General features: G+C 47.6%; 101 protein-coding genes, 2 tRNA genes, 3 pseudogenes and 1 riboswitch (1 of these 107 running past the window's edge). Of the genes and pseudogenes, 50 read left to right on the top strand and 56 right to left on the bottom strand.

Annotated elements, in window-relative coordinates; translation table 11 throughout:
- The 3 genes from C510_RS17765 to C510_RS0108605 all read left to right on the top strand — a co-directional run.
- Positions 1-814, top strand: the 3' portion of a protein-coding gene (locus C510_RS17765) for a fimbrillin family protein (RefSeq protein WP_026320164.1). 1,106 nt of this gene lie to the left of the window's left edge; 814 of the gene's 1,920 nt are visible here — the last part of the coding sequence; its start codon lies off the left edge, out of view; its stop codon occupies positions 812-814.
- Between the two features lie 83 nt (positions 815-897).
- A complete protein-coding gene (locus tag C510_RS0108610; RefSeq protein WP_018710940.1) occupies positions 898-1,869 on the top strand; it encodes a fimbrillin family protein in 972 nt (323 codons plus the stop codon).
- Positions 1,870-1,899: 30 nt separating this feature from the next.
- Positions 1,900-3,552: a leucine-rich repeat protein gene (locus C510_RS0108605; RefSeq protein WP_162160982.1), complete on the top strand. Its 1,653-nt coding sequence runs from the start codon at positions 1,900-1,902 to the stop codon at positions 3,550-3,552.
- 134 nt (positions 3,553-3,686) lie between these two features.
- On the opposite strand, the pseudogene C510_RS17100 reads toward C510_RS0108605, so the two are convergent.
- The 4 genes and pseudogenes from C510_RS17100 to C510_RS16325 all read right to left on the bottom strand — a co-directional run.
- Positions 3,687-3,827, bottom strand: a pseudogene (locus C510_RS17100) (Cas9 inhibitor AcrIIA9 family protein); the annotation flags it as partial.
- Between the two features lie 4 nt (positions 3,828-3,831).
- Positions 3,832-4,089: a DUF6926 domain-containing protein gene (locus C510_RS0108600; RefSeq protein WP_005650248.1), complete on the bottom strand. Its 258-nt coding sequence runs from the start codon at positions 4,087-4,089 to the stop codon at positions 3,832-3,834.
- A gap of 18 nt (positions 4,090-4,107) precedes the next feature.
- Positions 4,108-4,326 (bottom strand): hypothetical protein, encoded by a 219-nt coding sequence (locus C510_RS0108595; protein WP_013619456.1) that lies wholly within the window; start codon positions 4,324-4,326, stop codon positions 4,108-4,110.
- A gap of 236 nt (positions 4,327-4,562) precedes the next feature.
- Positions 4,563-4,911 (bottom strand): annotated as a pseudogene (locus tag C510_RS16325) (molybdenum ABC transporter ATP-binding protein).
- 857 nt (positions 4,912-5,768) lie between these two features.
- On the opposite strand from C510_RS16325, the gene C510_RS0108575 reads away from it, so the two are divergent.
- From C510_RS0108575 to C510_RS0108530, 10 genes are all read left to right on the top strand, one after another.
- Entirely contained in the window at positions 5,769-6,314 is a 546-nt protein-coding gene (locus C510_RS0108575; protein ID WP_244870468.1) for a DUF4840 domain-containing protein, read from the top strand.
- A 78-nt stretch (positions 6,315-6,392) separates the two neighbouring features.
- Complete coding sequence (locus tag C510_RS0108570) at positions 6,393-7,283, top strand: DUF4377 domain-containing protein (RefSeq protein WP_025892375.1); 891 nt, start codon at positions 6,393-6,395, stop codon at positions 7,281-7,283.
- Between the two features lie 144 nt (positions 7,284-7,427).
- Positions 7,428-7,979, top strand: a complete 552-nt coding sequence (locus C510_RS0108565; protein WP_018710934.1) for an RNA polymerase sigma-70 factor — start codon at positions 7,428-7,430, stop codon at positions 7,977-7,979.
- A gap of 67 nt (positions 7,980-8,046) precedes the next feature.
- Positions 8,047-8,985 carry a FecR family protein gene (locus C510_RS0108560; protein WP_025892374.1) on the top strand — a complete coding sequence of 313 codons (939 nt, stop codon included), beginning with the start codon at positions 8,047-8,049 and terminating at the stop codon, positions 8,983-8,985.
- Positions 8,986-8,992: 7 nt separating this feature from the next.
- Positions 8,993-11,479: a TonB-dependent receptor plug domain-containing protein gene (locus C510_RS0108555; protein WP_026320163.1), complete on the top strand. Its 2,487-nt coding sequence runs from the start codon at positions 8,993-8,995 to the stop codon at positions 11,477-11,479.
- 14 nt (positions 11,480-11,493) lie between these two features.
- A complete protein-coding gene (locus tag C510_RS0108550; protein WP_018710930.1) occupies positions 11,494-12,456 on the top strand; it encodes a DUF4249 domain-containing protein in 963 nt (320 codons plus the stop codon).
- Positions 12,457-12,499: 43 nt separating this feature from the next.
- A complete protein-coding gene (locus tag C510_RS0108545; protein WP_154651964.1) occupies positions 12,500-12,919 on the top strand; it encodes a DUF4925 domain-containing protein in 420 nt (139 codons plus the stop codon).
- 191 nt (positions 12,920-13,110) lie between these two features.
- Positions 13,111-15,513 (top strand): outer membrane beta-barrel family protein, encoded by a 2,403-nt coding sequence (locus C510_RS0108540; RefSeq protein WP_025892371.1) that lies wholly within the window; start codon positions 13,111-13,113, stop codon positions 15,511-15,513.
- A gap of 63 nt (positions 15,514-15,576) precedes the next feature.
- A complete protein-coding gene (locus C510_RS0108535; protein WP_018710927.1) occupies positions 15,577-15,984 on the top strand; it encodes a hypothetical protein in 408 nt (135 codons plus the stop codon).
- Between the two features lie 45 nt (positions 15,985-16,029).
- Positions 16,030-16,833, top strand: coding sequence for a glycoside hydrolase family 16 protein (locus tag C510_RS0108530; protein ID WP_040366173.1), 804 nt, complete (start codon positions 16,030-16,032; stop codon positions 16,831-16,833).
- A 167-nt stretch (positions 16,834-17,000) separates the two neighbouring features.
- Here C510_RS0108530 and C510_RS0108525 read toward each other — a convergent pair whose 3' ends face one another.
- Positions 17,001-18,002: a pyridoxamine kinase gene (locus tag C510_RS0108525; protein WP_081621828.1), complete on the bottom strand. Its 1,002-nt coding sequence runs from the start codon at positions 18,000-18,002 to the stop codon at positions 17,001-17,003.
- Between the two features lie 473 nt (positions 18,003-18,475).
- On the opposite strand from C510_RS0108525, the gene C510_RS0108520 reads away from it, so the two are divergent.
- Positions 18,476-19,294: a hypothetical protein gene (locus C510_RS0108520; RefSeq protein ID WP_018710924.1), complete on the top strand. Its 819-nt coding sequence runs from the start codon at positions 18,476-18,478 to the stop codon at positions 19,292-19,294.
- A gap of 40 nt (positions 19,295-19,334) precedes the next feature.
- On the opposite strand, the gene C510_RS0108515 is transcribed toward C510_RS0108520, so the two are convergent.
- From C510_RS0108515 to C510_RS0108510, 3 genes are read right to left on the bottom strand one after another with little or no spacing between them, the layout of a single operon-like run.
- Positions 19,335-19,946 (bottom strand): hypothetical protein, encoded by a 612-nt coding sequence (locus tag C510_RS0108515; RefSeq protein ID WP_018710923.1) that lies wholly within the window; start codon positions 19,944-19,946, stop codon positions 19,335-19,337.
- 12 nt (positions 19,947-19,958) lie between these two features.
- Entirely contained in the window at positions 19,959-20,111 is a 153-nt protein-coding gene (locus C510_RS17330; protein WP_154651963.1) for a hypothetical protein, read from the bottom strand.
- Positions 20,112-20,158: 47 nt separating this feature from the next.
- Positions 20,159-20,719: a hypothetical protein gene (locus C510_RS0108510; RefSeq protein WP_018710922.1), complete on the bottom strand. Its 561-nt coding sequence runs from the start codon at positions 20,717-20,719 to the stop codon at positions 20,159-20,161.
- 317 nt (positions 20,720-21,036) lie between these two features.
- Between C510_RS0108510 and C510_RS16315 the strand changes: the two genes are divergently transcribed.
- Genes C510_RS16315 through recD2 form a run of 4 tightly spaced genes read left to right on the top strand, consistent with a single transcriptional unit; the run spans position 21,037 to position 25,885 of the window.
- Positions 21,037-22,242 (top strand): A1S_2505 family phage non-structural protein, encoded by a 1,206-nt coding sequence (locus C510_RS16315; protein ID WP_018710921.1) that lies wholly within the window; start codon positions 21,037-21,039, stop codon positions 22,240-22,242.
- 11 nt (positions 22,243-22,253) lie between these two features.
- Positions 22,254-22,970 (top strand): DUF169 domain-containing protein, encoded by a 717-nt coding sequence (locus tag C510_RS0108495; RefSeq protein WP_018710920.1) that lies wholly within the window; start codon positions 22,254-22,256, stop codon positions 22,968-22,970.
- On the top strand, positions 22,967-23,635 hold the full coding sequence (locus tag C510_RS0108490) for an AlkZ-related protein (RefSeq protein WP_018710919.1): 669 nt from the start codon (positions 22,967-22,969) through the stop codon (positions 23,633-23,635). The genes C510_RS0108495 and C510_RS0108490 overlap by 4 nt, the downstream gene beginning before the upstream one ends.
- A 45-nt stretch (positions 23,636-23,680) precedes the next feature.
- Positions 23,681-25,885, top strand: a complete 2,205-nt coding sequence (gene recD2, locus C510_RS0108485; RefSeq protein WP_040366186.1) for an SF1B family DNA helicase RecD2 — start codon at positions 23,681-23,683, stop codon at positions 25,883-25,885.
- Positions 25,886-25,908: 23 nt separating this feature from the next.
- Here the strand turns inward: recD2 and C510_RS0108480 are convergent, their stop codons facing one another.
- The 13 genes from C510_RS0108480 to C510_RS0108410 form a co-directional block, all read right to left on the bottom strand.
- A complete protein-coding gene (locus C510_RS0108480) occupies positions 25,909-26,802 on the bottom strand; it encodes a DNA-methyltransferase (RefSeq protein ID WP_018710917.1) in 894 nt (297 codons plus the stop codon).
- Between the two features lie 15 nt (positions 26,803-26,817).
- Complete coding sequence (locus C510_RS0108475; protein ID WP_051086634.1) at positions 26,818-28,143, bottom strand: hypothetical protein; 1,326 nt, start codon at positions 28,141-28,143, stop codon at positions 26,818-26,820.
- Between the two features lie 3 nt (positions 28,144-28,146).
- Positions 28,147-28,974 carry a type II restriction endonuclease gene (locus C510_RS0108470; protein WP_018710915.1) on the bottom strand — a complete coding sequence of 276 codons (828 nt, stop codon included), beginning with the start codon at positions 28,972-28,974 and terminating at the stop codon, positions 28,147-28,149.
- Positions 28,974-29,918 (bottom strand): DNA adenine methylase, encoded by a 945-nt coding sequence (locus C510_RS0108465; protein ID WP_018710914.1) that lies wholly within the window; start codon positions 29,916-29,918, stop codon positions 28,974-28,976. The genes C510_RS0108470 and C510_RS0108465 overlap by 1 nt, the downstream gene beginning before the upstream one ends.
- Positions 29,919-30,148: 230 nt before the next feature.
- On the bottom strand, positions 30,149-31,189 hold the full coding sequence (mcrC, locus tag C510_RS0108455) for a 5-methylcytosine-specific restriction endonuclease system specificity protein McrC (protein WP_025892369.1): 1,041 nt from the start codon (positions 31,187-31,189) through the stop codon (positions 30,149-30,151).
- Positions 31,182-33,641 (bottom strand): AAA family ATPase, encoded by a 2,460-nt coding sequence (locus C510_RS0108450; RefSeq protein ID WP_018710911.1) that lies wholly within the window; start codon positions 33,639-33,641, stop codon positions 31,182-31,184. The genes mcrC and C510_RS0108450 overlap by 8 nt, the downstream gene beginning before the upstream one ends.
- A 59-nt stretch (positions 33,642-33,700) precedes the next feature.
- Complete coding sequence (locus C510_RS0108445) at positions 33,701-34,198, bottom strand: hypothetical protein (protein WP_018710910.1); 498 nt, start codon at positions 34,196-34,198, stop codon at positions 33,701-33,703.
- Positions 34,199-34,609: 411 nt separating this feature from the next.
- Positions 34,610-35,260 (bottom strand): SH3 domain-containing protein, encoded by a 651-nt coding sequence (locus C510_RS0108440; protein WP_018710909.1) that lies wholly within the window; start codon positions 35,258-35,260, stop codon positions 34,610-34,612.
- A gap of 896 nt (positions 35,261-36,156) precedes the next feature.
- Positions 36,157-39,276: a DUF3427 domain-containing protein gene (locus C510_RS0108435; protein ID WP_018710908.1), complete on the bottom strand. Its 3,120-nt coding sequence runs from the start codon at positions 39,274-39,276 to the stop codon at positions 36,157-36,159.
- A gap of 264 nt (positions 39,277-39,540) precedes the next feature.
- On the bottom strand, positions 39,541-39,924 hold the full coding sequence (locus C510_RS0108430; protein ID WP_018710907.1) for a (deoxy)nucleoside triphosphate pyrophosphohydrolase: 384 nt from the start codon (positions 39,922-39,924) through the stop codon (positions 39,541-39,543).
- Between the two features lie 19 nt (positions 39,925-39,943).
- Entirely contained in the window at positions 39,944-40,696 is a 753-nt protein-coding gene (locus C510_RS0108425) for an MBL fold metallo-hydrolase (RefSeq protein WP_018710906.1), read from the bottom strand.
- Between the two features lie 272 nt (positions 40,697-40,968).
- Positions 40,969-41,256, bottom strand: a complete 288-nt coding sequence (locus C510_RS17870) for a hypothetical protein (protein WP_026320160.1) — start codon at positions 41,254-41,256, stop codon at positions 40,969-40,971.
- 120 nt (positions 41,257-41,376) lie between these two features.
- Positions 41,377-41,937 carry a flavin reductase family protein gene (locus C510_RS0108410; protein ID WP_025892365.1) on the bottom strand — a complete coding sequence of 187 codons (561 nt, stop codon included), beginning with the start codon at positions 41,935-41,937 and terminating at the stop codon, positions 41,377-41,379.
- Positions 41,938-42,142: 205 nt separating this feature from the next.
- Between C510_RS0108410 and bamJ the strand changes: the two genes are divergently transcribed.
- A complete protein-coding gene (bamJ, locus tag C510_RS0108400) occupies positions 42,143-42,541 on the top strand; it encodes a BamJ family beta-barrel-assembly machinery protein (RefSeq protein ID WP_018710903.1) in 399 nt (132 codons plus the stop codon).
- Positions 42,542-42,853: 312 nt separating this feature from the next.
- Here the strand turns inward: bamJ and C510_RS0108395 are convergent, their stop codons facing one another.
- Complete coding sequence (locus C510_RS0108395; protein ID WP_018710902.1) at positions 42,854-43,891, bottom strand: alcohol dehydrogenase; 1,038 nt, start codon at positions 43,889-43,891, stop codon at positions 42,854-42,856.
- 447 nt (positions 43,892-44,338) lie between these two features.
- Here C510_RS0108395 and C510_RS0108390 point away from each other — a divergent pair, with 447 nt between their 5' ends.
- From C510_RS0108390 to C510_RS0108355, 8 genes are all read left to right on the top strand, one after another.
- Entirely contained in the window at positions 44,339-44,830 is a 492-nt protein-coding gene (locus C510_RS0108390; protein WP_018710901.1) for an exonuclease domain-containing protein, read from the top strand.
- A gap of 310 nt (positions 44,831-45,140) precedes the next feature.
- Positions 45,141-45,950, top strand: a complete 810-nt coding sequence (locus C510_RS0108385) for a DUF4493 domain-containing protein (RefSeq protein ID WP_018710900.1) — start codon at positions 45,141-45,143, stop codon at positions 45,948-45,950.
- A gap of 11 nt (positions 45,951-45,961) precedes the next feature.
- Positions 45,962-47,260 (top strand): DUF4493 domain-containing protein, encoded by a 1,299-nt coding sequence (locus tag C510_RS0108380; protein WP_018710899.1) that lies wholly within the window; start codon positions 45,962-45,964, stop codon positions 47,258-47,260.
- A 4-nt stretch (positions 47,261-47,264) separates the two neighbouring features.
- Positions 47,265-49,028, top strand: a complete 1,764-nt coding sequence (locus C510_RS0108375; RefSeq protein WP_018710898.1) for a DUF4493 domain-containing protein — start codon at positions 47,265-47,267, stop codon at positions 49,026-49,028.
- 108 nt (positions 49,029-49,136) lie between these two features.
- Positions 49,137-49,880 carry a hypothetical protein gene (locus C510_RS0108370; protein ID WP_018710897.1) on the top strand — a complete coding sequence of 248 codons (744 nt, stop codon included), beginning with the start codon at positions 49,137-49,139 and terminating at the stop codon, positions 49,878-49,880.
- A gap of 5 nt (positions 49,881-49,885) precedes the next feature.
- Positions 49,886-51,658, top strand: a complete 1,773-nt coding sequence (locus tag C510_RS0108365) for a PCMD domain-containing protein (RefSeq protein ID WP_244870467.1) — start codon at positions 49,886-49,888, stop codon at positions 51,656-51,658.
- A gap of 35 nt (positions 51,659-51,693) precedes the next feature.
- Positions 51,694-53,889, top strand: a complete 2,196-nt coding sequence (locus C510_RS0108360; protein ID WP_169336142.1) for a DUF4493 domain-containing protein — start codon at positions 51,694-51,696, stop codon at positions 53,887-53,889.
- 13 nt (positions 53,890-53,902) lie between these two features.
- On the top strand, positions 53,903-54,592 hold the full coding sequence (locus C510_RS0108355; protein ID WP_018710894.1) for a DUF4493 domain-containing protein: 690 nt from the start codon (positions 53,903-53,905) through the stop codon (positions 54,590-54,592).
- Positions 54,593-54,680: 88 nt separating this feature from the next.
- Here the strand turns inward: C510_RS0108355 and C510_RS0108350 are convergent, their stop codons facing one another.
- Together C510_RS0108350 and C510_RS0108345 are read right to left on the bottom strand one after the other, a co-directional pair.
- Entirely contained in the window at positions 54,681-54,983 is a 303-nt protein-coding gene (locus tag C510_RS0108350; protein WP_025892361.1) for a TIGR04076 family protein, read from the bottom strand.
- 139 nt (positions 54,984-55,122) lie between these two features.
- Positions 55,123-57,447 (bottom strand): glycoside hydrolase family 20 protein, encoded by a 2,325-nt coding sequence (locus tag C510_RS0108345; RefSeq protein ID WP_018710892.1) that lies wholly within the window; start codon positions 57,445-57,447, stop codon positions 55,123-55,125.
- Between the two features lie 192 nt (positions 57,448-57,639).
- On the opposite strand from C510_RS0108345, the gene C510_RS0108340 reads away from it, so the two are divergent.
- A complete protein-coding gene (locus tag C510_RS0108340; protein ID WP_018710891.1) occupies positions 57,640-59,241 on the top strand; it encodes a sulfatase family protein in 1,602 nt (533 codons plus the stop codon).
- Positions 59,242-59,477: 236 nt separating this feature from the next.
- Here C510_RS0108340 and C510_RS0108335 read toward each other — a convergent pair whose 3' ends face one another.
- Genes C510_RS0108335 through C510_RS0108315 form a run of 5 tightly spaced genes read right to left on the bottom strand, consistent with a single transcriptional unit; the run spans position 59,478 to position 63,840 of the window.
- Positions 59,478-59,963, bottom strand: coding sequence for a GAF domain-containing protein (locus C510_RS0108335; RefSeq protein ID WP_018710890.1), 486 nt, complete (start codon positions 59,961-59,963; stop codon positions 59,478-59,480).
- Between the two features lie 20 nt (positions 59,964-59,983).
- A complete protein-coding gene (locus C510_RS0108330) occupies positions 59,984-60,862 on the bottom strand; it encodes a nucleoside phosphorylase (RefSeq protein ID WP_018710889.1) in 879 nt (292 codons plus the stop codon).
- Between the two features lie 20 nt (positions 60,863-60,882).
- Positions 60,883-61,881, bottom strand: coding sequence for a flotillin-like protein FloA (gene floA, locus C510_RS0108325; RefSeq protein WP_018710888.1), 999 nt, complete (start codon positions 61,879-61,881; stop codon positions 60,883-60,885).
- Between the two features lie 29 nt (positions 61,882-61,910).
- The gene (locus C510_RS0108320; RefSeq protein WP_018710887.1) at positions 61,911-62,381 is read right to left on the bottom strand and encodes an NfeD family protein; all 471 of its coding nucleotides are present in this window, start codon (positions 62,379-62,381) and stop codon (positions 61,911-61,913) included.
- Positions 62,382-62,421: 40 nt separating this feature from the next.
- A complete protein-coding gene (locus C510_RS0108315; RefSeq protein ID WP_018710886.1) occupies positions 62,422-63,840 on the bottom strand; it encodes a tetratricopeptide repeat protein in 1,419 nt (472 codons plus the stop codon).
- 144 nt (positions 63,841-63,984) lie between these two features.
- Here C510_RS0108315 and C510_RS0108310 point away from each other — a divergent pair, with 144 nt between their 5' ends.
- Both C510_RS0108310 and C510_RS0108305 read left to right on the top strand, forming a co-directional pair.
- Positions 63,985-64,746: a PP-loop family protein gene (locus C510_RS0108310; protein ID WP_018710885.1), complete on the top strand. Its 762-nt coding sequence runs from the start codon at positions 63,985-63,987 to the stop codon at positions 64,744-64,746.
- A gap of 26 nt (positions 64,747-64,772) precedes the next feature.
- Entirely contained in the window at positions 64,773-65,147 is a 375-nt protein-coding gene (locus C510_RS0108305) for a DMT family protein (RefSeq protein WP_018710884.1), read from the top strand.
- A 74-nt stretch (positions 65,148-65,221) separates the two neighbouring features.
- Here C510_RS0108305 and C510_RS16895 read toward each other — a convergent pair whose 3' ends face one another.
- From C510_RS16895 to C510_RS0108265, 8 genes are all read right to left on the bottom strand, one after another.
- Complete coding sequence (locus C510_RS16895; RefSeq protein WP_022339419.1) at positions 65,222-66,202, bottom strand: DUF4858 domain-containing protein; 981 nt, start codon at positions 66,200-66,202, stop codon at positions 65,222-65,224.
- 15 nt (positions 66,203-66,217) lie between these two features.
- Positions 66,218-66,712, bottom strand: a complete 495-nt coding sequence (locus tag C510_RS0108295; protein ID WP_373690345.1) for a C40 family peptidase — start codon at positions 66,710-66,712, stop codon at positions 66,218-66,220.
- 268 nt (positions 66,713-66,980) lie between these two features.
- The gene (locus tag C510_RS0108290; RefSeq protein WP_018710881.1) at positions 66,981-67,688 is read right to left on the bottom strand and encodes an ABC transporter ATP-binding protein; all 708 of its coding nucleotides are present in this window, start codon (positions 67,686-67,688) and stop codon (positions 66,981-66,983) included.
- 15 nt (positions 67,689-67,703) lie between these two features.
- Positions 67,704-69,188: a DUF5687 family protein gene (locus C510_RS0108285; RefSeq protein WP_025892360.1), complete on the bottom strand. Its 1,485-nt coding sequence runs from the start codon at positions 69,186-69,188 to the stop codon at positions 67,704-67,706.
- Between the two features lie 11 nt (positions 69,189-69,199).
- Positions 69,200-72,019, bottom strand: coding sequence for a M16 family metallopeptidase (locus C510_RS0108280; protein WP_018710879.1), 2,820 nt, complete (start codon positions 72,017-72,019; stop codon positions 69,200-69,202).
- A gap of 61 nt (positions 72,020-72,080) precedes the next feature.
- The gene (gene trxB, locus C510_RS0108275; protein ID WP_018710878.1) at positions 72,081-73,028 is read right to left on the bottom strand and encodes a thioredoxin-disulfide reductase; all 948 of its coding nucleotides are present in this window, start codon (positions 73,026-73,028) and stop codon (positions 72,081-72,083) included.
- A gap of 86 nt (positions 73,029-73,114) precedes the next feature.
- Positions 73,115-73,723, bottom strand: coding sequence for an outer membrane lipoprotein periplasmic chaperone LolA1 (lolA1, locus tag C510_RS0108270; RefSeq protein WP_018710877.1), 609 nt, complete (start codon positions 73,721-73,723; stop codon positions 73,115-73,117).
- A gap of 92 nt (positions 73,724-73,815) precedes the next feature.
- Positions 73,816-76,383: an FtsK/SpoIIIE family DNA translocase gene (locus C510_RS0108265; RefSeq protein WP_026320156.1), complete on the bottom strand. Its 2,568-nt coding sequence runs from the start codon at positions 76,381-76,383 to the stop codon at positions 73,816-73,818.
- Positions 76,384-76,485: 102 nt separating this feature from the next.
- On the opposite strand from C510_RS0108265, the gene C510_RS0108260 reads away from it, so the two are divergent.
- From C510_RS0108260 to C510_RS0108250, 3 genes are read left to right on the top strand one after another with little or no spacing between them, the layout of a single operon-like run.
- Entirely contained in the window at positions 76,486-77,103 is a 618-nt protein-coding gene (locus C510_RS0108260; protein WP_025892359.1) for a DUF5063 domain-containing protein, read from the top strand.
- Between the two features lie 13 nt (positions 77,104-77,116).
- Positions 77,117-77,770, top strand: coding sequence for a 3'-5' exonuclease (locus tag C510_RS0108255; protein WP_018710874.1), 654 nt, complete (start codon positions 77,117-77,119; stop codon positions 77,768-77,770).
- 28 nt (positions 77,771-77,798) lie between these two features.
- Positions 77,799-78,986 (top strand): class I SAM-dependent rRNA methyltransferase, encoded by a 1,188-nt coding sequence (locus tag C510_RS0108250; protein ID WP_018710873.1) that lies wholly within the window; start codon positions 77,799-77,801, stop codon positions 78,984-78,986.
- Positions 78,987-79,063: 77 nt separating this feature from the next.
- Here the strand turns inward: C510_RS0108250 and C510_RS0108245 are convergent, their stop codons facing one another.
- Positions 79,064-80,248, bottom strand: coding sequence for an OmpA family protein (locus tag C510_RS0108245; protein ID WP_081621826.1), 1,185 nt, complete (start codon positions 80,246-80,248; stop codon positions 79,064-79,066).
- Between the two features lie 226 nt (positions 80,249-80,474).
- Between C510_RS0108245 and C510_RS0108240 the strand changes: the two genes are divergently transcribed.
- Together C510_RS0108240 and C510_RS0108235 are read left to right on the top strand one after the other, a co-directional pair.
- Positions 80,475-80,549: transfer RNA gene (locus tag C510_RS0108240), tRNA-Pro, on the top strand.
- Between the two features lie 42 nt (positions 80,550-80,591).
- Positions 80,592-80,666 (top strand) — tRNA-Pro (locus C510_RS0108235).
- A gap of 10 nt (positions 80,667-80,676) precedes the next feature.
- Here the strand turns inward: C510_RS0108235 and C510_RS0108230 are convergent.
- Positions 80,677-81,507, bottom strand: coding sequence for an AraC family transcriptional regulator (locus tag C510_RS0108230; protein WP_018710871.1), 831 nt, complete (start codon positions 81,505-81,507; stop codon positions 80,677-80,679).
- 189 nt (positions 81,508-81,696) lie between these two features.
- Between C510_RS0108230 and C510_RS0108225 the strand changes: the two genes are divergently transcribed.
- The 3 genes from C510_RS0108225 to C510_RS0108215 are packed head-to-tail and all read left to right on the top strand — an operon-like array spanning position 81,697 to position 85,597.
- On the top strand, positions 81,697-83,004 hold the full coding sequence (locus tag C510_RS0108225; protein ID WP_025892358.1) for a TolC family protein: 1,308 nt from the start codon (positions 81,697-81,699) through the stop codon (positions 83,002-83,004).
- A gap of 19 nt (positions 83,005-83,023) precedes the next feature.
- Positions 83,024-84,058 (top strand): HlyD family secretion protein, encoded by a 1,035-nt coding sequence (locus tag C510_RS0108220; RefSeq protein ID WP_026320154.1) that lies wholly within the window; start codon positions 83,024-83,026, stop codon positions 84,056-84,058.
- A 12-nt stretch (positions 84,059-84,070) separates the two neighbouring features.
- Positions 84,071-85,597, top strand: a complete 1,527-nt coding sequence (locus C510_RS0108215; protein ID WP_018710868.1) for an MFS transporter — start codon at positions 84,071-84,073, stop codon at positions 85,595-85,597.
- Between the two features lie 57 nt (positions 85,598-85,654).
- Here C510_RS0108215 and C510_RS0108210 read toward each other — a convergent pair whose 3' ends face one another.
- The 13 genes from C510_RS0108210 to thiS all read right to left on the bottom strand — a co-directional run bounded on the left by C510_RS0108210 (position 85,655) and on the right by thiS (position 98,518).
- Positions 85,655-87,349 carry an RluA family pseudouridine synthase gene (locus C510_RS0108210; protein WP_018710867.1) on the bottom strand — a complete coding sequence of 565 codons (1,695 nt, stop codon included), beginning with the start codon at positions 87,347-87,349 and terminating at the stop codon, positions 85,655-85,657.
- 9 nt (positions 87,350-87,358) lie between these two features.
- On the bottom strand, positions 87,359-88,183 hold the full coding sequence (ispE, locus tag C510_RS0108205) for a 4-(cytidine 5'-diphospho)-2-C-methyl-D-erythritol kinase (RefSeq protein ID WP_018710866.1): 825 nt from the start codon (positions 88,181-88,183) through the stop codon (positions 87,359-87,361).
- A gap of 171 nt (positions 88,184-88,354) precedes the next feature.
- On the bottom strand, positions 88,355-88,870 hold the full coding sequence (locus tag C510_RS16295) for a DUF4890 domain-containing protein (protein ID WP_025892356.1): 516 nt from the start codon (positions 88,868-88,870) through the stop codon (positions 88,355-88,357).
- 169 nt (positions 88,871-89,039) lie between these two features.
- Positions 89,040-90,680 carry a B12-binding domain-containing radical SAM protein gene (locus tag C510_RS0108195; protein ID WP_018710864.1) on the bottom strand — a complete coding sequence of 547 codons (1,641 nt, stop codon included), beginning with the start codon at positions 90,678-90,680 and terminating at the stop codon, positions 89,040-89,042.
- A 142-nt stretch (positions 90,681-90,822) separates the two neighbouring features.
- Positions 90,823-91,761 carry a ribose-phosphate pyrophosphokinase gene (locus C510_RS0108190; protein ID WP_025892355.1) on the bottom strand — a complete coding sequence of 313 codons (939 nt, stop codon included), beginning with the start codon at positions 91,759-91,761 and terminating at the stop codon, positions 90,823-90,825.
- Between the two features lie 90 nt (positions 91,762-91,851).
- Positions 91,852-92,460 (bottom strand): thiamine phosphate synthase, encoded by a 609-nt coding sequence (locus C510_RS0108185; RefSeq protein WP_025892354.1) that lies wholly within the window; start codon positions 92,458-92,460, stop codon positions 91,852-91,854.
- A 55-nt stretch (positions 92,461-92,515) separates the two neighbouring features.
- Positions 92,516-93,217: a HesA/MoeB/ThiF family protein gene (locus C510_RS0108180; protein ID WP_018710861.1), complete on the bottom strand. Its 702-nt coding sequence runs from the start codon at positions 93,215-93,217 to the stop codon at positions 92,516-92,518.
- 19 nt (positions 93,218-93,236) lie between these two features.
- Positions 93,237-94,370, bottom strand: a complete 1,134-nt coding sequence (gene thiH / locus C510_RS0108175) for a 2-iminoacetate synthase ThiH (protein ID WP_018710860.1) — start codon at positions 94,368-94,370, stop codon at positions 93,237-93,239.
- A 73-nt stretch (positions 94,371-94,443) separates the two neighbouring features.
- The gene (locus C510_RS0108170; protein WP_018710859.1) at positions 94,444-94,824 is read right to left on the bottom strand and encodes a four helix bundle protein; all 381 of its coding nucleotides are present in this window, start codon (positions 94,822-94,824) and stop codon (positions 94,444-94,446) included.
- 27 nt (positions 94,825-94,851) lie between these two features.
- The gene (thiC, locus tag C510_RS0108165; RefSeq protein WP_018710858.1) at positions 94,852-96,546 is read right to left on the bottom strand and encodes a phosphomethylpyrimidine synthase ThiC; all 1,695 of its coding nucleotides are present in this window, start codon (positions 96,544-96,546) and stop codon (positions 94,852-94,854) included.
- Between the two features lie 67 nt (positions 96,547-96,613).
- Complete coding sequence (locus C510_RS0108160) at positions 96,614-97,390, bottom strand: thiazole synthase (RefSeq protein ID WP_018710857.1); 777 nt, start codon at positions 97,388-97,390, stop codon at positions 96,614-96,616.
- 296 nt (positions 97,391-97,686) lie between these two features.
- On the bottom strand, positions 97,687-98,328 hold the full coding sequence (locus C510_RS0108155; RefSeq protein ID WP_018710856.1) for a thiamine phosphate synthase: 642 nt from the start codon (positions 98,326-98,328) through the stop codon (positions 97,687-97,689).
- The gene (gene thiS, locus C510_RS0108150) at positions 98,318-98,518 is read right to left on the bottom strand and encodes a sulfur carrier protein ThiS (RefSeq protein ID WP_018710855.1); all 201 of its coding nucleotides are present in this window, start codon (positions 98,516-98,518) and stop codon (positions 98,318-98,320) included. Before thiS ends, C510_RS0108155 begins: the two co-directional genes overlap by 11 nt.
- A gap of 59 nt (positions 98,519-98,577) precedes the next feature.
- Positions 98,578-98,673, bottom strand: a riboswitch (TPP riboswitch).
- A gap of 292 nt (positions 98,674-98,965) precedes the next feature.
- Here thiS and C510_RS17075 point away from each other — a divergent pair.
- A pseudogene (locus tag C510_RS17075) lies at positions 98,966-99,229 on the top strand (helix-turn-helix domain-containing protein); the annotation flags it as partial.
- Positions 99,230-99,311: 82 nt separating this feature from the next.
- Here C510_RS17075 and C510_RS17755 read toward each other — a convergent pair.
- A complete protein-coding gene (locus C510_RS17755) occupies positions 99,312-100,799 on the bottom strand; it encodes a vWA domain-containing protein (RefSeq protein WP_018710853.1) in 1,488 nt (495 codons plus the stop codon).
- A 188-nt stretch (positions 100,800-100,987) separates the two neighbouring features.
- On the opposite strand from C510_RS17755, the gene C510_RS0108135 reads away from it, so the two are divergent.
- Positions 100,988-101,356 carry a YbaN family protein gene (locus C510_RS0108135; protein WP_018710852.1) on the top strand — a complete coding sequence of 123 codons (369 nt, stop codon included), beginning with the start codon at positions 100,988-100,990 and terminating at the stop codon, positions 101,354-101,356.
- A gap of 10 nt (positions 101,357-101,366) precedes the next feature.
- On the opposite strand, the gene C510_RS0108130 is transcribed toward C510_RS0108135, so the two are convergent.
- Positions 101,367-102,209: an SDR family NAD(P)-dependent oxidoreductase gene (locus tag C510_RS0108130; protein WP_018710851.1), complete on the bottom strand. Its 843-nt coding sequence runs from the start codon at positions 102,207-102,209 to the stop codon at positions 101,367-101,369.
- Between the two features lie 150 nt (positions 102,210-102,359).
- Here C510_RS0108130 and C510_RS0108125 point away from each other — a divergent pair, with 150 nt between their 5' ends.
- The 10 genes from C510_RS0108125 to rfbD all read left to right on the top strand — a co-directional run bounded on the left by C510_RS0108125 (position 102,360) and on the right by rfbD (position 112,850).
- Positions 102,360-103,688 carry a DEAD/DEAH box helicase gene (locus C510_RS0108125; protein WP_018710850.1) on the top strand — a complete coding sequence of 443 codons (1,329 nt, stop codon included), beginning with the start codon at positions 102,360-102,362 and terminating at the stop codon, positions 103,686-103,688.
- A 326-nt stretch (positions 103,689-104,014) separates the two neighbouring features.
- Positions 104,015-105,085 carry a 3-phosphoserine/phosphohydroxythreonine transaminase gene (gene serC, locus C510_RS0108115; RefSeq protein ID WP_018710848.1) on the top strand — a complete coding sequence of 357 codons (1,071 nt, stop codon included), beginning with the start codon at positions 104,015-104,017 and terminating at the stop codon, positions 105,083-105,085.
- 81 nt (positions 105,086-105,166) lie between these two features.
- Positions 105,167-106,087, top strand: coding sequence for an NAD(P)-dependent oxidoreductase (locus tag C510_RS0108110; RefSeq protein ID WP_018710847.1), 921 nt, complete (start codon positions 105,167-105,169; stop codon positions 106,085-106,087).
- 71 nt (positions 106,088-106,158) lie between these two features.
- Positions 106,159-107,406 carry a DUF1015 domain-containing protein gene (locus tag C510_RS0108105; protein ID WP_018710846.1) on the top strand — a complete coding sequence of 416 codons (1,248 nt, stop codon included), beginning with the start codon at positions 106,159-106,161 and terminating at the stop codon, positions 107,404-107,406.
- 168 nt (positions 107,407-107,574) lie between these two features.
- Entirely contained in the window at positions 107,575-108,192 is a 618-nt protein-coding gene (locus C510_RS0108100) for an IMPACT family protein (RefSeq protein WP_025892350.1), read from the top strand.
- A gap of 64 nt (positions 108,193-108,256) precedes the next feature.
- A complete protein-coding gene (locus C510_RS0108095; RefSeq protein WP_018710844.1) occupies positions 108,257-109,294 on the top strand; it encodes a porin in 1,038 nt (345 codons plus the stop codon).
- Positions 109,295-109,425: 131 nt separating this feature from the next.
- A complete protein-coding gene (locus tag C510_RS0108090) occupies positions 109,426-110,454 on the top strand; it encodes a L,D-transpeptidase (protein WP_018710843.1) in 1,029 nt (342 codons plus the stop codon).
- Between the two features lie 80 nt (positions 110,455-110,534).
- Positions 110,535-111,245 carry a murein L,D-transpeptidase catalytic domain family protein gene (locus C510_RS0108085; protein WP_018710842.1) on the top strand — a complete coding sequence of 237 codons (711 nt, stop codon included), beginning with the start codon at positions 110,535-110,537 and terminating at the stop codon, positions 111,243-111,245.
- Positions 111,246-111,260: 15 nt separating this feature from the next.
- A complete protein-coding gene (gene rfbC / locus C510_RS0108080) occupies positions 111,261-111,812 on the top strand; it encodes a dTDP-4-dehydrorhamnose 3,5-epimerase (RefSeq protein WP_018710841.1) in 552 nt (183 codons plus the stop codon).
- Between the two features lie 138 nt (positions 111,813-111,950).
- Positions 111,951-112,850: a dTDP-4-dehydrorhamnose reductase gene (gene rfbD, locus C510_RS0108075; RefSeq protein ID WP_022340022.1), complete on the top strand. Its 900-nt coding sequence runs from the start codon at positions 111,951-111,953 to the stop codon at positions 112,848-112,850.
- 98 nt (positions 112,851-112,948) lie between these two features.
- On the opposite strand, the gene C510_RS0108070 is transcribed toward rfbD, so the two are convergent.
- Both C510_RS0108070 and C510_RS0108065 read right to left on the bottom strand, forming a co-directional pair.
- Positions 112,949-114,277, bottom strand: a complete 1,329-nt coding sequence (locus C510_RS0108070) for a nucleotide sugar dehydrogenase (RefSeq protein ID WP_018710839.1) — start codon at positions 114,275-114,277, stop codon at positions 112,949-112,951.
- 100 nt (positions 114,278-114,377) lie between these two features.
- Positions 114,378-115,343: PD-(D/E)XK nuclease family transposase (locus C510_RS0108065; protein WP_018710838.1), on the bottom strand; the 966-nt coding region annotated here is incomplete at its 5' end.

Here is a 115,343-nt window from a genome sequence, read left to right as displayed (position 1 = left end):
CGTTACGACGAGTGACCGCTATGTGGGCCTGTTCGGCTGCATCGGCTCCGGCGGCAAGGTGAAGGACGTGACGCTGAAGGACGTACAGATAGAAAGCGATAACGGTACGAGCGATGTCGGCGGCGTGGCGGGATGGAGCTATGGCAACATTGAAAACTGCTCGGTGTCGGGCAGCGTCAGCTGTAGCGGTAGTCATAGCATCGCAGGCGGTGTAGTAGGCTTCCAAGTGGGCGGTTCCCTTACCGGATGCAGCTCCTCGGCCACAGTGAAGGGCGTGACCTATGCCGGCGGCATAGCGGGATCTACGAATAGTGGTGCCACCCTGACCGCCTGCTATGCCACGGGCAACGTGACCATTGAAAGTAGCGGTACAGGCTCCTATTTTGCCGGCGGTGTAGTGGGAAACAACGGCTCATCCAGCACCCTCAAAGCCTGCTATGCCTGGGGCAGCGTGACCGGTAGCGGAAGCGGCACCGTCTATGTAGGCGGCGTAACGGGAAGCAACGATTTAGGCACCCTGACTGCCTGCTACCATGCCAAAGGGACTGTCAGCGGCCCGGGAGGAGCCACAGGCGGCGTGGCGGGACGGAACTTCAAGGGCCTCATGCCGTATGGCGGTATCATCACCGCCTGCTACTGGGGAGACAACGGCCAGGAACAAGGCATCGGTGAAGACCAGGTAGGTACCGGCGAAACCACCAAGGTGACGGACGGCGACTGGCAGAATGCCGTTACACAGATGAACGCCGCATTGAATTCTGAAAGCTGGAAGTACGTACTCAACGGAGCGCTGCCGACATTGGAGGAAAAATAAACCGTCGGACGGAATTCCGGTTCCATCCGAAAAAGGAATCTTTGAAAGATAAATAATTAACAACTTAACAGAAAATAGTTCAAATGAAAAAAGCAAACATTTTGACCCTTGCAGTCCTTGCCGCCACAGTGCTGACAGGCTGCTCGAACGACGACGAGCTTACGGGTACACAGCAAAGCGTGCTGCCCGATGACAACGTGATTCGGTTGGAAGCCGGAGTGAACAATATGCAGACCCGTGCAGTAGGCTATGCCGAAAACGGGCTGGCAGAATTTGGGCTGTTCGTGGAGAACGAAAACAACTCCACCTACACATTCAGCAACGTGTATATGAAAAAGGACGATTCCGGCATATGGGCTTCCTATAAAAGCGACAAGACTACCCCGTGGTTGATGCTCTGGCAAAACGAGTCCACTCCTGTCAATGTGACGGCATACGCCCCATATAACGAAAATACCAATTTGAGTAACCAGTTTACCGGAAATGTGGAATCGGACCAGACAATCGAAGAGAACGGCCGAAAGTCGGACGTACTCTACGCCGCCGCCAGTGTCACGCCCAATGCACCGGAGACAGGCAACGACATTTATTATGATACCGACACCAAGAAGCTGAACGTAAAAATGGGGCATGCGCTGAGCAAGCTGACAGTGAATATCCGCTACGGCACGGAGATGACGCAGAATGGTGCAACACCCTCGCTGAACTCCGTCACATTGGGTGAAACCCAGACCGGATACACTATGAACCTTACCAGTGGCAGCGTGAGTGCCACAGGCGGCAAATCGGAAATCAAGATGATGCTCTCCGACGCTGCCGTTGAAGGCTACAGCAAGAGTGCCGAAGCCATCCTTGTGCCGCAGACGGCGGCTTTCACGATAACCTTCATTGTCGATGATGAACGCACCTTTGTCTATAACAATGCGGAATTTGCCTTCAAAGAAGGCAACGCCTATACGCTTAACCTGCTTGTGGGCAAAGACATCACGAACATCGAAAATATTTCCGCTTCCGAGTGGACAACCGATGACAACGGGAACTTGGAGACTGAATAAACACATATAACATACAAAATGACATATCAAATGAAAAGAATGAAATATTTTGGAGCTGCTGCCCTGCTTGCCCTGCTTGCCGCTTGCAGCAACGATGACCTGGAGAATATCTCCTATCCAAACGACCCGCTCGCCGTGCGTGTCAACGCTACGGCCGGCAAGAACGTGATTACCAGAAGTTTTCCGACCGATGACACACAACAGACCGCATTCAAGGACGGCGACCGGATATCTGTCGGAACAGAAGGCCAAGACGCCGTAATCTACACGAAGGAAGGCGCGGACTGGGGTCCCGAAAGCGGTTACTTGAAGTGGACAAGCTCGTCGCTCACTTTCAACGCCTATTACCCGGTTGACAAGAACAATGCCTCCATGACCACCTTCGACGTGCCCAAGGAGCAAAACTCGCTCGAAGCCATTGGGAACGCCGACTACATGACCTATTCCGGAGCCCAGACCAAGCCGGCCTCGGCGGACGGAAGCATAACGCTCAATCTGACACGCAAGATGGCACGTGTGGTTATCGGCGATATTAAGTTCCTCGACCAGTACAAGACCGGATACAGCGTCACCGCTATCTCCGTGCATGGCAACACGTCCGGTTATGAGAACGGAACACCGAAAACCGGCGGCATTGCAGTAAATGCTTATAAGGATGACAACGGGAAGTTCTACGCCCTGCTTAGTCCTACCACGCTGAATGAGTCGGAAACGTTCCTCTCCGTGACGGTAAAGGCAGACGACAGCGACGACACAAAGGAGCTTCTTGTGAAAGGCATACCCGCTTTGTCTGCCTCGAACAGCTATACCTACGCCCTGACGGTGGGCAAGAACATGATTACCATCTCGTCTGTTACGGTAGAGAACTGGTATGACGGAGGGCCTGTTATTGCGGATAATGGAGAAGGTGAAGCTGAGGAACAGAAGGATCCAAAAGTTGATAAAAACAATAATAGCATTACGACATACAAAGAAGGACAGATTGCAGAAAATCCCCAATTGATAGTGGATGCTATCGGTACGGATGGAAGCCTTGCCATATCAGGCCCGATGAATGATGCGGACATTGCCGCCTTGAAGAAATATATGACAAATAATACCGATGCAACGCTCTCACTCGACCTTAAGGGGGCAAAGCTCGCCTCCATTCCAGCCCGGGCTTTTGTGCAAATAACAGGATTGGTTTCCATCAAGCTCCCCGAAGGATTAAAAGTGATTGGTGATTCTTGGAATGGTAGTACGTTCTCTGAATGTACAGCATTACAGTCTGTGGAATTTCCATCCACACTGGAAGTAATGGAGTTCTCTTCTTTCTGGGGCTGTACGAGTCTGACAACGATTGACTTGAGTAAAACGAAAGTCGCCAGCATAGAAGCTGCCTTATTTCGCAATTGTAGCAGTTTGACAAGCGTATCATTCGGACCGGAAACCAGTGTATTCAATAATACAGTTTTCGTCGGGTGCAGTTCTTTGACAACCATAGACCTGTCTCTTTGCGAGGCTGTACCGACCTTCAATTATACTCCAGGTGATGATAGCGAGTCGCCTTTCTATAATCTCGAAAAGAGCAAGATAACCATTTATGTGAAAGATGCAGACATGAAGACTGCATTTGAGGGTAGCGATTGGGTAACACGGGTTGGATTTACTGCAGATAATTTTGTGGTCAAGAATAATCAATAAACTCCCGTTCCGGGCGGGAGCTTTTGTGCCCGGCAACATCATACAGACACCGCAGCCCGCTACCGCAAGGTAAGCGGGCTGCATTTTCATAGGAGAAATTATAAACAAAATGAGGTAAACCGCATGAAACAGAAAACAATAGCAACCAGGCATGTGACACAATCGTCTATGTTCTTAGCTGGGTTGCGGTAGCTTTTGGCGAATAGTTCATCTTCCGCTGCTCTCTGCTCCAAAAACATCTGTATGGTTCGTTTGAAATGGTCTGTTCCTTTCATAATCTCAAATTTTAGTCGGGTTGTCGTTCAAATAAAGTATCTCGCAATCTTCCACTTCTGTGGGAAGTCCGAAAAGGGGGTAATGGGTGAAATAAGGCTGTGCGTTCCCTTCTTCATCTGTGAGGGGTGAAACATCTTGTACTTGCCATTGCTTCATCCATCTGTCTATTGTCTGAACTTCATCGTCTGTGAGTGCGGTTGCATCGCCATTGATGATGTAGGCTAAACTCCATGTGGGTATCTTTTCCGTTGTCCTGTTCATATCCGTTCCTTTATGTGGTCAGACAATCTCTTGTAAAATCTCCGTGTGGTATTGTGGGGGGCATTCCACCAAAAGAAAACCGATAAAATCCTTTCTCGCTTCCTTGTTGAGTTCGTGGTATAGCCTTCTTAGGGTTGAATGGTTGCCGTTGATGTAGGTTTCCACCATATACTCAAAGATGTTGTCCACCTCGTAAAATCTGCATTGCTGCGCTGCTGTCTTGCTGTATCGTTTCATAATGTTATGCTTTTGGGAATTAATTCAAAGTGTCAGTAGCCATAGGAGAAAGCCGAAAATGGCAATGAGGAATATGATGAATACCATTACATTGATAACCATTCGGAATACTCCACAGACTATTTCTCTGATGATGTACCAAAGGATATTGACTATCCAAAGGAAACAGCGCAACAGAAATGTGAATACTGCAAGTCCAACGGATTGCGCTGTCTGTCTTATGTTCATTGCTGCTGTCATTTTGGGTGTCGTTTGTCAAGTTCTACTATTCTGTCAATTCTTCCGTACAATATCTTGCGGAGTGCCGTCTTGTCCATAGCCTTGTATTCTCTCCATTGTCCGTACTGGCTTACAAGGAATGTCCTCAGTATGTCGGAGAAGTCAAACCGCCATCCTTGCAATGGTATCGCACTTTTGAAATAGGTATTGCTGTTTTACCTTTTCGGTTATCCAATTCTTTTCCTCTCTGTTCAGCACCTCGCCATTGTTCACTTTCATACGAAGTCTGTAAACCTTGCACTCATGTAGGCTTTCCAATGTCGGAACTTCCCACTTCACGAATTTTGTTGCTACTGCTGCTTCCATATCCATTTGTTTTTATTTTTAATGCGGATTCAAGAGCTGAGGGAGTTGAGTTTCCAACATTATATGCCTCCCGTTTATCCGACATTTTTTTTAATGCGTCTTTCTGTCGCTTCGGTCGTTTTCGTTTCGGGTGCTTCAAAAAGGTAGGGAGTGGGTAGAGCAAGGGTTTTCAAAGAAAAAATACTACCCGCAGGGCTGGAGATTTTTTCTAAAAACCATTGAGCATCCCAATCCCGGATTTACCTTTGCACCCAGAACGGGAACGATCCACCTGATGCGACTGCCTGAAAGACCATCAAAATGGAGGTAAACGGATGTGAAGGCATATTGGATATGAAATGTTCCGGGAAAAGAAAGAAAGGAAATGTCAAAAAAAGGATGCGGCGAAAACGTGAAATCGGCAAACATTCCGTTTTCGATTAGAGGAACCGACAAAAAAAGAAAATCAACAGGTAACAGCCGTAAAAGCACCGCTTGTGGCATAAGCAAAAAAAAAGAAAGGGGCCTTGCATCATCAGTCTGGACATGGTTCAGGCGTGACGCAAAGCCCTTTTCTATGCTTATGCAATAGTAGGAACATGGTCGTCAATTTATTGATGATGATGTTCCTACGAATAAATTCGCTTTTACGGAAAAACTTGTCTGTGGAGCTTAAAAAGCTGGATTTTTATTTCAATATATGCCATTAAAGTGCTACTTTTGCATACGAAGAGTTCTTTGAAGGTTACGCAACGCGCAGAAGAATAAAACAGCAGATAACTAACTAATTCGTAACCTATTACTACTATGAGTTGGTAACTGCAACTCATTTTCAATCACTTAGACCTTTTTCGTAATTTCTGAAAACAAAACATTTATTGGGAACTCTAATGTTGTTCCTGTTTGCATTTACCTTTATCAGTTGCGATAAAGACGAAAATGGTTTCTCAAAAGAAGATATCCAGCAAGCACTGTTTGAAATGAAAGGTACTTATCATGGTACTGTGCATGTTAGTGGTCCGAATGGTTTTGACCAAACATTACAAAACGCAATGACAATCTCATATGATTCTCTAAAGTTTAATCTGTCATTACAACCATATATGGAATTAATATCGGATGAAGTCCTGTCAGACCGATTCAATGAGATAGGCGAAATAGAAGTCATTGCTGGTTATTATTTTGACCAGCGGGATGATAGCACCATAAACTTTACATTGAATCCTAAAGATGTTGAGATATTGGGGGGATATGGTGCTCCTCCTACCATCAGAATTGTATTTTCAAAAAACTATGGTGGTGATGCCTTGGTTAATGCAAATTTTATAGCATTCAATGTTTCTCCTATGGAATTGTGGATTAACGGCGATAAATATGAAGATTTTCCGAAAATAGTATATCATTTCGAAGGAGTGTACGAATGATATGGAAGTGTATGACGAGTGGGAAACGATAGAGAAAATGAAAGTAAAAACGAAATTATAGTCTCAAAAATTAAAGGGATGAAAATTAAAGATCTATTGGGGATTCTGATGTTGTTCCTGTTTGCATTTATCTTTATCAGTTGTGATAAAGAAAATGAAGAAGGGAGAAAAGTGACAGGTTACAAGGAGTATGTCTTGACGGTTGCATCAGAAAAAATACTAGGTACCGGCTGGTCTGATGGATTTAATTACTTGTCTGATGTATATGCTGTAAAGAAGGATGATACCAAGGATTGGGAAGCTCTTGTTTCTATTGATGGCTTTGAGTTTGAAGAAGGGTATGAATACAAAATAAAAATCAGCGGAACAAGTTACTTGGATTATCGTATGGGGCAACCCGCCTGGACAGAATATGATTTACTCGAGATATTGTCTAAAGAAAAAAGAGACTCAAAGGATTTACCTTCACATTTGATACCCAAGTGGTATTATGAGGAGCAGCCTTTACCGATGTACCGATATGCGGTTGAAGCCGATAATAAAGCGGTGGTTGAAGAAGATTTAAAGACTTACCCCATTCTGCCGTTAGATTATCATTATTTGTTGTATTCCGGTTTTGATGAAGAATATTTAGGAAAATGGATTGCAATAAAAGACGATACCAACGTATGGGGTCCCGGTCTCATAAAAGGTATTAATAGAAATTCTGAGGAGATTCCGGAGATATATAATCTGATGCCTCCGGAAGGACAAGTACAAGCTTTCATGGAATGGTCGTTTCTGGATGAATCAGGAAATGAGACGAACTACCCTTCATTTGATGTGTTTTTAGGTTGTTCCACTAAATCAGGAAGTGCAGGGCCTACACCAGATCTCTATTTCTATAAGGACCTTACGGAGTATTATAAAGAAAAATATCCAGATGGAGGTGTAAAGGCGGTTGTGGTTTCTTATATCTTCAAGTTTTGATTAAACCACAATATTGAATATGGTCAGTTCATGGTAAACGTAAAATATCTTAAACCGCAGGTTTGCGAAAAGATTATATCTTGATTTTATTCTATCTTTGATAAAATTCTAATTTGAATTGCATATTTATGTGTTACGATACCGATGGATAATCTGATTCTTCAAATACAGCAGGATAATGAACATGCCTTCAAACGACTCTATCAGGCTTATTACATAAGAGTGGTGACTTTTATTACAGGAATCATTAAGAAGCATGATATTGCCGAGGATTTGGCACAAGATGTGTTTGTCAATTTATGGATTAACCGGAAGACACTGGACGCCACCCGAAGTCTACAGAACTACATCTTCGTTTCATCACGCAATGCGGCCATTAACTACCTGAAGAAAGAAATGGTCTTTTCATCGGAACCGCTGGAGGCGCAAGCTGATGTCAGTACAGGTAATATGGTAGAAGATACGTTCTTTGCCAAAGAAATCGCTTTGTTGATAGAAATGGTAGTTTCGGAGATGCCCGAACAGCGGCAACGTATCTATCGGATGAACAGGGAGCAAGGATTGAGCAATGAAGAAATTGCCGATAGATTGGGAATAAGTAAAAGAAGTGTGGAGAATCAGGTCAGTCTGGCATTGAAGGAAATCAGAGAGGCTATTGCTGCCTATCTTATCTTTTGGCTCTGTATGTTATCATAAGTTAATTGTTTGTCTTGTGAACGTGAGTGTAGTCATCTGTCTTTGTACTTGGTAGAAAAAGAAACCTATGAATTATGTTCACGAAATTATCAGACGATACTTTAACCGTCGGTATCCACGAAGCTTGGAGAACAAGATACAGCATTGGCTTTGTGAGGATGAAAACGCAGCGCTTAAAGAAGAGGCACTGCTTCATTGTTGGAACGAAACAGAAACCGTTTCCGGCCGTCGGAATATGAAAGATGCATGGGGGCAGATTTCTGGTCGGTTGGGTTTCAGAAGTTCAAGGAGTCATTGGCTCAGATATGGGTATGCCGCTTCATTGCTGATTTGTGTACTGGCTGTTTCCGTTTGGCTATGGAATTTTGGAGAAGACTCCTTTACACAGATAGTCACCACCGAAAAAGGAGAAGTGAAGACTTTCACTTTACCGGATGGATCTACGGTTTGTTTGAGTCCTTCTTCCGAAATTGTTTTTCAGAAAGCTTTTGATGATACCATCCGCCAGATTAGTCTGAAAGGGGAGGCATGGTTCGATGTAGTCCATCTTTCAGACAAGCCTTTCATTGTGAAAAGTAGCAATCTGAAAACAAGGGTACTGGGCACCCGATTCAATGTGAATGATTATCCGGAAGATAAACAGGCTACTGCCTACCTGCAAACGGGAATCATCGAAGTATCTACGACAGCGTGTCCAGAACGACTTGTGTTGCATCCCGGCGAGTATTTCGTCTACGACAAAGCTACACATCAGATACACGTTTCTACCAGAAAACCTCCTTACTTGTATTTCCGGAACGCTACTTTAGAGGAAATCAGAAATTCGCTTGAACGGAGATTCAATATTCCAATCAGGCTGGAAGGTACTTCGGAAGAGAGATATACCCTTGAATTCGATTCGACGGTTACCGTCAGAGAAGTACTGGAAACTCTTTGCGTATTGGATGAGCGCCTTACCTGGAGAACCGGTCACAACCAAATGATTACTATTTGTATAAAACACTGAAGACACGATGAAAACTAAACAATTTTTACTCTCATGCCTGTTTACTTTTATGGCAGGAAGTACCTTGTATGCCCAACATTTGAATCAGACTGTATTTTCCATCGAAGGAATGTATAATGCTACCGGATTTTTGGAACTGATCAGGGAAAAGACCGGTTGCCGGATTGCCTATAAAGAATCCGATTTGGAAAATGGAAAAGAAATTCATTTGGATTATGAAAACGAACCGTTGGATGCCATTCTGAAAGATGCGTTGGAACGGTATGGACTCATGTTTGTAAAACGTGGAAATCAACTGATTATCAAGAGGAAAAAGCTGTCAAGATATAAATTGGAGAATCTGTCGGATTCAGTCACAAAAGATACAGTGCGTAATTTTTATTTGCAGGAAGTAGTCAAGACTGCCCCTCATATTGATAAGCTCCGGAACTCGCAAATGGGGATAACTGTAATGGATTATAACGCTATCCGAAACGTACCGACACTTTTGGGTGAACCGGATGTCATCAAGGCGCTTCAACTTCAACCCGGTGTATCTGCCGGTACGGAAGGATTTGCCGGTATGTTTGTCCGGGGAGGCGAAAATGATGAGAACCTGTTTCTTGTTGACGGATGTCCCGTCTACCAGACCAATCACTTGGGTGGGTTGTTTTCTCCTTTTAATGCCGATGCAGTCAGTCATCTGACTTTCTACAAGAGTACTTTCCCGGCACGTTACGGAGGAAGGCTTTCCAGTGTGACAGACCTTTCCATGAAAAGCGGAGACTATGAAAACTGGCATGGAAACTTTACGGTGGGACTGACGTCGGCCAATGTCAGTTTTTCCGGTCCATTAGTGAAAGACCAGACTTCTATGTTTGTTGCACTCAGACGTTCCTGGCTGGAACTGGTTTCCGTACCGGCTCTGGCTATCATCAACGCCTCGAAAAAGAAATCCGGTGAGAAGGTTATAGCCGGTTATAATTTTACGGATTTTAATCTGAAACTCAGCCAACGGTTGGGACGTTTCGGTACACTTTCCCTGCTGGGATATTATGGGCATGACCGCCTCAAGATGGGGGAACATCGTTTTTCGGGTGACGGGGAAGATACGGGTCCTTATTTCCATAAAAATGAAAACCGGCTGGGGTGGGGGAATATGCTGACTTCACTGAGGTGGCACCTTCCTATCAATACTCTCTTCGCATATAACATGAAGGCTTCTTATACACGCTATCAGTCTGATTTCAGGAAGACGGTAGAAACGGTATCGGGTCGGGAGGGTGAGAACGGCTATGAAAACAACGGGTCTCGAAACGAGAACCGAAATGCCATTCACGACCTTAGCGTAGATGCATCTTTGGTGTTTATCCCGTCCGACCGGATCATCATCCGTCTGGGAACGCAATACACACACCATCGTTATGCGCCGGAAGAGAAGGTACGGGAATCCACCTCTCTACCGTCGGAAAATGTGAACAGTGAAAGTCGGGTAATTGCCAACGAGTGGAACGCTTATCTGGAGGGTGACCTTGAAGTTTTTCGCTGGTTGCGGTTCAATGCCGGATTGCATGGTTCTTTCTTTCGGGTGGAAGGAAATCAATATCAGGTTTTCGAGCCACGTATCTCGGCTGATTTCCGGCTGAGTCCGGTGGTCAGTCTGAAAGCCGGATATGCCCGGATGAGCCAGTTTGTGCAGCAGGTAAGCGACAATTACATTTCTTTGCCTACCGACTACTGGCTCCCCATCACCCGGAATTTTTCACCGCTGACTTCCGGCCAGGTTTCGGCTGGTATCTATGTGTCGCCCGGCAAAAAGTATATTTTTTCCGTCGAGGGGTATTATAAGAAGATGAACAATCTGCTGGAGTACCGGGATAATTACAAGGATTTACAGGTTGCTACTTGGGAAGACAGACTGACCAGTGGAAGCGGCAGAGCTTATGGAGCCGATTTTCAGGCAGAAGCCGATTTCGGAAAACTGCACGGTTTCATCGGTTACGGGCTGATGTGGAGCGACCGGCTTTTTGCTGACCTGAATGGAGGAAAACGTTTCCCGTCGAAATACGATAACCGTCATAAGGTAACCTTGTCGGCTATCTGGAAATGTTCCGAACGGGTGGAACTGAATGCCGGATGGGTATTTATGACCGGGAACAGGGTTACGCTGTCGCTTGAGAACTATTCCTATCCGGACGGTTATCCCACGGACATTGTTCCCTCTTATCCACATAAAGATGAGGAAATGCTCGATTATTACGCAGGGAAGAACAATGTGCGTCTGCCGGCCTATCACCGGTTGGATGTGGGCATCAATATCTATCGTCCGTTAAGACGCGGACGGACCGGGATATGGAACGTCTCACTCTATAATGCCTATTCCCGTATGAACCCCATTATGATAGAGAAGAACAACCAGAAACAGAGTATGGACGGTACACCGTTGGCTCCCCGCTTCCGGCAGTTTGCTTTGTTCCCAGTCATTCCCTCTGTCTCTTATACGTATAAATTCTAACAGACACTAGATATATGAATATACATTTTCATCCTTGTATTTGGGCGGTACTGGCAGGCTTCTCACTGACGGCCTGTTACAAGGACATCGATCTGGAAAAGTATCGTCCTGAACCGACCCTTGTGCTTAACAGCATACTTTCACCCGATACGGTTGTCCGGGTACAGATAGCCCGTACGGTGTTTTTTACCGACCATCGGGAAACAGATACCAATATAGCGGATGCTGAAGTAAGAATGAGTGTGAACGGCAGGTTTGTGGAAACATTGCGTTATGATGAAACGGGTCGGATGTATTTGTCAGATTATCGTCCCTTGGTCGGTGAACTCATCAGTCTGGAAGCAGATAGTCCCCTCGGGCATGTGTCCGGACAGGGAATTATTCCTGAAGCGGTATCCATAGAAAGTGTCAGACTGACCGCCCGTATTTTTGACGATCCTGACCAGATGTACTGGACTCCCGACGGTGTCACCTATGGAAAGTCGTACGAAGTGACCTATTACATCACTTTTACCGACCCCTCAGAGGAACGTAACTTTTACTTCATCCGAATAGAAAGTGGTGACGGAATAGCCGCCGAAACGATTGACTATTCGTACGATGATGTCTTTCTGACACAACAGGGCGTTATTGATGGAGTCACAACGGATACAGGTATCTATGGAAATGAAGGGCGAACGTTTACAGATGATTTGTTCAATGGAAACCGATACACGCTGAAGATTGTAGAAAAGGCTCCTTTGTATACTGATGACTCACGTCCCCGTAAAGTCATCCTTTATTCACTGTCGGAGGCCTATTATCATTATTTGACAGGTATTTTCAATACGGATGAGGAGTCTGTCAACGGTAATCTGGTGGATTTCGGACTGGTGGAACCCTCTCCTCACTATTCCAATATCACAGGCGGGACAGGTATTGTAGGTGGTGTGCAAAGCCGGTCGGTCCAAGTGGATTTAAAATCCGTTCTTAAATAGGAAGTATGTTTAAAATTCTTATCAAATAAAAAAGTAAAATATTATGAGACTAGATTGGGTATTGGGCTTATTGGCCTTAGGAATGATTTCTATGAGTTCTATTTCTTGTGGCGATGATACACCGGACAAAGGTTTTGAACTGATAAGTTATCTGGATGGGAATTATACACCGACCGATGATGCCTGTCATCTGTCGGCGACCATCAACGGGAAGGAGGTGTCCGAAAAGGCTTCAGTCACCTTCCATACGAAGGATTTGCAGACCGGAAATATGGTTCTGAAAAATTTCTTTGAAGGATATGCATCCCTCGAAATCGAAGAATTTACCTTGATTCAAGAAACGGAAGGTGAATCGGTACGTTTTACATTTACCGGGACTCAGCGAGTGGATGAAACGCTTCAGTTCAGCTATTCCGGTTATGTGGTTTACGGAAAGCTGTACATTGAATTCAATATACAATGAGAACAAGCGGAGATAGGTATTGTTGGTTTTTGTTGTCAAGTAGGCAGGGCTGTCTGACTAGAACCTTTTATTTATCCGGAATTTGAAAGGGTTCCGGATAATTTACATGAAATGAAACTAAAAAATGTAAGAAGGATTTGACTGTTTCTTTTTTCTTCATTCTTTTGTAGAAACTTAAACACAATTAGCTGATGAAAACACACGACATTGGCATATTGCTATGCAGTATGCTGACATTACCGGTACAGGCCCAGCATCGTCTGTCTGGTAAGGTAGATACAGAAAACATGGCTTTGCCATTGGTGAATGTGGCCGTTCTGAATTCGTCTGACAGTACGTTTGTATCGGGAACGGCATCCGATTCATGCGGAACTTATGGGAACCAGACAACAGGAAAAATAGTAGATATCAACCAGCAGCCGATAGAAGGTGCTACCATCGTCATGCAGTTGCCTGATTCAACCTATCTGGGTGCAGCCATATCTGCAGCTGACGGTACATTCGTACTTGAGTCCGAACCAGAGAGTTATCAGCTTATAGTCCAGCATCTGCTTTATCAGACCAGGTTGGTTGAGGGACAGACGCATGATGCCGGCATTATTGTTTTGGAATCGAAAGACTATAATTTAGATGAAGTGGTAATCGAGGGGGAACGTCCGTTCGTTACCGTGGAACAGGGGAAACTGAATTATGATATTTCGGCTATCACGGAAAAGCATATTGTAAATAACGCTTACGAGGCCATCTGTAAGCTACCAGGAGTGCAGGACAGGAACGGTAAACTTTCCTTGGCAGGGGCCAAGGATGTGACGGTGATTCTGAACGGTAAGGCAAGTACACTGACCCAGGAACAGCTCGTCGAACTGTTGAAGAACACCTCTGCTTCACAGGTCCAGACAGCCGAAGTGATGTACAGCACGCCGCCAGAATATCATGTACGCGGTGCTGCCATTAATATCGTAACGGCCAAGGCTTCAGAAAATACCCTTCAGAGTGAGATCTCGGCCAGCTACAGCAACCAGTATTTCAGCAGTTACAGCGGTAATGTAAACTTCCTGATGACGAAAGGCAAGTCATCGCTGAATGTCTCCTATAATCCGGGGTATTCGCATATCATGACTGTAATGGACCTGGCTTCCAAACACAATTATGACGGGAAGGTATATGACATCACGCAGATACAGAAAATTAACACGAAGGGCTGGAGGCATAACATCTATGCCGAATACGGTTATCAGATAAACGAGGATAATGAGTTGAGTGTAGGTTACAACGGTGCTGTGTCGAACAACGGTAAAGGGGCGATTGATGTAAACGGAAACTTCCAGAACAGTCACAACGACAAGTTGCAGGACAGCCGGCTGCACAATGTTTTTGCCCGTTATTCTTCCGGCTTCGGACTTGATCTTGGAGTGGACTATACAGACTATTCGATGAATGACTACAATCGTCTGGAGAGCAGACTGACAGATAATACTCGTCAGCTGCTTGATTATACATCGGACCAGAAGATACGCAGGTTTTCAGTGTATGCCGACCAGCATCACGCTCTTGCCAATGATTGGACATTGAAGTACGGTGTCCGCTATGATTATACTGATAACAGGAATAGTCAGTTCTTCGATCAGGCTGAGGGAAAGGAAGATGTGGATAATTTTTCTTCGCGCCTGTATGAACAGATTACCAACTTTTATGCCGGCTTCGACAAGGAGTTTGAAAACGGGCTGTCCCTTTCTCTTTCGGCAACCGGTGAGTATTATTCCATCGGGAACTATCATAAATGGGCGGTCTATCCGCAGGCTAGCCTGACTTATTCGCCTTCGGAAAAACATACGTTTATGTTGGGTGTATCGTCTGAAAAGGATTATCCTACTTATTGGGACATGCAGACCAGTACCACCTATATGAATGCCTACGAAGAGCTTCAGACCATCGAGGGATTACGTCCTGCCAATGTGTATAGTGTGAAAGCCAATTATCTCTTCCTTCAGAAGTACATGCTGTCGCTGTTCTATGAACGAACCAACGATTATTTCACGATGGATATGTATCAGGCGAAAGACCGTCTGGCGCTTGTGTACCGCACGCAGAACTGGAACTATTATCAGTCCTTCGGCATGAGTGCCAATGTTCCGTTCAGTATTGGCAATTGGCTTTCCTCGCAGGTGAATGCTACTGTCCTGAATGACCGTAACCGCTGCGATAACTTCTGGGATATTCCTTTCGACCGAAACAAATGGGCTGGTATGCTGGCCATGCAGAATCATTTTTCGGTGGGTTCCGACCTCGGATTTGACCTGGATGCAATGTACCGTTCAAGCATGATTTCCGGTATCAGCGATACGAAGCCTGTCTTTACGGTCAATGTAGGTGCGCAGTGGAATTTTCTGAACGACAAGGCAAGCCTGAGCCTGAACTGTTCCGACCTGTTCGATACCATGCGTATGAAGGTTAGAAACCGCTATGCCGGTCAGCACATCGACTTGAACATGGGGCAATACAGCCGTACCGTTTCAGTGAAATTCGTTTACCGTTTTGGAGGTAGTATCAACAAGGAAAAGAAGGAAGTAGATGCTTCGCGTTTCGGCCATTGAACCATGATTTAAAGTCCTTTTGAATATCGTTTAAATGAATCATAATAAATACACAGACAGACTATGAAATCTCTATTTTTTATCAGCATTATCCTGTTGAACCTGTATGTTGGCAATGTAGATGCCCAGACCTTGGAACCGTATACAGTTGATCAGAATAAGGATAGTCTATTCCATAAGACTATAGGTTACTTGCATAAAAATCAGTATTTTATAGATTGTGTAGATACTACATCCGGTTTTATCAAAGCAAAGAAGTATGTGAAAAATGAGAATTTATTGAGTGTCATTTTAGGTCGACGTACAGAACTCAGTATCATTATCCGGCCTGTTCGGGAAGATGAATCTTCTTTATCTATTCGTATTTATCAGACAACATTAGAGAAAAATCTCTATTACCACGAGGAAGGAATCTGCGAAGACAAGTCCATGTATCAGGCGATTATTCGTGGCATACTGGACACGGAATAAAGATAATCTGTTACTTTTGTATTTGTGTTTGAATATAAGAGAATCATGAAGAAGTTTTTTATAGGAGCGATAGCCTTGTCAGTTTTCGGCGGGATGATGTCCTGTACTTCGCAGAAACATTCGTCCGGTTGGAAATTGGTTTGGGAAGATAGTTTTGAAGGTGAAACCTTTGATACGTTGACATGGTCGAAAATCCCTCGCTGGCATCCCGAATGGGCCCGTCACATGTCGGACAATGAATGCTGTTACGAAGTGAAAGACGGGAACCTGATACTGAAAGGAGTGATGAATCCCAATCGGGAAGCCGATACGGCGATGTACATAACCGGAGGGGTATATACCAAATACAAGAGAGCCTTTCATGGCGGTAGACTGGAAGTGAAAGCCAGATTGCAAGGTGCCCGTGGAGCATGGCCGGCTATCTGGCTGAAGCCTTTTGAAGAGGAAAAATACCCATGGCCTACGGGAGGTGAGATAGATATCATGGAACGGTTGAATTACGATTCCATAGTCTATCAAACGGTGCATTCTGTCTATACCCAGCATCTGAATATCAGGAACAATCCGCCGCAGGGAAATACAGCTGCCATTCGTCCGGATGATTACAATGTATATGCCGTCGAGATGTATCCGGACAGTGTTGTGTTCTATGTGAACGATTGCCGCACTTTTTCTTATCCGCGTATAAAAACCGATAAGGAGGGACAGTTCCCCTTCGACAAACCTTATTACCTGCTTATCGATATGCAGTTGGGTGGCAATTGGGTAGGTAAGGTCGATACGCTTGACCTTCCAGTGGAGATGCATGTAGACTGGGTACGTTATTACCAGTGGGAACCAGGTAAATAAACTGCCGGAAGAACCTCTGATAGAATCTTAGCCAAGAAATTTCAAACAGCTTCCAGGAAGCTGTTTGAAATGGAAAGCTATCTCCGCTGAATTTCGGTTGCCGGAATGAATGATGAATCTGGCTACTGGGGAAAACATCTGATGGAAAGTATCCGCTTCCGGATGGTTTATTCCACCAGTTCGTAGCTGCTTACCTGAATCGGCATATTCAGGTTGTGCAATACCTTTTCCAGCATGATACCTTCCAGATTATTATATTCGTAACCGAAAGTCGCACGGATACCCTGCAGGATGAATTGTGTAGCACGGTCGAGTGCGATAGGCAGGCTGTCGCCCTGCATCAAGGAACCTGTAATGACACTGGTAAACGTATCGCCGGTACCGGGATAATGTGCCGGCAGGTAAGGGCAGGTCACTTTCCAGTAGCGGTTGCCTAGGCGGTTGTAGGCATAGACGGATGTAGACCGTGGGTCTCCGCTGACAGGTACACTGGTAGCAATGACAATGCTCGGTCCTTGGTCGGAAAGTGCCTTCAATGCCTTTTTCAGTTCTGCATCTGTAATATGTTCCTGAGAAGGCATGTCCAGCAGGTAATACAGTTCGGTCAGGTTAGGGGTAATGATGTCGGCTTGCCGAACCAGTCTTTTCATCTCGGTGACCATTTCTCCGGTAATCCCTTTGTACAGGTGACCGTTGTCTCCCAGCACAGGGTCGACTACCACCATGTCGTTTTCACGACGGAATTTCGATATGAATGCTTCGACAATCTGTGCCTGTTTCGGCGAACCGAGGTAGCCGGTGTAAAAGGTATCGAAACGGATTCCCAGTTTTTCCCAGTTCTCGATGATGTGTTCCATTTCTTCGGTCAGGTCGAGGAAGGAATAGGTAGGATACTGGGTGTGTGTCGACAATACGGCAGTAGGAAGTGGACATACCTGGAAACCCATGGACGAGAGGATGGGGATGACGGCCATCAGCGATACCCGTCCTACACCAGAAAGGTCGTGGACGGCAACGACTTTCTTTGTCTGGTTCTGCAGGAAGCTTCCCGGATGCCGGTGGATGCCCGTAGATTCCTTTTTCTCGTTTTTGTCATTCTGCCCTTTTCCCAGGGGGGCTTTTTCTTCCTGGTTCCGTCCGTATTGTTGTTCTGTGTAATTGTCTGCCATAAGCTTGCGGTATTTCTCCTGCAAAGGACGGGACTTTTTGTAGATTGCGCAAACTTTTGGGAAATTTTGTGGGGTAAAATACAAAAAAGTTGGATATACGGATAGTGGTTTTTCTGTTCAGGGTTGTCTTTAAGGTAAAGCACCTGTTTTAGAATGTGCTGAATCTTTAAGGATGAATTAAAACCAGATGTGTTATGCAGAACAGACTCTTTCAGGAAGGACCGTTCATTGTTTGGATTGTACTTTGTATTATGGTACTATACTTTTCGGGTTGTGCCAGCCTGACATGTAATCCGTATAATAAGAATGAAACCATTAAAGTGATTCTACATGAATAGATTGCGATCTTCCAACCTGCCGAGCCTGTGATTAGGTGAGGCAGGTCGGTTGTCGTCTAATGATGAATAAATCTTTTTTTAGTCATGAAATTCAAGTATTTTTACTACATTTGAAGATACTAAAACTGGAGGCTTATGAAGTTCGGATATCTGTGGTTCTCTCTGCTAGGTTGTCTGCCGATGGGTGTTTATGCTCAGGAAGGTATCAGTAAAGACAGTATCAGACTGTCTGAAGATAGTTTGAAGACCATTCCCGGTTGGCAAAACATTTCTCCCGATTTTTCTCCTTCCTATGCAGGGACGAAAGGGGTAGAGGTGGATAACCTGATGGATACCCTCAAGGTTAATACAAACGTGGAATGGAAATTGCAGAAGCCTTTTTTCCTGCCTCCCTATTATACGAATCCGTCTCCGATGTTTTATGGGGATTATCAGACAGGCGGACGGATTTCTCCTTACTTCTACGGCAGCGGTTCGCAGAGTACCTTGCCGGGACTTGGGCGAATCAACCAGGCTTCTTTCCAGTTTCGTTATGCGCTAAATGATTATTTCGATATTCAGGCAGGGGTAAATGCCGTCAAGTATAGTTTGCCGATGAGCGTCGGTCAGTCTTTGGGATTTTCCGGTGCGCTGGTTTATCATCCGACTGACAGATTCAGGATTACTGCTTTTGGTTCCTATACTCCGCGTAACCTGTATGGTTTTAACCGGGATGCGTACGGTGCTACCATCGGTTACGATTTTACGGACAGATTCGGCGTGGATGTTGGTGTGCAGCGTTATTACGATCCCCAGCGTGGGTGGCAAACCGTACCTGTCGTGGTGCCTCATTACAAGTTCAACAAGTTTGATTTGGGGATTGATGTCGGTGGAATCCTGTTTGAAGTACTTCGGAATGTCATCAGTGACAAACGGCAGGGTGGTTCGCCGGTGATTGCTCCTCCTGGAAGATAGCAAAGGTCGGTCCATGGGATAGGAATGTGGATGACTGGAGTTAGAATACCATACCAATCCCGAATGAGAGCGAATGACGCAAATCCTTTACCTTTCCTAAATAGGTTATAACTGTATTTTCGGAATCGATATCGTATCTGTAAGATGGAATGTCCGCAAACTCTTTCAGGTTATATCCTATCTGGAAATTCAACCCGAAATGTTTCCGGAACATTTTTGTGTAACCGATTCCTAAGTCCCACATCCATCCGGAAGATATGGCTTCGTTGGCGAAGCAACCATATCCGAGGTTGGTGTAAAGATAACCTTTCGGAATTTTGGTAATTGGGCTGTAACGGAAGGTTCCATAAATGGGGATGGTGTTGAAGTCGGGATGGGTATACCGGTCGGCTCCGATACCGATACCTGTAGCGATTCTGGGTGTAATATTGTATAAGGCTGTCAGGTGGAGCGAATGTCCACCCAGCCGTTCACCGTTGTTCCACCATTTTTCTTTGGTTGCCAGCCCGAAGTTGTAGTGGTAGTCCAGTGTCACATGAAATTTCGTTTCGCTTTGGGTAACCTTTTGAGGTTCCTTAGCCTCTACATTCTCCCAGATGAATGGAAGCAATATGGCTGTGAAAATGTATCTGATTCTTACATGATTGGTCATTGGATAAGCGTTTTAAGGTTGGCTGATGGAGTCTTCTTGGTTGGGCACGTTAGGCAGAATGGTGCCTGAAGGCTGTAGGTCGGCTGCCGCTCCTTCGCCCTCGTATGAAGGGAAACAGGTTGCTCCCAGCAGGAAAAAATCTAACGGTAAAATGATTCTTGTCATAAGGCTGTTGTGAATGAGTCTATGTATGCGATTAAGTCTGTTTCTCACTAGTGTAGTTTTCCTTTCGCGTCCATCTGTAAGGGAAATACCAGGTTCCCGTCAATGACGGTCTTGTTCCCTCGTTTGATGGTTTTCCTGTCCAGTGTAATGCTTTCAAGGATAATGGACGTGTTGCTGGCTGTGGGCATAGGTGGTTTACTGGCATCCTGGTATTGGAAATAGCATTTCAGAGTGGCCTTTTCCTTATTCACTTTCAGAGTGATTTCCGTCATGGCGGTAGCCTTCTTCTGGTCTCCTGTAAATTTCATGTTCTTTGCATCCGGTAAATCGGCTACAAAGAAAAGATACGGTTTCCCGTTTATTTTTTTGACGGTGCAGGGCAATTGTGCCTGCGATTCGTTTCCGAAAACAGTAATACCTGCTACGAATCTGTTGTCATCCAGCGGTTTCTTATTGCTTTCACTACTGAAGGTAAGGAGGATTCCTCTTTGCTGTTTGGTGGCCGATATGGGCGAGTACTCGTCTTTGTGACAGGAGCATAGAATTAGTGTTGCTGCTAAAAAGAAAAAGCCTGTCCATGCTGATGAAGTGTAGATTAATTTTTTCATAGGAACTTGTTTTACTTGAAAACAGCCTTTGGATGAAAAACCACTACAGTATTTCTGTTAATGATGCTTAATCGGATCTGTTTCCATAAGTTCCTGTTCTGGAAAGCGGTCTTTGGGGGATGTGGACTGTCCTGTTACGGGGCATTTTATACACCTCAGTGATATGTATCCGTCGGAAATTTTACCGTAGATTTTGGTGGTTTCAGGAAAGTGTCGTAACTTGCTGAAGTTTGGTAGCCGGTCAACCGGATTTCAGGCGGAACGGTTATCAGCTGTAAATGGAAGATAGAATTCGATTCATGCATGATTGATGGAATATGTTAGGAAGTATTATCGGTGACATCGTGGGCAGTATCTACGAATTTCACAACATCAAGACTAAGGATTTTCCGTTCTTTCCGGAACGGGGAGAATATACAGACGATAGCATTCTGACGGTGGCAACCGCCGAATGGTTGCTGGACGGAGCAGGGACGAAGGATAGCGGACCGTATTACTTCCGTTATGCCTCCCGGTATCCGCATCCGATGGGCGCTTATGGAAACAGTTTCATACGCTGGGTCAAGCGGGCAGCGACCGGCGATTTCGCACCTTACAACAGTTGTGGAAACGGGAGTGCCATGCGGGTGGGGCCGGTAGGATGGGCGTTCCAGACTATCGATACGGTTCTGGCTGCTGCTGAGGCATCGGCCGCTTGTACGCACAATCATCCGGAGGGTATCAAGGGAGCGCAGGCGACGGCCTTGTGCATCTTCATGGCCCGTATTGGCGCGACGAAAGAGGAGATACGGACGGCAGTTGTTTCCCGTTTCGGTTACGACCTCAGCTTTACCTGCGACGGTATCCGCGAGTCTTACGGTTGGGGGGCCACCTGCCAGGACACGGTGCCGCAAGCCATCGTCGCCTTCCTCGACGGGAAGGATTTTGAAGACAGCATCCGTAATGCCATCAGCCTGGGGGGTGACAGCGATACGCTGGCATGTATCACGGGTTCCATTGCCGAGGCATTCTTCGGTATTCCGGAGGAATTATGCAAGAAGGGGATGGGGTATCTCCCTTATTCCTTGCGGAAGGTGGTGGAGGAGTTCGAACAGAAGTATGGAAATAAAATCATCAAGGAGGAACAGTATATGTATGACAGGATGTATACACCCGAGCGAATCTCGGCGTTGAAGGACAATGAAGTGTTTGTGTTCGGCAGTAACCTGGCCGGTATGCATGCCGGAGGTGCTGCCCGTTTGGCTGCCGACCGTTTCGGGGCGGTCTGGGGGCAAGGCGTCGGTCTGCAGGGACAGAGTTACGCGATTCCTACCATGCAGGGTGGGGTAGAGACCATCCGCCCTTATGTGGATGAGTTCATCGGTTTCGCACGTAGTCATCCGGAGCTGACTTTCTATGTGACCCGTATCGGTTGTGGTATCGCGGGGTTTACCGTGAAGGAAATCGCTCCCTTGTTCTCGGAGGCGCTCGAGGTGAAAAATGTGATTTTGCCCGATGATTTTGTGAAGGTTCTTCAGAAGTAAAATGGTGTGGTATGATACAGAGATTCCTGCAAAAATATAGAGAAGCTTTCGGCGAGGCGGCGCCTCTTCCGATAGCGTTTGGCTACAGTGATACACCGGCCGTAGAAGGGAAGAAGGTACCCCGTTGCATGATCGGAGCCATACGGAAAGTATGCGAAGGCGAACCGTTGACCTTGACGGCTCAGAATGTGTTGTGCGGCGGGGGGAGCCTCTATACCGCGTTCGCTCCGATGCAGGAGCGGATTCCGGCCTTTGTGTCCGAAACCGAGCACTACAAGCAGACCCGGGAACAGGTGAAGGCATTCATCGATAAGCTGGATATCCGTCTGACGGAGAAGCTGTTTCTGAACTTTGTCCGGATGGACCGTCTGACGGATTTCGATTCGGTGGAAGGTATCTTGTTCTTCGCTACGCCCGACAGGCTTTCCGGCCTGTGCTCCTGGGCTTTCTTTGACAACGATGCCGACGATGCCGTCTGTACCCGTTTCGCTTCGGGATGCTGTAGCATTGTGGCTTTTGCCGTACAGGAAAACAGGAGAGGCGGACGGAGCTGCTTCCTCGGTATGCTGGATCCGTCGGCCCGGCCGTTGGTTCCGGCCGACGAGCTGAGCTTTACCATCCCCATGAGCCGTTTCCGGGAGATGTTACAGACGATGGAGCATTCCGCCCTTTTCCAGAAGGCTTATTCCATTGTCCGGAAAAGAATGAATGGAGAGTTGGGAAAATGAAAGCGGAAAAGATACATACGTGTCAGGAGCTGATAGACTACATCGGTCAGGTGGGTTTCCTGCCCTTGCTGGCGATGGGAGTGTCAGGGTGGTCGGCCGAGGAGGTCGCAGATGAGGATTGCCAGTATACGAGGCTTCCGGACGGAGGCTGGGAATGGCCGTTGTGGGAATGGAAAGGTCCGATTCTGCAGGAAAGTGGCTGTGCCTACGGGAAGTTTTTCCAGCGCAAGGCCGGTTTCATCAGCCGGGAATGGTGGCCCGATTTCTGCAATTACCGGCGCAGCCTTTATCCGCAACCGGAAGAAGGAAGCATCGAAGAGATTATCCTGGTCACGCTGAAGGAATACGGTAGTCTGATAACCCGGAAACTACGTGCCGCCTGTGGCTTTACGGGACCGAAGATGCGTAGCCGTTTCGATGCCTACCTGACGCGTCTGGAGATGGGCGGCTACATCGTGACCGAAGATTTCGTCTATCCGCATGACCGTCATGGCAGGGAATACGGGTGGGGATGGTCGTTGCTGACCACCCCTGAAGCTCTTTTCGGTAGAGAGGCTTGTCATCCGGAACGTACTCCCGAAGAATCCCGTCAGCGCTTGCTGGCTCAGTTCCGGAGTATCTTGCCGGAGGTCCCGGAAGAAGCGATTGATGCGCTGCTCCGGTGATTCCTTGTTTTCGGATAAAGTAAAACGGTAATACAGAGAATGGCTATGATGAAGTTACGTTGCGTAGTAGAACACATTACTTACCAGAACCAGGAGAACGGATATGCCGTGATGCGGGTGAAGGTCAAGGATTATGCGGATCTTGTGACCTTGGTAGGCAACCTGCTGGATGTACCGGTGGGGGCTGTGCTGTTATGCGACGGCGTGTGGAAGATGGACAAGCGGTACGGACGCCAGTTCGTCTGCGAGACGTGGGAAGAAGTCATGCCTGCTACGGTATATGGTATCGAGAAGTATCTGGGAAGCGGACTGGTGAAAGGCATCGGCCCTAAGTTCGCCCATCTGATCGTGGAGCGTTTCGGTACAGAAACGATCGACATCATCGAGGAGGATATCGAACGTCTTTATGAAGTGCCCGGTATCGGTAAGAAGCGTGTGGAGAAGATTCGCGAAAGCTGGGAAAAGCAGAAGGACATCAAGAATGTGATGCTCTTTCTGCAACAGTACGGCGTGAGTACAGCCTATGCGGCCAAGATTTACCGGCAGTATGGCAAGGAAAGCATTGATCAAGTGAAGGAAAACCCTTATCGCTTGGCTGACGATATCTGGGGCATCGGATTCAAGACGGCCGATGGCATAGCCGGAAAGATGGGATACGGAAAGAATGACTTGCGCCGGTGCAGGAGCGGTATACAGTATACACTCAACGAACTGGCCGATGAGGGACATGTCTATGCGGTAGAGGAGCAACTTATCGAAGCCGCCGGCAAGCTGTTGGAGGCCGATCGGGAGCCCATCGTGCAGGCCATGGCTGGGATGATTGCTTCCGAAGATCTTATCCGTGAACAGGAGGCCATTTATCTGCCTCCGTTTTATCATTCGGAACGTGGAACGGCCAGAAGGCTGCTTGCTTTGATGACTTCCAGGTCTTCCGCTCTATTCGAAGGAAATATCGATATCCAGGCCATCGAGAAGGCTACGGGTGTCGGATACGATGATGTGCAGGTGGCGGCTATCAGGCAGGCGGTCCGGTCCCGGGTGATGGTGCTGACGGGTGGTCCGGGTACCGGTAAGACTACGACTACCCAAGGTATCATAGCCGCCTACAGAGCGGCCGGTCTTCGTGTCCTGCTGGCTGCTCCCACCGGACGTGCCTCCAAGCGTATGAGTGAGGCTACCGGTATGGAGGTAAAAACCATTCATCGCCTGCTGGAATTTAATCCGCAGGACGGCTACAAGCGGAACGATGATAATCCCCTGGAGGGAGATGTGCTCATCGTGGATGAATGTTCCATGATAGACATCATCCTGATGTATAATCTGATGAAAGCGATTCCGGTACAGATGCGGCTCATTCTGGTGGGCGACATCGACCAGTTGCCGAGTGTCGGTGCCGGCAATGTGTTGAGAGACATCATCGACTCCGGGCAGGTACCTGTCATTCGTCTTACCCGTATCTTCCGCCAGGCTCAAAGCAGCCGTATCGTGATGAGTGCCCATGCCATCAACCAGGGGCGTTATCCTGATACCAGCAATGGCAAGGATACTGATTTCTTTTTCATCAGAAAGGATGACCCTGAGCAGGTGGCCGAGGAGATTGTGAAGCTGGTCAAGCATCGGCTGCCCAAGGCGTACAACCAGCCGTTGAGCAACATACAGGTACTTACGCCTATGCAACGGAGTGTCGTGGGGGCGGGGAATCTGAACATGCTCCTCCAGCAGGCGCTCAACACTTCTACGCTGGGGATCAGCCGGGGTGGAATCAACTACAAGTTGGGCGACCGGGTGATGCAGATCCGTAACAATTATGATAAGAATGTATTCAACGGTGACATCGGCATCATTGAAAAGGTCAATATGGAAGACCGTACGCTTTGCATCCGTTTCGACGGTAGTCTGGTAGAGTACGAGGCTTCGGAACTTGATGAGGTGACTTTGGCTTACGCTACTACCATCCATAAATCGCAAGGCTCTGAATATCCTATCGTGGTGATTCCTGTGCTGATGACGCATTTCGTGATGCTCCAGCGCAATCTTATTTATACAGGCATTACCCGGGCAAAAAAGATCTGTGTGCTGATAGGGCAACCTAAAGCCTTGGCCTATGCCATCCGTAACCTTACGGTGAACAAGCGCAATACCAAACTGAAGGAGCGTCTGCGCGGGGAACTACAGGATAGCCCTATGGGCTTGCCGTACCAGACCGTTGAAGATGAACCGGTGGCAATGGCTGCCGAGCCGGCAATGTAAGTACTTTTATAGTAATGTAAATATTATTCAAAAGGTAGCTTACCGTATTCAACCGCATGCTCTTCACAAAGTATCGAGGGTATATCGGTTGCAGGGAGTGAATCGATGACCTTGAAATCAACTATATGATGACGAAGTGTTTTTCGGATAGTATTGTCTTCCAGTTCTTCCCGTCGGGCTTTACTCATGACACAGAATTCTTCTTCTTGTTCGATTCCGCAGAAGCGTCTTCCGCACAAGTTGGCAGCGATACCGGTTGTGCTACTACCTGCAAACGGGTCGAATATCCAGGCGTTTCCATTAGTGGACGCGAGAATGATACGGACCAGTACAGAAAGCGGTTTTTGTGTGGGATGTTTTCCACATGACTTTTCCCAACGTCCGATGGCTGGAAGTCTCCACACATCAGTCATCTGTTTGTTATTGTTGATACTTTTCATCAGCTCATAGTTGTAAATGTGTGGTACTTTCTTGAATTTCCTGGCCCAGATAATGAATTCTGTGCTGTAGGTGAAGAAGCGGCAGGAGATATTTGCCGGCGGGTTGGTCTTTTGCCAGGTGATTACGTTCAGAATCTTATAGCCGAGTTCTGTCAGGCAGTTGGCTACCGAGAAGATATTGTGATATGTTCCGCTGATCCAGATGGTTCCATTATCTTTAAGTTTGTCACGGCATAAACGCAACCATTCCTTATTGAATGCTTCCATCTCTTTCGGAGTCTTGGATTCATCCCATTTCCCTTTGTTGACACATACCACTTGTCCGGACTGTAAGCTTATACCTCCGTCGGACAGGAAATAAGGCGGGTCGGCAAATATCATATCGAATTTGAAGTCAAATTCATGAAGTAGCCTGAATGTATCTCCTTTGGCCAATAGGAAATCGTTTTTTGCTGATTTATAGTAAGGTTCAATCATAATCTTTTATTGTTGTCAGGCCATTAAGCCACCACCTCCTTCTCCTTTGTTCGTATAGGCAGATTGCCATCCTGTCTGTCCCATGATGCTGATGGATTTCGGAGGTCTCAAATGTTTCTTGTCGTTACAGATATCTGCAAAGGGGCATCTTGTGATTTTTTGTCCTTCAGGCAAGGATTTTACATATTCAGTATTCAGTATGGCGATAGCTCCTTCTTCATCTTCACAGGGCATACATTTCCTGATAATAGAAGCAGAAACTCTTCGGATTCCTTGTCTGTAGCATACCTGACAGGTCGTGTTTTTGGCAGAATGCCATCTGAATATATGACCGTTAGGGCATGTGAAGATAGGAAGACTTTCTTTGCAGAATTGGCGTCCTACTACGTTGTAGACAAAGTAGTCCATCAGGCACGGGCTTGAGATGCTTTCTTTCGGATATTTCTGCTTCCAGATTTCCCAGACACGTCGCCAGGCAGCGGCATTCATGTCATCAATGTATTCATATTGGTAACAGAAGATGTCCAGGAAACTTGATACCAACGGAATGGCTGTTCGGATGATTCCTGTTTTCAATGCGACTTTAATTGTATTGACATCGCTAGCCACATTGATGCGTTCGAAATCTGTAACATTCTGCCATATTCCCAGCACAACCATATCTCGTACAAACATGTCTGCCTTCTTGTTTCCATAGCCTGCGTTACAGGCTATCAAATCGTTTCGTAGGGCATAGATGTTCCGGTGATATTTATCGATGAGTCTGTAAGGGGTACACTCATGCGAAAGTAGAAATTGGGCAATGTTTGTAGCGTATTTCAGTCTTTTGTCGTTTTGGGACAAGTTACCGACTTCGATTTTCTTCAGAAAATCATCCGGATCGGCCAGAATGTTGTTTTCGTCAAAGATGGAGTTGTCATTGCTGAAAACTTCTGCAAGAAAAGAAAAATTGCGTGAACCTCTGAAATCTTGGTTGGCGGTCAGAAAGCGTATACGACATATATCTTCATTTGGGAGGTCACATGTGTCATAAACTGAGGTAAATGCGGCACCGTGTGTTTGGACAAAAACGGCATGAAGGGCATCGGCTACTTGTTCACATTTGCATTCGTCTATCTCGCAATTCAGAATTTCCTGATGGTGCTTGTGCCAGAACTTATGGAAATCGGAAAAATAGTTGAATGTGTTTCCGAATTTCTCAATTGTACCGATATGTGGGTGGGTCGTGTAAAGGAATTCGTTAATCTGTTGGATTATTTCTCTTGCACCTTCTATATCCAATTGCGGGTGCCTGTCCATTATTCCTTTGAATGATTGACAAAATGCGGTAAACTCTTTCATTTCTCAGGCTTTTACTAGGTTCATGAAATCTTCCAGATTGGTCAGGTTGTAAATACTCGGAATGATGTTGTAGGCTTCCTGAAGTTTGTTCTTTGCGCTTTTCCATCCGATTCCGTCAGTAATCCACACGAACTCGAAACCAGGAACAGAATTGATTTTGGGAGCGATATCCGAATAGGATCGGGCTACTTCGTTCAATTTAGATCCTCCTCCACTGTAAAAGTTGACTTCTATCAGATAGGTTTTCTGCAGTGTCTGGATGACGAAATCAAAACGCTTCTCATCATCTCCGAGTACCTGTGAGATAGAAGGCCATTCGCTGGAATACACTTCTTGCCTGTATATGATTCCTTTGTTGTCAAACGTGCGGGCGATCGTGGCTTCCATGACATGACCGCTCCGGTTCTTGCGGGCATTGGTATCGAGTCCGGTTTCTATACCGAATACATAGTCCACCAGATTCCTTATCTTCTGTTGCTGGAAAACTTCTGTCAGACCTGTGTCCTTCAGAAATTCCATGACACCTTCAACAGAACTGAACAACGAGTCTAACACAACACATTGTCCGAGTGAATTGAGAACTTTTTTCTTTCCTTCACTTCTGACGGCGATGAGGATGTCCATTACGTTGAAGGCAGATTTGTCTCTTCTCCAGATTGTTTCGACGGCCTGGCGCATATCAGTCGCACCAATCAGGCTGTTGAGCATACAAAGACTGAGTTTGATGTCTTCAACGTTTTGGGAAATCTTGTCGAAATCACAGAAGAAATCCAATGTCTGATTGGTCTCCTGCAGTTGAGACATGAATCGGTTGAAATCTTTCATAGGCATTAGGCGAATAATCTGAGTTCAAGTATGGGTTCCTGTTCAGTTTTCTTGGTCAGAGCATAGTTGTGTACAAGAATTTCTGTCAACTTTCCGCGCTTGTTCGGGTTGGCGTTGATACTTCTGGAGGCCCATACCCTGTCTATGATATAATCCTGATACAGTTTGTCAAAGAAATTATCGGTTTCATTTTTCCCTTTACAGTCCGAATTGCTGAGCATGAAGGAGAAACCGGCTTTATGTATCTTGTCACAATAGGCTTTCAGCCTTATCTGGTCTGCGTCATTGAATGATTCTTTTGTATAGTCATTGAAACTGGAAGTATCGCTCAATGGCCGGTAAGGCGGATCGAAATAGAAAAAGGTGTCTCCCTCAGCGTATTCGAATGTCTGTTCGAAGTCACCTTGATGGATCTCCACCCTTTGCAGCAACTTGCTGTCGATGCGGATGGTATCCGCGTCACAGATAGTCGGGTTTGTATATTTGCCGAAGGGGACATTGAATGCACCGGACTTGTTTACCCGGTAGAGCCCATTGAAACAAGTCCTGTTCAGGAAGAAAAAGAGCGTCGTATTTTCTACAGGATCAAGATTTTTCAGGTTGTATCTTGTCCGGACAGTCATAAAGAAATCTTTCCGTTCTTCTTCAGTTCCCAATTCGAGATATTCTTTTTCTATCTGTTGTAACGACGCTATCAATTCCTCCGGAAAATCCCTGACGGTCCGATAGCAGCCGATGAGGTCCGGATTGATGTCGTTGATGACAGCATGTCTGATATTCGGGTAACGCTGTAGCATGTAGAAGAGCATGGCTCCACCACCTACAAAAGGCTCTATGTAAGTAACGTTTCTACGGTTATCAAAGTCAGCTGGTAATAAAGAATCCAGTTGCTCGATGAGTTGGCTTTTACCTCCAACCCATTTGATAAAGGGTTTCGCTTTCATTGCCATATATTAAAAACGGCTTTTCTGTACCTCAAAGTCGGACAAAGCCTCTTCAGATGCAGAAAGGTCGTAGCTTTCATTCATTTTTAGGGTTATGACTGTTCAGTCTGTCTCTTCTTTTTGGGCCATTGTTTCAATGGTAGCGGTATGCTTGCTTCGTACAAAGTTACTGCTTTTCCCCGATATAAACTCATTTTTGGCTGTTTTTTGTTGTTTTGGGATGAAAGCTGATATATTCACCATTCAAGAAACTCCTCCAGTTGTCGGGCTATGCCAGAGAATTCTTGGTTCAAATCGAGCGTCCTTACCCGAATGCGGTTCTTGCCGAATGAGGCTGACAGATCAGGCGTAATCTCTTCGTCTGTTTTTGCGTATAGAAGCAGGCCGCTTACTTTTCCTGCGTTTTCCACATCCAGATTTTTCACATAGGTAAATATCTGGTACATATTCGCAGAATGGATGGTAGGCTTGTCAAAATGATGTTGCATGGCATGGCTGTAATATTTTGTATCGATGACCAGTGTCCAGTCTGCCCGGTGTAGGACGATGTCGCTCCGCATGGTAGGCAGGAAATCAATCATCGAGTCTTCTTCCGGGCAGATATTCCATTCAATCCGATCAGGGTTGGGTGACAATTCCCGGTGATGCACACGATAGTATTCCAGCACAAACCGCTCAAACAGGCGGCACATGTGTTCGTCCGAGAAAGTAGCCATCCTATACTTTCCGGTCTCTGTTGTCATAAGCATACCATCGATGATGAAATAGCATACATTCATCAGCATCCGATACGCCTGATTGTTTCTTTGATACACAAAATTGTTCCATCGGATGTTCCGGATGTCTATCTTGTCTACTTCTGAGAAGAAAGGCATCAGTTGCTTTAGTTTTGCCTTCTGTACGGGCGACACACTCCGTTCGTGACACAGGACATCCAACGTTGTCTTCAACACTTGATTGAACAGGTTGTTTTCCGACAGATTATCGTACTCACAACGCAATACATTCCGGCAACGCATCCGGTTGTTGATGGTTTCCCGTATATCCAGACGCCCCTTCAGTAACGGCAGATCTTCCGTCCGGGTTACATACTCCCGGTACAGTCCGCGCTTCAGCTGTGCTGATACCCCCTTGAAAAGGATTTCGGCAAACAAATCCTGTATGCGATCGAATTCTTCTCGGGCAATCTGCTCATAGTTGTTCTTTTTCAGTTCCTCGAAGGCATACGAAAGCATGTAATACACGTTGCGTATCCAGATATTCCTATCTCTAGTCATGGAAAATGTCGTTCAGCTTGTTCGACCATCTATCTACTTCCGGCCTATTGTCGAACCAATATTCCCGTAGCATCGGAAGTATGTCGTAGTTTACAATCTCTTTCAGCCATTCATCCGTTACGGTTCCTTTCGTACACAGATAGCTGTGTCCTATTTCGAATCCCCGTCCCAACGAATCATCGGCAGCAATCTGACGGTTCAGTTCCTTGACAAGTTCTACCAGCTCGTCCAAACGGGTATTGTTCTTTTCCTTCAGATAAGTCTTGAAGCCTTCCGAGTTGAAACCTGGTGACATTTCGAAAAAACTGAACCGACGGCGTAACGCATAATCGATTAATGCCAGACTTCGGTCGGCTGTGTTCATCATCCCGATGAGATACAGATTCTCAGGTACTGAAAATTTCTCGTCTTTATAGGCCAGCGTCAGTTTCTCACCCCGGTAGTCCTTTTCAATCAGCATCAGCAGTTCCCCGAATATTTTTGACAAATTTCCCCGGTTAATCTCGTCGATGATGAAGAAATACTCTTTCTCCGGATGATTGGTGGCAAGCATGCAGAATTTGTAGAAGATGCCTTTCTGTAGTTCGAAGGTCTCTCCCGATGGCTTGTATCCCATTACAAAATCCTCGTAGGAGTAGTTCTGGTGAAATTGAATCAAGGCTATACGACTTTCATCCTTTTCACCCATCATGGCCTGTGCCAGGCGGCGGGCACAGAAAGTCTTTCCCACTCCGGGTGCCCCCTGCAGGATGACATTCTTTTTGGTCCGGATTAGATGGCTTAAGGTATTGAAGTCCTGCTCACCCATAAACATTTCTTTCAGAAAATCTTCTTTCGTGTATTTTTCGATAGATTTTATCGGTTGGATGCTATCGTTTTCTTCCCGGATGAGATTGAGCAACGCTGTATATTCCTTTTCTGTCAGGTGAAAGAAACTACCGTTCGGATTCACCAGAAATTCCATATCCGCCAGTTCCGGCACCGTTTTGACTTCCGACAAATCTATGGGTGAAGCCAATGTTTCAACTTTCCGGAAACAGATTCTTTCACTGTCACTTTCTTTCGAGATGACCGCCAGACCGGTAATCTGCTTGGTAGGGTTTGCCTCGTAACAAACCACCTTATCTCCGACTCGTGCATTCAGGAAATGTTGGAACACACGACGCTTGTTTCCTGCCGTATTATAAAGTGTATACTCCTGATCTTCACCGACCGTCCAGCCCGCCATGCTCCAGATTTTAGGATTGGCGCATAGCCACCAGTAGTTGTGTATGGCTTCTGATTCTGTTTCACCTTCCACCAGTTCATTCAATTTCTTTACATAATCTGTATAGGATGTCAAATTCGTCAATGTTTTCATGGCAACCACATCCGGTAAAGTCCATTCACCTACCTTGTTCCATTTCACACTTCTGACATGCATATATTCCGTCCGGCTCTCATCGTATTCATAATCTCCTGTTACTACACCTCGTCCGATGATGCATCCGCGGCCTTTCTTGGCAAATACGACATCACCCACATTCATTTCGTTGGCAAATTCCCAGGTGGCCAGACTGTCATTCCGGTAATCCTTTTCTTCTCCGTACAGTTCTTTCATCCGCTCTCTCATCTCCTCACGGCTCTCATACGGATCAAGATCCCCCATATCATCCCAGCCTAGATACATCTTTCCGTTGGCCACACATTCATTCCATTTACGGGCACCCTCTCCTGGAGAATAAATCCAGGTTTGTACTTTCGTCCCTGGAACAGGCTGTGTTTCATGTTTGGGATGGTAGAACCGTCCTACGAAATATGCCAAATCCACAACAGTTGTTCTCAGTTCTTTGTCCGGGTAACAATCGTCCGTTAGAATGCTGGACAGCATTGACTTTATCTCATTATCCTTCCGAAGCACTTCAGCAACCTCGTCATATAACTGAAATACTTTGATAGCTTCTTCTGCTCCGCTTCCTTTCTTGAGTACCATTGACGGAGTCAGTTCCCTCACCATTTTCTGGGCGCAAGAATACTTATAGATGTAGTACTTGTCTGGGTAACGAAGCCAAAGATACGTGGTCATTGCATTGAGCGTCTGATAATGCTGCTTACCTTTTCCCCACTGCTTCAACAATTCATCAGCACTTTTACGGAATTGGCTTATCCGGAATACGACCTGCTGGCTTTCGTCAAACAACATCCGAAACATTTCGCGTACTTTTGTTTCGTCTATTTCACAGAATTCCTGCAGCATTTTTTGAGGATAATTATTCATCGAACTCAGCAGATTTTTTGTCTTGCTAAAGGCCTGTACCAGCATTTCTTTGAAGTTGACGGCTTCAATATTCCAGTACGTCTGAAAGTATTCCACCGCTTTCCATTTATAGATTTCAAAGGAAAAATACTCTTTGAAATAGACCTTGTATGCCTCGATGATTGAGGTAAGATTCTCTGAATTTATATTTGTCATATTGCTGATGTCTTGGGTGATTGTTTATATGTGGTGGCGGAATGAGTCTGTTCCCTGTTTCAGATTTCCATCAACCCTTTTTTCCATCCTTCAAACGGACATTTCTCTTTGATTTCGTTGTACAGTTTACAGCAGAAATCAAACAGCTTTTCGGCTTCATGCAGCACTTCTTTATTGTCCAGCAGGGAGAAGATACTCTTTTGTTCCATATTCCGTTTCAGGCTGATGGATATTGCATCCAGCTGGTCTTCATCGGGTAGTGTGATGCAGTCGTATGGCGTTTCTCCGGTGAAGAGTTCACAAACAGTAGGGCAGGTCTTCTGTAACATGGACAACAGCTTTTTCGGTTCCTTGTGATTATATACGCGGTCAAAGAAATGCCCCCAATTACATGTCAGACTGACGGTTTCCGGACCGGTAAGCAGTATACAGACCACACCGTACAGATTTTTTCCGACTTTGATTACCAGCTCCAGGTGGTTTTGCCGGACTACGAAAGTATACCTTTCGCCTGCATAAAATGAGGCACCGGCTCGTGTCGTAATGAAATTTCGCATGTCAGTTATGTTGGTTTAGTGGTTAATGTCTATTGAATCCTCAACTTGCTAGGTCTTGATGTATAATCCTTTACGCACGGCATATACATTTTATCCCAGGAAGTTGTCCCACAAAGATACATCTTCCTACAGAAAAATCATGTGTCAGCATATGTTTTTATGTAGTTCGGATATGGATGTGTAGCATCTTTTTTCTCTCAATACTTCTGCTTGTTGACTTCGTGTTCTCTGTCTCTCGAATCAGGTACATCTCCTTTGTAGCGTGGTTTTCGGTTCATGTGGATGTGGAAGACTCACTGCTGTTGTCGTATCTCTTAATCGAATAGGGTATATAAAATCCGTTCCGGCTGATGACTGGTAAATCAAAGCCGGAACGGATATTGGTTTTCTCATATTGAGAAACATAGATTTTCAGAAACTATTGCTGACCTTTTTATAGCTTTCTCCGTTTATGATTACTCCTTGTGAGCCATTGGCAAAAACAATGACCGGTTGTTCCAGTTGGCTTTGTACGGCTCCGTCCATGTCAATTGTTTCGTTGAATAACAGGTACCATCCCATCTGTTTGCCTTTATAATACACTTCTTGGGTAAACATACTTCCTGTCATTGAAGCGGTTGTCTGTGATACAGTAGCGTAAATTATATTCTTTTCCTGTTTCTGATAGAATGCGTAAGATGTGGTTTGTTCCCCGTTCTGCATCTTTTTCTGTTTCTGGTAAATAAAATCCGTGGATTCTTCTTTTTCTACCAGCCCTTTATCTGTCCTGCTAATCTGGTTACCTGTAGCCAGACGTCCGACTGTTGCTGATACATAAACATTGTTTCCGGTCTTTATGTCTTTCACTTCATACCAGGAGCCTTGTTGGCTGATTAACTCATACATGGCTCCTGTTGAGGCTTTTTCCACGACAGCTGCCGATGTTTGCGGTGCTTTGCGGATGTTGACATCTTGTTTGGTAATTACGACTACCTTGGCAGGTATCTTGTACTCTTGAGCATTTAAGGAACAGAACATGCCTGTGCATGTAGCAAGAATAAGTGATAAAATAACTTTTTTCATAGCGGTTTTTATTTGGTTACTAACAAATTCCGTTTTTTTAATCATCTTCTTACAATAACTGGTTAGTAACAGGTATATGTGATGATATGTACAAATATAGGAAGAAAAGATTGGATTGTTTGAAAAAAGGTCTGAATTTTACTTGGACAAGGATTTGATTCGATATTTTGAGATATTCCTTCAGTAATTTATGTTTCTTCCCTTTGTTAGGCAAGGATGTTTGGTTTATTCATTGGTCGGGGTAGTAAATAACAGTTGTATAGTAACGTGTCGTTCTGTCATTCTGTTAATTCTACCTACCTGTACATCCGAAATTCTACCCCCAACTCAAGGCTTTATATGAAAATCGTATTCTCATGAATTGGTGTGTTGCTGAAAAGATAGGTAAATGGACGTATTGATAGATGATGTCCGATAGACGGCTAGAAAGTGATGTTCGTGTGCTTATTTTATGGTCGTATATGAGATAAAATGTAATTTGAAGAACGCTCCGGAATCTGCTTGTTCCAGATCCAGATTCACTTCATTTTGCTTCTATCCCAGAACGTCCGGATGTTTGACTGCATGTATCTTCGGGTTTAAGCGGAAAGAATTAGGCGTTTAACTGCATCTGTCTAATCGTTTTCCGTGGGAGAAACTTTGCTGGATATGTTAATTAAATGTGTGTGTTTAACAGATGAGGCTATTATACTTCTGATATTTGCAGCTACGGGAAACTGGATATTAACGTTCTTGTACTGATTGATGGATTTTGGATGAACCTCAGGTTGTTGATTTGGGTGAATTATGGGAAAAATGTCGGATATTCCTTTTGTTTAGTGATAGAATGATAGCTCGTGGCATGTTGGTTATCCGTAGGTGATTCGAGGATTCCAACAGCTACAGATAGGGAAGCGTTATACTACTTTCAGGTATTGTGCCATAACGGGCTGATGCAGCTTCCAGGTGATGTTCATCGGAAAATTGCCGTGTGAAGAGACATAATCTACCAGACCGAAGCAGTGGAAAGGTGTAGTATTTCCGAAACCATCTTTCTTTTCTTCGCGTACGAACAGCACAATCTTGTTGTGCTTCTCCGGTTGTCGGGTATAGATTTGGCCTCCCGCATTGTTGTGTGCGTCCGTATTTTTGGATTGCCAATGGAAATAATCCTTGTTGATGATGTAATCATCGTATTGGGTGGAAGGAGAAAAGTCTTTGTCCGATTTGTTCAGCGTCACAAACAGCAAGGTTGTGTTATACTCCGGTAGGGTGAATACTCCTGATACTGAACCTTGCATCCTTCGGTTTTCAGTCTGGCGACCGGTGAGTGTAAAGATTTCCTCACGTGTATAACATCCGTATAACTCTATACCCGGTAAGACGGTATCACCTAACGGAGAGGTGGTGATCTCCAGATTTTCCAGACGGTAGGAAACGATTTCCGCCATTTCCTGCTTGAAGTATCTGTACTCTTCTTCGTGTAAGATGTCCAGTGCCTTATACATGCCTGCGTCCTTGAACTCGGTCTTGTCGATTCGTTCCTGATACAGGTCGTAGTAGAGCATGGTTGTGTAAGATAAGTTCTTCTTATTCAGATATTCCTTGCTCCCTTGGGTAAAGTCTTTCACGAAGTGAAGGAAGGAGGATGTATTGTGATGTACCAGGTTACCCATTCCTTTTTCCAGTCGACGGGTGGTCGGAGTATCTTGGTAACTGATTCGTCCAGCCGCACGTTTGAGCGAAGTCCAGCATTTGTTCTGCGTATATAGGATGCGGATGTCTTGTCCGTTGTTTTCCAGAAACTGGGTGAGGGTGGGCAACTGATGATATGTGTTTATTTCTTTTATCAGTCGTGACTTGTTGTAGATAGCCTGTTGGATGTTGTTCAGGATATGTTCACGGGCCACCTTCTCCATGATGATACTGCATCCTGCGGGCAGGAAGGTGAATCCATCTGTTATCTGTTGGATAATATTCTTTTCCGGTCGAAGGGAGAGGGCACGGAACTTGCCGGCAAAATCGTATTGCTGATTGGCTTGTGCTACGAAATCGAGGACAGTCAGTTCCGTTTTACCTGGGGACAGGCGTAGGCCACGACCTAATTGTTGCAGGAAGATGGTAAGACTTTCGGTGGGGCGGAGGAACAATACCGTATCGACTTCGGGGATGTCCACACCTTCGTTGAAGATGTCTACTACGCAGAGGTAATGTATCCTGCTGTTACGGAGGTCTTCGGCCAATTGCTTCCGTTGTGGCTGTGGAGTATCGCTGGTCAGACTTCGGGCGTTGAATCCGTACCGTTGGAATTGTTCGGCCATGAAATCCGCATGCCGCTTGTTGACACAGAAACACAGAGCCCGGCAGGTGTATTCGTCGGCCAGGTAACGGTGCAGGGCTTCTACGATGTGTCCGGCCCGTTCCGGCAGACAGAGCTTGTCGGCCAGACGTTCGGTGATGTACCGTTGTCCGCTCCAGAGTGATTCATCGCTCAGATCGGTATCATCGGCAATACAGAGGTATTGGAAAGGCGTGAGCAGACCGGCTTGGAGAGCTTGGGGCAGACGTATCTCTGCGCTGATACGTCCTCCAAAGTCCGGTCGGAGGTCTTTGCCATCCATACGTTCCGGAGTGGCGGTCAGACCGATGAGTAACCGTGGATGAAAGTGCGAGAGAAGCTTCCGATAGCTGTCTGCCTGACTGTGATGGGCCTCATCGATGACAATGTAGTCGTAATAATCCGGCGGTAATTGGGCGAACAGCTGTTCGAAGCGGGAATTGAACATGGAGATGGATACGAAGAGATGTCCGTAGTCTTCTGCCGATTGCGGTTGGTAGTTGCCCACCCACAAAGAGCCGAAATTAGTATCCTGTAATACACTGCGGTAAGTCTTCAGGGATTGACGAAGAATTTCTTCCCGGTGAGCAGTAAAAAGGATGCGGCTCTTACGGTTTTCTTGTACAGCTTGTCGCCGGAAGGTCAGGTAATCGAAAGCGGAAATGACGGTTTTTCCGGTTCCAGTAGCGGCCACAATCAGGTTCCGGAAATTCTGCCGTTCTTCGCGTTCCACTTTCAGACGGTCCAGTATTTTTTTCTGATGCGGAAGTAGGGAGAAACGTTGGTAGACAAGGCTATCGGCTTTTTCCCGAAAGCTGTTCCGTTGGAGTTCTTCGTTGAATTTCCGGATGCCTCCGATGCGGAAGTCCTCGAAATTCGGGCTGTTCCAATACATATCGAAAGTGGCCAGGGCGGTCTTGATGATGTGCGGATTTTCTACGCTGGTGACGCGCATGTTCCACTCCAGTCCGTCGGTCTGGGCGGACTTGGACAGGTTGGATGAACCGATGTAGGCCGTATGCATACCGGAATTCCGTACAAAGATGTAAGCTTTGGCATGCAGACGTTCGATTTCGGTCTGGTAAGAAATTCGGATTTCGGTATGAGGAAGCTGGGACAACTGCTCGATGGCCTTGCCTTGGGTGGCACCGCAATATGTTGTGGTAATGATACGCAGGCGGGTCCCTTCGCGTTCACAGAATTTTTTCAGATCTTCAAGAAGGAGACGAAGACCGGACACTTTCAGGAAAGAGACGATAAAGTAAATTTCATCCGCACTGGCTATTTCCCGCCTGATTTCTTCTCCCAGTGACAGGGCACTGTTTCCGCCGGTAAACAGGTTGCTTACCCGGAAACCTGATTGGGGACGGATTGTTTCGGAACGGCTGTTTTGCTGGAGCAGGTTCTTTTCTTGTGTCATCACTTCCATCAGCAGGTTCGAGGTGTCGGTGATCTGTACATCTTCTATCAGTCCGTACTCTGTCAGAATGCGGTTGATGATTGCCATGCGGTCCTGCAGGTCTTCCGTTTCCTGAAGCTTCTGCCGGATGGCTTTGGCCAGGTAGTCCGCCAGCATTTGTGGAGCTTCGGTATTGTCTATCTCTTCACGTACACAAACCAGGTTTTCCGTTTCGGCAGTGCGTATCTCCCGCTCCATTCTCTGATTGATGATGTTTTCGTATATCCCCTTCTTCAGCATAATAATCGGATTTATCGGCTGAAAATACAAAATATAATGATATGAAGGGCGATTTTGGAGGGAAATTGGTAGGAAATGTGGTAAATTGATTTTAGGGTTGTTCAGTAATATGGATGCATTCGGGCAGGCTGACCCCGTCCCTACCATGAACGATGACTCATCAGCAAAAGAAACTTGGTTTGCTGTTTTAAGGTGAAAAAATCAGTGACTTTATCCATCTGAGGCCGGAAATCAGAATTCGCAGAATGAATATCAGGAGAAGCATCAATGATTCTTTATCGCCTTCACCACTTCCACATCGGCCGGCAACCAATTTACATTGTCCAGTTCCTCCAACCGTAGCCAGGCTGCATTCTCATGTTCCTTCAGTTCCAGGTGACCGGAGCGGACGGAGCAGAAGAAGCAGTGCATGGTCAGGTGAAAAGCAGGGTAGGGGTATTCTACCGTGGTGAGGAAAGTATCGACTGAAATTTCCGTATCGAGTTCTTCGCGGATTTCCCGTTTCAGAGCTTCTTCACGTGTTTCACCGGGTTCCATTTTTCCTCCGGGGAACTCCCAAAAGTCTTTGAATTCGCCATAACCGCGCTGGGTGGCGAAAAATTTTCCGTTGTGGCAGATGACCGCCGCTACTACTTCTATCTGTTTCATGTTCTGTTTTTATTCGTGTTTAGTATTCCATGGAAGCTCCTTCTTTGTCGATGCTCCAGAAGGGAATGTTACGGGCATCAGTAAATTCCTTCATTCGGGCAGCCGATTCGAAACCGCTCGCCACAAAGTGCATGGGAACGAACAATCCTACCTGGAAGCGTTCGATGAACTGTCGTCCGCCCCGGGTATAACCGTTGCCGATGCGTCCGTCTACGGGAAACATCGCTATGTCGAAACGGTCCGTGAGTTTCCGGATATCCTTCAGCTCTCCCAGAAACAGTTTCTCTTCCTTTTCCGGGTCGATGTCCGTACCGAACTCGGGACTATGGATGAGGCCTCCCTGATAATCGTCGGTCAGGAAGCGGGCATACCAGTTGTTCAGGTCGCCTGCATGGAAGACGAAGCGTCCGTCCGTTTCGATGACCCATGATACACCGCTGTCGTTACTGCCTGTAGCGGTTACGTGGAGGCATTCGTCCTGCCAGGTTCCACCTTTGGCCAGCCACACATCGGCCTCTTCCTTCCGCGCGCGGCGCCGTTTCAGGATGTCTTTCGAAAGGATGTATCGGATATTGGACTTTTCGGCTTTCCAGGAGAAAATGTCACGGTTGAAATGGTCTTCGTGGAAGTGGCTGGAGAAGACATACATCGGTTTATCCGACTTCAGAAGCCGAGGGACGACGTGGGCAGGGTCCATCCAGTAGTCGAATACCAGGATGCACCGGTCTGTCTCGAGGGCAAAGCCGCTATGGAAAAGATAGGTCAGTTTCATAAGTTTATCGCATGAGGAGGCAAAGGTACGGATTGTTGGGGAGATTCCGGCAATGTCCGGGCATCATTTATTCCAGGTAACCTTCCTGTTCGTAGACCCGCCGGTAGCGATGGATCATTTCTACAAGCGGTTCCAGACGAGGGTCGGTGACTTTCATCTCTTTATAGTAGGCGTACTGCTTATTGTACAATGTACTGTTGCCGTTCTTCAGCCTTTCTTCCAGATCTGTCGGTACGAAGAACGAGGCCCGGTTTCCCAGGAACCGATAGAATTCAGTCAGGTAGATGTGGATACCCGCCAGGTCGAAATCGCCGAAATGCTTCTATCCATCGGGACAGCGTCGCTCCGCCGGTATACCGGTTGCCGATGTACTGCATGCAAGCCTCCGCATCAATGAGGCGGTAAGATTTCCGGCTGCCTTTGGACAATACACTGAGCAACCCCTCTTCCAGCAGTTCCTGGGCTATCCAGGAGGGAAGGGTACTGGAAGGAAGGGTTTCTCCCTCCAGCATCCGTTGGATTTTTCGGGCTATGGAAGCCGACAGTCTTCTGTTTTCCATGTATCTGTTTATTTTTTACGGGTCAATAACGGAACGACGTGGGTATGGCTTTGCTCGTCCTTGCTCAGCAGGTAGCATGGCATATTCGGTCAGTTTCAAAAGTAATGATTCGAAAAAGGATTATACCAGTTTCTTCCCGTCGGCAAAAGCGTTGCCAACCTGTTCGCCCAGTACCAGGTATTTGTGGTGGATGGGGTCGTATGTAATCGGCTTCAGTTTTGTCGGATCGATTTTCCCGTTTTCATCCAGGATTTCTTCGGAAGCTGATACATTGACGATGCTTCCTACCAGCTGGCAGGTTTCCGGATCGTACGAGAGGAGTTCGCATTCCAGTGTCATCGGCAGTTCCTCGATGATAGGAGCATTGACATATATTGATTTCTGGGTGTGGAAGCCGGCTTTCTGTAGCTTGTCGGGCTCCTTGTTGCCCGAAACGATACCCACGTAATCGCAGGCGGTCACAAACTCGGCCGTGCCCATGCTTACGGTGAAGGCTTTGGTGGCCAGGATATTCTGCGTGGTCTTGTGGCCTTCGGACAGGCAGATGCCCACTTCATTGTCTGTATAGATACCGCCCCAGGCCGCGTTCATGGCATTGGGGACACCGTTCTCGTCGTACGCAGCCACGATGAATACGGGCATGGGGTACAACCAGGTTTTTGATCCGAAATTCTTTCTCATAGAAACTGTATTTAAAAGGTTTTTATCCGTCGTTTAAAAGACATGTAAAGCCCGTATCCGATGACTCTCAACAGGGAGTTGACGGGGAAACCTGACAGACCATCCGCATGGATTTTCTTTCTGGTTTCAATATTCGTTACGTCTTCCAGTTTCAAAGGTAGTGAAAAATGCCTATCTTTATCCACGTTTTTCAATTTATTCAAATATGGCAAAGAAAGAATACATCCAGGCCAACAAAGATTGGCTGGCGGCCAAGGCTGCCGAAGAAGGGGTGCAACCGTTGCCCAAAGGCATTTATTATAAGGTATTGACGAAGGGAGCCGACGATGGCAAGCATCCTACTCCCCGGAGCATCGTGACAGCCCATTATAGCGGTTGGACCATCAACGGCAAGAAGTTCGACAGCAGTCGGGGTGGAGCTCCCATCGCATTCCGGTTGAGTGACTTGATAGAAGGGTGGATTATTGCCATGCAGCAGATGTGCGTTGGCGATAAGTGGGAAGTTTACATCCCTTCCGAAATGGGATATGGCAAGTTCTCACAACCCGGTATTCCCGGCGGTTCGACCCTGATTTTCGAAATCGAACTGTTGGGAATCGCTTAAAAAGACAAAAGGTTCCGGCCTCGGTTTTGATGCGAAAAGTGTAGGAATAGATTCTGACGAACAATGAAGATTGTTTCGATGAATTATTAGAATCGTGCATTTTGCAGGGATTCGATGAGATAAAAAATCCGGCCTTAGTTTTGATGCGAAAAGTGCAGGAATGGATTTCGGCGAAAAGAAGCGCAGGCTGTTTGAGCGAAGCGAGTTCCTGCGCTTTCGACGAAAACTGTTCCGGAGCCGCCTCAAAACGGAAGCCGGTGTTTTTTCTTTTTGTTAGCTTTTTCTTTTTGACACCAAAAAGAAAAAGTAAAATCATACCCCCGTTATCGCAACCTTAATCACCCCATCCAGACGATTTTCGAAAATGCGGTAAGCCTCTTCAATTTCATTCAGTGGGAAACGATGGGTGATGAGAGGAGTCGTGTCAATCTTCCCTTCAGCTATCAGCTGGAGAATCTCGGCACAATCACATCCGTCCACGCCGCCGGTCTTGAAGGTAAGGTTCTTGCCGTACATGTCCGGTAGCGGAAGTATCTGTGGCTGGTCATAGAGGGCTACAACGGTGACGATGGCATTCGGACGGGCACATTCCCACGCCAGGCGAAACGTATCTTCCGCTCCGGCCACTTCAATCACCACATCGGCACCCCCGTGGCTGCTGTGCTGCCGGACATATTCCTTGCAGGCTTCCGGTCCGACTACGGAAACATCGGGATAATGTTCCCGGACGAAGCGGGCACGTGCTTCCGATTGTTCGCAGACGATGATGCGTTCCGGATGTTTCAGCAGGGTACAGAGTAGGGTACAGATGCCCGTAGGGCCGGCTCCGATGATGAGTACCGTATCTTCTTCCTTGATTTCCGAGATGCGGGCCGCCCAGAATCCGGTCGCCAGGATATCGCCTACGAAAAGCGCCTGTTCGTCGGTTACTTCGTCGGGGATGCGGTTCAGTCCCTGATCGGCATGGGGAACACGGACATATTCTGCTTGTCCTCCGTCGATGCGGCAACCCAAGGCCCATCCGCCGTCCGGGTCTTCACAGTTGTTCACGTATCCGTGCCGGCAGAAGAAACATTCTCCACAGAAGGTTTCTACGTTGACGGTTACCCGGTCGCCGGGTTTTACGTTGTGTACGTCTGCGCCGACCTGTTCCACGACACCCACCATTTCATGGCCTACCGTAATGCCGGGTACGGCACGTGGTACACTTCCGTGTTTGATGTGGAGGTCGCTGGTGCAGATACTTCCCAGGGTGACGCGTACCAGAGCATCCTTCGGGTCTTTCAGTTGAGGAACGGGTTTCTCCAGCAGGGAGAATTTGCCGTGTTCGATATAGGTATAGGCTAGCATGATTCTTTTATTTTAAGTTTTTCAAAAGTACTCAGAATCTCTGAAAGTGTCAATTTCTCCGATGAAAAAACTTCTGTGTCAGCTTTTTCTCTTTGATAAATCCGTTTTTATTCGCTACCTTTGACTGATGGTAGATAATTGCTTTTACTTTTTCTTTTGGGCGGCCAAAAGAAAAAGTAACAAAAAGAAAAACCGCCGGCTTCCGTTTTGAGGCGGCTACGAATTGTTCTCCGTCGGAAACGCAGGAACTCGCTTCGCTCAGACAGCCTGCGTTTCTTTTCGCCGGAAAACGATTCTTCGCTTTTTCGCCTCAAAACTAAGGCCGGAACCATGATTCTTGTTGTTACAGTTCTATTCTATTATGGAAAAACAGCTTTTTCATGTGATAGAGCCGGAATTATGATTGTTGTTTTTTACAGCAACGTTAATACATAAGAATACCAAACGATGAAAGACTTTGCAGCGATTGATTTTGAAACCGCCAACAGCGAGCGGACGAGTGTCTGTAGCGTAGGCGTAGTCGTAGTACGTAACGGCGAAATAGTGGATTCCTTCTATTCCCTTATTCAGCCGGAGCCGAACTATTATACCTATTTCTGTACGCGGGTGCACGGACTCTGCCGGGAAGATACCGACTCTGCTCCGGTTTTTCCGAAGGTCTGGGCGCAGATCGCTCCGCTGATAGAAGGACTTCCACTGGTAGCACACAACAAATCGTTTGATGAAGGTTGCCTTAAAGCGGTGTTCCGTTGTTATTGCATGGATTATCCCGATTATACGTTCTACGATACCCTTTGGGCTTCCCGTCGTGCCTTCCCGAAAGCAGAGAACCATCAGCTTCATACGGTAGCGGCCCTTTGCGGTTACCGGTTGGAGAATCATCACCATGCCTTGGCCGATGCGGAGGCCTGTGCGTGGATAGCGATGAAAATACTCTGATTGACAGCTGGCTAAGTGGTTGGACCTGTTCAGCTTGTAACAGCCGGTTGAAAAAGAATAGGGGGATGTTGCGATGTTGAAAGTCGATGGAAAGTGTTTCTTTCAAATAGCAGAGAGTCCGGTTCTTTTGTGTGGAGAGTTCTTGTCTGAAAATCCCCGAAAATGAAAAATGGAACAATTGGGGTCCTGATTTCGTGGGTAGATTCTCGAAAAATTGGCGAAAAATAAAAAAAACAGACCTTGTAGGGATGAGTGGTTTGTCGTTATTTTGCACCGTGAAAAACTGAGAAAAATAGAGAAAATTTAAATAATGATGAGAAACGTCTTTTTAAATGCCGTGGGAGTATGTGCGATGCTCTCTTTGATGGCTTCCTGCTCTTCGACGGAGGACAGTCCAATGAATAACGATGGTTATGGAACTGTCAGTCTGAATATTTTAACCGATACACAGTTTGAATCCAGAGCGGTGGATGAATCAGCTTATTCCAATCTGGATAATTATACGGTGCAAATTTTGAAAGATGGAAAGGTGGTTAGTGGTATGGAGTGGAAATATGCTGATATACCGGAGGAAGTGATAGAATTGACTAATGGAGGTTATGAACTGAAAGCTTTCTATGGAGAAGACAAGGCTACTTCTACTACCGGGATGTATGTTGAAGGTATTAAGACGTTCAATGTTAATAGTGATCAGTCACAAGTAGAAGTGACTTGTCAGCCTGTTTGTGCACGTGTGAAAGTAGAATTTGATACAAAAATGGCTGAATACTATCAGGATTATTCGGTTGCTTTCCATACTTTAGCGATAGCGAATGAGAATGCTGATCTGGATGCTTCGTTTGTTTGGACAAAGACTAATACAGATCCTGTTTATTTAAAGGTTAGTCAGAAAGAATCAGTGAAAGCTGTGATTACATTGGTAGACAAGAAAAGTAAAACTACTACAATTGATAAGTCATACGAATTGAGCCCCAATGAAGCTTTAAAGATGAAGATTGTTCCAACTGTATCGCAAGGTAATTTGGGTATTGTCATCGATGTTGATGAAACCACCAATGATATTCCAGTGGATATTGAGATTCCTTCAGAATGGGTAGACGAGAAAGTTGAAACAAAATAAAAATAATACTGATGAAAAAAATTCAAACAATGATATATGTAGCCGGTATGCTGATGGCGGCCGGTCTGGCTTCATGTGAAATGAAAGATGAGCTGAAAGGTAATACAGAGATTGTTTATTCTGAAGTGGGATATCTGGATTTGGGAGTCGCTGTTGGGCAAGGCTCTTCTCGTGCAGAGGATTCTTCTGTTAGTGCCAACGATTTTCCTGTTGAGATTGTGGGAACAGATGTAGAGTATACCAAGATTTTTGAAAGTTATGAAAAAATGTTGGAGGAATCACCGATTGTTTTGCCGGTTGGAAACTATACGGTTACAGCACATACCAATGGTATTTTGGAAGCAGTGATGGATAACCCCTATTATGGCGGTCAGACTCCATTAACCATTAAGAAGGATGTAACAGAGACAGCCGAAGTGGTGTGTAAGATGGAAAATACCAAAATTCAGATGGTTTATGATACAGAATTCTTGAATACCTTTGATACATGGGATATTACTGTAACAGATGGTAGTCAGCATATTTTGACTTACACAGAAGCCGATAAAAATCCAAAAGCAAAATATTGGTTGATTCAAGAAGGGGTATCTGCCATTAAAGTACAGATAGAGGCGATAACTAAAGACAGTGTAAAGGTTTCTGAAACCCGTTTGATTTCTAAACCTGAAGATGCAGATTCTGAATTTTGGGGCGGTTCAGACGACCTGAAGATCACTATGACGCCTGGGGATCCGGATGCGAATACCGGCGTTGGTGGAATAGAGGTTAAAGTGGAAATTACTTTTACAGAAAAAGATGAGACTGTAGAGATTCCGGTGGAAGGTGATGATGAAGTAACGGAACCTAGTGAGCCGGAGAAACCAGGAGATGAAGAAGATACGGAAGATTCAGAAGAAGAAGGTCCTTCTGTTATTATTCCACAAAGCACATACATATTACCAGATGATGCTTCGAAAAATGCAAATGTTACGATTAAGGCTGAAGCTGGAATAAAAAGTGTAATGGTTGTGATAAAGGCAGATAATAATAGCTTTGAAGATGCTTTAGGATTATTGGAAGGAGTAAATTTTTCAACTGGCGTAGAATTAGTTGGTAATAATTCTTTGGAAGAAATATTATCATATATAGCTCCAGGCTTAAAGGTTCCAGCAGCAGGTGACACTGAATATATTTTCCCTGTTGGCGCTTTTTTTGAGGCCCTTTCTAGTTTAGATGCAACTGAGACATCTGGTCATGAATTTATTATTACTGTAAAGGATAATAAAGAGAATGAAAAAGGATCAAGTTTAAAGGTAAAGGTTGTAAAATGATACTATGAGCCGTATTTATTATATATTAATTGCAGTTTTTCTTTTTTCTTCATGCCAAAAAGAAGAATTCTTAAGTGACTCCGTAGGTTATCTTTGTCTTAATATTGGAGAAAGTAATTCTACTAATAGTCGAAGTGAAGTCCCAGAAAATTACCAGCCTAAACAAATTGCAGTTCAGATATTGAATGCTAAAAATAAGGTGGTGAAACAGACAGATGATTGGGAAATGTGGAAGGATTCGTTGTTGACTCTAAATACAGGGACTTATACCATCAAAGCATCTTCAAATGGCTTTGATGGACAAGCTGCTGGGTTTGATATTCCTTATTATGTTGGTTCAGAAACTGTAACTATCGAGAAAGGAAAGCAAGTGACCAAAAAAATTGTTTGTACTTTAGCCAATGTAAAGGTGACAGTTAAATTTGATAAAGAGTTTGTCAGTAAATTCAAATCTGTATCAGTGCAGGTCGGTGATACGTTAGGAAAGAATGTCCTTTTATTTGATACTTGTGAAACCCGTTCAGCATATTTCCCAGTTGCTCCTTTGTTTGCAGAGGTTGCGGTACGTAATAATGATGGAGTTAGCCATAAATTGAAAAAAGTGTTTTCTGAAGTGAAAGCTCGTGATCATTATATCTTGAATTATAAATTAGCGGAGTCCGGGAAAACTAATATCACGGTTACACTTGACCCTACCACCAATAAATTCGAATATGTTTTTGCTGTATCACCAGAAGCAACTAATCAAGCTTCGTTAGTAGCAAATCCTTGGAGCAATTTTGTGTTTGTGGAGGCAAATAATATAACCGTTGGTAGTGGGATAACAATTGATCCAGCTCAGGTAAAATTTGAATATAAGGAAAATTCAGCCAAGGAATGGTCATCTGTATCAGCGGTGCAAGAAGGTGAGGATTATACAGCTAAAATTTCTGGATTGAAGCCTGCTACTACTTATACTTACCGGATGGTATGTGGAGATGTGTTTGAGTCGGCATCATCGGAATTCACTACAGAATCCGCTACCGTTTTATATAACGGTAACTTTGATTCCTGGTATCAGTCTGGAAAGACGTGGTATGCTGTAGCAGAAAGTGATTTTGCTAAAGGTTCGTTTTGGGATTCCAGCAATCCGGGTACCACACAGGGAGCTGGGTCGTTAGTGAATATTAATCCAACTCAAGGTAATAGTTCTGTTGTGCATACTCCTGGAGGTAAATCCGCTGAGTTGAAATCGCAATATAAGGTTAAATTTGCGGCAGCCAGTCTGTATGCAGGTTCGTTTGGGGGATTGGTTGGCTTAAGTGGTGCGAAGATTAATTTTGGACAGCCTTTTACTTCCCGTCCAACTGCTTTGCATGGCTGGTTCCAATATGCGCCTAAATCTATCGGTTATGTGGGCAATAATCAGCCGAGTGGTACAGTAAGTAAAGGGGATCCGGATATCTGTTCCATTTACATCGCATTGGCGAAGAAAACCTATACCATTGACAATACGGATACCAGTACTTTCATTCAGTTTGAGACGGATGATAATATCGTCGCTTATGGAGAATTACCTGCCAACCAATGTGTGGATACCGGCGGACAATGGAAGGAATTTACCATCGATTTGAAATATAAAACATTGGATTGCCCGAAAGATATGTATCTCATATTGGTGGCTAGCTCTAGTAAATACGGTGACTACTTTACTGGAGGAGATGGTAGTACAATGTATTTGGATGATTTTGAACTGGTGTATGGTGATGAACCGGTGATGTGGAAATAATGAATATCTTTTTGTAAGATACAAAACCCTTTGGCTTTTCTTTATAGGAAGACCAAAGGGCTTTTGAGGTAATATAGATGGATTGAATTTTAAATAAAAGACTTGTTAATGAAAAAAAACATATTGCTGGTTTGTGTATTCTTGATAGTGGGCATTTTAGTAGCTTCTGCACAGAAGCGTAAAATACAGCGGATTGATCGTGAGGTGCAGGAGCGGGTATTTATTCCCAAAGGCCAATGGATGACTGGAGGTAGTGTTTCTTATTCGGAACACGAGGAAGATAACCTGAATTTTCTGGTATTGAAAGATTTCGAGGCTTTGGGTTATGATTTCAAGGTGAGTCCCTACGTAGGATACTTTTTCCGTGACAACATGGCGGCTGGTGTGCGTTTTACATATAGTCGCGATTATCTGGATTTGGGAAATGCGGATATTGACTTGGGAGATTTGACTATTTCATTGAAGGATTTGTATTACTTGGAGCATAAATATTCGGCTTCCGGTTTCTTGCGTACATATATGCCTATCGGGAACAGTAAGATTTTCGGACTTTTCAACGAAGTCCGTTTGACTTACAGTTACGGTGAAGGTAAAAACTCTACGGGATCGGGGACAGAATATGATGGTACTTACCAGACTACTAATAGTGTACAGATTGGTATTGCTCCGGGACTGACCGCTTTTGTGACTAACTTTGCGGCTGTAGAAGTTTCGATGGATGTGATGGGTTTTGATTTCAAGTGGGTGGAACAGCAGACCAACCAGGTAGAAACCGGTAAACGTCGTACTTCTTCCGGTAACTTTAAAATTAATCTGTTTTCCATTAACATCGGTATGACGTTTTATTTATGATAAGTATGAAAATGAGATATTGTTTTGATTGGATGAAAATCAAAAGGAATGTAGATGGACAACGGATAGTGGGAGCATTGGTGTTGTTGCTGACTGTGGTTTCGTGCGCTATCGAAAATGATATTCCATATCCTATTGTGGAAGGTCGTATTACTGCTTTTACAGTGGAGGGTCAGCGTGCTGCTGAAGGTGAACAGAATATAGCGGCTAACATTGATGCAAAGGCGCGCACTGTGACTCTCTATGTAAACGATTCTGTAGATATTTCCCGTCTGAAGATTACTCAATTGGTTTGTAACCCGACAAATGCTACATTGTTGGTAGATGGAAGTCTGTGTGAAGATGAGTCAAAGTTTCCTTCTACAGGATTTTCGTCTTTGGACAGCATTCCTATTTCTTCGAATACCCGAATGGATTTTACCAATCCGGTGATGTTTACTTTGCGTACTTATCAGGATTACGTGTGGACCGTATTTGTACAGCAGATAATCAATCGTGAGATAGATGTTGTAGGGATGACTGATTATGTAATCGATGAGAGTACACATACCGTATTGATTTGGGTTGCTGATACCGAGGATTTAAACAATTTGCAAGTAAATAAATTGGACTTGGGAGGAGAATATGGGGAAGTATATCCTGATCCGACTACAATTAAAGACTATTCTACCAACCAAACCTTTTATGTGCGTTACAATTGGGAAGGAGATGCAGTGCGAACCGCATGGACAGTAAAGGTTCGGAAAAATTCTGAAGGAGGGGGAACATCGACTCCTACTACTAATGAACTGTCTGTTAATGCCTGGAGCAAACATGCTTACGTTTCTGTGAAAGCAACTTCTGCTGATGGATGGACGGCAGAGTATTCGGTAAAAGGAAAAGACTCTTGGAGTTCTGTAAATACAAATGTGAATGGAAATCTGTGTGAAGCAACCTTGAAAGGGCTTTCTTCTGGTACGACTTATACTTGTCGGATGAAAGATAAGGAGGGGAATGTTCAAGTAACTTCTGATTTTACTACTGAATCCGCTACTGCTTTATATAATGGTAACTTTGATTCCTGGTATCAGTCAGGTAATACGTGGTATGCTGTATCAGAAGGTGATTTTACAAAAGGTTCATTTTGGGATTCCAGCAATCCGGGTACCACACAGGGAGCTGGGTCGTTAGTGAATATTAATCCAACTCAAGGTAATAGTTCTGTTGTGCATACTCCTGGAGGTAAATCCGCTGAGTTGAAATCGCAATATAAGGTTAAATTTGCGGCAGCCAGTCTATATGCAGGTTCGTTTGGGGGATTGGTTGGCTTAAGTGGTGCGAAGATTAATTTTGGACAGCCTTTTACTTCCCGTCCAACTGCTTTGCATGGCTGGTTCCAATATGCACCTAAATCTATCGGTTATGTGGGCAGTAATCAGCCAGGTGGTACGGTGGGTAAGGACGATCCGGATATCTGTTCTATTTACATCGCATTGGCGAAGAAAACCTATACCATTGATAATACGGATACCAGTACTTTCATCCAGTTTGATACGGATGATAATATTATCGCTTACGGAGAGTTACCTGCTAATCAATGCGTCGATACCGGTGGGCAATGGAAAGAGTTTACCATCGATTTGAAGTATAAAACTTTGGATTGTCCGAAGGATATGTACCTCATATTGGTGGCTAGTTCCAGTAAATACGGAGACTACTTCACTGGAGGAGATGGTAGTACAATGTATCTGGACGATTTTGAGCTGGTATACGGTGAAGAACCGGTAATGTGGAATTGATTATATGGAATAGCATTAAGAAATAACTTATGAATATGTTCTTATCAACAAAGAAATTATGGATTGGTATGGCTTTGGTAGCATCCTTGGGATATTCCTGCCAGCATGAAGATGGCTTGGGCGTAGAAGCTATTACTGGTTTCAAGGTTGCATTGGTGGACGAACCTTCTGTTACCGAAACCCGCTCCACTCCCCAAGAACTGGGAAAACCTACTGTGGACAAGTTCAAATTGAAAATAGCGAACAGCGCGACTGGAAAATCCATCTATGACGCAGGCTACACCAAAGACATTATCAAGGCCTCTGCCGGTGTGTATGATGTGACAGCCTCTTTCGGAGACAATGCGGTATTGGCTTACGATGCTCCGTATTATGAAGGAAAGAAGGAAGATATAGCCATCGAAGAGGGAGATACCGCTTCGGTAACTGTGGAATGTGCTGTCGCCAATGCGTTGGCTTCGGTAACTTTCGAAGATTCAGACAAATTCAAAGAACTTTATTCCAGTTATGCCGTGGAAGTGGCTGTAGAGAACTCTTCGTTGAAGCTGGGGGACGGAGACAAGCGAAGTGCCTATTATCGGGCTGACTCGAAGCCGACTTTTACCTTTAAAGGGGTTTTAAAAGCGAACGGAAAGTCGGTGGAAGCACTGTTGGAGGATAAGACACTCAGCGATCCGGCTACTTTTGCTGCCAAGGCTCATTGTCGGCTTACTTTGGCATTGAAGGAAATGGTACCGGGTATCATTCCTACCATTGTCAAGACAGAAGTAGATACTGTGACTGTTTCGGAAACTCTTCCAATGGAATGGTTGCCTGCTCCGAAGGTAAGTGCGACCGGTTTCAGCGAGAACAGAACCCTGGATGTGTATGAAACTGCTCCAACAGAAGCAAGCATTGATTTCGATTTGTCTTCACCGCTTCAAGACATGGATTTTTCGGTAAACTTTGCAGATGAGAACTTGCAATCACTGAACGGGGATTATACCTTGTCTGCTTTAACAAACGAGCAACGGTTGGATTTTATCAATGCCGGTATTGATATACCAATTATTGGGGAAAATAAACCTTCTGTGAGGTTCTCCAATACATTGACCGGTGCGCTTCTGGCAACCAACGAAGGGGTAGTGAACAATACCTTTACACTGAAAAGTGTCAAGGCGAATGACCGTACCAATGCAGACGGTGCTTTGACTTATACCATCGCTACACATAAGCCGGAGTTTACGGTATCGGTACTTCCTGGAAATATCTGGACAAAGGAGTTTACAGTGGAAGAGATTACTGTGGAAGAAGGAAAAGGAGATTTGAATACTCTTAAAGAGAAGTTAGTATATCAATATAGTGATGATGAGGGTAGCTCCTGGAAAGATTTAAATGATACACGGAGACAATTTTTTGACGTATGTCCTGAGACAAAAAGTTATTTAGTACGTGCTGTGTATCGAAATGAAATAGTATCAGAAATTAATAATGTAGAATTAGAAATTCCTACACAATTGCCGAATTCTGGAATGGAAGACTGGTATATAGAGACTAAAACGAAATCTGGTACATGGCCTTTTAAAGATAAAACATATTATACATACCATCCTTATACCGAAGGTGCAGGAGATTCTTCTTGGTGGGATACGAACAATGATAAGGCCCAAGGAGGAACTTATGCTTTAGGTATTTGGTATGAAGGTTGCTTTGCTTCATGTGTGAGCTATACGGAGGATGCTCATGAAGGTTCCAAAGCTGCACTCATGTATGTATCCGGCTGTGGAGACGGATATGCTAATACACCTGTCACTTATGTGGGTGGAGCAATGGTAGGAAGTCTGTTCATTGGCTCTTATAATTCAGGTATAGTTCAAGGGCATGGCTTTGCTTCTCGTCCAACTTCGTTGTCTTTCTGGTATAAGTATAAGCCATATAACACTGATGCATTTAAAGTGGTTATTTTTTTGAAGAATGGTGAAAAAGAGATTGCAACAGGTACGTATGAGCCGCAAGCTTATTCAGAAGAAGATAATGGATATATTCAAGCTACGGTTGATTTTAACTACAGTGATGAAATGGAAAAACCTACAACGATATGTGTACAGTTCTTGGCCTCAAATAAGACATCACTTTCTGAAGATGATTTTGAGAAAGGTACGACTATCACATATCCTGTTGTTGGAAATTGGACTGTACACATGGGAAGTGTGTTGAAAATCGACGACATTTCCTTAGTTTACGATAAGTAAAAAAACTGAAATCATGAAACAAACGATACTATACTTTATAGCAGGACTGTTTTTTCTGACCGGCTGTACCCAAGAAGAACCGTCACTTACAGAAAGTAATCAGGTGGGTTATCTGACAGTAGAAGACCTGACTCTTCAGCAGGCAGAACAGATTTCCGTAGGTTCACGTGCCGTAGACGCGGATTTGTATGTGGAAATAACCGATACAAAAGCTACAACAACATACAATCCCGAAGCAGTACCAGCCAAAATAGAACTGACTACAGGGACTTGTACGGTGAAAGCCTACAATGCTGCCTACAAAGACAATACGACGAATGCTGCCAAGTATTATGCGGAGACAACGGTTGAGATAAAGGAAGGAAAGGTGGAATACCTGTCACTGGAAGTCCCGATGGTGAATTACGGGGTTACATTAAGTCTGCCGGATAACTTTTCGGTCTGGTTTTCCGACTATACCTTCTCCATCGGTAAGAGTGCTGCTACCGAGACATTCAGCTTGAAGGAAGATGAAGTGATATATTTCGATTATCAGAAAGGAGATGTCCTCAGTTATTCGTTAAAGGTAACCAGCAAGGAAGAAGCAGACGGCATGTTTACGCAGACCGGTTCATATGGCTCTGATGAAGGAAAAACTATTGAATCGGGGAAAATCTATCAGATTATCTATAACTGGGAAACGAAAGCATTGGAAATGAACTGATTTCCGTAACAGGGAAAGTCTCAAGCCGTGTCGGTACCTTGTATGAAAGGTTGGCACGGCTTTGTTTTTATCGCTTATTGAAGTGAGGTTATTCTATTACCTCCAGCAGAAAGCTGACCGGCCGGAAGCCGTCGTTGCACGAAATCATGGCCGATTTCTCGTTCTTCATCCATCCTTCGTAGATATTGGTACCTCCGTGAGCCAGTGTCATTACAAAGGGAGACATACTCTGCCAGGCGCTTTCGCAGAGTCCTTCGGGTTTCTCCCATCCGTTGGCAATGAATACCTGTCCCACATGCATGTCGCAGGCATGTTCCATCGGGTTTTCGTATTCTTCCATCAAGTCCTTGTAGCAGGCCATCCGCATAACGGTGATTCTGATTTTCTTCATGGTTGTGAATCTTTTAGGTTCCCCAAAGTTAATGATTCTGTCTAGAAATAACAAAGCTGTCCGAAAGAAGAAAAAAATACCCTATCCCGTTCAGTATATTTCTGAGTAGGATAGGGTATTTTCTGTTATCTGATCAAGATCAGAAGATTTCTATTTCATCAATAAACATATAGGCTTTCTTTCCTGCACCTGAGTGCCATTTCGGAAGAACAGGAGTATTCTTACCGACGACGCGTACATAGCGGGCAGGAGTCTTGTCGAACTTGATTTCCTTGCGCTCCAGGACATTGTTCTTACTGCCTTTCTCCAATACCGGAATGGTGTTGGAAGCTATTTTGCGGAAGTCCTTGCCATCGGCCGATGCATAGACTTCGATTCCCGTCAGACCGAAGATGTAATCGCCCGGAACCAGATAAGTACCGATGGTTACAGCAGAGATTTCTTTTTCTTCCTGCAGGTCGATGGTGGCATCCAGATTTTCGCCGTAGATACCGATGTAGCGTCCGGAACGGTAGTTGTCATCTCCCTTCAGTCCGTCTACCAGCAGATTGGCACCTTTATAAGTATAGTTCGGGTCGGGTGTGCATGCCAACTGGATAGGACGCATGGTCGCCAGGTTGTATTGCAGAGTCTCTTCTACTGTATTGCTTTCTCTGCCGTCTCGGATAGCCTTGGCTTTTACTGTGACAGTATTGCCATCGAGGGTGACCGGTCCGTTATACTGCTGTGAAGCGGCGGTTGGTTCCGAACCGTCTGTCGTGTAATAAACCGGAGCATTGTCGAAAGTGTTCAGGGTAATTGCAGCTTTACCGCCTTCGCCTACCGGATTGATATCCATGGTTACATCTTCGATATCCTGTTTGTAGTGATAACCGTTCAGTGTATAAAGGTCAAGCTGATGGCGGAGGCGTTTCAGGAAACCGTCCAGATTTTTCTTCTCCGGATTGCTCCATTGCAGTTCACTCAGTGCGGCGATACGTGGCATCATCTGCCATTCCATCTTGACACTGTCTTTGGTCCATTCGGTCCAGATACATCCCTGTACCCCGATGATATTTTCTTTTTCTTCAGCTGTCAGTTTTTCGTTGCGTGGTTCGAAGTTGTATACGCGTTCTACGCTGCTGACTCCTTTCAGGCGGTTGTAACCCGGATTACTGAAATACAGGTGGCTGATAGGGCAGATAATGGTCTGATGGCCCAGTTGGGCAGACTTGATTCCTGCCTTGATACCGGTCCAGGCCATGACTGTAGTACTCTTGGCCGGATTACCTTCCAGAATTTCATCCCAAGCCAGCATCTTGCGGCCACGCTTGATGATTTCTTTTTCTACTTCACCCATGAAATAAGCCTGCAACTGGTTCTCCTTGGTGTGTTCCGGTGTACTTTTCAGTTTCAGTTCCTTGATTTTTGCCTGACATTTCGGACATCTTTCCCATTCGTATTTCGGACATTCGTCGCCACCTATGTGTATGTAGGGAGAAGGGAATATATCCATGATTTCATTGATGACATCTTTTGCGAACTGGAGGGTCTTTTCGTTACCGCCACACAATACTTCACGGAAGACACCGAATTTGGTTGCGGTTTCATACGGACCGCCTGTACAGCCCAGTTCCGGATAAGAAGCCAATGCTGCCAGCATGTGTCCCGGCATATCGATTTCCGGAATAACAGTAATGAAACGTTCGGCTGCATAGGCTACAATTTCTTTGGCCTCTTCCTGGGTATAGAAACCACTGACCGGTGTACCGTCGAATTCACCGGAACCGGGAGCTGTGATTGTTTCCTTACGGTGGGAACCGATTTCTGTCAGTTTCGGGTATTTTTTAATCTCGATACGCCATCCCTGATCTTCGGTAAGATGCCAGTGGAAGTAGTTGATGTTGTGCATGGCCAGGATGTCGATGATTTCCTTCAGGTAATCTACCGGGAAATAGTGACGGCCTACATCTACCATGAAACCGCGGAAATCATAAGTCGGGAAGTCTTTGATTGTCCCTGCTGGAAGAGAAGCAAGCGTTTTGCCTTCGGTGATAGGCAGTGCCTTGTAGATGGTCTGGATACCGTAGAAAACACCGGCTTCGGTATTTCCTTTTACCGTAATTCCTTCGGAAGAGATATTGAGTTCATACCCGTCTTTGGCGGTGGCGACGCTTGGGTCCACGCTCAGGGTAATGCCGTTCTTTCCTGCCTTCGTGGAGACCTGTACTTCCGTACCGGTCACTTCTTTGATGTAGGAAGCCAGGAAATGGGCTGTACGTTCCAGCTTTTCATTGCCTTCCGGATAGCAGATAACGGTGGATGAGTTGATGACGAACGGAGCGGCATTGGCTGCCTCTGTAATTTCTTGGGGGAGTGGGATGACATTCAGGTCTCCCAGACTAACTTCTTTCTGCGAACATGCAGTCAGGCAGCACACCAGAAAGGCTCTGGCCGCCCATGTCGTTAACTGTGTCTTTTTCATAATAAGCGATGGTATATATTATTATATTCGGCTACAAAAATAAATAATTTTCTTTTAAAACCCGTGTTTTTTTTAAAATATTTCATATCTTTGCTCTGTTGATTAGAGTTGTTATAAATCTAATAGCTCCTCACTCGCCAACCGGTGTGAAATAATGAGGAGAGAAGACCATGAATTAAATCTAAACATATCATGAAACATTTATTTAGTAAGTCCTATGGAGGACAGATTCTGTGTTTGGGGGCAGCTGCACTGGCCGCTACAACCGCTTCGTGCAGTACCGAAAAGAAAGCACCTGCCAAACAGTACAACATCGTGTATATCATGACAGATGACCACACGGCGCAGATGATGAGCTGTTACGATACGCGGTATATCGAAACACCGAATCTGGACCGTATCGCCAACGATGGTGTCAAGTTCACCAACAGTTTTGTAGCCAATTCGCTCAGTGGACCGAGCCGTGCCTGTATGCTGACGGGTAAGCACAGCCATGCCAACGGTTTTACGGATAATACGACCTGTGTGTTCGACGGTTCTCAGCAGACTATGCCGAAACTGCTTCAGAAGGCCGGTTACCAGACTGCCATCATCGGTAAGTGGCACCTCATCAGCCTGCCTACCGGTTTCGACCATTGGGAGATTGTACCGGAACAGGGTGATTATTACAATCCGGACTTCATAACCATGGATAACGATACCATTCAGAAGCAGGGATACATTACGAATCTGATTACGGATATGAGTATCGACTGGATGGAAAACCAGCGTGACAAGAGTAAGCCGTTCTGCCTGTTCATCCATCACAAGGCCATCCACCGCAACTGGTTGCCGGAACTGAAGTACCTGTCGCTGTATGAAGACAAGACATTCCCGATGCCTGATAATTTTTACGACGATTATGAGGGACGTCCGGCTGCAGCTGCTCAAGAGATGAATATCCTGAAAGATATGGATATTATTTATGATACCAAGATGTATCGTAAAGATAAGGATACGCGCTTGAAAGGGGCTTACGAGGCGTATGTAGGCCGGTTGAATCCGGAAGAAAGAAAGGTATACGACGCCTTCTACGAGCCGCTGATTGAAGATTTCTACAAGAAGAATCCGCAGGGAAAAGAACTGGCGGAATGGAAATACCAGCGTTACATGCGCGATTATGCCAAAGTGGTGAAATCATTGGACGACAACGTAGGGCGTGTATTGGACTATTTGAAGGAAAAGGGCCTGTTGGACAATACCCTGGTGGTCTATACCTCCGACCAAGGTTTCTATATGGGTGAACATGGCTGGTTCGACAAACGCTTCATGTACGAGGAATCCATGCATACACCGTTGATTATGCATCTGCCGAAGGATTTCAAGGCGAAGGGAGACATTCCGCAGATGGTACAGAACATCGACTATGCACCGACATTCCTGGAACTGGCCGGAGCTCCGATACCGGAAGACATCCAGGGGGTATCGCTGGTTCCGTTGCTGAAGGGTGAGAAACCGGCCGACTGGCGTAAATCTCTGTATTATCATTTCTATGAGTATCCGGCAGAACACATGGTGAAACGTCATTACGGTGTACGTACAGACCGCTACAAACTGATTCATTTCTACAACGATATCGATGTATGGGAACTGTATGACTTGAAGGAGGACCCGACCGAAATGCATAACCTCTTCGGCCAGCCGGGATATGAAAAGATTACGGAAGAGCTGAAGGCTGAACTGGTGAAGTTGCAGACGCAGTATAAAGACCCGATTGAGGCAAAACTGAAACAGCAGCAGGAAGCTCAGAAATAATTCGGACTGAACAGTATATAAAAAGAAGAGTGAAGAATCTTGACTTGCTTCGAAGCGCAGGATTCTTCACTCTTTTTCTTTGGAAATTTCCGATATCATTGACGGGGGTAAAAGACGAACGAAGTTTTACTGTAAACGAACGGACGGATTGATTGGTTCGTCCGTTCGTTTGATTCAAAACAAACGTTTGTCTTTTTACCTGTTTGACAGGTATTCAATGGCTTCAGGTAAAGACATCAGTAGAGTGTATCGGTTAACAGGTTGACGAGTTTCTCCAGATATACCCGGTCTGTTTCGTCGAATGAGTTAAGCCGATCACTGTCGATATCCAGTACTCCTTTCACTTCTCCACGGCTGATGATGGGGACTACAATCTCGGAACGGGAGAGGGAACTGCAGGCGATGTGTCCCGGAAACTGGTCTACATCGGGTACTACTTGGGTAGTCTGCTGCTCCCAGGCTGTTCCGCATACGCCTCTTCCTTTTCGGATGCGGTAGCAGGCCACACTTCCCTGGAACGGACCGAGTACAAGCTGTCCGTCGCGAATCAGGTAAAATCCTACCCAGAAGAAACCGAAAGCTTCTTTCAAGGCCGCGGAGGTATTGGCCAATACGCTGATTTCTTCTTTCTCGTCCTGTATAAGTGGAACGAACTGTTCAAGAAATGTCTGATAACGGGTCTCCTTGCTGCAGGAGTTGTCTAGTTTAAAACTTGCTTCCATGTCATTGTAAAAAGAATCTGTCAGATGCGTTCCAGAACCATCTGTATCAGGTTGTTCATCAATTTCTTATAATCGGTGTTGGCTTCTTGGGCTACGCGGTTGGCGATAACCAGGCAGACTGTGGTGGCACGGTGTCCGAGCAACCGTGACAAACCTGCCAATGCGGAACTTTCCATTTCATAGTTGGTGATGCGCAGGCCGTCGTATTCGAAACTGCCAATCTTTTCATTCTGGTGCGGGTCGGCCAACGGAATACGCAGTTGTCTGCCTTGCGGACCGAAGAAACCGCCGCAGGCTACGGTAATGCCTCGTTTCATGTCGGTACGGGCGATACGTTCCACCAGTTCCTTGTCGGAATGGATGGCGTAAGGAGCCGGACAGCACATGTTACCGCTCCATCCCAGATGATTCAGCAGGGCACGTTCCATCGGCAGGTCGCAGACGGCGTTCCGACCTTGGTAGAAATTGAGCAGCCCGTCGAAACCGATGGACACTTCTGAACAGATGTAGGTTCCTATCGGAGTGTCTGGCTGGAGTCCACCGCAGGTACCGATGCGTACGATTTCGAAGGAGCGCAACCGGTCCTTGGTCTCGCGGGTCTGGAAATCGATGTTGGCCAGCGCATCGATTTCATTCAATACGATGTCTACATTGTCGCAACCGATACCGGTGGAGATGATGCTGATGCGCTTTCCCCGGTATGTCCCTGTCGTGGTATGGAACTCACGGCTGACAATCTGGCATTCCACATCATCGAAATACGATGCAATGAGGTCAACACGTGCGGGGTCGCCCACCACGATGATTTTGTCTGCCAACTGTTCGGGCTTGACATGCAGGTGATAAACGGAACCGTCTTCGTTGATGAGCAGTTCCGAAGGAGCAAAATAAGTCTTCATAATTGCAGCATTTATAGGGGTTATTTACCGATTGGTTCGTTGCTGGCCGGATGACTGTCCGGTTTGGCAATGCTGGAACGCATGTCCGTATCGGCTTGTATATTCTTCATCCGGTAATAGTCCATGATGCCCAGGTTTCCGTTGCGGAAAGCCTCGGCCATGGCTTTCGGTACTTCCGCTTCTGCCTGGATGACGTTGGCCCGTGCTTCTTCGGCTTTGGCTTTCATTTCCTGTTCCAAGGCTACTGCCATGGCTCTGCGCTCTTCGGCTTTGGCCTGTGCGATGTTCTTGTCTGCATTGGCCTGGTCTATCTGGAGGGAAGCACCGATGTTGCGGCCGATGTCGATGTCTGCGATATCGATGGAGAGAATTTCGAAAGCTGTTCCGGCATCCAGCCCTTTGCGGAGTACCAGCTTGGAAATGGAATCCGGATTTTCCAGTACGGACTTATGGTTTTCGGACGAGCCGATGGAAGATACGATACCTTCTCCTACACGGGCCAGTACGGTGTCTTCACCGGCACCACCTACCAGTTGGCGGATGTTGGCACGGACCGTGACACGGGCTTTGGCTATCAGCTGGATACCGTCTTTGGCGACTGCTGTTACCGGAGGAGTGTCGATGACTTTCGGATTGACCGACATCTGTACGGCTTCGAATACGTCACGGCCAGCCAGGTCGATACCGGTAGCCATCTGGAAAGACAGTTCAATGTTGGCTTTCGAGGCCGATACCAGGGCATGGACCACTTTCTCTACGTGTCCGCCGGCCATGTAGTGTGCCTCCAGCTCATCGCGGGTAATGTTGCTCAGTCCGGCTTTGTGGGCTTCAATCATGGCCGGTACAATGGTGTAAGGAGGTACATTACGGATACGCATCAGAAAGAGTTGTACCAACGAGATGTGTACGCCTGATACCTTGGCCGACAGCCAGAGGAAAAAAGGTACATAATGGAAGAAAATCACCAGAAAAACAACGGCTGCAATGCCGACGATGATCGGAAAATACATGGGGTCCATAAAGCATTGTGATTTAAGGTAAATAAAAATCAATGATTGATACGCTGTACATATACCACACCGTTACTGATGCGGCTGACCTGAATCGGGGTCCGTTCGTCGATGAAACCGTCGGCCGACTGGACTTCCAGCTGGTGTCCGTTGATTTCGGCATTGCCGATCAGGGTCAGACGGGTGAGGGCGATTCCCGTATCGCCTACCTTCAGGCCGGTGCCTGCCAATGGGTCGGGCCGGAAATCCAGGCTTTTCTTCACTGCCAGCCGGTCTACCGTTTTCGTGCGGACGAACCAGGTGGTAATGGCGACGATTCCCAGAAATACCACTCCCAATGTTATCCATCCGGCTTGGGTGCCTAAGGTGTCGAACGCAAAATAGATTGCATACAGCAGACTGGCGGCAGAAGCAATGCCTGCCACACCGAATCCCGGTATCAGAAATACCTCGGTAATGAAGAGAAGCAGTCCACCGATAATCAAGACAAATAGAATCAGTATATCCATAACCAGTGGTTTAAAAGTGATTAATCAGGAATTGAAAGCCTTATGAACGGGCTTTCAATTCGGTATTACGTACTTCAAAAGTCAATTTCTCTATTTCCTTGTACAGCTCCTGGATGCGTTTTTCCTGATCCAGAATAGCCGGAGTCATGCTGTCTTTTCTTGACTTCTGGGCAGAGGCGTAAGTGTCTCTCTGTTCGTTCAGGGAACGCTTCATCGCCTCCAGGTCCTTCTGCTTCTGCGACAGCTCCTGATAGAGTTTCCGTGCCTCCTTGGACTGGAAATCGTCCAGCACATGATAGGTAATTCCGTCATTGATGATGAAGGTGAAATCACCTTTTGCCTTTTGTTCGTGCTGTTGCTGGTACATGGCTTTGGCCAGCTGTTGTTTGGCCAGCCGTACCTTGTCAGCATTTCCCCAGGTCGCCTGGATGTTCTTCAGGGAAGCGTAGGTAGCCAGTTGTTCTTCACCGGTCAGGTCATAGTCATACACTTCTTTCGAATCGTTAGGAGCGAATACATAGATGCATACTTTCCCTTCGGGTTGGAAGCGGTCGGAAGCGAACCAGCCCAGGTTATTGAAATCATCGATGGCGTACATGTAGTCGTTGTACGGCGAGTTGAACGGCATACCGATGTTGTCCGGCCGTAGGTAGGTGTTGTCTTCCGAGTCGTACCGGGTTACAAAGATGTCGTATCCACCCAGGTTGTCTCCTCCTTGTGCCGCATAATAGACCGTGATGCCGTCTGAATCGACAAACGGATAGTTCAGGTTCGTACCTGTCTCGTTCAGGCTGTTCAGCCGTTCAGGGTCTCCCCAATGGTCGATGAGCATGCTTTGGGCATACAGTTGGGTCTGTCCCTCTTCGTTTTCCTTGGCCAACAGCATCTTGTCACCCATCTCGTTGGTGAAGCTGGTGCAGGTACCTTCGCCGGTAAATTTGATTTCACCGGCCTGAGGGCTTAGCTTGTATGCCTGCAGGAAATCTGTCTTGTCGACAACAAAACTGTCGATGACTGCCACTTTCTCTACTCCGCGGAACATACGTGAGCCGATCCGGAATTTCTCCAGCAGTTCTTCTGCTTCTGCTGTATCCCGCTTTTTCTTCTCCAACCAGGAGATATGTTCCTCCAGGTTGTCTACCGCTTCGTCGAAACGGTACGTATCGTAATAGGCTTTGCCCAGATAGAGGTAGGCATTGATGACTTTTCTTGCCGCACTTTTCTCCAGGTAGGGGATGGACTCCTGCAGTTCTCCGGTTTCGTAGCAGCAGGCTCCATACCAGAAATTGTAGTTGGCGTTCGAAGGAGATTGTTTTACCAGACGCTGGAATACCGGTTTGGCCTGGGCAAATTCTCCGTTCAGAAACATTTTCTGTGCTTCGCTGAGTGTCTGTGCCGATAATCCTCCGGCCAGGAGGAGTCCGCTTAAAGTCAAGATATATGTTTTATTTTTCATCATGATGGGTTCAGTTTAGATTTTGTCAGAAATTTATTCAAAAATACAAAGAATATTGGAATTTCATTCTTTTGGCAGATTCTATTTTTCATTTTCTTGAGTAAATCATTCTTTTCATGTAATTTTGCAGCCGATTTTGAAAAGCTTATGGGAAAACTGACGGAAGAAGCAAAGCTGATGCGCCGCATCGAACAGCGTTTTATGAAAGGAATTGTCCAGTACGGTCTCATTGAAGAAGGGGATAAGATTCTGGTGGGATTGTCGGGAGGGAAAGATTCGCTGGCCCTGCTGGAGCTGTTGGCCCGCCGTTCCCGGATTTATAAGCCGAGGTTTTCTGTGGTGGCTGTCCATGTAGTTATGACGAACATTGCCTACGAGTCGGATATGGATTATCTGCGTACGTATGCCGAAGGATTGGGAGTCCCTTTCGTCCGTTACGAGACATCGTTCGACCCTTCGACGGACAACCGCAAGTCTCCGTGTTTCCTTTGCTCCTGGAACCGTCGGAAAGCCTTGTTTACAGTGGCCAAAGAGCAGGGATGTAACAAGATTGCCTTGGGGCATCACATGGATGACATTCTGGAGACTTTGCTGATGAACATGACTTTTCAAGGGGCTTTCAGTACGATGCCTCCGCGGTTGGTGATGCGCAAGTTCGATATGACGATTATCCGTCCGATGTGTCTGGTGCATGAATCGGATCTGGTGGAAATGGCTGCCTTCAGAGGGTATCGCAAGCAAATCAAGAATTGTCCGTATGAAAAGGATTCGCACCGTTCGGAAATGAAGGACGTGCTGAAACGGCTGGAGGCGATGAATCCTGAAGCGAGATTCAGTCTATGGAGTAGCATGAACAACGTGCAGGCTGATTTGTTGCCGGTGGAGGTCGGAGAACAAGAAAAGGTATAAAAAAGAATGATTAAAGAAATAGAGATATGCTATCAAATGGTATTTATTCAGTAGTATTGCTGATTTTCTCAAACATCTTCATGACTTTCGCCTGGTATGGTCATCTGAAGATGCGGGAAGAATTCAGCTGGTTTGCATCGTTGCCGCTGATTGGGGTCATAGCCTTCAGTTGGGCCATTGCTTTTTTTGAGTATTGTCTGCAGGTTCCTGCCAACCGCTTGGGATTCCGTGACAGCGGGGGACCGTTCGACATCATGCAGTTGAAGGTGATTCAGGAAGTGATTACGCTGGTAGTCTTTACCGTCTTCTCGGTCATCGCTTTCAAGATGGAGTTGAAATGGAATCATCTGGCAGCTTTTGTCTGTCTGATTCTGGCCGTTTATTTTGTATTCAAAAAGTAATTAATCCTTCAGATACATGTGCAGAAAGCCGTCTCGATGAGGCGGCTTTCTGTATATCTGATGGGAATATTCCGTCAATTCTGCTTTTCCTTGAACCGGCGCTGTTCCTTTTCTACATCATACTGATTCCGGTATGTCTTGTCCCTGCGGAAGAATTCAAGTCGGCGTAGGGAATCCTGAACCTTCTGTTGGCGCATTTCGTCATACCAGTCGGCTACGTTGTCTCCCGATTGCGGCTTGGGCGCTTCAGTGGAGTCCTTGCGCTGGGCTGTTTCTGCCTTCAAGGAATCCATAAGGACCTGGGTCAGTGAGTCATTCTCTTCAACAGAATGTTGGTAGATGGGGAGGGTCTGGTCTCCTGCGAAACGGGTTGCCAGAACGGGCTCGGCCACTGTTTCTACCTTATCCTTTTCATGCTGGATATAGGTGGGGAATTTCAGGCTGTCCTCCTTGGTAGGCTGGTAGTCTTTGTAGGTTTTCCAGGCATTGGCATGTTTACGGTTGTGGGCAAGCATGCGTCCACGTGGGCTGAGCACATCATAAAGGAATCCGTTGATATCTCCGCTGATACTCGCACTGGGGCCGATTGGGGCTACCATTCGGGCGTAGTTGGCTCCCGGCATGACAGGCATGCTCCGTCCGTACTCTTCCGGCTTAGGTCCAAACGGGTTGAGTGTCCAATAGATTTTCCATTCTTTCGGACGTCCGGTTACCAATACATCGTATACCGGGTCTTCACCGAATTTGGTCCAGATGGTGTAGGGCTCCGCCCGGATGTAACCGATGATTTTCTTGACAGTGGTGGTATCCGTCAGGCTCCGGGGCATCTTGATGTCGGTGCGGAATTCCATCCATTTCTTTTCCAGCGGTGACTCCAGGGGTTTGGCTATCTCTTCCGTAGGACGTGTAAAGTCAAACTGAATCATCTTGATAGCATCCTCGTTCAGTTTCAGCTCTTGGTCTTGCCCCTGTTGGGCTGCCGCCGGCAGGATGGAGGCGCTGCATAAGATGAAAGGCATGCAGGGACGTAATGCGTGTATGTGCAGATGTTTCATGAGTGTGTGTCGGAATTAATCGGATATTCTTCCTCCTTGCATCCAGCATCTGCGGTAGTAAGGCTCGTCCAGTGCGCTGACAATCACTCCCTGGCTGCTGCTGGCATGGATGAACTTCCCTTCCTTCAGGTAGATTCCTACATGGCTGGCTTTCCGTTTCTTTTTCCCGTTGTGGAAGAACACCAGGTCGCCCTCCTTCAGGTTGCGCTTGGTTACTTTCCGGCAGTCTTCGGTGCGCTGGTCTTCCGAGCTGCGTTGCAGTTTCTTATGGTATACCTTCTTGTAAATGGAATAAGTCAGACCGGAACAGTCTGTACCTCGTTTGCTGGTTCCACCGTACCGATAGGGGACTCCCAGCCATTTGGAGGATTCCACGTAAAGGGCATGATTGTCTTTTTCATCGATATCCATTTCCAGGCGGATGGCAGCACGGGCCAGTTCCTGAAAATTATAGTGTGGAGTACGTGTCGTTCCACAGGAAGATAAAAGGAGTGTGATGAATGCTCCCATTATCAGAAGTCTGCCAGGTATGTATGTGTTATAGTGCATAAGCAATTCTGTCTTCATTCATTAACAAATATACGATAAAAGGGAAAACTGTTGCCAAGAGTGTCTGGCAAATTTGGGTTATTTAAATGTATAGCCGTTTATCAAAGATTTTTTAATCCTTGGATAGAAGAAGTCAGCCTGATTGGCACGCCAATCAGGCTGACTTGAGAGTGTTTCAGGCTATGCATCTTCCAATCCGTTGCCGGCAAAGCGGTTTTCACCGACTGGTTCACTGCTCGATCTCGAAGTAGGCTTCCAGTTCTTTTTCGGCATTGCCTTCTTCATTTTTCAGGTCACGGATAATTACGCCGTGCTCCAGCAGGATGATGTGCGAGCTGATGTCTACCGTATGGTTCAGGTTGTGGCTGGACACCAGAATGGTGGCACCGGTTTCCTGATGATATTCCCGGAGCAGGTGTTTCAAGGCTGATTGGGAACTCGGGTCGAGGAAGTTGAACGGTTCGTCCAATACCAACAGTTGCGGACGATTGAGCAGGGCTGCCAGAATCCCGACTTTCTGCTTGTTTCCGGCAGAGAGGTTACGGATGAATTTTTTCTGTCCCAGAATTTCTCCATTCATGAAACGTTCGTAGGCAGACAGCCGTTCGTCTACGGTGGCCGCATCGAGTCCGCATATCTTGCCGATAAAGTGGAAGTATTCTTCCGGTGTCAGGTAATCTATCAGAAAACTTTCATCTAGGTATGCACCGGTGAACTCCTTCCACTCTTCGCTGCGGCTTACCTCGATGTCGCCGATACATACGTGACCTTCATCTGCTTTCAGCAAGTCGAGCATGAGCCGGAAGAGGGTTGTCTTTCCGGCACCGTTGTTCCCCACCAATCCTACAATTTCGCCTCCGGTAAGGGTATATTGGTCAATGTCCAGAGCCACATGGCTGCCATAACATTTCTTGAGTTTTTCTAAAATAATATCCATAAGTCAAATCTTTCGTTAACGGGTGTTTCTGAAATTCTCCATGTTCTGATAACGGCGTTTCATGAACCGTACATAGATGTTGTATATCCAGTAACGGTGTGTCAGGAAACCTGCCAGTCCCAGCAGAATCATGATGATGTAAGCTGTATTACGTTCGAATATGGAAGTCAATACCTGGTTGATAAGGAGGGGTATGGTCATGACTGCTATGGAAACGATTGATTGATATTTGTTGTTGTTCTGTCGTTTCCCTATCATGCTTACGTTCAATGGCATGGTCCTGTCGTTATAAACTGCCATCTGCATCAGGCAGGCGAATACCGGTCCCATGGCGAAGAACAGGTAACTGAGTGACATCAGCAAGGGCATGGAACCTTTGATGACAGGAACCAGACAGAGCAGGAACGGAATCAGAAGGAAGATGCATTGCAGGTAATATTTGGCCCGCAGCATGTTGTAGATGCTTTCTTTCCGTACCATCAGTCCGTCGATGTAGTTCCCTTCGATGGCCATGACCTGGATGAGTGTCATGATACCGAATACGATGTAGCAGTACAGGCACATGAAATCGTTCATCAGGCTGTTTTCTCCGTAGACATTGAAGGTAAGGAAGGCGGCGAACATAACGACGCAAGCCATCAGCATCCAGAACTGACTTTTCGGCGATTTGTTGCGGAAAAGCATTTTCAGCTCCAGCCGCATGTATTCGCCTACATTGCCATAACGGTCGAAGAAACTATAGCTGCTGATGTGTCTGACATGGGTATCTTCCTTGCGTGACAGTTCGTTGTGGATAAGCTTCAACTGTACCCGATAGTTGATGTAGGCCATCAGGAAAATAGCGGCCAGTTCACCCAGGTAGGAGAGGGGGTTCCAAAAGATGAATGCCTCGCCCAGATTTATGGTAAAGGTGCTCAGCCATCCTGTTTCCGGCAGAAACTCGATGAGTGCCAGTATACCGTATACCGGAACGATCCACAGGATATTGAGGAATTTCTGTCGGATCAGTACCTTGATGAGCATGCTCCAGTAACTGTTGAAGACCATAAGCAGCCAGATGCCAAGCGCATAGCCTATTACACCGGTCAGTCCGTAGAAACGGGTGACAGTAATCAGGGCGAACGGGACGAAGAAGAACAGCCAGAAAAGGTTGAACAGACTTAATCCGGAGTCTATCAGCAGGATACTCATGATTTTCCGTTTCGGAACAGGAAGCAGCAGGAAAGGCTTGATGGCCTGCACGGGTGTTGGAAACAGGAAGCGGATGAGGAAGTCCAGAATCAAAAAGATGATCAGACCTTGGTTCAATACATGATAGGGTTCCATGTTCGGGGAATCCTCTTCAAAAGCAAAGGACAGCATGACCCCGAAAAAAATGAGGTATGCTGCCCAGAATGCGACGGCGAAATACATCAGGAACTTGGCAAAGCGGTTCTTGTCGAACATCGGACTCCGCTTTGCGTCAAGTTTCTGAAGTTTGCGTATATCAGTGTATAACACGGCTCTTGGTCTTATTGGTTGTCGGGTGAACTCATGCTGATTTCAATCCGGTTCTCCTGGCCGAAGAAATTCTTGGCGAATTCTTTCAGGTCGTTGGCGGTAATACTGTTGACCATGTTTTCATAACCGGTATTCATATCCAGGTTGTCCCAGTAATATTCGTTCAGGATGTTTAACCAGTATCCGTTTTCTTTCTGGTTCTGCTGGTAGGTCTTCAGCATGTATTCTTTTACCTTGTTCAGGTCTTCTGCTTTCGGACCGTTGGCTATGAAATCGTCGATACCTTTGTAGATCAGTCCGATCATCTTGTCCCGTCTGTTCGGGTCTGTGTCGAAATAAATCTGGAGAACGGCTTTCGGCTGCGGATATTTGCTGATGGAACCGCTACAGCTTACTCCATAGGAACCACCTTCGTCTTCACGGACAGTCTGTGTATAGAGAATGTCCAGCAGCTGGCTGAGCATGCTCATCTGCAGACGGGTCTTCATGTCGTACGTACATTTTCCGCTGTTTATAATCAGGATACTTGCCTTCGGATTTTCCAGTACTCTGGTAAAATTGTTGTTGTATTCGCCCTGGCGGATATTCATTTTCGTATCACGGAAATTTTCCTGGCGGTTAATGGTCGGCAATGCTCCCAGATATTGTTCAATCATCGGAGTGGCAGTAGCCGGATCGATGTTTCCTACCAGGATGAACGTGAAGTCACTGGCATCCTTGAAACGGTCCTGATACAGAGCCATAATCTTGTTATAATCTACCTGGTCCATGTGTTCGGCCTTCAGGCTGATGGCACGCGGATGGTGATTGTACAGAGCTACGGTCAGTGTATCCTGGAAGGCTGCCATCGGGTCGGCTGCCTGGTTGACCAAAGCAGCTTTCGTACGGGTGATGAAAGAAGTGAATGCGTCCTTGTCCATACGTGGCGCGGTGAAGCGCAGGTAAACGAGCTGCATCATGGTTTCCAGGTCTTTCGGTGAACAACTTCCACTCAATCCTTCTGAATAAGTATTTACGAAAGAAGAAGCCGAAGCTCTTTTTCCAGCCAGTACCTTCTCCAGGTCTACGTTGTTGAAATTGCCCAAACCACCCAAATCAACGACTTCATTCATCAGGGAGAACTGAAGCGCATCTTTGTCCTCGAACAAAGAGTTTCCACCCGGACTGAATGCCTGCATGTGGATTTCATCGGCTTTGAAGTCGGTAGGTTTCATGATGACGCGGACGCCGTTACTTAAAGTCAGGACGGTAGAGCCGAAAGCTCCCTGTTCTGTCTTCACTACTTTTCCACCCTGCGGTTTTTCTTTCAATAAAGGTTCATCGGATACTTTATCGACGTAAGCCTCCAGCTTTTCGGCCTTCACTTTATTGATGACGGCTTTTACTTCGGCTTCTGTAGGATACTTCATACCTTCTTTTTCAGGACAGAAAATACCAACCGTAATGTTCTTTTCACCGATGAACTGTTTCATCATTTCGTTGATGGCTTCTACCGGAATGTTCGGTGCCAGCTGGTTCATGATGGCATATTCGTTCTCGATACCCGGTATCGGTTCGTTGTCGATGAAATGACGGACATATTCATTGACATAGGTATAATTCTTCTGCTTGTTGCGTTCGTTATAAGCTGATTCCAGGCTACGCAGGTAGTCTGCCTTGGCACGGGCATATTCACTGGCTGTGAATCCGAACTGACGGACACGTTCTATTTCGCGCATCAAAGCTTCTGTTGCTCCTAAAATACCGTCTTCTTTGGCTACCGCAATACCGGTGAAGGCTCCTTTGGTCTTGGATACCAGATAATCCCCATCTTCAGCGAGGGCCTGGATGAACGGAGGATTCGGCTTCTGCATGATTTCGTTCAGACGGGCATTCAGCATATTGGCTATCATGGAAGACATGTAGTTGACCGCCAGATAACCTACATTTCCTTTCTGGTCGTTCGGAAAAGCCTCATGCTTGTGGAAGATGTAAATGATGGGCACCTGCTGTTCCTTGTCTTTCGCAATGGCAATCAGCGGCTCCTCGTTATCCGGTACCGGGAAATAAGTGCGTTCGGCTGCGTCGGCAGGCATCTGTATCGGTGAGAAGATTTTCTTGATTTTAGCTTCAATCTTGTCTACGTCAATGTCACCTACTACAATGATTCCCTGCTGGTCCGGACGATACCATTTCTCGTAGTAGTCCCGAAGTGCCTGGTGTGGGAAATTGTCTACCACTTCCATGGTTCCGATGGGCAGACGATAACCGTATTTGCTGTCCTTGTACAGGATTGGGAATGTTTTCTCGTACATACGCATCATGGCTCCGGTACGGGTACGCCATTCTTCGTGGATGACTCCGCGTTCCTTGTCGATTTCTTTCGGGTCAAGGGTCAGACCGTCGGCCCAGTCATGCAAAATCAGCAGACAGGAATCTACGATACCGTCACGGATGACAGGTACGTTGGAGATGTTGTAGACGGTTTCATCAACCGAAGTATATGCGTTCAGGTTGGCTCCGAATTTTACGCCAATGGTTTCCAACCAGTCGCGGAGGGAAGATCCCGGGAAGTTTTCCGTGCCGTTGAAACACATGTGCTCCAGGAAGTGTGCAAGACCGCGTTGGTTGTCTTCTTCCAGAATAGAACCTACTTTCTGTGCAATGTAGAAATCGGCCTGATTTTCGGGGAGTTCATTGTGACGGATGTAATAAGTCAAGCCGTTTTCCAACTTACCGATACGGACGTTCGGGTCGGTTGGAAGAGGGGGCATTTGCTGGGCAAATGCGGTGGCGATACCACCGAAGAACAGTACGGCAACGACTGCTCTTCTGAATGAGTGCTTTCTCATAAGGTAATAGTGTATAGATTATAAATAAAGTCCGTCTTACAGAAAGGCGGACTTGAACTTTTTAGAGCATGCCTTTGGCCGACAGATAACGTTCTGCTTCAATGGCAGCTTTGCATCCGCTACCAGCAGCAGTAATGGCCTGGCGGTAATGAGGATCTGCTACATCGCCGGCGGCAAAAACGCCCGGGACTCCGGTACGTGGAGTATTTCCTTCGGTGATGATATAACCGACTTCATCGGTCTGTACCCATGGCTTGAAGATGGCTGAGTTCGGCTGGTGTCCGATAGCCAGGAAGAAACCGTCAATGGCAACATCGTAGCGTTCTTCATCGGCTTCGCCCATACGCTTTACTACGTGCATACCTTCCACACCGTTATCTCCATACAGGCCTACGGCGTTGTGCTCGAACAGCACTTTGATGTTCGGGTGGTTCAAGACACGTTCCTGCATGATTTTAGAAGCACGGAGGAACGGTTTGCGCACTACCAGATAAACCTGGCGGGCCAGACCGGCCAGATAGATGGCTTCTTCGCAGGCAGTGTCTCCACCTCCAACTACGGCCACTACTTTCTTACGGTAGAAGAATCCGTCGCAAGTGGCACAGGCACTAACACCCATACCGGCATATTTCTTTTCGTCTTCCAGACCCAGGTATTTGGCGGTAGCACCTGTCGAGATGATGACCGTATCAGCCGTAATCTCTTTTTCTTCATCGACGATGAAACGGTAGGGAGCCTGGCTCAAATCGGCTTTCGTAACGATGCCGTTACGGATATCAGTACCGAAACGCTCTGCCTGTTTGCGCAGGTCGTCCATCAGTACCGGACCGGTTACGCCTTCCGGATAACCCGGGAAGTTTTCCACTTCGGTGGTGATGGTAAGCTGACCGCCCGGCTGAATGCCTTCGTAAAGTACTGGAGAAAGATTAGCTCGGCTTGTATAGATAGCCGCAGTGTATCCTGCTGGGCCTGATCCGATAATCAGGCATTTTACATGTTCTGTTGTCATAATTCTGATTGCTTTTTAAGTATTCGATAACAAATGTAATTCTTTTTTTTATTTCTATCAGATAACTTCTCGTAAATAAACGGATATCATCTCATGTCAATGATCTCCGCATGAGGATATTGGCGTTCATTGAAGCGGAAGGTAGCATCATTGTAGTTCTGGTTGCTTCGGTAGGACTGGACAATGATTTCCTGTTTGTCTCCTTGACGGTTTTCGATACAGATGTATTGGGGAACATGGTCCTTTCCAATCAATAGGGTAATCTGCTTGATATCCTGTTTCTTCTGAGGAGTCAGGATAATTTCTTCACCGCTTTTGCCTTTCAGGGTCTTCTGCCCGGCATACCGATAGTTAAAGCCTTGTTTATACATGGAAATCCAGGTGTATGGATTGATGGTCTGTAACTCTTCTTCGGTGGGATTGCTGACGGTTACTTCTTCGTTCTGGCTTACGTAACTCCATTGGGTACGTCCGTCGAACCAGCTTTTCACACCGCCACATTCCAGGTAAAAACGGTTGCCGTCCAGCAGCAGCTTTCCGTTTTGTGAGCCGGTGAAATGAATGCTCACACCTCCTGCGTTCTGGTAGATTTCAGTAGTCTGGTCAAGCAGTTTCTTGGCCTTTGTATCTTGCTGGGCATAGGTCACTGCAAGGGCAGACAGCCACAGGATTCCTATCAGAAAAATTCGTTTCATACTTCTTGTTTTTGGGTTAATGTCTTGATTGGTTTTTGTTTTTCAGGTTTCCAGTTTCCTGTTGGTCTCATGCAAGAAAGGGTAGGGGAGGGTTACTCCTTCAGCCCTTTCATGCGCATATCCAGATCGTTCTCGTCCATGCAGAGAACTTCGCGTGCCTTGCTTCCGTTGGTCGGACCTACGATACCTGCTCTTTCCAACTGGTCCATGATACGTCCGGCACGGTTATATCCGATAGAGAACTTACGTTGAATCAGTGAAGTAGAGCCTTGCTGATGATAAATCAGTAAGCGGGCTGCTTCTTCAAACAACGGGTCCAGACGGTTCATGTCCACATCGGCTACACTACCTGAGTCGCTGTTCTCGTCGACGTATTCCGGCAGCATGAAGGCCGTAGGATAACCTTGCTGTTTGCTGATGAAGTCTGCAATCCGTTCCACTTCCGGTGTATCGACAAACGCACATTGTACACGTACCGGGTCATTGCCCTGCAGGTAAAGCATATCACCCTTACCGATGAGCTGTTGAGCGCCCGGACGGTCCAGAATGGTGCGTGAGTCCATCATGGAGGCTACCTTGAAGGCTACACGGGCCGGGAAGTTCGCTTTGATGGTACCGGTGATGATGTTGGTCGTCGGACGCTGGGTGGCGATGATGGCGTGGATACCCACAGCACGTGCCAACTGGGCGATACGACAGATCGGAAGTTCTACATCCTTGCCGGCTGTCATAATCAGATCGCCGAACTCATCGATGATGATGACGATGTAAGGCAGGAAATGATGTCCCTTTTCCGGGTTCAACTGGCGGTTGATGAACTTCTGGTTATATTCCTTGATGTTTCGGCAGCCGGCTTTACGAAGCAGGTCGTAACGGGTATCCATCTCTACACACAAGGAGTTCAGGGTCTGCACCACTTTGGTAACATCGGTGATGATGGCGTCTTCACCGTCGGGAAGCTTGGCCAGGAAGTGGCGTTCTATCGGTGCATAGATGGCGAATTCCACTTTCTTGGGGTCAATAATGACAAACTTCAGTTCGCTCGGGTGCTTCTTGTAAAGCAGTGAGGTTACGATGGCATTCAGTCCGACAGACTTACCTTGACCGGTTGCACCGGCTACCAGCATGTGGGGGGCCTTGGCCAAGTCAACCATGAATACTTCGTTTGTGATGGTCTTACCCAAAGCTACCGGTAAGTCGAAGGTCGTCTCCTGGAATTTCCGGCTGGCCAGGATCGAACTCATCGGGACGATGTGCGGATTGGCGTTCGGCACTTCGATACCGATGGTACCTTTTCCCGGAATCGGAGCGATGATACGGATGCCCAAGGCTGAAAGGCTGAGGGCGATGTCATCTTCCAGGTTACGGATTTTGGAGATACGGACTCCTTCGGCCGGGGTAATTTCATAGAGGGTAATGGTGGGACCTACACTGGCCTTGATGGAAGATATTTCAATGCCGAAGCTGCGGAGCACCTTGATGATGCGGTCCTTGTTGGCATTCTGTTCTTCCATGTCGATGGCCGGTACGTTGTCATCGTAATTTTTCAGCAGGTCGAGAGTCGGGAACTGGTAATGTTCCAGATCCAACCGAGGATTATACGGCTGGGTCAGTTCTCCATGTAACATTTCATCGTCTTCGTGTATCTCATCGCTGATTTCAAACGAGGGCTCGGACGGTTGGGAAGTTGTCTCTACAGTCACAGTCGGTCTGGAGGCAACCGGTTCGGCAATGGTTGGTTCCAGTTCGACTACCCGTGCATCACGGGTGTCATTGGAGTGGGAGGAATGAAGGTAAGAAGGTTCTTCATCCTCCTCTTGCTCAAAAGGGCGTGCCGTTGTATCTTCGGATGCCTCTTCTGCCTTCTCCTCTTCTTCTGTCGCTACAGCCTGAGAGGACATTTGTTGCTCTTCGGGCTGTCTCAACTCAGGTTCTTCGACGGTTTCGGCTGATTCTGGATGTATGGCATCGTTCCCGGAATTTTCAGTCGCTTCCGGTTGTACCTTTCCTTTGCGTTTGAAACGTGATAAATCGGGGCGGAGCGCCTTGCGGACCACCCAAATGGTCTTACGGGTCAGCAAAAGGGCGAACAGGACAGCAGTGACCAGCAGTAGCAGGAACATTCCCGGCATTCCTATCTGTGACGAAATCCACTGGCAGGCATTGTAACCGTGCAGGCCTCCCGGGTAAATGAAAGAGTCGGTCAGGAACGGTTGGACTCCAAAGGCTAGCGCCAAAGACAACCAGATCATGACGATGCTGCAGCCGATGAACCATTTCAACAGGTTGAACTGATAGGCTTTCATCAGACTCATGCCGGCTACAATCAGATACACGACGATGGCATACGCTGATATACCGAAACAGCCGTTGATAAGGAATTGAGCCAATTGGGCTCCCCGTGGTCCAGCCACGTTCTGTATCTGGTTGTCCGTACGTGCCAGTTCTCCCGGTTCCGGATGCTCCAACAGGCTTTGGTCTGCTCCTCCGGTAAAGAAGAACGATGTAAAAGCCAGCAGGAGGTATACGCCGAAAATCACCATAAGCAATCCTAGGGCGAAATGGATGCTCTCGCCTTTCATGGCGGTGACAATTTTTTCTTTGGAGAAGAGGCTTTCTTCGTGTGTTTCCGAGGCCTTTGTCTCTTTCTTTTTCTTTATCATAGTCGTATGCATTTTATCAGTTAGAATCATGCAAATGTACGAATAAAACTAAAAATGAAAAATTTTTTTCGTATCTTTGCCTGCCTATTATGCTTAATTATGGAAAAAAGTATACAACCCATCTTTGATAAGAATACCGTTGAATTTGTGACTGTAGCGGCTGAATTGTGTGGATTCCTGGAACGGACTTCTTTGCAGAAGCGTAGTGACTTTGTCGATAAGTTGTTGAAGGTATTACCCTTGCTTTATTTGAAGGCTTCTCTGCTTCCGGTTTGTGAACGCATGGAAGAGGATGACGTGGAGACGTTTGTGACAGAGTCCGACTATAATCAGCTCCGCTCCGAAATAGCGGCTTTGTTGGGTGATGGAGACGATTATCTGGAAGTGTTCCTTGATGACATGGCATACAGCGACTCTCCTATCCGTCAGGAGATTTCCGAAGGTCTGGCAGACATCTATCAGGTGTTGAAGGATTTTATCTGTGTCTATCAGTTGGGATTGCCTCAGACCATGAACGATGCATTGGCGGTATGCCGGGAACGGTTCGCCGAATACTGGGGACAACGGCTGGTGAATGTGATGCGTCCGTTGCATGAATTGAAATACAGCCGGAATGCTTCCTGGGAGGAGGCCGATGACTCGGAAGATATCTACGAGGATAACTGTACGGAAGAGGAGTTATACGAAGGGTTGGATATGGGTGAGGATGAACCTTAAAGCAGGATGAACCATGATTTTATTAAAGAACAAGATAGATAAAAAGAAAATAGCGGAGCTCCCGAAAGTGACTTTTCCGGGGCGTATCTTTGTCATTTATACAGAAGCGGAGGCACGGAAAGCGGTTGAATACCTGAACACCCGGACCATTGTCGGAGTGGATACGGAGACACGTCCTTCTTTCCGTAAGGGCTCGGTCAATAAAGTGGCTTTGCTGCAGGTGTCTACGCATGATACTTGTTTCCTGTTCCGGCTGAACAGCCTGGGCTTACCTGACTTTCTGGAGGATTTCCTGCTGAATGATGTGTTGAAGGTCGGTCTTTCATTGAAGGATGATTTTGCCATGCTCCGTCGGAGAAACCAGAAAGACCTGCGGGTGGGAAATTGGATTGAACTGCAGGACTATGTGCCTCGTTTCGGTATTGAGGAAATGAGCCTGCAGAAAATCTATGCCTTGCTCTTTGGCCAGAAGATTTCGAAAAACCAGCGCTTGTCCAACTGGGAGGCTGATACGCTGACCGAAGCACAGCAGTTGTATGCGGCAACAGATGCCTGGGCCTGCGTCCGTATCTACGAATATTTGGAGGATTTGCGTGCTTCAGGAAATTATGTCATCGAAAAAGTGGAGGATTCCGTCCCGGCTGTGGGCAGTGAGGACTTGAACTGATAAATGGATTATTTACCTATAGTTATATATGGCTTATAAAAAAGTATTTCTTAAACCGGGCAAGGAGGATTCACTCCGCCGGTTCCATCCCTGGGTCTTCTCCGGAGCTTTGGCACGCGTGGAAGGTGAACCTGAAGAAGGGGAGGTAGTGGATGTCTATACTTCCAAGAAGGAATTTATTGCCTGTGGACATTACCAGATTGGCAGTATCGCTGTACGGGTATTGTCTTTCAAGCAAGAGACCATTGATGCGGATTTCTGGAAGCGTCGGTTGCAGGTGGCAAAAGATTTGCGTGTGGCACTGGGATTGATCGGTAACCCGAAAAACAATACCTATCGCCTGGTTCATGGCGAAGGAGATAACTTGCCGGGACTGATTATCGATGTGTATGATCATACGGCGGTCATGCAGGCTCATTCGGCAGGCATGCACATGGACCGGTTGGCGATTGCCGATGCTCTGGATACCGTGATGGGCGACGTGGTACAACATATTTATTATAAGAGTGAGACTACTTTGCCTTATAAGGCTGATTTGGTGGCTACAGAGAACGGTTTCCTGAAAGGCGGTAGCCCGGAGAATGTGGCTATGGAAAACGGTCTGCTGTTTCACGTAGACTGGCTGAAGGGGCAGAAGACCGGTTTCTTTGTCGATCAGCGTGAGAACCGTGCCTTGCTGGAGCACTATGCTCATGGACGGAGTGTATTGAACATGTTCTGTTATACCGGAGGTTTTTCGTTCTATGCCATGCGCGGAGGGGCCAAACTGGTACATTCTGTCGACAGTTCGGCCAAGGCCATCGATTTGACCAATGAAAACGTCAAGTTGAATTTCCCGGGAGATGATCGTCATCAGGCGTATGCCGAAGATGCCTTCAAGTACCTTGACCGTATGGGCGACCAGTACGATCTGATTATTCTGGACCCGCCTGCTTTCGCCAAACATCGTGATGCGTTGCGGAATGCTTTACGAGGCTATACCAAATTGAACGCAAAGGCGTTCGAGAAGATTCGTCCGGGAGGTATTCTGTTTACGTTCTCCTGTTCTCAGGTAGTCAGCAAGCAGGATTTCCGCAATGCTGTCTTTACGGCAGCTGCACAGAGTGGACGGAGCGTGCGTATCCTGCACCAGTTGACACAGCCGGGCGACCATCCGGTAAATATCTATCATCCGGAAGGGGAGTATCTGAAGGGACTGGTCCTTTACGTGGAATAAGTGCTTATCAAGATATACAAGACGCAAAGAGGCTGCTCAGGAGATTTCCTGGCAGCCTTTTTCACATTTTCATTTGATTATTCAGAAACACTGACAATGGTAGCACGGCTCAATCTGGGTTGTCCGTCGAAGAGGTCGGCTACGCCTCCTTTGTAGGAGAGGATCAGCTGGTTCGGGTTTACGTTATATTTGTTTACCAATACATTGTATACGGCCTCTGCGCGTTGCTTGCTGAGCGCTTCATTGTATGCCGCTGTACCGGTCTGTTCGTCGGCATAACCGGTTACACGGAATTTGGCTGCCGGATATTGTTTGATCTTGTCGGCTATTTCTTTCAGGTTGATTTCTTCTTTCTGACTGACATCAGCCTTGTTGATATTAAAGAACACTACATAATTGGCCAGATTTGCCGGACAGGCTGCCACTGGAAGGACACCGTTCGATTGTGTAGCGTTGGCCAGATCCTGTTGCAGTTCTCCAATCTGGTTTCTAAGAAGCTGGTTTTCCTGATGCATTTCTTTCAGGCGGCTTTGTACGGCTGCAATCTCTTCTCCGGAAACCTGGTTAGGCCGGTTCCATCCTTTCTTGCCCAATTTATAACTTACGCCGACCAGTACAGCTGTGGTGGCTTCGTAATTTTTCCCGCCGACAATACCGTCCATATGGTCGTTGACGGCTGTAGCACGGAGCTCCAGATTGATGTTCAGAGAATTGTTTACCCGGAAACTGTTGATGAATCCCAAACCTACTCCCAGCTCGTTTTCTTTGCTCTGGTCTACGCCACGCAGATAGCTTATGCTGGCATAGGGGATGGCGTTATACACACGGTTCTCTTTGTAGCCCAGGAACAGGTTGGTGAAATTCAGCATCACATCGGCATGAGTTTGAATCATCCCCCATTTTGTACCGTATACCCCCGGTTTGATTTCCTTGTATACATGTCCTACATTCGGGCTCCATGAGAAGCCTTTGGCCTGATAACCGGCTACACCCAGACGCAGACCGATACCTGGAGTGAACCATTTGCCTGCGTTGATTTCTACGGCAGGTGTCACAAGTTTCCATTTGTTGTCATCCAGTTTGAAACCGTCACTGATGTACATTTGTGCACCACCGTTTACACCGATGAACCAATTGGCATTGAATCTGTTTGTTACTACCGCGTACTTGTCCGTATCGTTCTGCGGTTCGTCAGTTGCTGCAAAAGCACTCAGGCAGCTGGCCATAGTCAGGCCCAGACAGAAAAGTCTAGTTTGTTTCATTGTTTAGTTTATCTAGTTATGTTCTCAAAAAAGTGTTTCAGGTATCATGTACCATAATAACATCCTTTCATAAGAAAAGTTTGTCGGGTAGCTAAATTTTGTTTTTTCTCTTTTGATTTTACCCTATTTCTGTTCTGTAATCTGTTTTTATGTGAAAAAATTACCCGAGAACTTGCATGTTTCAAATATAAGACGTACCTTTGCATCGCTTTTGAAAAAAAGACCCCGGGGTGTAGCGCAGTCCGGTTAGCGCACCTGCTTTGGGAGCAGGGGGTCGTGGGTTCGAATCCCGCTACCCCGACAGACGGAGACAGAGACAGACAAGTCATTCAGATTACATATTCGGGGTGTAGCGCAGTCCGGTTAGCGCACCTGCTTTGGGAGCAGGGGGTCGTGGGTTCGAATCCCGCTACCCCGACAAGAGAGAGTCATACATTGGTATGACTCTTTTTCGTAATTTCTCCTCCATAATTCTTCGGTGTCATACCGGTGAGCTGTTTGAATACCCGGTTGAAGTTGTTCGGAGTGTTGAATCCTACTTCGTAAGCGACTTCCTGTATGCTTTTCTTGCCGTCGGCAAAAAGTTCGATGGCTCGGGTAATGCGTTGTTGGTTCAGATAACGGTTGAAGTGAATGCCGGAGTCATGCAGCAGGCGGCTAAGGTTCCGGACGGAAAAGCTGAATCGTTCGGCTACCTCTTCGATTTTCAGATTCTCATAGGCATGTTGTATCAGGTATTCCAATACCGGTCGGATACGTTCGTCGTTTGGAATTACCTTTGTTTTCAGCAGGTTTTCGATGTGGGGATTCATGGTGGGTAGCAACCGGAAGAAGCTGATGGCAAAATCGTATAGGTCCGGGGTATGCAGCCGTTCAATGAAAGGTCCTTTTGACGCGATGAACCGCAGGTTTTCGGCAACTACGGCGTGGGTGCTGTAAACGGAAAATTCTCCGTAAGGGTCTTTTCCTGTTTCCTTCGGCAGATTCAGGTAGAAGATGACCAGCGATACACGTCGGTTGTTGCTGGACAGGATATGGTTGCATTCTGAAGGAATCCAGGCGATGTGTTTTTCGGGGACAAAGTAGTTGGCTTCATTTATCTGAATATGGAGAGTCCCTGATAATGTATAGATTATTTGATGTTTCTGATGGGTGTGTACCGACAGGCTGATTTCCTCCCAACCGGTTTTTTTGATGACTATACTTTCTTCGGAAGACTCGTTGATGAGCGAAATATAGGCTTTTTGTTCCTGATTCATGGCGTTATTTTGGCTTAAATTGGTAATCTTATTGCATAATATGCAATTTCGGTCTAAAGATAATCGATTAATTTTGCACAACCAATAAGTTTGGTAGAAAGATGAAAGTTGTCAGTAGTTTTCTCTGTGACGTCAGGAAAGAATGACACTATAATTCTATGAAATAAGGAAAAGAAGGATAACAGTAAGATGAAGAATCGACATTGGATGATCGGAGTAATGTGCTGGGGGGCAGTCGGTCTGATGAGCGGACAGGTGCGTCTGCTCCGTATGGATGAAATGTTCCAGTTGGCCGACCGCAACAGCAAGAGTATCAATTTACATGCATTGGCAGTCGATGAGGCGGAACAGGCTGTCCGGGTAGCCCGTAACGGACAGTTGCCTACCATTCAGGCAGCCATGGAGTTTAAGTATATCGGCGACGGGTGTATGACCGACCGTGACTTTACGAACGGTATACATGCCGATATGCCGCATTATGGAAATTCGTTTGTAGTAAAAGCTTCACAGGTGGTCTATGCCGGAGGAAGGATTTCACGGAGCATTGAGCAGGCTGAACTGAACCGGCAGGTTTCCGAATTGGAATACCGGAAAAACCGGCAGGATGTCCGTTTCCTGCTTCTGGGGCATTACCTGGATCTTTATCAGTTGCATAATCAGCAGGTGGTGTATCAGAAGAATATCGAGCAGACCAGGTTATTGGTGAAGGATATGCAGGCTGCTTACCGGCAAGGTACGGCTCTGAAGAGTGACATTACCCGGTACGAACTTCAGCTGCAGAACCTGGAACTTGGTCTTACGTCTACGCTGAATCAGATTGATGTGCTGAATCACCGGTTGGTAACTACCCTTGGCCTGGAACCGGGTGTTCACCTGGTTCCGGATACGACGGCTTTGCGGCAGTTGTCTGTGGATGCCGAGCAGGAAGGATTCTGGCAGTCGGAGGCAAAATCGTCTCCGCAGATGCAGATTGCAGGTTTGCAGGTGGAACTGGGAAAAAACAGCCAGCAGCTTATCCGTTCTGAACGGAGGCCTCACATCAGTCTGGTGGCAGCAAACGATTTTACTGGCCCCATCCTGGTAGAAGTCCCTCCATTGGACAAGAATTTTACGTATTGGTATGCCGGTGTGGGCATCTCCTATAATTTTGATGCCTTGTTTAAGAGTAAGCGGAAATTGCAACAGGCCAAGTTGCATACCCGGAAGATGGAGGCTCAACAGGAGTTGGTGGCCGAGGAACTCGATCATACCATTCACAAAGCGTATGTTGATTTGAAAGAGGCTTATATCCGTCTGCGTACACAGGAGAAAAGTCTTCAGTTGGCCCATGAGAACTTCCACATTGTCCGTCAGCGGTATCTGAATGGTCTGGCACTGATTACCGACATGCTGGATGCCAGCAATACTCAGCTGGATACCGAACTGCAACTGGCCAACGACCAGATTGAGATTCTATACCAGTATTATTTGCTGAAGAAGATAACCGGAACCCTTTAACCCTTTAAAATTTACTCGTATGATTAGAAATAAAAGACGTGCTATCCCTAATTTTTTCATTTTGCTGGTCCTGGCTATCGGTATCGGCTGGACTTTCGGACGTTTTATCCACTGGGGAAATGTGGAGTTTACCGATAACGCTCAGGTTAAACAGCACTTGACTCCTGTCAATACCCGGGTACAGGGTTTCATTAAAAGAATCTGCTTCGATGAATATCAGCGGGTCAAGAAAGGTGATACGCTGGTGATTATTGAGGATACGGAGTATCGGCTGAAAGTGGCACAGGCTGAGGCCGATTATCAGAGCGCTTTGGCAGGTAAAACCGCCATGCACACGACAATCAATACGACGCAGAACAACATTCTGGTAACCGATGCTGCCATCGAAGAACAGCGCGTACGTCTGCAGAATGCCGAAGCTGATTTCAAGCGTTATGAAGGATTGCTGAAGGAAGAGGCGGTGACACCGCAGCAGTTTGACCGGGTAAAGACGGACTATGAGGCTACCAAAGCCCGTTACGAACAGTTGTTGCGTCAGAAACAGTCTACTTCGCTGGTAAAGCAGGAGCAGACCCAACGGTTGGACCAGAACGAATCTGCCATTAAGCTGGCAGAAGCGGAGCTGGAGCTGGACCGTCTGAATCTTTCCTATACCGTTATTCTGGCAACGGCCGATGGGGTAACCGGACGGAAGGAAATCCACGAAGGCGAATTGGTACAGCAGGGACAGACGTTGGTTACTTTGGTAGACGGTACCGAGAAGTGGGTGATTGCCAATTACAAGGAAACGCAGACCACCCGAATGCAGAAAGGCCAGCTGGTCGACATCCAGGTGGATGCTTTGCCGGGAGTAGCGTTCGAAGGACGTATTTCTTCCATATCCGATGCAACCGGTTCCTTTTATTCGTTGATTCCTCAGGACAATTCTGCGGGAAACTTTGTGAAAGTGGAACAGCGTATTCCTGTGCGTATCGAATTTACAGCCCGTAACCGGGCTGAAGACCTGGAACGTCTGCGTGCCGGAATGAATGTGGAATGTACGGTGAGTTTTTAAGAGGAGGTGCAGATGGCTGTAAATCGACCGCGTGTCGCCTATTTCAAGGAATTTCTGCCTACGCCGGTGTGTATATTCCTCTCCATGTGTTTTGCCACGGTGTTCCAGTTCAATGGAGGTGTCTTTCTGCCGGTAGCTGTGCAGATGTCCAGTGAATTGGGCTGTATCCAGGAAGATGTGATGATGGCCGGATATGCATCGTTCATCGGGATGACGGTGATATTTCCCATACTCTTCCGGCTGAAGTCCCGCTTTACCACCCGTTCCATTCTGTTGACTGTCTGCCCCATTCTGATTGCCTGCAACTGGATTACCATGCATACGGATATTCTTCCGGTCCTGGTTGTTACGTGTTTCATTTCCGGTTTCTTCCGGATGTGGGGAACTTTCGAGTGCTTCTCCAACATGCGCCTGAGTGTGACTCCTTCGGGAAACTTCTCGGTGTTCTATCCCTTCATCTATATAGTGGTACTGGAGAGTATCCAGTTGTCGGGACTTGTGGCTATCCATCTGACCGACTGGGTGCATTGGCGCTACATGCATGGCTTTGTCATGTTTATGCTGGCCGTGGTATGGTGCTGTGTTTATTTTCTGACCCGTCGGGTACGCGTGGGCAAGAAAGTGCCTCTGTATGGTATCGACTGGATTGGGGGGATCCTGTGGGTCGTGGTCTTGTTTTCCATCGTCTATGTGTGTATTTATGGCGAATTCTACGATTGGCTGGACAGCGTTGAAATACGGGGATGCATTGTTCTGGCTACAGTTGCTCTGTTGGTGAATGTGAGGAGGATGCAGACGCTGCGCCGGCCATACATCGAGATGCAGGTGTTGCGTTACCGGCATTTCCCGACCATTCTTTTTTTGTTCCTGATGCTTTGTCTGTTCCTGGCTACTTCCTCCGTGCTTCAGGAGATGTTCATGAAATCCATCTTGAAGTACGACCGGCTGAATGCCATTTCGTTGAACTGGTATGTCTTTTCCGGTATCTTGTGTGGAGCAGGAGCGGTGTTTTATCGGCGTGTCGTTCTCCACAAGGGATTCAAGTTGCTGATTGTGATAGGATTTTCGTTGATAGTTGCATACGAATACTACATGTACTTCCTGATTCACCCGAATCTGAATATCGAAAGTCTGTATCTTCCGAATTTTTTAAGAGGGATAGGGCATGGCATTCTTTATATCGCGCTGACCATCTATGTAGCCAAATGTGTTCCGTTCAAGCATTTCTTTCAGGGGCTGTGTGTATTGAGTTTTATCCGGACCAGTATCGCTACACCATTAGGGACTGCCTTGTTGAACCGCTGGATGCGGAAACTTGTGCAAGACAATATCGGTCAACTGAGTCAGAATATGGACCAGGTCCGTGAGTGGATGCCGCATGTTTCCCTGACAGACTTGTACGGACAGGTGGTGCTTCAGACTACCCTGACCAGTTTGAAGGAGTTGTTTGGTTGGGTCTGTATCGGAGGAACGGTCTTTGTGCTGTTGCTTATCGGCTACCGTTTCTGGCGGGATGGGCGGAGAGCACTTTTGGAATGATTATGAAATCTGTTGTCAGATTCCTGGAGTGCGCAGACCTTGCTGTTGAGCGATGGCTTATAGCTTGAAATCCGCTTCCTGCTCGATGTGGATGGTCTTGCCATTCACGGGATGGGTGAAAGTCAGTTCGGCAGCATGCAGATACAGACGGTCGGCCTTTTTCCCGTAAAGTTCATCGCCTGCGATGGGACAATTCAGCCCTTGCGGATGGGCGGCATGTACCCGTAACTGATGGGTACGTCCTGTCAGCGGATAAAAGGCGACCAATGTCCGGTTATTCAGGCTTTGCAGAACCTGATAGCGCGTTACAGCGGGCTTCCCGTGTTCGAAATCGACCGACTGGAGCGGACGGTGTAGCAGGTTCGGACAGAGAGGAAGGCGGATTTCTCCTTCTTTTGCCGCAGGAAGTCCTTCCAGGATGGCTGTATAACGTTTCTTGATGCTGCGTGTCTCGAATTGGGCCTGCAGGTGTTGGTGGACTTCTTTGGTCTTGGCTGCCAGCAACAGTCCGGAAGTGGCCATGTCCAGACGGTGTACTATCAACGGACCGGTAGCTTCCGGATAGCGTGCGTGCAGCCGTTCATATACGGAATCGAGGCCGTTTTTACCGGGCACGGATAACATGCCGGCGGGTTTGCAGACAACTACCAGCCATTCGTCTTCGTAAAGAATGGGCAGAGGAGTTTCCCGATGTCGGTCTTCTTCCAGGGGATTCTTCTCTACGTTCAATCCGATGAGCATGTGTTTCAGGATAGGGGCGCATTTGCCGGTACACGACGGATAGAATTCTCCTTGCCGGCGGATTTCATTCTTGGGCGATTGTCCCCACCAGAATTCTCCCATAGCCAGAGGTTCCAGATGATGCTGGTAAGCATACTGGAGGAGTTTGGGTAAGGCGCATTCGCCGGTCCCTGCCGGAGGGGTCCCTTGGGGGGTGTCACGGAAGAGTTCGCACAAATCCTTGACTTCACCCCGGGCATTCCACATCCGGAACTGTACGAACAGACGTTGCTGAAGGGCAGCCGAACGTTGTTTCCGCTCCTGTTTCCAGGCCTGCACGGTAGCTTCATAGGTGCTGAGAGCAGTCTGCTTGACAGCCAGTTCTTCTTTCAGTCTCCGTTCCAGACGCTTGTATTCAGCTTTTTGGAACTGGCTTTCCCGAATCATGCGGGCTTCTTCTTCCGGACTGACTCCTAGGCTGCGTGCGGCTTCCCGTTCGTTTTTGGCCCGTTTCATGCTTTCTTTGGCTGCCTGTAGCTGTCGGTCCGTTTCTTCCCGACAGGCATCCAGTTGTGCTTTCAGTTCGGTATAAACATCGCTCTGCAAGGCGTTTGCTATCCGGTGGTTGATGGCAGAAATTTCAGCTTCTTCTATTCGGAAGAAACCGTCCGGTTGCAGCAAATCGTATACGGGTGGAACGAAAAAAGCGTGATGATTGCTTCCGGCCAGGTTACCCGAGAAAGCGGCCAGGTATCCCAGTTTCTCCTCCGGGGTACGGACAATCAGCACACCGAACATTTTCCCGTTCTGGAGCTCTTCCTGCCAGTCGGAACGGGTCTTCAGATAATTCTGAACTTCTTCGGCTGCCAGTCGGGTCAAAGGATGTGGCGTATAATGGAAAGGATAAGTAAAGGCCGACGGTAAAGCGATGCCGTCGGTCGGATGGATGAACGGATGGATATATCCGTCGGCGGAAAGCCGGGGGCTCCGGCTTCCGTCGGTATGAGGCGTTTCGTTCCCAGTATTTTCCATGAATGGAGGTTAAATCATTTCGCGTTGGCGGCAGAAGTAACCGGCAAACTTCTCGTCCACATTCTCTATCTTTTCTTTGAACAGGCCGAATACGGCAGAACCGGAACCGGACATTGAAGCATAGACAGCACCTAAATCGTACATCTTGTCCTTGATGGCAGCTATCTCCGGATAGAGCTTGAATACGTTGTCTTCAAAGTCATTCTTCATGCAGGTAGCCCAGGTCTCTACCGGTTGCTGTACGATTTCTTTCAACGATACTTCCGGGCGTTTGGGCTGAATGTTGGCATACGCTTCTTTGGTCGATACGGAGATATTCGGTTTCACCAGTACCAGGCGGTAACTGCCCAGTGACAGGCGGATACGTTCGAATACGTTGCCGATACCTGTGGCAAAGACCGGTTGGTTCTGGATAAAGAACGCGCAATCGGCTCCCAATTGGGCCGCATAGCTTTCCATTTCTTCGATGCTGAGGCCCAGCCGGAATTTCTCGTTCAGTACTTTAATCATGAAGGCACCGTCGGCCGATCCGCCTCCCAGACCGGCTCCCATCGGGATATGTTTGTAGAGGTGGATATCTACCGGAGCCAGTTCATATTTTTCACGGAGCAGGTTATAGGCTTTCACTACCAGATTTTCTTCTGGGCTTCCTTCGATAGCTGTTCCGCTCACACGGAGTTTGTAAGGTACTTGACTGTTTTCCATCCGGTTCACTTCGAGTGCATCCTGCAGGTTGATCGGGTAGAAGATGGTTTCCAGGTTATGATATCCGTCCGGACGCTTTTCTACAATGTTCAGTCCGAGATTTATCTTTGCATTGGGAAATGTAATCATGGTATATAAGTGTTTTCTTTGTTTTTTCAAAGATATAGTAAACTTTTGGAATATCGGGTAGGAAAACAACAGAAAATGGGCGTTTTTAACCATCTTCGGATATCCTCTCCGGAACCTGTAGCAAGAAAAAAGCCGGCACTCGGAGCCGGCTTGTCTATGGATGATGTATTCTTATTTTCTGGAGAAATCTTTTGGAGGCTTTTGTGGCTGTATCTTTTTCCATTTGGCATACTGTTCTTCCGTCAGGATTTTCTTCAGTTTCTTTTCGTTCTTTTCCCGCAGCTTTTCCAGTTCTTGGTTTCCTGCCGGATGGGGACCTTTCATGTCCGGATGTTTACCCGGTCTGCCGAACTCTCCCTGTGGCCCTCCCATTGGAGGTCTGGGACCTTGCGGTCTGCCTCCTTCTTCGGGTGGGAAATTCCTTTGCGGACGTTCTTTAAGCAGTTCGATTATCTTTTTCTGTTCTTTCAGATTCAAGTTGTAGATTTTCTTGTATTGTTTATCGGTCAGTCCCAGCTCGTGCTGCATCTTGTCGGTCAGTTGTTTGGCACTGCGCTCTGCGTTCGGCAGTTCGCGACGTTCGGTACGGGCTGATTCTTGTGCCATGAGTTGGCTGGGAAATGTCAGGCAAGTAGTCATTAGAGCGATTCCTGCGGCGAAGCAGACGTTTTTCAGTTGTTTCTTCATAATGTTCAGTTTTTGATTACAGAACAAAGCTAGGATAAAACAACCGGAAGTGGAAACGAAATCGACCAATCTCCGGCTTTTGTCGACTGAGCCTGTATGGATGGCAACTGGTAACCGTTTTCGGATGTACTGACAGTATATGGGCCCTTCGAAAGGTATTCAGGACTTTTCAGGCAAGGATGCTGACAGCTTTCAGGCAGGGTTGTGTCTCCTGCTTTTCGGTTTCGAAACCGTACCAGTAGCAGCGGTGGGTGGACTCGTCCTCCAGTTTGCATAGACGGAGGCCTTCGTGATAGGTTCCCCAACAGCATTGCCAGTCAGCCGGTGGAGTAACATGCTTGGTGCGTACCCGTTCGGCGGGTTGTTTTTTCAGAGACATACCTGCTTCTATCCAAGCCAGGCTGACCGCTAAGGTATAGTCGGGATAGCAGGTCTTGCAGTATTCATACAGGATGATTCCCCTTCGTTCCAGACTCATGGGTTGGTCGATGACACTCCGCGCTATTAAATGGTCCAGGAAATGGAGCAGGAAATCAGGTTGCTCTGTAATCAGTCGGCGGGTGATGTCCTGCCAGGCCGAGGTGTTATAGTAGGCATCGAGCAGGCGTGACAGCAGGCGTGCCCGTTGTAACTCATCGGGGGTAATTTCCCGAGTCTGTAATACTTCGTAAGGAGGAAATGGCGAATACCGGATACCGAGCTCTTCTGCCCGTCTCCGCATTTCAGTTCCTGGGAGCAGTTTCAACGATTCCAGCTGGATTTCTCCGGCACGGTAGGCTGCCAATGTCCGTACATCTTCTACCAGTTGTGTCAGATGATACAGGGGAAGTCCGGCTATCAGGTCGGCATGGGTAATCAGATTCGGTAAGTTACAGAGGTAGCGCAGACCTTCCAGAGCGTCCTGTAGCTTTCCTTTTCGGCGACAGGTCTCCAGTACTTCTTCCCGTAGGCTTTGGATACCGGCTTCCAGGTGGAGAAGTCCGGCAGGCATGTCTGCCAGTTCTTCTTTCAAGGTATCGGTCAATAGAGCCGGATGGATTTCCAGATGAAAATGGATATCCGGAAATTCTCGGAAAAGAGCCAGCAAAGCTTTGGCCCGGTTACTGTTGTAGTTGAAGGTACGGTCCAGCACGCGGATGTTCCGGATGCCGTGCGCATGGATGGTGCGGATGCGCTCACGGATGGTATCGATAGACAGGGTACGGACCGGTTTTTCTCCTCCACTGACACAGAAGGCACAGGTGTTGAAACAGCCGCGTGTAGTTTCCAGCTGTACAAACGGTTTCTCCCAGTTGAAGAAACGGCTCTGTTCCGGATGGGTCAGACGGTCGAAACCGCTGACACGTGCCAAGCCGTTGTCGCGGTATTGCCCGTTGCTGTCCAGGTAGCAGAGTCCTTCGATGGAATTCCATTGCTCGGGAGTGTTCCATACATCGAGCCACTGGGCGAAGACTTCTTCTCCTTCTCCCCGGAAGACACAGTGTACGAAAGGATGATTCCGCAGAAATACTTCGTTGTTTCCTAGAAACTCCGGACCCCCTAAAGCGATGGAAGCTTCCGGCAGGAGAGCTTTGGCGCGCCCCAGGATGTGCATCAGCATTTCATGGTTGAAAAGCCAGCAGGTAGCGGCTATCAGGTCGGGTTGTCTGCGGTAGATTTCTCCGGCTATCATACCCGGATTTTCATTGATGGTAGCCGATACAATGTCCCACGACAGGTCTTCCTGATGGAGTAACTGGGCGTGGAGAGCCGGTAAAGCCAAGGAGGCGTGCGCATACGAACTGTTCAGGTCTAGCCAGAGGATTTTCATGAAATGTCTAGGGGTAAAGTGTTAGGGAAAAAGGGAAGGGGTGATATATCAAAGCGAAGAATCTTCCGGTCAGTGGCCTAAAGATTCTTCGCTTGTGAAACGAGGTTTTCATTGAGCAACCCCGCTGTTCAATATCTTATCCTTAAATCAGATACTGTGAGCTGATGGATTCGTTGGTCATCACACGACGGATGGTTTCAGCGAACATGTCGGCGATAGAAAGCTGTTTCACTTTCGCGCAACGGTTAGAATAAGGAATACTGTCTGTGAATACCATCTCTTCGAGATGTGAGTTCTGAACACGTTCAGAAGCCGGTCCTGACATTACGCAGTGGGAAGCGATGGCACGTACAGAAGTAGCTCCTGCTTCCTTCATGATGTCGGCAGCCTTGGTGATGGTACCGGCTGTATCTACCATATCGTCAATCAGGATTACGTTCTTGTCTTTTACGTCACCGATAATCTGCATGGAAGCTACCACATTGGCTTTTTCACGTGTCTTGTGACACAATACCAAAGGAACATCCAGGAATTTGGCATACGTGCTGGCACGTTTTGAACCACCTACGTCCGGAGTAGCGATTACCAGATTTTCCAGCTTCAGAGACTGGATGTAAGGTGCGAAGATGGTAGAAGCATACAGGTGGTCTACCGGGATATCGAAGAATCCCTGAATCTGGTCGGCGTGCAGGTCCATGGTAATCAAACGGTCGATACCTGCTACGCTCAGCAGGTTAGCTACCAGTTTGGCACCGATAGAAACACGAGGTTTGTCCTTACGGTCCTGACGGGCCCATCCGAAGTAAGGAATAACGGCGATGATGCTCTTGGCAGATGCACGTTTGGCGGCATCAATCATCAGCAGCAGTTCCATCAGGTTGTCAGAGTTCGGAAACGTAGACTGCACCAGGAATACGTGCTGGCCACGAATCGATTCTTCGTAGGATACCGCGAATTCGCCGTCGGCGAAGTGGGTAATGTTCATGTTACCAAGGGGACAACCCAAGCTGTTGCAGATTTTTTCTGCAAGATATCTCGAGTTTGTGCCCGAGAAAACTTTAAACGGTGTTGTTGCGTTCATTGTTATACGATATATTGCCTTTAATTAGTTACAAAGGTACAGCATTTCTTCAAGTCAAACAAACGTTTCTCTCATAAAATTGCATGACAATCAGTCTGCCAGCTTCTTCAGTTTCTTGAAGTGAGCGATAAGTTCCTGATAATTATAGTCGAAAGCCGGGTCGAACTTGTTCCAGAGTCCTCCCATGACTGCGGCGCCTCCGAATCCGAAATCTTTGACACGCAGCAGGTTCTCTTCATCCACACCGCCCAAGGCGATGACTTTCTTGTCGATGATACCTTTCTGCACGGCTTCGCGGATGGTTTCGGGGGTAAAATGGGAAGTATATCCTTCTTTGGAGATGCTGTCGAAAATCGGACTCAGGAATACATAATCACAGGTCCGTTTGTCGCTTTCCACCTCCTCCAGTGTGTGACAGGAGGCACTGATGTGGCCTGAATAGTAGTCCGGCGCTACCGGATTCCGATGATTCAGATGAATGCCTTTCAGGGCATATTCATTCTTCAGGTAGAAATGGTCGTGTACGACGATGCGTTTATGGTATTTTTCAGGAATAAGGGTCAGCAAACGCTCCGCATAGACCGGTGCTGTATCTGGTTTACGCAGGTGCAGGATGTCCAACCCTTCTTCGAATAGGGTAGTTATAATCTTGTCTTCTTCCACGAAATACGTGGGAGGTGTTATCACTATTAACTTCATGCGCGATGGTAATTGTGCGGCAAAGTTAGCAAGCAATTGCAAATTTTCCTAATCTTTAGATTAAAATTGTAAAAGTTTCCAACGTCTTCAAATCTATTTGCCAGAGTTTCCCACTCAGTACTTCGCCGTAACCGACAATGATTTTCAGGGCTTCGTTGGCCTCGGCACATCCTATCAGACCGGGAGTTACACCCAATACACCTTTGGGTGGATGAGGCATGCGGTACATCTCTTCTTCATCGGGAAAAAGGCGGCGGTAGTCTGGGCCTCCCTGATAGTTGAAGACAGAAACTTGTCCGTCGAAGGCACGGATGGCACCATATATATATACTTTCCCGAGTCGGACACAGGTGTCGTTGATGAGGTAACGGGTGGCAAAGTTGTCACAGCCGTCCAATACCAGGTCGTATTGTCCGATGATGGCCTCGGCATTCTCGGCAGTCAGCCGTTCGGGATAAGCTTTGATACAGACATGGCTGTTCAAGGCCTGCAGGTGTTCACGGGCTTTTTCGGCTTTGGACAGGCCTACTTCTTTCTCGTTGTAGAGTACCTGGCGCTGCAGGTTGCTTTCGCTCACCACATCGTCGTCTATCAGTCCGATGGTGCCTACGCCGGCACCGGTCAGGTAAAGGGCGATGGGAGAACCGAGTCCTCCCACGCCTACTATCAGTACACGCGCCTGCTGCAGACGGGCTTGTCCTTCTTCACCGATTTCTGGTAGAATCAGCTGGCGGTTATAACGTTCTTTCAAATCCATATAGGGTTAGGGTTACGGGTTATCGGGCTAAAGGGGCAATCCGGTCGAATGAAGCGTCCCAGTCTTTCCATACGGGTTCGCGTCCGATGGCTTTCAGGGCTTTCTCTACTTCAACGGCGGTACGCTCATCGCTGACATGGAATTGCTCCAATGCCTGTGGATAGGTATAATAGCCGCCCGGTTCGGTCTTGCTTTCTGCACTCATGGTAGTTACGCCCAATGTTGCCATGTGGTCGCGGATATTGGCCGGTTCGCGGGTAGAGTAGGAGATGTCTACGTCATGGTCGAAGATACGCATGGCGAAGGTAACCTGAGCCAGTTCCTTGTCACTCATGATGACATTCGGCTGGAACCCTTCGTTTTCTGCCGGACGCATCCGTGGGAAGTTTACGCTGTATTTGGTCTTCCAGTAGTGTTTCTGCAGATAACGTAGGTGATAGGCCATCATGGTCACATCCGTACGCCAATCTTCCAGTCCGATGAGGACTCCCATTCCGATAGAGTGGACTCCGGCTTGTCCCATGCGGTCGAAACCGTTTACACGCCATTCGAATTTTGACTTCATGCCGCGCGGATGGTAGACGTTGTAGCGGGCCTTGTTGTAAGTTTCCTGGAAACAGATGACACCGTTCAGTCCGTGTTTTACCAGTTCGGCATATTCTTCGGCCTTAAGCGGCATGACTTCAATCTTCAGGTTCGAGAAATACGGCTTGGCCAGATCCAGTGCCTTAGCCAGGTACGGTACTCCTGCCTTGGCAGGGTTCTCTCCGGTCACCAGCAGCAGGTTCTCGAAGGGAGCCAGTTTCTTGATGGCCTTGTATTCATTCTCTATTTCCTCGGGGGTAAGGATGGTACGTGCCATCGGGTTGCTGATGTGGAAACCGCAGTACACACATGAGTTGGTGCATGAGTTCGTGATATACAGCGGAATGAACATGGAGATGGTTCTTCCGAAGCGTTCTTCGGTATATTTCTTGCTGAGGCGTGCCATGGGTTCCAGGAACTTCTCGGCTGCCGGTGAGATGAGCGCCATGAAGTCGTCCACATCACACTTTGATTTGCCGAGGGCACGGATTACGTCAGCCTCTGTCTTGGAGTAGATGGCCTTGGTCGTCTCCTCCCAGCTTATCTTTTCTAATTCGTCACTAAACATTTCGATAATTAATAATTAAAAATTAAAAGTTAAAATTCAAAGTCTCAAATTAAAAATGGATGTAGGTGGAAGGCTACATCTTCTCGACCTGTTTTTTCTTCTGGTTGTTTTCCTTGCTGGTCTTTATGATACATACCAGGAGCTTGATGAGTTCCTTGGCATCCTGGTCGATGGATTCGTAAGAGGAAGCTTCGATGTAATCAGACTTGTAGAGCAGCAACAGCCAGTAGGCGGTTTCGTTAGCCTCTTTCAGGGCAATGTGCAGTTTGTGGATAAAGTCGCTGGCACTTTCCGCAAATTCGGCCTCGCAAACCATGGCTCCTATGGCTGTGCCGCTTCGCAACAGCTGTTTCGACAAGATATGTTCTCCTTTTTCGTCACTCAGGTACTGGTATGCTTTGACGATGCGTAAGGCAAAATTCAGTGATTTCCCATAAACTACACTGTGTCCCATAAGTATCTCATTTTTAACTTTTAACTTTTACTTTTTAATTTCAGAGAGGTCTCTGCTGAGTTTCATCGCACAGAAGTTCGGACCGCACATGGTACAGTATTCTCTGTCCGTATGGCGGCCTTCGTTGAAATACTCCAGAGCACGGTCCGGATCGAGACTCAGGTGGAACTGGTCGCGCCAGCGGAACTCGTAGCGGGCTTTGCTCAGGGCATTGTCACGGATCTGGGCACCAGGATGGCCTTTGGCCAGGTCGGCTGCATGAGCGGCAATCTTGTAGGTGATGACACCGGTGCGCACGTCTTCGCGGTTCGGCAGGCCGAGGTGTTCCTTCGGAGTGACGTAGCACAGCATGGCGGTACCCAGCCAACCGATTTGGGTGGCACCGATGGCCGAAGTGATGTGGTCGTAACCCGGAGCAATGTCAGTTACCAGCGGACCGAGGGTATAGAACGGAGCGTTGTGGCAATGCTTGATCTGACGTTCCATGTTTTCCTGAATCTTGTGCAAGGGCACGTGTCCCGGACCTTCGATGAAGGCCTGTACGTTCTTGTCCCAGGCACGGAGTACCAGTTCTCCCAATGTGTCGAGCTCGGCGAACTGGGCTTCGTCGTTCGCGTCGGCGATACACCCCGGACGCAGACCGTCACCCAAAGATACGGCAACGTCATATTGTGCAAGGATGTCGCAGATGTCGTCGAAGTGTTCATAGAGGAATGATTCCTGGTTGTGGATGAGACACCATTTGCTCATGATGCTTCCGCCACGGCTCACGATACCGCACAGACGTTTGTCGGCCAGGTGTACGTTGTGCAGGCGGATACCGGCATGGATGGTGAAGTAGTCTACCCCCTGTTCGCATTGTTCGATAAGGGTGTCCTTGTAGATTTCCCAGGTCAGGTCTTCCACTTTGCCGTTCACTTTCTCCAAGGCCTGGTAGATGGGCACGGTACCTACCGGAACCGGACAGTTACGGACAATCCATTCGCGGGTCTCGTGGATGTTGTCACCGGTAGAGAGGTCCATCAGGGTATCGCCTCCCCACTTGCAGCTCCATACGGCCTTGTCCACTTCTTCTTCGATGCTCGATGTGGTAGCCGAGTTGCCGATGTTGGTATTGATTTTCACCAGGAAGTTCCGGCCGATAATCATCGGTTCACTTTCCGGATGGTTGATGTTAGCCGGCAGTACCGCACGTCCGGCGGCGATTTCGTCACGCACAAATTCCGGAGTGATGTGGGTGTCGATACCCAGTTCCCTGCAGTTCATGTTCTCACGGATGGCAACGTATTCCATTTCCGGAGTCACGATGCCCTGCTTGGCATAATACATCTGTGTACAGCAGTGTCCTGCTTTGGCCCGGTAGGGGAGAGCGATGTGTTCGAAGCGCAGGTGGTCGAGCGATTTGTCGTCTCGGCGCATCTTTCCGTATTCCGAAGTGATGGAAGGCAATTGCTCCACATCGCCGCGTTCGGTAATCCAGCTCTCACGCATACGCGGAAGGCCTTTTTTCAGGTCGATGGTAACGGACGGGTCGCTGAACGGACCGCTGGTGTCGTATATATAGACTGGTGCGTTCGGAGTCATCACTTTCTGACCGTCTACGATGGTGACGGTCGGAGTGAGGTTGACTTTCTGCATTCCTACACGGATGAACGGGAACATCTGTCCTTGCATGTAGGCTTTCTCGGCGTGCGCGTAGGCTTTATCTTTTTCTTTTTCCATGTTTTCTGGTGGGTTAGCTGGCAGGAGGATCCTGCCGGTTAGTAATAAAAAAACGTCGGGATGAAAATTAATCGTTCAGGAATGCGGTAAGCGGCGATGAGGCCGATGCTTCCAGGTTGGTGGCCTGAATGCCCAGTCCGGCTTCGTAGGCACGGCGTCCGGCGATGACAGCCTCTTTGAAGGCGATGGCCATTTCTACCGGATTACCGGCAACGGCGATGGCTGTGTTGACCAGACAGGCGTCAGCACCCATCTCCATGGCTTCGGCAGCGTGGCTCGGGGCTCCGATGCCTGCATCGACTACTACCGGTACATTGCTCTGCTCGATGATGATGCGCAGGAAATCCCGTGTCTGCAAGCCTTTGTTCGTACCGATAGGGGCAGCCAATGGCATGACGGTAGCGGCTCCCGCTTCTTCCAGACGCTTACACAGGGTAGGGTCGGCCTGGCAGTAAGGAAGTACCACGAATCCCAGCTTCACCAGTTCTTCCGTAGCTTTCAGTGTTTCGGTAGAATCCGGCAACAGGTAGCGCGGGTCCGGATGGATTTCCAGTTTCAGCCAGTTGGTACCGAAGGCTTCGCGAGCCATCTGTGCGGCGAATACGGCTTCTTCGGCGGTACGTACACCCGAGGTGTTCGGCAACAGCTGGATGTGTGGGTGGATGATGTGTTTCAGCATATCGTCTTCCTTGTCACCCAGTTCGATGCGTTTCATGGCTACGGTCACCATTTCGGTGCCGGATGCTTTGATGGCTTCTTCCATCAAGGTATTGGAGTTGAATTTTCCTGTTCCCAGGAAGAGGCGGGAGTCAAATTCTTTTCCCGCAATGATCAGTTTCTTCATGCTTTTTATGTTGTTTTTAAGTTTTGATTGAATGTCGGGGTTTTACTTTTTCTTTTTGGCGTCAAAAAGAAAAAGGTAACAAAAAGAAAAAACGCCGCCTCAAAACTGAGGCCGGGATTTTGGGGCTGGCTGTCGCTCTTCGCCTTTGGGCGAAATCGCAGTGTCTTTCTCTTTTCGTCGCGCGAATAAAATGCTTTTCCGCTTTTCGTTCTTAGAGAAGTTCTAAAATTCTTTGCGCCTAATATGAGCCAATAAAATGAAAGTCATAGAGATAAGTCGTTTCTGACTTTTAACTTTTAACTTTTACTTTTTAACTCCTCGAGGATTTTTCTGGTTTCTTCTGCCGGATTCTCTGCCCGCAGAATAGTTCCGCTCAACGCAATGCCGCTGACTCCTGTCTGCATGATGGCCGGGATATCTTCACAGGTGATACCACCGATGGCCACTATCGGCAGATTGATTCCGTGTTCGTGCATCTGTCGGACGATGTTACGGTAGCCTTCCAGCCCCAGAATGGGACTCAGGTTCTTCTTGGTTGTCGTGAAGCGGAAAGGACCGCAACCGATGTAGTCGGCTCCCGCACGGTAGTGTGAGACCACATCGTCGAACGTGTTTGCCGTACCGCCGATGATGAAGTCCTTTGCTAGGATGTGTCGTGCTTCGGCTATCGGCATGTCATTCTTGCCTAGATGAACTCCGTCGGCTTTCAGTTTCTTCACCAGTTCCACGTCGTCGTCGATGATGAATGTTGCTCCGTAGGTACGGCATAACTCCTGGACACGTACGGCTTCCTGTTCACGCTCTTCCGGCGAAGCATCCTTCATGCGCAACTGAATCCATCGGCAGCCCCCTTCCAAGGCCAGGCGTGCCGAATCGTAATACGAATAACGGTCGGTAAAATGGGTAATGAATTGCAGTTCCATCAGCTTATCCTCCACAAGCGGCTTTGATGATTACCAGGCTGTCATTGGGGTGCAGTACCTGTTCGCTCCATTGGGTACGGGGAATCATGCGGTTGTTTACAGCGATGGCCACTCCCTGGGTCGGGAGTTCCAGTTGGTTGGCCAGATCGGCTACTGTATTGCCTTGTGTGAGCTCGGTCTCTTTGTTGTTTACAGTCAGTTTCATAAGCGTACAATTAAAGGGTATGTAAACCAAAGAGGTAGTCCGTATGGATGGAAAAAAGAAAAGTCATAGCTAACAATCCCTTCGCCGGAATTATCCGTATCAGGTTCGTAGGGTATGATCTCAGCCCGTCGGGTAGGGCACCCCTTTGTTCTACTAGCGGCAAAGGTATAAGAAAAGATTGGAAAACGGTAACAAATCGCCGGATTTAATATTTTTTGAGGGTGGACTAGAGCATGAATCGGTTGATATGAACTGTAACGATAAATCTATCCTGATTTCTATTACGAAGGATAAAAGGTGTAAAACATTTGCTCCTCAGACGGGACCGAAGATTTCAGTTCTGCCTGAGGAGCAAAAATAATTTTTTTGAAGCAACCGGATTTATTGGGCCGGTTTGACCAGGCTTCTCCAGTCCATGGGTCCGGACAATACAAAACTCACAGGGAAGTATCCTTTTATGCTTCACAATTGTGTATCACTCCCAAATACCTTACCGAAGTAAGCAAGAAAGTGAGTGGCTTTCATGCGAATTTCTGGATAGACCGGTTTACCATTACCGAGATAACTCGGTTGCTATCCGACAAGACCCTGACCTTAAAGGAGATTTCGGAGAGAATGAATTTTGCATCAGTCTCTTATTTCTGTCGATATGTAATGCGTATCTTGAAAGTGACCCCTTCTGCATATAGAAGCAGTCGTTGTGAAGGCTGAGTATTTCTCAATTTCGATGGCCTATCAGAAGATGTGCCACAAATGCACTTCTTCTGATAGATGATAATCGAACATCTTGCATTCACTGGCTGATGTTTTGCGATACCCACATCCCGATATCCTGTTTGCTGAGAGCGGCTGCCATGAGGTCTGGAAACTTGTCGGGCGTACAGGCAAAGGTCGGTACACCCAGTTCGGCCAGAAAAGCGGCATGGGTCTTGTCGTAAGCGGGGGCACCGTCATCGTTCAGGGCAGGCAGGACGATGAGCTGCACGCCGCTGTTCACCAGTTCGACAAACCGTTTGTACATGTCACGGACCTCTCCACCTTCGTACAGGTCGGTTACCAGTACCAGTACCGTGTCTTGTGGACGGGAGATGATTTCCTGGCAGTAGGTCAAGGCCCGGGCAATGTCTGTCCCGCCTCCCAGCTGTACGCCGAAAAGCAGGTCAACAGGGTCCTGTAAATCATCGGTCAGGTCTACTACTGCCGTATCGAATACCACCATGCGGGTGTTGACTGCGGGTAGGGAAGCCAGTACCGCTCCGAAAATGCCGGAGTAGATGACCGATGTCCCCATCGAACCACTCTGGTCCAGACAGAGGATGATGTCCTTCAGCGCTTTCCGTTTCCGGCCGTAGCCGATGCGTATTTCGGGAATGATGGTCTTGTATTCCGGTTGGTAGTTCTTCAGGTTCTTGGTGATGGTGGTCTTCCAGTCAATCTCGTTGTAACGGGGATTCCTCCGGCGGGAAGAACGGTTCAAGGCGCCGGTTACCGCCTGTTCGGCCGGACACTGGAAGAATTCCATCCAGAACCGGAGGGGAACCCGTTCGGCCAACTGGCGTAACAGGTAGGCCTCGTCTTTTTCCTTCTTGTTGGGGCTGACCTCTTCCAGTCCCATCTGCTTCATTTCAGGGGTGTACAGTTTTCCCAGACGGTCCGTCAGCTCGTACTTCCACTCATCTCCCAGGAAACTGATTTCTTCGATGGCTCGCAGGCGGCCGGCGAGTCCCTGAGCATGGGCATCCACCATCCGGCGGGCCATGTTCTCAAACAGGCTGTCGGCCCGTTCCGGAACATTGACCAGCCCGTTCCGTACCAGATCCTTCATCCAGGTTTCCAGGTCTTCTATACCGTTCAGCACGTTCTGATGACGTTTTTCCTGCCGCTTGGCTTGTGCGGCCGCATCTACCGGCTTTTCGTCCCGGGCTTTCTGTTCTTTCTTTTCTGCTTTTACTCCCCGTTTGGAAAGCCATGTAGCTACCCAGTCAGGTTCTTCCGCCTTTTCGAACAGGTCGGCTTGGGCGGCGAACAGAAGCAGCAGCCCCAATCCGTGTTTACAAGGGAATTTCCGGCTGGGACAGGAACATTTGAAAGCAATGTCATTCAGGTCGATGGCGGTCTGGTAAGGATTTTTTCCGCTGCCCTGGCAGTGTCCCCATACGGCGCGTTCACTGCAGGCAAGCAAGACCCATTTCCCCGGAACAGCCAGTCCTTTACCGGCCTTTACCGAGGCGGCATCCGGGGCGAGTTGTATGATTTGTTCTTCGGTTAGATTCAATGGCATAAGGTTCGAACGGTTTGTTATGAGACTAGTTCGAATACAAATGTATGAAAAAATGCCAAAGTTGGTGGGCTTGCTATGTAAAAAGATGTTACACGGCTATGGGAATGATACGGGTCCGGATGTGTGAAGACAAATGTTTTTCAAGGATAAATTCTTGGTGTAAAGTGTATAAACCGTATCTTTGCGGCATGAAATATATCTACTTGTTCATAGGCTTTCTTTCACTGATATTGGGAGTGATAGGTATTTTCCTGCCCGTCCTGCCTACCACGCCCTTCCTGCTGTTGTCGGCTGCCCTGTTCTTCCGGAGTTCCCCGCGGGCCTACGACTGGCTGCTGGCACACAAATACCTGGGACCGTATATCCGGAGCTTCCGCGAAGACCGGATGATTCCTTTGCGGGCCAAAATCGTTTCCATTTCTTTACTCTGGCTGACGGCTCTGCATTGCGCCGTTCTGCTTTTTGAATCGTGGTGGCTGAGGATAGGTATGGTGGTGATGGCCATCTGTGTGACGGCTTATATCCTGTCTTTCAAGACACGTCCTTCTGCTAAATGAAGCTTGAATCTTATTCGATATAAATCATCTTCTTTGTCATCCCTCCGTCGATGGTAATCGTCTGTCCGTTGATGAAGTCATTTTCTTCCTGGCAGAGGAAGATGCAGGCACGGGCGATGTCTTCCGGTTTTCCTACCCGCCCGGACGGATGTTGCAGGTGGTCTTCCGGACGCAACGCTTCGTAGTCCGTGTTCTGTATCCAGCCGGGAGCGATGGCGTTTACCGTGATGTGCTGTTCGGCCAGCGAAGCCATCAGCGCATGGGTGAGCGAATAGATGCCGCCTTTGGAGGCCGCATATCCTTCGCTGCCCGGTTCACTCATCAGGTAGCGGGTGGAGCAGAGGTTGATGATGCGTCCGTACGGATTGGGCTCCGGCAGGCTGTTCCGGTGAAGGGCCAGTCGGCGGGAAGTGATGAATACCGGACGCAGGTTGGTGGCCAGAATCCGGTCGAACTCCTCGATGCTGGTCTCGGTCAGCGGAGAGAAGCGGCTGATACCTATGTTGTTGATGACGATGTCGATGTCGCCCCAGTCTTCGAAGAGTTGGCGCATGCAATCCTCCAGTGCTTCCGCCTGACAGACATCTACGGGAAAGAAACGGGCACCGGTGGTTTGTGCGGTCAGGTTGCCGGCTGTAGCATCAATGTCGCAGAAGGCTACCTGGCACCGTTGTTCTGCGAAGGCACGTACCAGCGCTTTTCCGATACCGGATGCGCCTCCGGTAATGAATACCCGCTTGTGCAATCCTTCCGGACGGGACGATTTCTTTCGTGCGGATTTATGAGACTGTTCCCATGCCGATTTCTTTGCCTGATACGCGTCGTATTGCCGTTCAATGTAATTGTCTGCCATTTGTTTCCCGATTTTAAAAGTTCTAACCGGTGGCAAAAATACAAAAATATTCCGTGAAAACGTGGGATAAGGCAAGATTCATGGGGAATTTGTATGGGTTTTTGAATACTTTTACTATCTTTGTGAAAATGATTACATCTAAAACTGAATATGGAGATAAACTTACAGACTATTCTGACCCGATTGAATATCGAACAGTTGAGCCCGATGCAGCAACGTGTGTGGGAGGCTGGAAGAAAAGGAGATGACCTGATTTTGCTTTCACCTACCGGAACCGGTAAGACCCTGGCTTTTCTGTTGCCTTTGGTTGAGGCTTTGCGTCCGGGTATGAATGGGGTACAGGCGGTGGTATTGGTACCTTCGCGTGAACTGGCTCTTCAGATAGAGCAGGTGTTCAAGGCCATGGGTACGGGATTTAAGGTGATGAGCTGTTACGGTGGACGTCCGGCCATGGAGGAACACCGGACGATGAACAGCCTGCACCCGGATGTCATTATCGGTACCCCGGGACGTATGAACGACCACCTGAACAAGCAGAATTTCGATGCGGAGACGGTCCGCCTGCTGGTCATCGATGAGTTCGACAAGAGCCTGGAGCTGGGCTTCCAGGAAGAGATGGCGGCAGTCATCGGTGCATTGACCCGGCTGAAGCAGCGCTTCCTGTTGTCGGCTACCGATGCCGAAGAGATTCCCCGGTTTACCGGTGTGGACCGCCGTACACGGAAGCTGAACTTCCTGACGGACGAAGAAACGCCTGCAGCCGCTTCCTTACAGGTCTATTGTGTACCTTCTCCCATTAAGGATAAACTGGAAACCCTCTACCGGCTGGTCTGCTCGGTAGGTAACGAACCGACCCTGGTATTCTGTAATTACCGCGAGAGTGTGGATCGGGTAGGGAAGTACCTTCATTCCGTGAAAGTGTATTGCGAGACCTTCCACGGAGGAATGGAGCAGGAGGACAGGGAACGTGCCTTGTACAAGTTCCGTAACGGGAGTTGCCATATCTTTATCTCTACCGACCTGGCTGCCCGTGGCCTGGACATTCCTGAAATCAAAAATGTGGTACATTATCACTTGCCTGCCGCCGAAGACGGTTACATCCACCGGAACGGACGTACGGCCCGTTGGGATGCGGAAGGAAAAGCCTACTTGATTCTGGGTCCTGAAGAGACGATGCCTGATTTTGTTCCGGCCGATATCGAAACTTTCGTTTTCCCCGAACCGTTGCCCCAACCGGAGTTGCCGGAATTTCTTACCTTATATATAGGAAAAGGCAAGAAAGACAAAATCAATAAAGTGGATATCGTGGGCTTCCTTTCGAAGAAGGGCGGACTGAACCGGGAAGAAATCGGTCGGGTCGATGTGAAAGACCATTATGCCTTTGCCGCCATTTCGCGGAAAAAGGCCCGTCAGGTACTGGCGCTTATCCGGAACGAAAAGATCAAGGGAGTCAAGACACTGATTGAACCAGCCAAATAGAGGCCGGTGAGTTCTTCTCAGGGTACCGTGCCGGGGTGAAGGGCTGTGAAAAAGTTTGGAACGTTTTTTCTGGCGTTCGGTGAGCAAAGTCAAACAGGATGGAGGCGAAGCCGGACAAAACAGAGGTAATGTCATTCAAATTTCTTTCATAGCATTGCTGATATGTGTCAATCTGATAGTAAAAAGAAAGTCTGTTTTCGTAAATTGAAAGAGAAATTTTGATTTTATTGGAAATTTATCACATAAATCTTTGGAAGTATCAAAATAATCGCTAATTTCGCATCTGTAGAATTAAGAACTGAATGTTTAACCAAAACAATATTCCCATGAAAAAACATAATTTTAATGCGGGACCCTCTATCCTGCCACGCGAGGTGATTGAAAATGCAGCACAGGCTATTCTTGATTTCAATGGCTCGGGACTTTCGTTGATGGAGATCAGTCACCGTGCTAAAGACTTCCAGCCGGTAGTGGACGAAGCTGTCGCTTTGTTCAAGGAACTTCTGAATATCCCGGAAGGTTACTCGGTACTGTTCCTGGGAGGTGGTGCAAGCATGGAATTCTGTATGGTTCCCTATAATTTCCTCGAAAAGAAAGCCGCTTATCTGAATACCGGTACATGGGCCAAGAAGGCCATGAAGGAAGCCAAAGGCTTCGGCGAGACCATCGAAGTCGCTTCTTCCGAAAAAGACGGCTACACATATATCCCGAAGAATTATGAAGTTCCTGCCGATGCGGACTATTTCCATATTACGACCAACAATACCATCTACGGTACAGAATTGCATGCCGATCCGGATGTCAATGTTCCGTTGGTAGGCGATATGTCATCGGATATCTTCTCTCGTCCGGTCGATGTTTCCAAATACATCTGTATCTACGGAGGTGCCCAGAAGAACCTGGCTCCGGCCGGCGTGACTTTCGTTATCGTGAAGAACGATGCGTTGGGTAAGGTGAGCCGTTACATCCCGACGATGCTGAATTATCAGACTCATGTGGATAAAGGCTCTATGTTCAATACTCCTCCGGTAGTTCCTATCTATGTGGCTTTGCAGACTTTACGTTGGGTGAAGGCTCAGGGTGGCGTGGAAGAGATGCAGCGCAGAGCGCAGGCCCGTGCCAAACTGCTGTACGATGAAATAGACCGTAACAAGTTGTTCCGTGGTACCGTAACGAACGTAGAAGACCGTTCGCTGATGAACATCTGCTTCGTGATGGCCGATGAATACAAGGATCTGGAAGCCGACTTCCTGAAGTTCGCTACAGAGAGAGGCATGGTCGGTATCAAAGGACACCGTTCAGTCGGTGGCTTCCGTGCTTCCTGCTACAATGCTTTGCCGATAGAAAGTGTACAGGCTTTGGTAGACTGTATGCAGGAATTTGAAAAATTGCATTAATCATCCCTTTTTAATATAACCGGGATAAGGACGTGTGGAGAAAGAGTATGCACGTCCTTATTTCTTTAAAATCTGAAACCTATGAAAGTATTAGTCGCTACAGAAAAACCGTTCGCAAAGATTGCGGTAGACGGTATCCGTAAGGAAGTGGAAGCTGCTGGTTATGAATTGGCTTTACTGGAAAAATATACAGAGAAACAGGCATTGCTGGATGCCGTAAAGGATGCGAACGCTATCATCATCCGAAGTGATATCATCGATAAGGAAGTGTTTGATGCCGCTCCGAACCTGAAGATTGTGGTACGTGCCGGTGCAGGTTACGATAATGTAGACTTGGAAGCTGCCACAGCTCATGGCGTATGCGTCATGAATACGCCGGGACAGAACTCGAATGCGGTAGCCGAACTGGTATTCGGTATGCTCATCATGGCTGTCCGTAATTTCTACGACGGCAAGTCAGGTACAGAGTTGAAGGGCAAGAAACTGGGTATTCACGCTTACGGTAATGTGGGACGTAACGTAGCCCGTATCGCCAAGGGTATCGGTATGGACATCTATGCTTACGATGCGTATTGCCCGAAGGAAGTGATGGAAGCCGACGGTATTAAGGCGCTGGATTCTGCCGAAGAACTGTATGCTACCTGCGACATCGTTTCACTCCATATCCCGGCTACTCCCGAAACCAAGAACTCCATCAACTACGCATTGGTGAACCGCTTGCCGAAGAACGGTATTCTGGTGAATACGGCCCGTAAGGAAGTCATCAACGAGGCCGAACTCATCCAGCTGATGGATGAACGTGCCGATTTGAAGTATATTACGGATATCATGCCGGTGGCAAACGAGATCTTTGCCGCCAAATTCCCCGGCCGTTATTTCTCTACCCCGAAAAAGATGGGGGCACAGACGGCCGAAGCCAATATCAATGCCGGTATTGCGGCTGCCCGGCAGATTGTAGGCTTTTTGAGAGACGGCTGTGAGAAATTCCGTGTAAATAAATAAGTTTGAATTTACCGACCATGAAAATGGCCCTCATCTTCATGGTCGGATTTTTAAAGATAATCTGAAACGTTATGGCAATAGTAAAACCATTTAGAGGAATCCGTCCTCCCCAGGAATGGGTGGAGCAGGTCGTTTCCCGTCCTTACGATGTATTGAATTCGGAAGAGGCACGTCAGGAAGCTGCCGGTAACGAGAAATCCCTGTATCACATCATCAAGCCGGAAATCGATTTTCCGGAGGGTACTGACGAGCACGATCCCAGTGTCTATGATAAGGCGGTCGAGAATTTCCAGGCGTTCCAGGATAAAGGCTGGCTGGTACAGGACAACAAGGAATGTTATTACATCTATGCGCAGACCATGAACGGAAAAACGCAATACGGTCTGGTAGTAGGCGCGTATGTACCCGATTACATGAACGGTGTCATCAAGAAGCACGAACTGACCCGCCGGGACAAGGAAGAAGACCGGATGAAGCATGTGCGCGTCAACAATGCCAACATCGAACCCGTATTCTTCGCTTACCCGGAGAATGCGCAGCTGGATGCATTGGTAGCCCGCTACACGGCCAAGCCGCCGGTATACGATTTCATTGCGCCGGGCGACGGTTTCGGTCATCAGTTCTGGGTGATCGATGACGATGCGGACATCGCTGCTATTACGAAGGCCTTCGCGTCCATGCCGGCGCTGTACATTGCCGACGGGCATCACCGGAGCGCAGCTGCTGCCTTGGTAGGTGCAGAGAAGGCGAAACAGAATCCCAACCACAAGGGCGATGAGGAGTATAATTACTTCATGGCGGTCTGCTTCCCGGCCGACCAGCTGACTATCATCGACTATAACCGGGTGGTGAAGGACTTGAACGGACTGACGCCCGAGGCATTCCTGAAAGCGCTGGAGAAACATTTCGTCGTAGAGGAGAAGGGAACGGAAATCTACAAGCCGGTAGCCCTGCATAACTTCTCGTTGTATCTGGCCGGAAAATGGTACAGCCTGACCGCCAAGGAAGGTACATACGATGATCACGACCCGATCGGGGTGCTCGATGTAACTATTTCCTCCAACCTGATTCTGGACGAAATCCTGGGCATTAAAGACCTGCGGAGCGACAAGCGTATCGATTTCGTCGGAGGAATCCGTGGCTTGGGTGAATTGAAGAAACGGGTGGATAGCGGCGAGATGGCTATGGCGTTGGCCTTGTATCCGGTGTCCATGAAGCAGCTGATGGATATTGCCGATAGCGGAAACATCATGCCTCCCAAGACTACCTGGTTCGAGCCGAAGCTACGTTCGGGACTGGTTATCCACAAGCTGGAGTAAACGGTCGGAAGCACGGTCCGAAAGGTTGTCCGTGGGGTTCAGATGATTAGATTTGTTGCAGGCTCCTGTGTCTCTGTCGATGCGGGAGCCTGTTTTTTTCACTCTCCCGGTTCTCGGAGCGGAACTTGTGCCGCATATCCGGAGAATTTTATTATTTTTGCCTGCATGATGCAAGAAGATACTTATAAGACGATTGAAGGAAGGTCTGAGTCCATTTATACCGAGAAGCGGAGCAAATTCATTGCGATCGCTCTTCCGGTACGTACCCTGTCCGAAATCAAGTCATGTCTGGAGGAATACCAGAAGAAATATTACGATGCCCGCCACGTCTGCTATGCCTACATGCTGGGGCCCGAACGGAAGGATTTCCGGGCAAACGACAACGGAGAGCCCTCGGGTACGGCGGGAAAGCCTATCCTGGGACAGATCCTCTCGAAGGAGCTGACCGATGTGCTGGTCATCGTGGTGCGCTATTTCGGCGGTATCAAGTTGGGCACGAGCGGCCTGATTGTGGCTTACCGTACGGCGGCGGCACAGGCGTTGGAAGAGGCCGTCGTCATTGAGAAGACAGTGGACGAGGACATTACCGTGATGTTCGAATATCCGTTTATGAACGATGTGATGCGGATTGTCAAGGAAGAAGGACCCGAAATCCTGGAGCAGTCCTACGACATGGATTGCCGGATGACCCTACGGATCCGTAAATCCTGTATGGACAGGTTGCGGAGCCGGTTGGAGAAAGTGGAGACCCTGCGTTTCCCCGATGACGATGTAACAGCTTTGTAATACGTTTGTCATATACAGGTTGCCGCTATCATATACTTTTGTGCCAGGAAACAAAGACCCATTGATGTATATGATTAAGAGACTTTTCTCAGTGATTTGTGTCGTATCCCTGGCCATCGGAGTACAGGCACAGGATTGGAAGGATTATCTGCCCAATATCCATGGAACGATACGTGGCAAGTATGAATACCAGACAACAACCGATGAACAGCGCTTTCAGGTACGTAATGCCCGTATCAGCCTCGACGGTAAGGTGCACGAGCTGGTAGGTTACAAGGCTGAAATCGATTTGTCGGACGAAGGACAGATCAAGATGCTGGATGCCTATGCCCGTGTTACTCCGGTGAAGGATTTCAATATAACCATCGGACAGATGCGTGTGCCTTTTACTATCGATGCACACCGTTCTCCGCATCAGCAGTATTTTGCCAACCGTTCCTTTATTGCCAAGCAGGTAGGTAATGTACGCGATGTCGGCGCTACACTGGGATATACGGTCCGTGAAGGATTCCCGCTGGTCATTGAGGGAGGATTGTTCAGTGGTTCAGGCTTGACGCAGCAGAAGGAGTGGCACCGCATTCTTTGTTATTCGGCCAAATTGCAACTGAAGCCGTGGGAAAATTATAACCTGTCTTTGAGCACCCAGCGTATCCGCCCAGCCGAAACGAATATCTACATGTACGATGCCGGTACGTATTACGAATGGAACAACTGGCACTTCGAGGTAGAAGGATTGTATAAGCATTATGATAATCACATGTTTTCCGATGTATGGGCAGTCGATGCCTTCGTCAATTACGACTGGTTCATCCGGAAAAAACATTTCCCTTTCAAGAAGATTTCATTCCTGGGCCGTTTCGATTACATGGGCGACCATAGTGACGGAACCACTTACGGAGAGGCCGGTTCCGACCGTGAAGGCCTGCTCACCATTACCGATTATGCCCGTAAGCGAATCACCGGTGGGGTGACATTCAGTTTCGGTAAGCCCTTCCAGGCCGACCTCCGGTTGAACTACGAAAAGTATTTCTACGATAACAATTCGCTGGCCAAGGCTTCCGAGCAGGATAAGATTGTGGTCGAGATGATGGTCCGTTTCTGAACATAGTCATATATTGCCGATATCCCGTTGCAAGGTGTTCCTTTCGTGAACTTTGCGGCGGGTTTTTTTGTTTACTAATTTGTAAGTAATATAAAAAATGTTATCTTTGTAAAACCTACAGGACATTGGCTATGAAGCGGATATTTCATACGGTGGTAGTGCTTTCGGCTTTCTTGTGTGGAAGCTGTAGTCACTCGGAGAGACAGGTACAGGAGGTTCCCGTTGTTCAGCAGGATTCCGCCTTGGTTGTTGTGGAGCCCGGTGAGTTGCCGTTTCAGGAGAAGCCTTTGTCCGAATCCGATATCGTACTCCTCCGCGAACTGCTGTATGACAAGTACACCCTCGACGATGTCTATCCCTACCGCGATACGGTGCGCGTCGTGAAATGGGACATTGTGCGCAAGAGTCTCGCTTTCATCGAAAACATGCAGGAACAGCCTGCCGCCTGGGGAGTCTTCCAGAATTACAAGAACCGGAACGGAGAGGCTCCTCTGGTGGCCACCTATCGCCGGAATGTCTACCGGAGAGTGTCCGATACACTCGGTGTGGAACGCTACCAGTCTGTTCCGCTCTACCTGCCGGCCGATACCGTGACTCCCATCCGTTACGGACGCGACGGTTCCCTGGCCGAAGTCCTTTCCCGCCAGGGAGGATTCTACAAGGTGAAGCCGGTCACGATCGATGAGGAATGGCTGATTCCCGAGCGATACCTCAAGCCTTTACCGGACAGCGTCTCTTTCCGTCACGTGGTGTTTGTGGACCGGAAAGACCAGAACATTGCTACCTTGGAATGGAAGGAGCGGGGTACCTGGTTCATCCGCAGTGTGAATCCGGCCACCACCGGCCTGCATAACCCGCCTTACGGGCAGGAGACCCCGTTGGGCCTGTTCCTGATTCAGGAAAAGAAGTCACGCATGGTCTTCCTGAAGGACGGTTCCTCGGCGGTAGGCGGATATGCTCCGTATGCCAGCCGGTTTACCAACGGTGCCTACATTCATGGCGTACCGGTCAACGTCCCGCGCACGGCCATGATTGAATACAGCTACACGCTGGGCACGACGCCCCGTTCGCACATGTGTGTACGGAATGCCACCTCGCATGCCAAGTTCGTGTTCGACTGGGCTCCGGTGGAGCAGTCCCTCGTGGTGGTCATCGAATAAGTTTCTACTTTTTAACATTCTGTCAGTGAACGGACTCAGATTTTATGGCTACCTTTGCAACCGTTTTCAGATAGTTTGTTATGCGGCGTATTGTAAGTTTATTGATTCTGTTTATTCTTCCTTCGTTTTTTACCTTGACAGGCAACCGGATCTGTGGGGGCCCTACCGCTCCGGCAGTCAATGCCCCGGCACGTTCAACCCTGTGTTCCTCCCTGTATCACGACATGCAGCTCGAGGGCGTTGTCAATTGGGAGGCGTTCCGCCAGGCCGTCACCGGTTATTACAAGATTTCCGGACGGAAGAAGAATATCCTTACGCTCATCGATTTCTCGAAACCTTCCACCGAGAAGCGTCTCTACGTGTTCGATATGGACCGGAAGAAACTGCTTTTCCATTCGGTGGTGTCACACGGTAAGAACAGCGGCGGAAATTACGCCACCTCTTTTTCCAACGAATACGGCTCCTACAAGAGCTCCCTGGGCTTCTATCTCACCGATAGCCCTTACCAGGGGAAGAACGGTTACTCCTTGCTGTTAGACGGCCTGGAGAAAGGAATCAACGACCGTGCCCGCCAACGTGCCATCGTGGTACACGGTGCGGCATACGCCGACCCTTCCGTAGCCCGTTCTGCCGGTCGTCTGGGAAGAAGTTTCGGTTGTCCGGCTGTTCCGAAGAATCTGTCAAAGCCCATCATCGATGCCATCAAAGGAGGAAGTGTCATCTTTATCTATGCCGAGTCGCCCGATTATCTGGCACATAGTTCCATTCTGGAGCGGGAGGATATCGGCTAACTTATTTTTGCGACTATGGAAGTAATCAAGACAGCAATAGAAGGCGTGGTCATCATCGAGCCACGAATCTTCAAGGATGCGAGAGGCTATTTCTTCGAGTCTTTCTCGCAGCGGGAGTTCGATGAAAAAGTGAAACCTGTCCGCTTCGTGCAGGACAATGAAAGCATGTCGTCCTACGGGGTGATGCGCGGACTGCATTTCCAGCGTCCGCCTTATACACAGAGCAAGCTGGTACGTTGTGTCAGAGGAGCCGTGCTCGATGTGGCGGTAGACATCCGCAAGGGAAGCCCTACCTACGGACAGCACGTGGCTGTCGAGCTCACGGAAGACAATCACCGCCAGTTCTTCATCCCCCAGGGCTTTGCCCACGGATTTGCCGTCTTGAGCGAAACGGCGGTTTTCCAGTACAAGTGCGATAATTTCTACCATCCCGAAGCGGACGGGGGAATCAGCATCCTGGATGAAAGTCTGGGCATCGACTGGCGGATTCCTATAGAAAAAGCCATTCTAAGCGAAAAGGATACCAGACATCCGCTGCTGAAGGATTTTGAGACACCATTTATTTAATGAATAATTAAAAATTAAAAACGACAGGAGCAAACCGTTCTTTTTGTTATTCACTATTCATTATTCATTATTCATTATTCATTATTCATTATTCATTATTCATTATTCATTATTCATTATTCATTGTTCATTAGTTACATGAAAATCTTAGTTACCGGTGCCAACGGCCAGTTGGGCAATGAAATGCGCATCCTGGCCAGGGAGACCAACGACACTTATATTTTTACAGACGTAACCACTCCGGAGGGTGTGGAAACCACTCTGCTGGACATTACGGATCTGGAGGCTGTACGCCGACTGGTGAAGGAACAGGGCGTGCAGTGCATCGTAAACTGTGCGGCTTATACTAACGTGGACAAGGCCGAAACGGATGAAGCGTTCTGCCGGACACTGAACGCAAAGGCCCCGCAGAACCTGGCCATCGCCATGAAGGAAGTGAACGGACTGCTGGTGCACGTCTCTACCGATTATGTCTTCGGAGGCGATCCCTACAACATCCCTTGCCGCGAAGACCAGCAGGGAACCCCGACAGGAGTCTATGGACAGACCAAGCTCGAAGGAGAGGAGTTCATCCGCCAGTCCGGATGCGATCATGTCATCCTGCGCACAGCCTGGCTCTATTCCGAGTTCGGCAAGAACTTCGTGAAGACCATGCTGAACCTGACCGCCACCAAACCCCAGCTGAATGTGGTGTTCGATCAGGCAGGTACCCCTACCTATGCATACGACCTGGCAGCAGCCATCGTGACCATCTTACGCGACTACGAGGCCGAACAGCCTTCCGCCGGCTATTCCAAGACCGGAATCTACCATTACAGCAACGAAGGAGTCTGCTCCTGGTACGATTTCACCAAGGTCATAGCCGCCCTGTCCGGCCATACTTCCTGCGATATCCGGCCTTGCCACAGCAACGAGTTCCCCAGTCCCGTGAAACGTCCGGCCTATTCGGTGCTCGACAAGACCAAGATCAAGGAAACTTTCGGGCTTCACATCCCTTATTGGATGGAATCCCTGAAGGTCTGCCTCTCCCGGCTCTGATTCCGGTAGCTGGCAGGCAGAAGAAAAAACGCTGTTCCGGTGCAGAAATGCGGTCTGCCGGAACAGCGTATATCGATTAACCAGACTCTCAACGTTGTTCAGTCTCTCCGGAAAATATCCCTCGTATACACCTTTTCCTTCACATCGTCCAGACAAGTGTCATAGCGGTTGGCGATGATGGCCTGTGCCTGTGCCTTGAAAGCCTCCAGGTCATTCACTACCTTCGAACCGAAGAACGAAGTGCCGTCTTCCAGGGTCGGTTCGTAGATGATGACGGTAGCTCCTTTCGCTTTGATGCGTTTCATCACTCCCTGGATGCTGCTCTGGCGGAAGTTGTCACTGTTCGACTTCATCGTCAGGCGGTACACCCCGATGATACATTCTTTCTCTGCCGACGGATTATAGTCCCCCCGGTTGTAATAATCGTAGTATCCCGCCATCTTCAGTACCCGGTCTGCAATGAAGTCCTTGCGGGTCCGGTTCGACTCCACGATGGCGTGAATCAGGTTCTCCGGTACATCCTGATAGTTGGCCAGCAGCTGTTTCGTGTCTTTCGGCAGGCAGTAGCCTCCGTAGCCGAAGCTCGGGTTGTTGTAGTGCGTGCCGATACGCGGGTCCAGGCAGATGCCCTGGATGATGGCCTGTGTGTCCAGTCCCTTCACCTCCGCATACGTATCCAGTTCGTTGAAGTACGATACCCGCAGTGCCAGGTACGTATTGGCGAACAGCTTCACCGCTTCTGCCTCCTTCAGTCCCATGAACAGGGTATCCACGTTTTCCTTGAGGGCACCTTCCTGCAGCAGGGCGGCAAATTCATGCGCCTTCTCTTCCAGTTGCTCTCCGGCGATGGCCCGGATGGCCTCGTTCTCTTCGTCCTGTCCGTCGATGAACTTCGGGTAGCCTACGATGATGCGGCTGGGGTAGAGGTTGTCATACAGCGCCTTGCTCTCCCGCAGGAATTCCGGCGAGAACAGCAGGTTGAACTTCTTGCCCTGCAAGGCAGGCGTGTTCTCGAATTTCGGGGCATACTTCACGTACAGGCTCCGGCAGTATCCCACCGGGATGGTACTCTTGATTACCATCACCGCGTCCGGGTTCACCTCCAGCACCAGGTCGATTACCTCCTCCACGTGGCTCGTGTCGAAGTAGTTCTTCACCGGGTCATAGTTGGTCGGTGCCGCTATTACGATGAAGTCCGCGTCCCGGTAGGCCGAAGCCCCGTCCAGGGTAGCTTTCAGGTTCAGTTCCTTTTCGGCCAGATACTTTTCGATGTACTCGTCCTGTATCGGGCTGATGCGGCGGTTTATTTTCTCCACCTTCTCCGGAATCACGTCTACCGCTGTTACCGGGTGATGCTGCGCCAGCAGCGTAGCGATCGAAAGTCCTACGTAGCCCGTTCCGGCTACTGCTATCTGATAATTTTTCATTTTCTATGGTTTTGGTTATGCTTCATGCGTCAATCTGTTGGTCTGAAGGATGGGCAGGTACCTCATTCTATTACGTTCCTACCTGCCATGAGAAGGTTTCCTATACCCGGTCTATTTCTTGGGCAGAAAGTCCGGTAGCGGCTTGAATCTGTTCGGATGTCAGTCCCAGCGCTTTCAAGTTGCGGGCAATGGCTCTTTTTTCCTCGTTTTTACCTTTCTCCATTCCTTTCTCCATTCCTTTCTCCAGCCCTTCTGCCATTCCTTTGGCACGACCTTCTTCCAGTCCTTTCTCCCGTCCTTCTTCCAGTCCCTGTTTCCATCCGGCCCTTCGGGCATCTTCTTCCACTATCCGACTTACCCGGTAGCGGTCCAGAGCCTTGTCGTAGGCTATTCGGTCTTCCATTGACAGGTTGGCTACGGCAGCCAGTTCCTCCAGGCGGTTGAACACCTGTTCCTTCAGTGCGTCGGGCATTCTGTTCCAGTGTTGCATATTTTTCAGTGTATAAATCAGTTTGTCATACAGTGTTTCACATTCATTCAGCTCCTTCTCGAAATAAGGGAACTGGAGATAAATCTGGCGGAAGTGCGGGTTTATCGTCTTTCCGCTTTCCCGGTCCGCTATCACCGTATCCGTACGGAATTTGGCTTCCAGTCCCGGTTCACGGAAATTCATCAGGAAGATACCGTATACGGTAGAGAGCTTGTATCTGGCTCCGTAGTAATCCGCTTTCTCTTCGCGGAGCATAAGGTCGTTTTCTTCCTCGGTCATCGGCTCATCGGTGCGGAGTTCACGTTCCTTTTTTCGTTTCTCGCGGATGTTCTCCACCTGTCTGCCTATGGCGCGGCACATGTAGAACAGCGTACGGTCCAGAAAGTTGCTGTGGAAGCGGTTCTGCATCTCCACGATGATGTACTCTCCCGTAGTAGTCAGGCAGTACAGGTCGTAGATGATGCCTGCGTCCGCTATGCTGTCGGAGTGGTTCTCCTTGTCCAGCAGGGTCAGGTTTTCTATCTGGTGTTCCCCTGCCAGCAGTTCGTTCAGCAGCGTGATGAGCAGTTCTTTGCT

Origin of the sequence: Phocaeicola barnesiae DSM 18169 = JCM 13652 (assembly GCF_000374585.1) — a bacterium.
GTDB classification, from domain to species: Bacteria; Bacteroidota; Bacteroidia; order Bacteroidales; family Bacteroidaceae; genus Phocaeicola; species Phocaeicola barnesiae.
The sequence above is the reverse complement of the archived record's forward strand: the minus strand, read 5'-3'. Positions and strand labels throughout refer to the sequence as shown.

Excerpts from the sequence above, each read along its gene's own strand:
- C510_RS0108170 (WP_018710859.1), bottom strand. The coding sequence starts at position 94,824 with ATGGGACACAGTGTAGTTTATGGGAAATCACTGAATTTTGCCTTACGC.
- C510_RS0108410 (WP_025892365.1), bottom strand. The coding sequence starts at position 41,937 with ATGAGAAAGAATTTCGGATCAAAAACCTGGTTGTACCCCATGCCCGTA.
- C510_RS0108260 (WP_025892359.1), top strand. The coding sequence starts at position 76,486 with ATGGAAAAAAGTATACAACCCATCTTTGATAAGAATACCGTTGAATTT.
- mcrC (WP_025892369.1), bottom strand. The coding sequence starts at position 31,189 with ATGACTAGAGATAGGAATATCTGGATACGCAACGTGTATTACATGCTT.
- C510_RS0108610 (WP_018710940.1), top strand. The coding sequence starts at position 898 with ATGAAAAAAGCAAACATTTTGACCCTTGCAGTCCTTGCCGCCACAGTG.
- C510_RS0108305 (WP_018710884.1), top strand. The coding sequence starts at position 64,773 with ATGCTATCAAATGGTATTTATTCAGTAGTATTGCTGATTTTCTCAAAC.
- C510_RS17330 (WP_154651963.1), bottom strand. The coding sequence starts at position 20,111 with ATGACAAGAATCATTTTACCGTTAGATTTTTTCCTGCTGGGAGCAACC.
- C510_RS0108480 (WP_018710917.1), bottom strand. The coding sequence starts at position 26,802 with ATGATTGAACCTTACTATAAATCAGCAAAAAACGATTTCCTATTGGCC.
- C510_RS0108090 (WP_018710843.1), top strand. The coding sequence starts at position 109,426 with ATGAAGCGGATATTTCATACGGTGGTAGTGCTTTCGGCTTTCTTGTGT.
- C510_RS0108360 (WP_169336142.1), top strand. The coding sequence starts at position 51,694 with ATGTTCTTATCAACAAAGAAATTATGGATTGGTATGGCTTTGGTAGCA.
- C510_RS0108160 (WP_018710857.1), bottom strand. The coding sequence starts at position 97,390 with ATGAAGAAACTGATCATTGCGGGAAAAGAATTTGACTCCCGCCTCTTC.
- C510_RS0108440 (WP_018710909.1), bottom strand. The coding sequence starts at position 35,260 with ATGAAAAAAGTTATTTTATCACTTATTCTTGCTACATGCACAGGCATG.
- ispE (WP_018710866.1), bottom strand. The coding sequence starts at position 88,183 with ATGATTACATTTCCCAATGCAAAGATAAATCTCGGACTGAACATTGTA.
- C510_RS0108245 (WP_081621826.1), bottom strand. The coding sequence starts at position 80,248 with ATGAAACAAACTAGACTTTTCTGTCTGGGCCTGACTATGGCCAGCTGC.
- C510_RS0108445 (WP_018710910.1), bottom strand. The coding sequence starts at position 34,198 with ATGCGAAATTTCATTACGACACGAGCCGGTGCCTCATTTTATGCAGGC.
- C510_RS0108365 (WP_244870467.1), top strand. The coding sequence starts at position 49,886 with ATGAAAATGAGATATTGTTTTGATTGGATGAAAATCAAAAGGAATGTA.
- C510_RS0108430 (WP_018710907.1), bottom strand. The coding sequence starts at position 39,924 with ATGAAACAGATAGAAGTAGTAGCGGCGGTCATCTGCCACAACGGAAAA.
- C510_RS0108565 (WP_018710934.1), top strand. The coding sequence starts at position 7,428 with ATGGATAATCTGATTCTTCAAATACAGCAGGATAATGAACATGCCTTC.
- C510_RS0108220 (WP_026320154.1), top strand. The coding sequence starts at position 83,024 with ATGATTAGAAATAAAAGACGTGCTATCCCTAATTTTTTCATTTTGCTG.
- C510_RS0108190 (WP_025892355.1), bottom strand. The coding sequence starts at position 91,761 with ATGAACGCAACAACACCGTTTAAAGTTTTCTCGGGCACAAACTCGAGA.
- C510_RS0108540 (WP_025892371.1), top strand. The coding sequence starts at position 13,111 with ATGAAAACACACGACATTGGCATATTGCTATGCAGTATGCTGACATTA.
- C510_RS16295 (WP_025892356.1), bottom strand. The coding sequence starts at position 88,870 with ATGAAGAAACAACTGAAAAACGTCTGCTTCGCCGCAGGAATCGCTCTA.
- thiH (WP_018710860.1), bottom strand. The coding sequence starts at position 94,370 with ATGTTTAGTGACGAATTAGAAAAGATAAGCTGGGAGGAGACGACCAAG.
- C510_RS0108555 (WP_026320163.1), top strand. The coding sequence starts at position 8,993 with ATGAAAACTAAACAATTTTTACTCTCATGCCTGTTTACTTTTATGGCA.
- C510_RS16895 (WP_022339419.1), bottom strand. The coding sequence starts at position 66,202 with ATGAAACATCTGCACATACACGCATTACGTCCCTGCATGCCTTTCATC.
- lolA1 (WP_018710877.1), bottom strand. The coding sequence starts at position 73,723 with ATGAAACGAATTTTTCTGATAGGAATCCTGTGGCTGTCTGCCCTTGCA.
- C510_RS0108370 (WP_018710897.1), top strand. The coding sequence starts at position 49,137 with ATGAAAAAAAACATATTGCTGGTTTGTGTATTCTTGATAGTGGGCATT.
- C510_RS0108320 (WP_018710887.1), bottom strand. The coding sequence starts at position 62,381 with ATGGATATACTGATTCTATTTGTCTTGATTATCGGTGGACTGCTTCTC.
- C510_RS0108525 (WP_081621828.1), bottom strand. The coding sequence starts at position 18,002 with ATGGCAGACAATTACACAGAACAACAATACGGACGGAACCAGGAAGAA.
- thiS (WP_018710855.1), bottom strand. The coding sequence starts at position 98,518 with ATGAAACTGACTGTAAACAACAAAGAGACCGAGCTCACACAAGGCAAT.
- C510_RS0108535 (WP_018710927.1), top strand. The coding sequence starts at position 15,577 with ATGAAATCTCTATTTTTTATCAGCATTATCCTGTTGAACCTGTATGTT.
- C510_RS0108335 (WP_018710890.1), bottom strand. The coding sequence starts at position 59,963 with ATGGAAGCAAGTTTTAAACTAGACAACTCCTGCAGCAAGGAGACCCGT.
- C510_RS0108255 (WP_018710874.1), top strand. The coding sequence starts at position 77,117 with ATGATTTTATTAAAGAACAAGATAGATAAAAAGAAAATAGCGGAGCTC.
- C510_RS0108470 (WP_018710915.1), bottom strand. The coding sequence starts at position 28,974 with ATGCCTATGAAAGATTTCAACCGATTCATGTCTCAACTGCAGGAGACC.
- C510_RS0108215 (WP_018710868.1), top strand. The coding sequence starts at position 84,071 with ATGGCTGTAAATCGACCGCGTGTCGCCTATTTCAAGGAATTTCTGCCT.
- C510_RS0108250 (WP_018710873.1), top strand. The coding sequence starts at position 77,799 with ATGGCTTATAAAAAAGTATTTCTTAAACCGGGCAAGGAGGATTCACTC.
- C510_RS0108475 (WP_051086634.1), bottom strand. The coding sequence starts at position 28,143 with ATGAAAGAGTTTACCGCATTTTGTCAATCATTCAAAGGAATAATGGAC.
- C510_RS0108180 (WP_018710861.1), bottom strand. The coding sequence starts at position 93,217 with ATGGATTTGAAAGAACGTTATAACCGCCAGCTGATTCTACCAGAAATC.
- C510_RS0108070 (WP_018710839.1), bottom strand. The coding sequence starts at position 114,277 with ATGAAAAATTATCAGATAGCAGTAGCCGGAACGGGCTACGTAGGACTT.
- C510_RS0108195 (WP_018710864.1), bottom strand. The coding sequence starts at position 90,680 with ATGAAAATCCTCTGGCTAGACCTGAACAGTTCGTATGCGCACGCCTCC.
- serC (WP_018710848.1), top strand. The coding sequence starts at position 104,015 with ATGAAAAAACATAATTTTAATGCGGGACCCTCTATCCTGCCACGCGAG.
- C510_RS0108465 (WP_018710914.1), bottom strand. The coding sequence starts at position 29,918 with ATGGCAATGAAAGCGAAACCCTTTATCAAATGGGTTGGAGGTAAAAGC.
- C510_RS0108310 (WP_018710885.1), top strand. The coding sequence starts at position 63,985 with ATGGGAAAACTGACGGAAGAAGCAAAGCTGATGCGCCGCATCGAACAG.
- C510_RS0108450 (WP_018710911.1), bottom strand. The coding sequence starts at position 33,641 with ATGACAAATATAAATTCAGAGAATCTTACCTCAATCATCGAGGCATAC.
- C510_RS0108340 (WP_018710891.1), top strand. The coding sequence starts at position 57,640 with ATGAAACATTTATTTAGTAAGTCCTATGGAGGACAGATTCTGTGTTTG.
- C510_RS0108395 (WP_018710902.1), bottom strand. The coding sequence starts at position 43,891 with ATGCTAGCCTATACCTATATCGAACACGGCAAATTCTCCCTGCTGGAG.
- trxB (WP_018710878.1), bottom strand. The coding sequence starts at position 73,028 with ATGACAACAGAACATGTAAAATGCCTGATTATCGGATCAGGCCCAGCA.
- C510_RS0108595 (WP_013619456.1), bottom strand. The coding sequence starts at position 4,326 with ATGAAACGATACAGCAAGACAGCAGCGCAGCAATGCAGATTTTACGAG.
- C510_RS0108385 (WP_018710900.1), top strand. The coding sequence starts at position 45,141 with ATGATGAGAAACGTCTTTTTAAATGCCGTGGGAGTATGTGCGATGCTC.
- C510_RS17755 (WP_018710853.1), bottom strand. The coding sequence starts at position 100,799 with ATGCCATTGAATCTAACCGAAGAACAAATCATACAACTCGCCCCGGAT.
- C510_RS0108380 (WP_018710899.1), top strand. The coding sequence starts at position 45,962 with ATGAAAAAAATTCAAACAATGATATATGTAGCCGGTATGCTGATGGCG.
- C510_RS0108490 (WP_018710919.1), top strand. The coding sequence starts at position 22,967 with ATGAAAGCGGAAAAGATACATACGTGTCAGGAGCTGATAGACTACATC.
- C510_RS0108520 (WP_018710924.1), top strand. The coding sequence starts at position 18,476 with ATGAAGTTCGGATATCTGTGGTTCTCTCTGCTAGGTTGTCTGCCGATG.
- C510_RS0108100 (WP_025892350.1), top strand. The coding sequence starts at position 107,575 with ATGCAAGAAGATACTTATAAGACGATTGAAGGAAGGTCTGAGTCCATT.
- C510_RS0108185 (WP_025892354.1), bottom strand. The coding sequence starts at position 92,460 with ATGAAGTTAATAGTGATAACACCTCCCACGTATTTCGTGGAAGAAGAC.
- C510_RS0108545 (WP_154651964.1), top strand. The coding sequence starts at position 12,500 with ATGAGACTAGATTGGGTATTGGGCTTATTGGCCTTAGGAATGATTTCT.
- C510_RS0108280 (WP_018710879.1), bottom strand. The coding sequence starts at position 72,019 with ATGAGAAAGCACTCATTCAGAAGAGCAGTCGTTGCCGTACTGTTCTTC.
- C510_RS0108110 (WP_018710847.1), top strand. The coding sequence starts at position 105,167 with ATGAAAGTATTAGTCGCTACAGAAAAACCGTTCGCAAAGATTGCGGTA.
- C510_RS0108210 (WP_018710867.1), bottom strand. The coding sequence starts at position 87,349 with ATGGAAAATACTGGGAACGAAACGCCTCATACCGACGGAAGCCGGAGC.
- C510_RS0108550 (WP_018710930.1), top strand. The coding sequence starts at position 11,494 with ATGAATATACATTTTCATCCTTGTATTTGGGCGGTACTGGCAGGCTTC.
- C510_RS16315 (WP_018710921.1), top strand. The coding sequence starts at position 21,037 with ATGTTAGGAAGTATTATCGGTGACATCGTGGGCAGTATCTACGAATTT.
- C510_RS0108350 (WP_025892361.1), bottom strand. The coding sequence starts at position 54,983 with ATGAAGAAAATCAGAATCACCGTTATGCGGATGGCCTGCTACAAGGAC.
- C510_RS0108355 (WP_018710894.1), top strand. The coding sequence starts at position 53,903 with ATGAAACAAACGATACTATACTTTATAGCAGGACTGTTTTTTCTGACC.
- C510_RS0108375 (WP_018710898.1), top strand. The coding sequence starts at position 47,265 with ATGAGCCGTATTTATTATATATTAATTGCAGTTTTTCTTTTTTCTTCA.
- C510_RS0108390 (WP_018710901.1), top strand. The coding sequence starts at position 44,339 with ATGAAAGACTTTGCAGCGATTGATTTTGAAACCGCCAACAGCGAGCGG.
- C510_RS0108295 (WP_373690345.1), bottom strand. The coding sequence starts at position 66,712 with ATGGGAGCATTCATCACACTCCTTTTATCTTCCTGTGGAACGACACGT.
- C510_RS0108085 (WP_018710842.1), top strand. The coding sequence starts at position 110,535 with ATGCGGCGTATTGTAAGTTTATTGATTCTGTTTATTCTTCCTTCGTTT.
- C510_RS0108510 (WP_018710922.1), bottom strand. The coding sequence starts at position 20,719 with ATGAAAAAATTAATCTACACTTCATCAGCATGGACAGGCTTTTTCTTT.
- thiC (WP_018710858.1), bottom strand. The coding sequence starts at position 96,546 with ATGGAAAAAGAAAAAGATAAAGCCTACGCGCACGCCGAGAAAGCCTAC.
- C510_RS0108230 (WP_018710871.1), bottom strand. The coding sequence starts at position 81,507 with ATGAATCAGGAACAAAAAGCCTATATTTCGCTCATCAACGAGTCTTCC.
- C510_RS0108135 (WP_018710852.1), top strand. The coding sequence starts at position 100,988 with ATGAAATATATCTACTTGTTCATAGGCTTTCTTTCACTGATATTGGGA.
- C510_RS0108290 (WP_018710881.1), bottom strand. The coding sequence starts at position 67,688 with ATGGATATTATTTTAGAAAAACTCAAGAAATGTTATGGCAGCCATGTG.
- C510_RS0108425 (WP_018710906.1), bottom strand. The coding sequence starts at position 40,696 with ATGAAACTGACCTATCTTTTCCATAGCGGCTTTGCCCTCGAGACAGAC.
- C510_RS0108600 (WP_005650248.1), bottom strand. The coding sequence starts at position 4,089 with ATGAACAGGACAACGGAAAAGATACCCACATGGAGTTTAGCCTACATC.
- C510_RS0108330 (WP_018710889.1), bottom strand. The coding sequence starts at position 60,862 with ATGAAGACTTATTTTGCTCCTTCGGAACTGCTCATCAACGAAGACGGT.
- C510_RS0108130 (WP_018710851.1), bottom strand. The coding sequence starts at position 102,209 with ATGGCAGACAATTACATTGAACGGCAATACGACGCGTATCAGGCAAAG.
- C510_RS0108125 (WP_018710850.1), top strand. The coding sequence starts at position 102,360 with ATGGAGATAAACTTACAGACTATTCTGACCCGATTGAATATCGAACAG.
- C510_RS0108345 (WP_018710892.1), bottom strand. The coding sequence starts at position 57,447 with ATGAAAAAGACACAGTTAACGACATGGGCGGCCAGAGCCTTTCTGGTG.
- C510_RS0108570 (WP_025892375.1), top strand. The coding sequence starts at position 6,393 with ATGAAAATTAAAGATCTATTGGGGATTCTGATGTTGTTCCTGTTTGCA.
- C510_RS0108105 (WP_018710846.1), top strand. The coding sequence starts at position 106,159 with ATGGCAATAGTAAAACCATTTAGAGGAATCCGTCCTCCCCAGGAATGG.
- C510_RS0108315 (WP_018710886.1), bottom strand. The coding sequence starts at position 63,840 with ATGATGAAAAATAAAACATATATCTTGACTTTAAGCGGACTCCTCCTG.
- C510_RS0108605 (WP_162160982.1), top strand. The coding sequence starts at position 1,900 with ATGAAAAGAATGAAATATTTTGGAGCTGCTGCCCTGCTTGCCCTGCTT.
- C510_RS0108515 (WP_018710923.1), bottom strand. The coding sequence starts at position 19,946 with ATGACCAATCATGTAAGAATCAGATACATTTTCACAGCCATATTGCTT.
- C510_RS0108530 (WP_040366173.1), top strand. The coding sequence starts at position 16,030 with ATGAAGAAGTTTTTTATAGGAGCGATAGCCTTGTCAGTTTTCGGCGGG.
- C510_RS17870 (WP_026320160.1), bottom strand. The coding sequence starts at position 41,256 with ATGGAAAACAGAAGACTGTCGGCTTCCATAGCCCGAAAAATCCAACGG.
- C510_RS0108435 (WP_018710908.1), bottom strand. The coding sequence starts at position 39,276 with ATGCTGAAGAAGGGGATATACGAAAACATCATCAATCAGAGAATGGAG.
- C510_RS0108095 (WP_018710844.1), top strand. The coding sequence starts at position 108,257 with ATGTATATGATTAAGAGACTTTTCTCAGTGATTTGTGTCGTATCCCTG.
- bamJ (WP_018710903.1), top strand. The coding sequence starts at position 42,143 with ATGGCAAAGAAAGAATACATCCAGGCCAACAAAGATTGGCTGGCGGCC.
- C510_RS0108495 (WP_018710920.1), top strand. The coding sequence starts at position 22,254 with ATGATACAGAGATTCCTGCAAAAATATAGAGAAGCTTTCGGCGAGGCG.
- floA (WP_018710888.1), bottom strand. The coding sequence starts at position 61,881 with ATGGACCCCATGTATTTTCCGATCATCGTCGGCATTGCAGCCGTTGTT.
- recD2 (WP_040366186.1), top strand. The coding sequence starts at position 23,681 with ATGATGAAGTTACGTTGCGTAGTAGAACACATTACTTACCAGAACCAG.
- C510_RS0108225 (WP_025892358.1), top strand. The coding sequence starts at position 81,697 with ATGAAGAATCGACATTGGATGATCGGAGTAATGTGCTGGGGGGCAGTC.
- rfbC (WP_018710841.1), top strand. The coding sequence starts at position 111,261 with ATGGAAGTAATCAAGACAGCAATAGAAGGCGTGGTCATCATCGAGCCA.
- rfbD (WP_022340022.1), top strand. The coding sequence starts at position 111,951 with ATGAAAATCTTAGTTACCGGTGCCAACGGCCAGTTGGGCAATGAAATG.
- C510_RS0108560 (WP_025892374.1), top strand. The coding sequence starts at position 8,047 with ATGAATTATGTTCACGAAATTATCAGACGATACTTTAACCGTCGGTAT.